This is a genomic window from Rhizobium sp. S163, from assembly GCF_030380805.1.
In the GTDB taxonomy this organism is placed as follows: Bacteria; Pseudomonadota; Alphaproteobacteria; order Rhizobiales; family Rhizobiaceae; genus Rhizobium.
On record NZ_JAUDSA010000018.1, the window covers coordinates 1,001,084 to 1,112,430 of the forward strand.

Here is a 111,347-nt window from a genome sequence, read left to right on the forward strand (position 1 = left end):
CGCTCGGCCGCACCGAGGTGCGCAGCTATGTCCGCGATCTGCTCGACCGCCTCGACGCCTCCGGCCGCTTCGCCTTCATCAAGCTCGCGACCGGCGCGCTGCGTATTGGCGTCTCGGCACGGCTTGCCAAGCAGGCGCTGGCCGATCTCGGGGAACCCGATGTGACCGAGATCGAAACCTTGTGGCACGGTCTGCAGCCGCCCTATGAGAGCCTGTTTGCCTGGCTGGAGGGCAAGGGCGGCAAGCCGGTGCTGGCGACGCCGGCGATTTTCCATTCGGTGATGCTGGCGAACCCTGTGGAGGAGGGCGATCTCACGCAGCTCGACCCGACCGACTACGCCGCCGAATGGAAATGGGATGGCATCCGCGTGCAGCTGTCGCGCGCAGGCGAGACCCGCAAGATCTACTCCCGCTCCGGCGACGACATCTCCGCCGCCTTTCCCGATATCGTCCAATCCATCAGCTTCGACGGCGTCATCGACGGCGAGCTTCTGGTCGGCGGCACCGCCCGCTCCAACAGCCCGACCCGCACCTTCTCCGACCTGCAGCAGCGCCTCAACCGCAAGACCGTGACGCAGAAGATGCAGGACGATTATCCCGCCTTCATCCGCGCTTACGACCTGTTGTTCGACGGCGAGGAGGACGTGCGCGCCAAGACCTATCTCGAACGCCGCGCCCGCTTGAGCGAAATCGTCGAGCAAGCGCCGCACGAACGCTTCGACCTCTCCGCGCTGGTTCCCTTCTCCAGTTGGGAAGAGCTCGACGACCTGCGCTCGACCCCGCCCGATCCCGTCATCGAGGGGGTGATGATCAAGCGCCGCGACAGCGTCTATCAGGCCGGGCGGCTCAAGGGGCCGTGGTTCAAGTGGAAACGCAACCCCTATAATGTCGACGCCGTGCTGATGTATGCCCAGCGCGGCCATGGAAAGCGCTCAAGCTATTATTCCGATTTCACCTTCGGCGTCTGGGCCGAAACGCCAGATGGCGAGCAGCTGGTGCCCGTCGGCAAGGCCTATTTCGGCTTCACCGACGCCGAGCTGGAGATCCTCGACAAGTTCGTGCGCAACAACACCACCGAACGCTTCGGCCCGGTGCGCGCCGTGCGCGCCGACAAGGATTTCGGCTTCGTGGTGGAAGTCGCCTTCGAAGGCATCAACCGCTCCAACCGCCACAAGTCAGGCGTCGCCATGCGCTTCCCCCGCATCTCGCGCCTGCGCCAGGACAAGCCGTCCTACGAGGCCGATAGGCTGACGACGCTGGTGGCGATGATCGATGCGAAGGCGGGGTAGGGGCGGTCTTCAAGTCACCGTTTTCTCGATGATCTCTCCCCATCCCGCATTTTCCTGATGCAAAATACATCCGACTGTGCATCCTCAACACAATGTGTCTTGGCGTTGAAGCGCCGAGGGTGCAAGCATCTATCATGCCGGGCAAGCATCTATCATGCCGGGGAAGACGGAAGAGTGATATGACATCAGACAACGACCATTCCTTTTCGCGCCAGCGCCGCCTGCTTCTTGGCGGGCTCGCCGGCGCCCTCGTTCTTCCGGCTCTTCCCGGTGTCGCCAATGCCTTTGACGTTCCCCCCGAGCCGCGTCTGATCACCCGCGACTACGCCAAGGTGCGCAAGCGCTTCCGCACGCGGCTGCTCGAAAAGGGCCCGGCGCCCGACAAGTACGAGCCGCTCGATGCACCCGCCAATGCCGAGAAAATCTTCTATCGCTCCGGCTATGGCGGCGAGCTGGAGCTGGTCGCCTGGGTGTCGAAATACAAGCGCGAGCGCAAGGCCAAGCCCGGCATTCTCTTCCTGCATGGCGGCAATGCCATGGGCGTCGGCCACTGGAACCTGATGGGGCCCTATATCGACGCCGGCTTCGTGGTGCTGATGCCGTCGGTGCGCGGCGAAAATGGCCAGGCGGGCAATTTCTCCGGCTTCTACGACGAGGTGGACGACGTGCTGTCGGCCGCTGATCGTCTGGCGCATCTGCCGGGTGTCGATGCGAACAGGCTTTTCATCGCCGGCCACAGCATCGGCGGCACGCTCACCATGCTGGCCTCGATGTCGACCCACAAGTTCCGCGCCGCAGCCCCGATCTCCGGCAATCCCGACGCCTTCCGCTTCTTCAATCGCTATCCGCAGGATATCCGCTTCGACGACGACAACACCCACGAGTTCGAGGTGCGCACGGCGCTGTGCTACGCCCAGAGCTTCAAGTGCCCGGTGCGCGTCGTCCACGGCACGGACGAATCGCATTTCAACGATCGCGCCGGCCTGCTCGCCAGCCGCGCGCGATCCGGCGGCGTTCGCATCGAGACGGATACGGCCAAGGGCGGCCACACATCCGCCTTGCCGGAGGAAATCGAGCAGAGCATCCGCTTCTTCCACGGCGTGGCGGCTTAATCAGTCGCGTTAGGGCGCTGGCTGGCCGTCATCGCCAGCTTCGCGCCAGCCGCGCATGCCATCCTCGCGGCAGCTATAAATGTCGCTGTTATCGATGAGGGTGGTTTCATGAAGGGTCTAAGCCGGTTGTCGGCCATGTCGGGGCTTGTGTTGGCGGCCCTGTCGCTTGGCGGCTGCAACATTCTCGTGCCCGATACCGGCGCCACCGATCCGGCCCGTTTCGTGCAGGAAACCTATCCTGTCTTCTACAAGCCGCCGGGCATCGATCCCGATCGCGTCCGGCCGATCAATGCGCCGATCCCGCAGCGCCCCGGCGTTCCCGCGACGATCTACAACCAGACCTACGGCATCCCCGGCGCCACCCAGATGCGTACCTACGGCATGCCGTTGATCAATCCCGTCAGCGCCGCGATGTATGGCGAGGTGAGGGACAACGACTTCACGCTGCCTGCCATCCCCGTCAGCCGCGTCGATCCGGAATACATGCGCCAGGAGGTCGATTACCCCTCGACTGAAAAGCCCGGCACCATCGTCGTCAACACCAAGACCAAGCACCTCTATTTCATCGAGCCCAATGGCAAGGCCATGCGCTATGGCGTCGGTCTCGGCCGCGAAGGCTATGCCTGGTCCGGCCGCGGCGTCATCCAGTGGAAGCAGAAGTGGCCGCGCTGGACGCCGCCCGATGAGATGGTCAAGCGTCAGCCCGATGTCCGCTCGTTTTCGGCGGCCAATGGCGGGATGAACCCAGGCCTTGGAAATCCGCTCGGAGCCCGCGCCATGTATATCTTCAAGAATGGCGAGGATACGCTCTACCGAATCCACGGAACGCCCGATTGGGAGTCGATCGGCAAGTCCACTTCGTCGGGCTGCGTGCGCATGATGAACCAGGACGTCATCGATCTCTACGACCGCGTTTCGGCCAAGTCCGAGATCGTGGTGATGTAGCCGCGCAACAGGCGGCGTGAGAACGTCGCCACAAGCGGGCACACGTCTTCGTGAGGTTCTGGTTTATTTAGCATAACGGGATAGTTTCCTTGAATTGTGACTAGCGTTGAACAACCCTCCAGGAAACGACGTTCGTCGTTTCCGCGCTTAAGGAAAATTGACCCTCGTTATGAGCTTTGAAAAATCCATATCCCGCCGCAACTTTCTATCGCTTTCAGCGGTAACCGCGGCATCGGCGCTGGCAGGGTGTGCCTCCACTTCGGGCACGAGCCCGTCGTACGGCCAGCCAATGGCATTCCCGAACCCCATCCGCGCTTTCCAGACGACGCCGGCGCCCACCGATGCCGAGCTCGCTGTCATGTACGGCCCGGTCGAGGATGGCGGCTTCCTCATTCCGCCAGTTCCCTACCAGCAGATCGATCCGCGCTACTATCGCCAGCAGGTCATCGATCCGACCGGCGAGCGCCCCGGCACCATCGTCGTCGATACCCCCTCGCGCTTCCTCTATCTCGTCCAGCCGGGCGGGACAGCAATGCGCTATGGCGTCGGCATCGGCCGCGAAGGCTTCGCCTGGCAGGGCGACGGCGTCATCCAGTGGCGTCAGAAGTGGCCGCGCTGGAAGCCACCGAATGAGATGGTCGCCCGTCAGCCGGAACTCGTGAAATACTCGATCGAGAACGGCGGCATGGAGCCGGGCCTGAAGAACCCGCTCGGCGCCCGCGCGCTCTACATCTTCTCCGGCGGCCAGGACACGCTCTACCGTCTGCACGGTAATCCGGACTGGCGCTCGATCGGCAAGGCCGTATCGTCGGGCTGCGTTCGCCTGCTGAACCAGGACATCATCGACCTTTACGACCGCGTGCCGAACAAGGCGCCGATCGTCGTCAAGCAGTAAGTCACTGTCTCCGTCTCTCCCCGATCAGGGGAGAGACTTTTCGCGCATGCCCATGGCTGCGCCGAATCTCTCCTCATCCCCAGAACGCCGATCTCGCCGCTTCCGTCATCGCGTCCGCGCGCGACACGCCGATATCCTTGAGCTCGTCATCGGTCAGCTCGCTAAGCTCGGCCCTGCCGCGTTGTTTCCGGCAACGCGTCTCGATGCTTTCAATGATGTTTCGCGTGGCCCCCGCAAGCGTTGCCAGCAGTGCCGGCATGCGCGGCTGGCGTGATCTTTCGTCCGATGTGTCGGTCGCCATCTCTTCTGTCTCCGTATTGGCCTGCCCCGACAATGCGCTGGATATGTCCCGCAATGAAGCTTATGCATCTTATGCAAACCATAAGAGAAACTTCGCATGGCATTCGGTTTCGATCAGCTGCAGACCTTCATTCACATCGCCGAACTCGGAAGCTTCACCGCCGCCGCCGACAAGGCGGGCGTGACCCAGCCGGCGGTCAGCCTGCAGATCAAGCTCCTGGAACAGCGCATCGGCGTGCGCCTGATCGAGCGCGTCGGACGCCGGGCGCAGCCGACGGCGGCCGGTCTCGAATTTCTCGACCATGCTCGGCGGATCATGCGGGAACTGGCCGATGCCGAGGAGGCGATGACGCCGCACAGGAATGGCGAGAGCGGCCGCGTGCGCATCGGCAGCGGCGCCACCGCCTCCATCCATCTGCTGCCGCGGGCAATATCTAGGGCCCGGAAGAAAATGCCCGGGCTCGAAATCACCGTCCGCATCGGCAACACCGACGACATCCTGCGCGATCTCGAGACCAATGCGCTCGATGTCGCGGTCGTGACGCTGCCGGCGCCCGGCCGGTCCTTCGAGGTCGAGGCCTTCTATGACGACGAGTTGATGGTGGTCGCGCCGCGCGGCTCGGCCATCCCGCAAGGCGGCCCGGACGCCGCCTTCGTCAACACCAAGCCGCTGCTGCTCTATGACGGTGGTAACACGAGACGGACCATCGATGAATGGATGGGGCAGGCCGGTTTGGTCGCCCGCCCTGTCATGGAGTTCGGCAGCGTCGAGGCCATCAAGGAGCTGGTGGCGGCCGGCCTCGGCTGGTCGATCCTGCCCGGCCTGGCGCTGAAGCGCGACCGCGCCGGCTTCCTCGAAACCGCACCTGTCAGTCCGCCGCTGGTGCGCAAGCTCGGAATGGTCGTGCGCCGCGACAAGCATCTGAGCCGCGGCCTGCGGGAAATGATGAAATCACTGCGCGAGGCCGGGTTGTAAAGCCGCCATACCAGGAGCGGCAAGCCTCTATGCCGTCGGCTGTTCGATCCCGTGGATCTGGCGGATCTCGGCGGCGACGAGTTCCTGCAGACGCCAGAGGTTTCGGTCGTGGATGCCGAAATTCTCCAGATGGGTGACGGTGTTGTAGAGATATTCGGCGCAGGAACCGACATAGCCGCAGGCGCGTGCAAGCGTGGCGGCCACCAGGGGCAGGGGCTGCTTGCGGTAGATGCGGTTGCCTGTCGGCCCGATCCAGAAACCCAGCGCTCGGGCCCGGCCCTTAGGCGTCTTCACCGGCAGCCAGCGGATGGTGTCGATGTGCTCGCGGTCGCTGATCTCGCGGCGCAGCAGTCGGGAGATCTGCGCGGCCCGGTCTCCCTGAGGCAACTGGTACATCATGCCGTCGCACTGCCCGCCACGATCGAGCGCCATCATCAGGCCTGCCTGCTCGGGCGAGCCGCGCCAACTCTTGATCTCAAGACAGAAGGAGCGATGCCAGCCGAGAGCCGTCGCGCGGCTCTGGTCGACGAACTCGAATTCCGGTTTCCAGATCAGCGATCCGTAGGCGAAGACCCACAGCGGCTCGTCGCCGCTCTCTTCCGTCAGCCGCTCGGTGAGCGAGGCGAAATCGTCGTCCGTCAGCGTCGTGCGGCGCGGATCCGGGCCGGGATCGACTTCTTCGCGATAGCAGAGTTGGACAAGATCGGGTGTGAGGCACATGGTGCGTGGTTTGGGCATGACATCTCGCAATTCCTCCCGACTGAACTGCGCGAACAGGCGTCGCGGCTATAAAATTCGCAAACTAACCGTCGGAGTCAACCCGTCTGTCGGTTCGGGTGAGGGGATCGGAGGCGTCAGCGCGTCTCGGTCAGATTGCCGCGCAGGCCCTGCAGCTTCTCGCGAATATCGGCCATCTCTTCGAGCGTGCAGCCGATCGCCTGGCCGATCTCGCCCATGATGTCGTCCACCTGCGAGCGCATCGCGTCGCCCTCTGCGGTCAGCGTCACGATCACCTGCCGCTCGTCCTTGGGGTCGCGGGTGCGCACGATGAGCCCGCTCTGCTCGAGGCGCTTCAACAGCGGAGACAGAGTGCCCGAATCGAGATCGAGCTGCTCGCCAATCGTCTTCACCGGCAGCGCCGACTTCTCCCACAAAACGAGCATGACGAGATATTGCGGATAGGTGAGGCCCACCTTGTCGAGGATCGGCTTGTAGGCGCGCGTGAAGGCATGCGCCGTCGAATAGACCGCGAAACAGAGCTGTCGCTCCAGCCGCTTTTCCTCTTCCGGAATTTTCATCGTCTTAGCCATATGCGCTTTGGTCATCGTCTTTCCCCGATACCGCATTGTCGTCTTTTCGGATTTCGAATGCAATTTGCAAAATTCACTTGCGTACAATTTAATTGCGCGATATACAAAATCCAACCCCAACGAAGGAGACTGACATGCCGATCCTCTACACAACCAAAGCTTCCGCCACCGGTGGCCGCGCAGGCCGCGCCGTTTCCGAAAACGGCGTTCTTGATGTTACGCTGACGGTTCCGAAGGAACTTGGCGGCGACGGCGCCACCGGCACCAATCCGGAACAGCTCTTCGCGGCCGGCTACTCGGCCTGCTTCCTCGGTGCCCTGAAATTTGTCGCGGGCCAGCAGAAGGTCAAGATTCCAGAAGACACGACCGTATCGGCCACCGTCGGCATCGGCCCGCGTGAAGATGGCGGCGGCTTCGGCATCGAAGTGGCGCTGACGGTCAACATTCCGGGCCTCGACAAGCCGACCGCTGAAAAGCTGGCTGCCGCAGCGCATATCGTTTGCCCCTACAGCCACGCCATGCGCACCTCCACGGAAGTGCCGGTGACCGTCGCCTGATAAGGCGGGACTGGGCCTGGATTGCCAAAGGTGTCGTGCTCGCTTCGAGCGCGGCGCCTTTTTCGTTTCGCGGCGCGATTCAGCGCTTCGAGATTTTGAACATGTTCTAATATTCTGTTAAAGAATGCTCACTATCTCATCATACCAGTTGACGAGTGATGGCTAATTTGACAGAAATATGTTGCTCGCTAGGGGAGGAGGCATGTCCGTTGGGGCTCGTGCAGCAAGGCGCATTCGGTAAACGGGCGCGATCAGTTGCACAAGTATCGGACATAGGAGACCGACTTTCGCGGTAGGGCTAGAGATCAACATCCAGCATTCCCGACACAACGGGGCTGCATAGCGCAGGTCGCACTCGTAGGCTCGATGGGCCGCAGCGGTCTTGTCGGGAGGACTATGTGAACGCGACGTTTAAACTATCAGACCAGGAACAGCAGGTCGAAAAATCGGCGATCCGCAAGATCTCCATTCGCCTGGTTCCCTTCATTGCATTGATGTTCTTCATCAACTTCCTCGACCGTACGGCAATCTCCTTTGCCGGCCCGAACGGGATGACGCAGGACCTCGGCATGACCGCGGCCCAGTTCGGCTTTGCCGCCGGCATCTTCTTCGTTGGCTATATCGTCCTGGAAATCCCGAGCAACCTGGCGCTTCACAAATACGGTGCCCGTCGCTGGCTCGCCCGCATCATGGTGACCTGGGGCGTCGTTGCGATGCTCTTCACCTGGGTGAGCAGCGTCACCGGCCTCTATTCGCTGCGCTTCCTGCTCGGCGTTGCCGAGGCTGGCTTCTTCCCCGGCGCCATCCTCTATCTCAGCACCTGGGTTCCCGGCCGCCATCGCGCCAAGATCCTGGCGCTCTTCTATCTGGCCCAGCCGCTGACCACGGTTATCGGCGCGCCGATCGCCTCGCTGCTCATCCAGGCGCACGGCCTGTTCGGCTACGAAGGCTGGCGCATCATGTTCTTCGGCGTCGCCGTTCCTGCGATCATCGTCGGCATCATCACCTGGTTCTATCTGCCCGACACCCCGACCGCCGCCAAGTGGCTGACCTCGGAAGAGCGTGACTGGCTGAACCGCGAACTCGCCAAGGAAGAAGCTGGCAAGCTCTCCGGCCACGGCTCGATGACCCTGCAGGCGCTCAAGGACAAGCGCGTCTGGCTGCTTTCGGTCATCTACTTCGGCCTGATCTACGGCCTTTATGCACTGGCCTTCTTCCTGCCGACCATCATCGCAGGCTTCGAGACCAAGTTCGGCACCAAGTTCAACGTCTTCGACAAGGGCCTGATCACGGCGATCCCGTATCTGCCGGCCGCCGTCGCGCTGTTCTTCTGGAGCCGCGATGCGTCCAAGCGTGGCGTCCGCGCCTGGCACGTCGGTATCCCGGCTCTGGTCGGCGCGATCAGCATCCCGCTCGCTCTGCTGATGTCGTCTCCTGAGGCAACCGTCATCGCCATCACGCTCACCGCTTGCGCGATCTTTTCGGCGCTGCCGAACTTCTGGTCCTTCCCCTCGCGCTTCCTCACGGGTGCTGCGGCTGCCGCAGGCATCGCGCTCATCAACACCGTGGGCAACATCGCGGGCTTCGCGGCACCCTACATCACCGGTGCTGTCAAGGATGCCACGGGTCTCTACGAGATGCCGATGTTCATCGTCGGCGCCTTGATGCTGATCTCGGCCCTTCTGGCCTTCTCGATCGGCAAGACCATCAAGGACCCATCGGCGAAGTAAGCTTGGCCGTCACGACTATTGGCAACCCGGTCCGCACAGGCAGGCCGGGTTGTTTTCTTTTCGGCCGGAATTACCGCCAATCATCTTTCCATTAGAAATATAATCGCTATATTGTTTCCAAGGAAAGGAAATCGCCATGGCCATCGCCCATCCGCTATCAGGTACGCAGCCGTCGGAGGCCGTCGTCATCACCAAGGCCGCCGTTGCCGCCGCCGAGCGCCTCGGCATCAGTGCCCGCACGCTGTCATCAGTGCTTGGCCTGTCGGAAGCCACCGTATCGCGCATGAAGCGGCAGGATTACCTGCTCGAGCGCGGCTCGAAATCCTTCGAACTCGCCATCCTGCTCGTACGCCTGTTCCGCTCGCTCGATGCCATCGTCGGCGGTGATGAAGCGGTCGCGCGCTCATGGCTGCGCAACGCCAACACCGCGCTCGGCGCCACGCCGCTCGAAAAGATCGTCAGCATATCAGGATTGACCGATGTCCTCGCCTACCTGGACGCCCGCCGCGCTATCGTCTGAAGCGCGACCCGTCTCCGGCCGCTTCTGGCGACTGGTGGAGGCGCAGCATCAGATCTCGACCTTGAAGATCGTCGATACGCTGGAAGAGCAGGCCCTGCTCGAAACGCTGCTGGAAGAAAGCAAGCCGGTCCTGCCGCCGGAATGCAAGGGCCTCGACTATCTCTTGGCGACACCCTTCCGCTACGGCGCCATCTATCCCCACGGCTCGCGCTTCCGCCGGGCAGGGCGCACGCTCGGCATTTACTACGCATCGGAAGCGGTCGAGACCGCGATATCGGAGATGGCCTTCTACCGGCTGCTGTTCTTCGCCGATTCCCCGGATACACCGCTTCCCGCCAACGCCGCCGAATACACCGCCTTTGCAGCAGCCATCGAGACGCCGCGCGCGATCGACCTCACCACGCCGCCGCTCGACCGCGACCATGCGGTCTGGACCGATCCCCAGCGCTACGAGCCCTGCCAGGCGCTGGCCGATGCCGCCCGCGAGGCCGATTGCCAGGCGATCCTCTACGCTTCGGTCCGCGATCCCGGCCACCGCCGCAACATCGCGCTGCTCACCGCCTCGGCCTTCGCCGCGCGCGAACCCGTCGAGCGCCAGACATGGCGCCTGCGCCTTTCCGCAACAGGCGTCCAGGCGCTCTGCGAATTTCCGAAAGCGAGAATTGGGTTTACCCGCGCCGATTTCGGTGATGACCCGCGCATCGCCAACAAGCTCTGAGCCTAGGCCAGCGCCTGCAAATCCTGCCGCAGCCGCTCGGCATTGCCCTCGGGCAACGTCTGTTCCAGCGCCGCATGCGTGCTTTCCCAGATCGGCAGCGCCGCGGTTAGCACCCGCATGCCCTCGGGCGTCAGCCGCAGCAGCCGGCCGCGCTTGTCCCTCGGGTTCGGGAAGACTTCGACCCAGCCGCGCCGCTGCAGCGGCTTCAGCGCCGCCGTCAGCGTCGTCTGGTCCATGGCAAGCAGCCTGGCGACCGGCCCCATCGGCGGCGGCTCCGGCCGGTTCAGCGACATCATCAGCGAGAATTGCCCATTGGTCAGCCCCGCCGGCCGCAGCGCATCGTCAAACAGCCGCGCCAAGGCCCGCGCGGCCCGCTGCGCATGTAGGCAGAGACAGGTGTCGCGCACCAGAAGCGTCGTTGCGAAAGGAATGTCGGTAGCGTTTGACATGTCTAATTTCTATTGATATCAATATATATAGTCAAGGAAAAGGAGAATGGACCGTTTCGGTCGCGCCGGAGGAGGGCGCACACGATGCAGAACCAAGTCGTTTCCCGCGAAGAATGGCTCGAAGCCCGCCGCGCGCTGCTTCTCAAGGAGAAGGAAGCAACGCATCTGAGGGACAAGGTCAATGCCGAGCGCATGGCGCTTCCCTGGGTCAAGGTCGAGAAGGACTATGCCTTCGACACGCCCGATGGCAAGAGATCGCTCAGCGAGCTCTTCGATGGCCGCAGCCAGCTGATCATCTATCATTTCATGCTCGGTCCCGATTGGGAGGCCGGCTGTCCCGGTTGCTCCTTCCTCTCCGACCATGTCGATGGCGCGCTGCCGCACCTGAACAATCACGATGTCACCTGGGTTGCCGTTTCCCGCGCGCCCGTCGCCAAGATTGAGGCCTACAAGACGAGGATGGGCTGGAAGTTCCCCTGGGTATCCTCGGCATCCAGCGACTTCAACTTCGACTATCACGTATCGTTCAGCCCGGAAGATCTCGGCAAGGATAAAGTATTCTACAACTTTACTTCGATCCCGCCACAAGATGCCAATGACGAACTGCCGGGATTAAGCGCCTTTTACAGGAACGAGAAGGGCGAGATCTTCCACACCTACTCCAGCTACGCCTGCGGCCCGGAAGAGCTGATCGGCACGCTGATGATCCTCGACCGCGCCCCGAAGGGCCGCAACGAGGATTCGACGATGAACTTCGTCAAGCGCCATGACGAGTATGCTGAGGCGCCCAAGACGTCATCCTGCTGCCACTGACGCCTGAGATCATCTGTACCTGAGATAATGGGCGCCTGAGATCATCACGCCTGTATCGACGCAACGAAGAACGTGAAAGGGAGATCACGATGTCGGAGACCCACGGCAAGTTCATCTGGTGCGAATTGATGACGCCCGATACCAAGGGCGCCAAGGATTTCTACACGAAGGTCGTCGGTTGGACGACCAGCGAAATGACCGTCCCCGGCATGCCACCCTACAATATCTTCGAGGCCGATGGCGTCGGCCGCGCCGGCATGATGGTCTTTCCCGCCGAGCTCGAAGGCACCGGCATTCCGCCGAACTGGACCGGCTATGTCGCCGTCGACGATGTCGATCAGAGCGCCCGGGATTTCGCCGCCAATGGCGGCTCCGTCCGCCGCCCGCCGGAAGATATCCCCGAGATCGGCCGTTTCGCCGTGGTCGCCGACCCGCATGGCGCCGTGATCTGCATCATGACGCCGGCGCCGATGGACAGCCCGCCGCCGGAAGCCGCGATGGGCGCGCCGGGCACGCTCGGCTGGAGCGAACTCTACGCCGGCGATGGCGGTGAGGCCTTCACCTTCTACGAAAAGCTCTTCGGCTGGACCAAGGACCATGATTTCGACATGGGCCCGATGGGCGTCTACCGCATCTTCGCCGAACACGGCACACCCGTCGGCGGCATCATGACGAAGCCGGAGAACGTGCCGATGCCGGCCTGGGCCTATTACTTCAACGTGCCCGCCATCGATTCCGCCATCGAGCGGGTCCAGGCCGGCGGCGGCCAGGTCGTCAACGGCCCGATGGAAGTGCCCGGCGGCAGCTGGGTGGTGCAGGCGATCGACCCCCAGGGCGCCTTCTTCTGCCTCGTGGCGCCGGCCCGCTGACGCCTCACAAGCCCGCCTGCGAACGCCCGAAACACTCTCGAATCGGCCCCGGAAACGGGGCCGTTCTGCTGTGGCCGAATAGCCTCTATCGTTCTATTTTTATTAGAATTTTACCGACTAAGCGGTTTTGCGGTTAACCGTTCTTAAACATTTCTGGGTGGATGCATAACCGGCTATATCGGCGCCTATAGGGCAGTATTGCTTTTGTATCTTCGGCAGAATTATTTGGCCTCAGTTTCTCATTGGGGTATTTTGTATGTCTATCGAAGATTCTCGCATCTCTGCCGTTGAAAATGAAAACGCATCGCATGACTTGATCTCCGATATTCATCAGGACGCCCGCCTGCAGACTTCCGCCCGTGATGGCGTCGAGGTCGCACAGGCCGGAACCACTCAGCCGAGCGACCAGCAGGGTGCCCAGTCGACTGAAACGACCGGCCGCTTGCCGGCAGCCCAGGACGCCGCAGCCGCCGCACCCACTGGCCAGGTTGTCCCGGATCAGAACAACATCGCGCACCTGCCGGCAGGCACCGCGATCGACGATATCCACGTCCGCGGCAACGACCTCGTCCTCGTCCAGGCCGATGGCACCGAGATCGTCATCGTCAACGGCGCGCTCCACGTTCCGACCTTCCTGCTCGGCGAAGTCGAGCTTCCCCAGCAGGCCGTGATCGCCGCGCTCGAACAGAGCAACATCAACGTCGCCGCCGGCCCCGACGGCTCCTATTCCGCCAGCTCCTCGCCCTCTAGCTCCGGCGCCAATTTCCAGGACTCGATCCAGGGCAACGCCGGCGACCCGACGCAGCTCGCTTCGCTGCTGGCCGATACGCAGCAGGCTGACGCGACACCTGGCTCCGCTCAGGACGAAAAGAACGGCGTTCCGCTCATCGCCCCAAGCAGCCTTCTCACGCTTACGGAAACCACCGATGGCGAAGGCGGCTTCCAGTCGCAGGTGGTCAACGGCCAGTTCGGCTTCGTGCCCGGCAAGGATTTCGGCGTCATTACCTCGATCGGCCTGTCTGACTCCCTCAACATGCAGGAGGGCACACAGCTTGGCACCCATGTCGACCTGACGTCCGACGGCAAGCCTGTCGTCGTCACCGTCAACGGCCTCACCATCACCGGTTCGGTCGACGGCCAGCCCGTCTTCACGCTCACGGTCACGAACACCCTGACCGGCGCCTACACCTTCACCCAGCTCGGCCCGCTCGATCATCCCGACAAGGGCGAAGCCGGCGCCGACGACGTGCTGCGCCTGCAGTTCAGCTACACCGTCACCGACAAGAACGGCGACAGCGTCACCGGCATCGGCTCGGTCGACGTGCGCGATGATGCGCCGAGCATCGATCCCACGGCGAAGAGCCCTGATCGCGCGGTCAACGAAAGCGGCATCACCGGCGGCGAGAGCCATCCCGCGACCACGGTTTCCCTCGGCATCGACTGGGGTGCCGACAAGGGCACCAACCGTGACGTGACCTTCGACGCGCAGAACGCGCCGACGGGCCTGACCTCGCACGGCGAGCAGATTCATTACGAGATTTCCGCCGACGGCCACACGTTGACGGGTTACATCGTCGTCCCGGTCCACGAAGGCGAGCTCTCGGGCCTCAAGACTGTTCCCGTCTTCATCGTCACCCTCAACCCGGCTGCCGCCAACGGCGCCTACACCTTCGAACTGCTGCAGAGCATCGACCACCCGCAGACGACGGGGTCTGAAGGCGGTGAGGGCTCCGAAGGCGGCATTCAGCTTCTGGCCGTCGCACCCAGCCAGGACGAGCAGATCGGCCTCAATTTCCAGGTCACCGCCAAGGACGCCGACGGCGACACGCTGCCCGTCAACTTTACAGTGACGGTCAAGGACGACGTCCCCACGACATCGAATGCTGATCGCTACATCAATCTGACAGAAGCCGACATCACCGGCTCGACGCCGGACACCGGGTCCAAGAGCTTCACGGTCGACTACGGCGCCGATGGCGCCGGCGAGACCAGCTTCACGGGCAAGGTTCATCTAGATCTCGGACCCGGAATTCCCGGCAACGTCGATTTCACGCTTTCCGGCCATGGCGCCACCTACACCTCTGTGCTGACCTCGCATGGCCAGCCGGTCATCTTCACCATGTCGGCTGATGGCACGCAGATCATCGGCTATGTTGGTGATATCGGTCACCCTGTGATCACGCTTTCGGCGAACGGCACGACGGTGACGGCCGAACTGTCGCAACCCATCGATCATATCGCCCAGGCCGACAAGGCGCCGATCGACAGCATCCGCGTCGATGCGACCGTGTCCTTCAAGGATGGCGACGGCGATTCCGTCACAAGCATCATCCGCGTCAACATCGCCGACGACAAGCCGACGATCGTCGGCACCGCCCAGTCCGCCAACCTCCTTGCCAACGGCAACTTCTCCGATGAAGGCTGGCACAAGGAAGGCTGGGGTGACAGCAAATATGCTGGTTCGGCCAACGACGGCATCGGCTGGAAGGTCGAGGGCACCGGAGCGATCAACCAGCTCGAGCGCGTCGGTGACGGCTACATGGGGATGTGGACTTCCAACGGCGCGCCGATGGTGGATATGGGCTCTTCGCCCGGAAACACCACCATCTCGCAGGCCATCAATGGGCTGGCGGCGAACGAAAAGCTGACGCTGACCTTTGAAGTCGGTTCGCCAGATACGGGCTCCGCCAAGTTGGAAGTCTATTGGAACAACAAGCTGGTCGGCACATTCGATCAGCTCTCGGCCATGAAGACCGTCACGATCACCGATCTCCTGGCATCCGCCACCGGCAGCAACCAGCTGGTCTTCAAGGAAGTCGGCACGGCTGATTTCACCGGCACCTATCTCGCCAATATCAGCCTGACGCATGGCGCCGCGGCGCCGCTCTTCACGGCCGCGCTGAGCGAGGATTCGAATTCGTTCTCCTTCGACCTCACGGAAGGCAAGCAGTTCTCCTTCGGCGCCGACGGCAAGGGCGCGGTGACACTGGGTTCGGCCACGGTGGCATCCGCCGCCGGTATCGCGCTGACCCTGTCGGAAGGCGACTATTTCTACAAGGATGGCCATATCGTCATCAACTCCGGCTTCCTCCAGCAGCTGAACGCCGGCGAAATCGCCACCATCACCATACCCTTCACCGTCACTGACGCAGACGGCGACGCCAAGACAGGCGTCTACCAGGTCACCGTCACCGGCGAGAACGACACGGCCTCGATTTCGGGCATCGCATCGGGTGCGTTGACCGAGGATGGTGCGATCAAGACGGTTGGCGATGTCCTCACCGTCAAGGATGTCGATCACGGCGAAGCGCATTTCCAGACGCCGTCTTCACTGTCCGGTACCTACGGCACCTTCACCTTCAACACGGCTTCGGGCGCTTGGACCTACACGCTCGACGACGCCAAGTCGCAGGAATTGCGCCAGGGCCAGGTCGTCAACGAAACGCTGACGGTGGTGTCCGCCGACGGCACGGCAACACAGACGATCGTCGTTGCCGTAACAGGCGTAAACGACGCGCCGCATCTCTCGGCCTCGACCACGAGCTTGACCTATACCGACACGGCCGCGAATGACACCTTCGCGCCGATCACCGGCCAGCTGACGACGGTGGACGCAGACAAGGGCGACACAGCCACCTATGGCATCAGCGGCGCCGGCGTGACCACCGGCCACTACCTCAATGACGCCTTTGACGTCGCCAAGGTAGGCACCTACGGCACGCTCTATGTCAACAGCGCCACCGGCGCCTACAGCTTCGTCCCGAACGACAGCGCCATCGAGGGGCTGAAGACCAAGGCTGCCGAAACCTTCGACCTGACGGTTACGGATGGCTCCAACTCTACCGACAGCAAGACACTGACGGTCAATGTCCTCGGCAGCAACGACACGCCGGAGCTGTCGCCTGTTTCCTTGTCATTCACCGATACCGCCGCGGACGATCGCTTTGCGCTCGTCAAGGGTTCGCTGGTTTCGACCGATCGCGACACCGGTGACAGCACGACCTACAGCGTCGACCACGGCGAGCGCGTCCGCGTCATCCTGGACGGCGTCCGCTACGACACCGCCAGGGAAGGCAAGTACGGCACGCTCTACATCAACAGCGGCACCGGTGCCTATGTCTACGTCCCCGATGACCGGGCGATCGAGGGCCGCAAGACGGATGCTTCCGAGAGCTTCACCATCAAGGTGACGGACGGCTCCGGTGCTTCCGATACGGCGAACTTTACCGTGGACATCAGTGCCACCAACGACACGCCTGAGCTTTACGCAACGCTGAAGAACATTACCTATACCGACAGCAAATACGACGACGTATTCTTCGCGCGGGCAGGTACTCTTTACTCCGCCGACCGCGATGCATATGACCGCCACACCTATGGTGTTACCGGTGGCTCGGCGATCATCTCCCGTGATTACGACGTTGCCAAGGTCGGGACCTACGGCACCCTCTATCTGAACAGCCACACGGGCGACTATCTCTACGTTCCGAAGGATGGAGCCATCGAGGCGCTGAAGACCAGCGCGGTGGAAACGTTCGATCTGACGGTCACCGACCAGTCCGGCGCATCCGCCAAGGAAGTCCTGACGGTCAGCGTCGAGGGCACCAATGACCTGCCGGAAATTTCCGCGACGCTCAACAGCGTCACCTATCACGACACCAGGGGCGACGACACCTTCGTGAATGCCGGCGGTACGCTGACCTCGACCGACCGCGATGCCGGCGACACCGCCACCTACGGCGTCAACGGCGGCACGGCGTCCAACGCCCGTGAAGGCTTCAACCTCGCCAAGACCGGCAGCTACGGCACGCTTTTCGTCAACAGCGTCACCGGCGCCTATGTCTATGTTCCGAACGACGCCGCCATCGAGGGCGGGAAGACCGACAGGCAGGAGAGCTTCACGCTGACCGTGCGTGACGCCTCGGGCGGCACCGACAGCACGACCTTCGTCGTCAAAATCGACGGCAGCAACGATACGCCCGAGCTTACCCCGGTTACGATTTCCTTCACGGATACGCCGAGCGACGACAGCTTCAAGGCGGTGACGGGCAAGCTGGTTTCGACGGACCGTGACATCGGCGATAGCGCCACATACGGCATCGATGGTGTTCCCAACGCGCGTTACACCGTCAATGGTGTGGACTATACGGTGAAGTCGGTCGGCAAGTTCGGCACGCTCTATCTGAACAGCAGCACCGGCGCCTATATTTACCAGCCGGACGACCGCGCGATCGAGGCCGCGAAGACCGACACCAAGGAAACCTTCGATATCAAGGTCACCGATGGTTCCAGGGTCTCGGACACCGAAACCTTCACCGTCGAGATCCACGGCGTCAACGACAAGCCGGAACTGTCCGTGACATCAGGCAGCGCCACGAGTGTCACGTACGTGGACACGAAGAATGATGACAGCTTCAGCTCGGTCACGGGCAGGCTGACATCCACCGATCGTGACGCCAGTGAAACAGCAACCTACGGTGTGGATGGCGGCTCCGATTCGACACGGAGGTACGGATACGACATCGCCAAGACTGGCGACTACGGAACGCTCTTCCTCAACAAGTCGACCGGCGCCTACATCTTCGTACCGAACGATGCAGCCATCGAGGGTCTGAAGACCACTGCGACCGAAAGCTTCACGCTGACCGTCACGGACAAGTCAGGCGCAACCGACACCCAGACGTTCGATGTGACCATCAAGGGCGTCAACGACACCGCCAGCATCTCCGGCACCTTCCAGAGCAGTGTCAAGGAAGACACCACCCTGACGACGGGCGGCACCGTCACGGTCAGCGACCGTGATACCGGCGACGCGCACTTCCAGACGCCGGCATCGCTGAAGGGCAGCTACGGCACCTTCACCCTGGATGCCGCGACTGGCGCTTGGACCTACACGCTGGACAATGAAAGCACCGTGATCCAGCGCATGAACGCCACGGACCAGCTGACGGACCGGATCACGGTCGTATCTGCGGACGGAACCGCATCGAAGGTGATCGAAGTGTCGATCGCCGGCACCAACGACGCAGCCGTCATCGGCGCGCCGACAGAGACCAAGCTGATCGAGGGCTATCACGTCGACAACGGCCATCTGGTCGCCACGGGCACGATGTCGGTCACCGATGTCGACCATGACCAGTCGTCCTTCCAGGAGGTGGTCGCCAGCAAGGGCACCAATCTCGGAACGCTGACCATCAACGCGGCAGGCGCCTACACCTACTCGGTCGATGCCAGCCTGGTCGAATATCTGAGCGACAGGGAGACGAGGGTCGAGACCTTCATCGTCAAATCCTTCGACGGCACCTCGAAAGAGGTCAGCTTCACCATCGAGGGCACCAACGATACGCCCTACATCACATCGGCGCAGGCCGCTGGTTCTGTCACAGAGGCGACCGGCCAGACGGGTTCATCGACCCTGCTGAAGGCAAGCCAGACGATCACCTACAGCGACGTCGATCTCCATGACACGCACACGCTGAAAATCACCAATCTCACGACAAACGCGCCGGGTTCGACGTTCATCGGCAGCGTGGACTGGGCTCCGCTCGCCACCGCCGCAAACGCGGACGGGAGCGGCCGCCAGCTGAATTTCAACTTCAGCGTCGCGGACAAGGATGTGGACTTCCTGGCCGCGGGCGAGACCATCGTCCAGACCTACCAGGTAGCCGTCCTCGACCAGACCGGCACTGCGTCCTCCTCTCAGACGATCACGATCACCATCGTCGGCACGAACGACGTTGCCACGATCAGCGGCAGCGCGACCGGATCGGTTGCCGAAGACGGCGGCAGCCAGCAGCTGACGGCATCGGGCGTCCTGACGATCGTCGACGTCGATCACGGCGAAGCGCACTTCCAGACGCCGACCTCGCTGATCGGCACCTACGGCACCTTCACCTTCAACACCACGTCCGGTGCCTGGACCTATGAGCTTAAGAACAGCTCCGATGCCGTGCAGTCGCTCACGGATGGGCAGAAGGTTCATGACAAGCTGATGGTGACGTCGTTCGACGGCACCGCCCAGCAGATCATCGACGTCACCGTCACCGGCAAGAACGACGTTGCGTCGATCAGCGGCACGGCGACCGGATCGGTCACGGAGGATGGCGGCACCCAGACGACGGGCGGCACACTGACGGTCAAGGATGTCGACACTGGCGAAGCGCACTTCCAGACCCCAGCATCGCTGGACGGCACCTATGGCACCTTCAGCTTCAACACCACCACCGGTGCCTGGACCTATGAGCTCAAGAACAGCTCCAACGCCGTGCAGTCGCTCACGGATGGGCAGACGGTTCATGACACGCTGACGGTGACTTCGTTCGACGGCACCGCTGAGCAGATCATCAACGTCACCGTCACCGGCAAGAACGACGTTGCATCGATCAGCGGCACTGCGACCGGATCGGTCACGGAGGATGGCGTCAGCCAGACGGCGGGCGGCACACTGACGGTCAAGGATGTCGATACCGGAGAAGCGCACTTCCAGACGCCGTCATCTCTGATCGGCACCTATGGCACTTTCACCTTCGATTCGGCGACAGGCGCATGGGGCTATACGCTCAACAACGCCGCCGCGAATGTTCAGGCGCTCACGGATGGGAAGACGGTTCACGACGTGCTGACGGTGAAGTCGTTCGACGGCACCGCTGAGCAGGTCATTGACGTCACAATTGCCGGCAAGAACGACGGTGCGTCGATCAGCGGCACGGCAACCGGAGAGGTCACTGAGGATGGCGTCAGCCAGACGGCGGGCGCTACTCTGACGGTCAAGGATGTCGATACCGGCGAAGCACACTTTCAGGCGCCGACCTCGCTGAGCGGCACCTACGGCACGTTCGCCTTTAACGCTGACACCGGCGTCTGGACCTACGCGCTCAACAACACCGCTGAAAACGTACAGGCCCTGAAGGCTGGCGAGACGGTTTACGACACGCTGAAGGTGAAGTCCCTCGACGGGACTGCCGAGCAGGAGATCAAGGTTACCATCAACGGTACCAATGATCCCGCGGCAATCACGGGCACGGCAACTGGAACGGTCACGGAAGATGGCGCGATCCAGTCGGCGGCCGGTACCCTGAAGGTTACCGATGTCGACACCGGCGAGGCGCATTTCCAGGCGCCGACCGCGCTGAAGGGTACCTACGGCGACTTCAGCTTCAACGCGAGCACGGGTGAGTGGACCTACAAGCTCAACAACAGCTCGGCGATTGTCCAGGCACTCAACACCGGCGATACTGTCTACGAGAAGCTGAAGGTATTGTCCGCGGATGGTTCGGCATCGCAGGAAATCAAGGTCGAAATCAAAGGTACCTCGGACGCGGTACCCGCAACCGTCGACGAAAGCACGGATGCGACGGGCCGCTACGCCTTCACATGGGAGTATGATAATCCAAACAGGATCAACTTCGACCTGAAGACGCTATTCGACGTAACGGGAAATGCCTCCTACACGGTATCAGCGGTGTACACGACAAGCTCTGACAACTGGCTTTCGCTGAACAGCAATACGCTTAAAGTTACAGGCAATCCCGATTGGGCCTTCAGCAACGATGCGGGTCTCTATGTATACCGCGTGACGGTTACCGACAGCCTCGGCACGGTTCAGTCTACCTACGTCGCATTCAGCGCCCTCGAGTACTGGGCTGGGACCTACCATATTACGGATAACAGCTCACTGAATTATGCGAACTATGATAACGGATCTGGCGACCTGATCCTGATTGAAGGCAACGTCACCGGCCAGGTTCAGGCAGGCAGCGGCCATGACGTGGTGATTGGCAACGGCTTGGCCAATACGGTTGATGGCGGGTCTGGCGATGATGCGATCTACGGCATGGGCGGCAATGACGTCCTGTCTGGCGGCGCTGGCAACGACTTTATCGATGGCGGCGACGGCAACGACACCATCAGTGGTGGCACCGGCAACGACATTCTGCTCGGCGGCGCTGGTGATGACACGTTCAACTACACGATCGGAGACGGCGCGGATATCATCGATGGCGGAACCGGCAACGATACGCTGTCGATCACCGGAACAAACAGTTCCGATACGCTGAACGCCCTCATCACTGGCGGGGTCCTCACCCTGTTCAACGGCAGCACCGTCACCAACGTCGAGACGATCAACGCCAACCTCCAGGGCGGCACCGATCTCCTTTCTTACGCTGGAACATCGGAAGGCGTGACCGTTGACCTCTCCAAGGGGGCGGCAACCGGCTTCACGACGATCTCGGGTATCGAGAACGTCACCGGTGGCTCCGGCAACGATACGTTGACGGGTGATGCAGGCGCAAACGTCCTGATCGGTGGCGCCGGCAACGACGTGCTGACTGGCGGTGGCGGCAATGACACGCTGACCGGCGGCGCTGGAAACGATACCTTCGTCGTTGACAGCGGCACGGATACCGTGACCGATCTCTCGGGTGGCGACATCCTCAAGGTATCGTCCGGGGCAACGGCCAACGTCACGGCGACGTCCGACTGGACGGCGACGAACGCAACGGTCAACGGCGGTACCGCGACGATCACGGCAAACGGGTCCGACATCAATGTTGCCGCGGCTGCGGGCTCCAGCGGCTGGACGCTGACCAACAGCGGAAACTCTTCGAGCGTTGCCCTGACGGGTTCTGCCAATGCCGACACCATCATCGGTGGCTCGGGCGCTGACACGCTGAAGGGCGGTGCCGGTGACGATACGATCTACGGCGCGAGCAACGATACATTGCTTGATGGCGGCACCGGGACGAATACGTTGATGGTCGCGGGTGGGTTTAACAGCTCGAGCGATAATCAGATCGTCAACATTCAGAACGTGTCGATGACCTCGTCCGGTTCGCTTGATCTTTCCAAGCAAACCGAAGGGTTCACCGTCACCGGCAGCACCGGTAATGACACGATCACCGGTGGTAGCGGCGCAGATACGCTCAAGGGCGGTGCCGGCAACGACGCGCTCCTGGGAGGCGGTGGTGACGATACTCTGATAGGAGGAGACGGCAATGACACGCTGACTGGTGGCAGCGGTAACGATACGTTTGTCTTCGACAAGAACGCGACGGGATATGACGTCGTCAAGGATTTTGGCAACGGCAGTGACGTTCTGAAGTTCACCAACTTCTCGCTGGCTAACCAGTCCTCGGGGACCCTGACGAATGTTGTGACCGTCTCAACGACCGGAACAGGTAGCAGTGCACAAAGCATCGCAAACGCGGACGTCGTGGTTTTCAACGTAAGTGCAAACTCCGCAAACACCACCGGCGAGATTGCAAGCCTGCTTGCTGGTCAGAAGGGAACCTTCAACGGCGGCGTGTTCGTCCTGGCATACGACAACAGCACTGGTAGCAATAAAGTCGCGCTTTACTATAGCTCCGATGCCGACAGCGGTTCGTCAGGGAATGTGAAGCTGGTCGCTATCTTCGACAACATGAGTTCGATTTCGGCGGCAACCGCGCTGACCGCGGCAAGTAACTATGCCCTGCTGTCGTCCGCCATCGACCCCATCATCCTCGACCTCGACCACAACGGCATCGCGCTCACCACCCTCGAGCATGGCGTCTCCTTCGACATCAATGCCGATGGTCACCAGGACAAGATCGCCTGGACGGCGGGCACCGATGGCATCCTGGCTTACGATGTGGATGGCAACGGCAAGATCGACAACGGCAGCGAGATCTTCTCGCCGCACTTTGCCGGTGGCAATTATGTCGATGGTCTGGCTGCGCTTGCGACGCTCGACAGCAACCATGATGGCAAGATCGATGCCAATGATGAGGCCTTCTCGAAGCTCACCGTCTGGCAGGATCTGAACCACAATGGCATCAGCGATGCCGGCGAGCTTTCGAGCTTGGCGGACCATCAGATCGCCAGCCTGTCGCTCGATGCGCATGCGTCGGATAGCGCCATCAACGGTCAGGCGATCCTGGCCGATGGCAGCTACACGCTGACGGATGGCTCCACCGGCCACTTCGTCGAGGTTGCCTTCGATACCACGCTCGGCAGTGCGGACGACAACCATGCCTACTCGCTGATCGGCAGCGATGGCAACGACACGCTCTCGGGCGCCGGCGGCATGTATACGCTGACGGGTGGCGCAGGGGCCGATACCTTCGTGCTCGATGCCGACGCGCTTTCGGATGTGAAGATCGCCGACGTGATCACCGACTACAAGGCCGGCGAGGGCGACACGCTCGACGTGTCGAAGCTCCTCGACAGCCTGCTCGGCCACCAGGCGACCGAAGCCGAGGCGCTCTCGAGCGTCAAGACGACGGTCCAGGGTGCCGACACGGTGGTCAGCGTCAACGCCAATGGCGGCTGGCACGACGTGGCGGTTCTCCAGAACACCACGGAAGCGGTCAAGATCCTGTTCGACGACAAGCATGACACCACCACCGCGCCGCATGTCGGCTAAGCGGTGACGGACAGGCGGAGGGATTCGCCTGACATGACAAGGAAAAAGGCGCGAGAGCGCCTTTTTCGCGTTTTGAGGGGCATGCGCGAGGTGAGGGGAGTCTGGCTCCCCGATCGCCGTGCGATCGAGATACGGAGCATGGTCGGGGAGGCGGTCGTTGCGGCCAGCCTGATTGCGCGGTCGACGGATGGCGAATGAAACCACGTGGACTGTTTCGCTTCGGATGGCGAGAAGCGTTACGATACCAGTGGCTGGTGAGGCGCGGCGGATCTTGTTGGTGCGGCAGGTTTTCGCCGTTGCGGTAAGCCGCAGCGCTTGCGATGCGCCTCCAGCCTCCAGCCTCCAGCCTCCAGCCTCCAGCCTCCAGCCTCCAGCCTCCAGCCTCAAGCTAGCGTTCGCCGGTATTGCCACCTGCGTCCGGCCGCAATCCCACCGCCTGGCCGAAACCGCGACCCATGCACCAATCGCCCAAACGAAAAGAGGCGCCCGATGGCGCCTCAAAGATCACGTCGCGATTGCTCCCGTGTCCGCCTCAGCCCTCAGGCCGCCGGCAGTCTCGAGATCGGCACGGCGTCGTCCGCTTCGCCGCCACGGTCCATGGCCATTTCGTCGGCCAGCTGGCGGATGTGGTTGAAGTCGGTCGGGCCGTCGAAGACCGCGCCGCCGAGGCGGATGTCGAGCGACAGCGGTGCGTCGCCGGCGGTGAATGCCGCCTGTTCGCAGCGGCGGCGGATGCGCATGCCGACATCCTGGGCGTTCTCGATCGTCGCGCCCGGCAGGAACACGCCGAGCTCGTTGGTCGCAAGCCGCGCAACGAGGTCGCCCGAGCGCACCGAGGACTGGGTGATCGCGGCAAGCGACTGCATCACGGTATCGGCCCATTGCGGCCCGTAGCGACGGCTGATGGCGTCAAGCGTGTCGATCACGACCGCGATCATCACGCCGCCCGCGTCAGTAGAGATTCGCTTGCGGCGGTCGATGTAGTGTTCGACGGCGGCCGCGAAGGCTGTTCCGTTGAGCGTCTTGGTAACGCTGTCGTGCCGCTGAGAATAGTTAACGGCTTCCTGCAGTTTTCTGAGCTCGTTATTCTTGATCTGCAGCATCATCAGCAGCGGAAATGCAACAAACAGCGAAATAGCGGTGGCTCCGACGAATCCAACCAAAAATGGTCGCTCCGGCATCAGAAGGTTTAAGATAAGTAAAAAACCGACCGAGAAGGCCGCGAAGCAGATCGAAACGATCGATGCTATGCGCAGTGCGGAAAGGTTTGTTGCGGATTGGTAACGCTGACGGAATTTCATCGCGGGGCGGGTCCCTGTGGAAGTAACGGCAGATAATCACGGACGGGAAAAGTTGGCGTTAAAAAACCCTGTAAAATTCTAGCTTTAGCTATTGATACTTGGGAATTAACCGTCTCCGCAGGAAAGACCTGTGCCGCAATTGGAATGTGGAAAAATAGGTGTTACTTGTTTGCCGAATGAAAGCGTTCGGTATACGGGTTCACTCGGTGAATTTAGATGTTGAGGGGCATCCGTCTTGTTTAAAACCAAAAGCATTATTGCAGCATTGTCTGCCACTGTTGCTCTGAATTTCTCGTTTTTTGTCGACGCCAACGCGATGTCTTTGCAACAAGCCATCGAAACGACGATGAAAACCAATCCGCAGATACTTCAGGCTGCGAAAGACAAAGAAGCAATCGAGTTTGAGCTTCGTCAGGCGCGCGGGCTATACTTACCGTCGGTTGATCTGGAGAGCGGCATCGGCCGTCGCCGGTTGTCGAATTCCTCGACGGGCACGCTGAGCTCCGACCATGATTACCTGTCTCCAGGCGATGTCGGCGTCACGGTCACGCAGACGCTGTTTGATGGCGGCGCGCGCAAGTCGCAGGTCGATCAGCAGGCATCGCGCGTCGATGGCGCCTCCTTCCGGGTCCTTGAGCGCTCCGAAGCACTGGCGCTCGAAGTAACCCAGGATTACCTGGAATATATGCTGCAAAATCAGATCGTTGCCGCCGCGAAGGAAAACGTCTCCTTCCACACGGCGATGGTCGGCGATATCAATGAAAGCATCCGCGGCGGCGCGCTCACCGATGCTGACCGTCTTCAGGGCAGCGAACGTCTGCAGGCGGCCAAGGCCCGCATGCGCGAAGCGCTCGAAGAGCTGGAAGCAACGAAGATCCGCTTCATGAAGGCCGTCGGCCAGCCGATCGTCAATGCCCAGACGCCGCCATCGGTCGCCAAGTATATCCCGAAGACGCTCGACGATGCACTGTTCGTCGCCAACAAGAACAGCCCGCGCATCTTCTCGGCCAACGCCGATGTTGACGCGGCCGACGCCGGTGTACGCGGCGCGCGCGCCAATTACCTGCCGAAGGTCAATCTCGAAGGTACTGCCCGCGTTGGTAACGACATCGACGGCGATGAAGGCAACACCAACGATTACCAGGTGCGCGTCGTCGCCCGCTGGAACCTTTATCGCGGCGGCATCGATGTCGCCCGCGAGCAGGAGCAGATCCGCCGCGCCGGCGAAGAGCGTTATGCGCTCGCTCAGGTCCAGCGCGAGGTGAAGGAATCGGTCAGCTCCGCCTGGAACGAACGCGTCAGCCGCGGCGAACTGTCGGGCATTCTTGCCAAGCAGTCGTCGATCAACAACCAGCTGGTCGGTTCCTACCGCGAGCAGTTCAAGGTCGGCCAGCGCTCGCTGCTCGACGTGCTCGATGCGCAGAACACCCGCTTCAACACCAAGGTGCTGGCTGATACGGCCCGCGTTGCCTCGCTGTTTGCGGAATACAAGATCCTCGCCGCATCCGGCAATCTGCTTCAGACCATGAAGCTGAAACCGCTGGATCAGGCAAAGCCCTACGCACGAGAAGAGTTCGCTGTTCCAGCGGCCGCTCAGAATCCCGGATATGCCGAAGTCGACTCTCATCAGAAGGCTGGCATGCCTATGGACCTGCTGGCGCCGATCCGGCAGCAGTAGTAGTCAGGTGACCATAGAACATGCGGAACGTTGCATCTGAGACGAACGGCAGCATGCCGCTTCAAACATTCAAGGCCGCGTTCAAGTCCGTGGCAGCGTTCTATGGTCGACCAAGCTCCGATACCGTGCTCTTTTCCGGCCTTCCGGATGAGATCACCGAATCGCTTGAGGGCGATGATGTCGAGCAGATGGCCGAGCGCATCGGCCTTCAGGTCATCAAGCATCCGGAGCGCGATTGCCGGCTGGGCAATTTCGATTGTCCTGCCATCGTCGCCTTCGCCGATGGCGGCGTGCTCCCGCTCTTGGAGATGGCCGAGGACGGCTCCTATATCACCGACATCGTTCCCGTCGCCGGCGTTTCCTCGCGTCTGTCGCGCGAGGACCTGATTGCGCTGAAGCCAGAGACGGCCTTCGCCTTCACGCTCTACTATCAGAACGCCTCGGAAGAGGCGCTCGTCGGCAATGCCGTCGAGATCGAAAAGCGCCACTGGCTGGCAACGACGCTGGCGCCTTACTGGCGCACCTATGTCCGCGTCATGGTGGCCGCACTCTTCATCAATCTGATCGCGCTCGGCTCGCCGTTGTTTACGATGAACGTCTATGACCGCGTTCTGCCCAACAAGGCGATCCCGACGCTATGGGTTTTGGCCGCCGGCATCACGCTTGCCTATCTCTTTGATTTCTTGCTGAAAACAGCGCGCTCCTCGCTGATCGATTATGCCGGCCGCAAGGCCGACCTGCGCCTGTCGCAGATGCTGTTCGACAAGGTGCTGAACTCGACGCTGGCCTCGCGCCCGATGTCGACGGGAGAGTACGCCAACCGCGTCACGCAATATGAGTTCGTGCGCGAATTCTTCACCTCGAACACGATCGGCGTCATCATCGACAGCCTCTTCGTCTTCATCTTCCTCGCAGTCATCTATCTCATTTCCGGCTGGCTGGTCGTCATCCCCGCCGTCGCCTTCGTGCTCTCGGTCGTGATCGGTCTCTACGCCCAGGCCGCCATCGGCAAGCGCATGGCGACCGCCGCCAACGAGGCCTCGCGCCGCCAGTCGCTGCTGGTCGAAACCATCTCGACGATCGAGACGCTGAAGAGCCTGCGCGCCGAAGCCACCATGCTGCGCCGCTGGCAGGAACTGACGAAATATTCCAGCCGCACCAGCGAAGAGATCAAGCACGTCTCCACCAACGCCATCAACATGACCATGTTCGTGCAGCAGATGGTGAGCGTTCTGATCGTCATCGCCGGCACCTATGAGTTCTCCGAAGGCCGCATCGCCATGGGCGCGATCGTTGCCACCGTCATGCTCGCCAGCCGCGCCGGCGCGCCGCTCGGCCAGATCGCCATGACGCTGGCGCGCTTCCGCCAGGCCACCATGTCGCTGCGCATCCTCGACAAGATCATGGAACAGCCCGATGACCGCCCCTCGACGGTCGGTTTCGTCAACCGCGAGATCACCCGCGGCGCCTTCTCTTTCCAGGATGTCTCGTTCCAGTATCCGGGCTCGGATTACCCCGTCATCAACAAGCTGTCCTTCAACGTCAATCCCGGCGAGCGCATCGGCATCATCGGCCGCATCGGCTCCGGCAAGACCACGCTGGGACGCCTGCTGGATGGCCTGTTTGCCCCGTCCGGTGGCCGCGTGCTGATCGATGGTGTGGATATCCGCCAGTATCACATGGCCGAAGTGCGCGCCAACGTCGCCGTCGCAGGCCAGTCCTCCGATCTGTTCTCGGGAACGGTGAAGGAAAACCTGCTGCTCGGCCGCGCCGACGCCACCGATGAGGAACTGCTTGAAGTCGCCCGCATGACCGGCGTCGACGAGTTCGTCGGCACCCATCCGCGCGGCTTTGACATGCCGGTTGGCGAGCGTGGCAGCAATCTGTCGAGCGGCCAGAAGCAGGCGCTCACCATCGCCCGTCTCCTGCTCACCCGCCCCAAGGTCGTGTTCCTCGACGAGCCCTCGGGCGCCATGGACCTCGCGACCGAGCGCAACCTGATCGCCCGTCTCTCCAAGGCCTTCGACCGCAAGACCACACTGATCATCGCCACCCATCGCTACAGCATGCTGGATCTCGTCGATCGCCTGATCGTCATCGACAAGGGCCGCATCATCGCCGATGGCCCGAAGCAGGCCGTCATCGAAGCCATGCAGCGCAAGCCCGGTGCACCCGCGGCGGCCGTGGCCCCGCAGGCCGTGGCCCCGCAGGCCGTGCCGGTTGCAAGACAGGCTCCGGTCACGCCGGTCGCCATGTCCGTCGCCCCGGTCACCTCAGTCGCGCCGGCCCCCGCAGGCTCCGCCGCCATGCCGGTCGCGCAGGTGGCAACCGCGGCTCCGTCCCATCCGATCCCGGTCGCGTCAGTCGCCTCTGGAGCGCCTGTCGGCCCGGCGGCCGCTGCGAACGTGACGCCCATCGTGCCGGGGGTTAAGCTGTCATGAAGAACAAGCACGACAACCCGCCCTTTCTCGCCCGCGCCATTCTCGGCCTCGTGGCGCTCGTCATCGCCAGCTTCGTCGCCTGGGCGGCGATCGCCAAGATCAACGAGATCGCCCGCGGCGAAGGCAAGGTCATTCCCGTCTCGAAGACGCAGATCATCCAGTCGTCCGAACCCGGCGTCGTCCAGCAGATTGCGGTCGTTCTCGGCCAGGTCGTGCGCAAGGGTCAGCTCCTGGTCCAGCTCGACAACACCACCACCACCTCTACGCTCGGTGAATCGGTTGCCAAGGCCCGCGCGCTCGGCGCCAAGGTGGCGCGCCTGAAGCTCGAGGAAGAGGGCAAGTACGACGAGCCCTATAATTGCCCTGAGGATATTCTGGCCGTCGCCAAGGAAGTCTGCGCCAACGAAGCCCAGCTTTTCGCCGCCGATCGCGCCAGCTACACCAACAAGCTCGGCGTGCTGAAAGAGCGCGTCCGCCAGCGCGAAAACGAGCTTAGCGAGGCGCACGCCAATATCGACCGCCTGACGCAGAACATCGACGGCGCGCAGCGCCAGTACGACCTGATCAGCCCGCTCGCCAAGAAGAAGCTGGTCGCTGAGACCGAAGTTTTGAAGACCGAGCGCGACCTCACCGATCAGCAGGGCCAGCTCAAGGTCTATCAGGAAAGCATCGATCGCCTTCAGGCCGCCGTGCAGGAAGCCAAGCTGCAGCTCGGCGATCTCGCGCTCGAACTGCGCCAGCAGGCGCTGACGGACAAGGCGCAGGCGCTGGCCGAGCTCTCGGTCGTCGACGAAACCGTGCGCGGCGCATCCGATCGCGTCAAGCGCACCGATATCCGCTCGCCTGTTGATGGCATCGTCAACACGCTCGAGGTCAACACCATCGGCGCCTATGTCGATCCCGGCCGCGTCATCGCCGGCATCGTTCCGACGGCCGACACGCTGCTCGTCGAAGCCAAGATCTCGCCGCGCGACGTCGCCTTCATCCGCCGTGGCCAGCCGGCCATCGTCAAGATCACGGCTTACGACTTCTCGATCTTCGGCGGCCTCGAAGGTATCGTCGAAAACATCTCGGCCGACAGTCTGGTGGAGAAGGAAAAGGGCGAGACCTACTATCTCGTGCAGGTCAAGACCGACAAGTCGGAGCTCGCGCGCGACGGCAAGACCTATCCGATCATCCCGGGCATGGTTGCCTCGGTCGAGATCATGACCGGCAGCAAGACCGTGCTCAGCTATCTCATGAAGCCGATCAACAAGGCGCGCACCGAAGCGCTGACGGAGCGCTGACCATGCTGATCGTCAAGCCCGGAATTCAAGACGCAACCGATCTCGAACCATCAGACGAGCAACTGCCCGCGATCGATGCCGAAGAGATCGAGCCGCGTTTCCGGGCTGTCGCGGGTCGTGGCGGCGAGCGTCGCGGCATCCGGCTGGAGCGCATCTATTGGGACGGCCTCAGCCGCATGTCGGCCTCCGGCAAGATGTCGACCGCCGATCTCGTGCACTACACCGCCTCGCAGATGCCGGAATCCGGCAATCTCGCCTCGCTTCTGCGCGTCCTGAGCTTGAAATGGGCGCTGCGCCGGCTGGATACGGTCGAGGACATTTCCTCGCTTGCCAATGTCAACGCCATCATCCAGGCCTCGCCATCGCCGGCGATCCTTTTGACGCATGAAAAGAAAGTGCAGCTCTTCAACGACGCCTTCCTGTCGATGCTGCGCCAGCGCCTGCCGCTCGGCGATCTCGCGCAGCTGACCAAGAGCCTGCGTTTCTCGATCGACACCCAGATCGAAGAAGCCATCGCCACGCTGTCGCGCAACAAGGGCAAGACGCTGGCGACAGGCTTCACCATCACCGTCGGCACCCAGACCATGAAGGGCCAGATCAACCTAGCTTTGGCGCCGACGCACGAAAAGTCGATGCTGATCGGCTACATCTCCCGCTACTGATCCCGACTCGGCCGAACCACCTCAATCCTCGAAACGCCCCGCCGCATCCCGGTCGCGCTCGTATCGATGCTTCAACGGAAACGCCGGAAGCCACCCCTCGCGGCGGATGGTCCACAGCTCATACGCCGGCTGGAACTGGTCCTTACTATCAAGCGACCCGAGATTGACCTCGACCTCATCGCCGCTCCGCCCAAACACCGGCGACCCGCAGCGCGGGCAGAAGAACCGCCCATTATACTCCCCCGTCTCCCCCTCGACCCGCACCGCATCCTCGGGAAAGATCGCAGACGCATGAAACAGCGCCCCGTGATGTTTGCGGCAATCCAAGCAATGACAGATGCCGACCCGATAGGGCGCACCGGATACAGTCAAACGAACGCGGCCGCAGAGGCATCCGCCGGTAACTTCGCTCATGCCGTTTCTCCTCAGTCTGCAAATCCTGGAAACCAAACGGCGTCGCCGCGCAAAAGTTCGCAATCATTCTGCAAGCCTTGGCTACAAGCTTCGTTTCGTCAGCCTCATGCGATCGAGCCTGTAGCTCTCATGGAAATGGTTCTTGACCAGATTGAACCAGTCCTCCGGCAGCGCGCCGAGCACGCAGGTGTCCTCCACGATCCGGCGCTGGGATATCCATTGCGCCGGGCGCAGGTCCGGACCGGGCCAGACGAAGGCATTGACCTCGTCGGTGTAGATCCATTGCGGTCTGGCATCGAGCCCGATGTGGTGGCGCAATTTCGCGGGCACCTCGAGTGCCCTGCGACCCTCCGGTGGGCGCATATGGGAAATGCCGAGCGCATAGACGAATGTCGACCCAAGCTCGTCGCGCGTCGATAGGATGAGCGCGGTCGGATAAACCTTCTCGCCGTCTTGCCGCGTCCTGGCCTTGCTGGCCCACAGATATTCGTAGGCGACGACATGACCGATGGGCGGCAGGGCGGGGATCTTCATCGCGTCATCGCTTCAGCTTGGCTGACACGTCTTCCTCCTCGATATCGGGCAGGTCATCCAGATTGTAAGGCGTGTCGGTCTCCACGCGCGCCTGCATGATCTGATCCACTTCGCTTTCCGACAGGGCGCCCACGGGAAGCGAAACCCTGAAACGATCCCAAAGCTGATGAAACATCTCCGCCGAGACGAGATAGGCGGTCGGCCTGCCGTATTTGGTGATCTCGACCGGTGCCTGTTGGACCTTGTCGTGCCACTCGCCAAAATTCTTCTGAAACTCCGAAGCAGGGACACGTGGCATGCTGGCCTCCATTTTCCGTAACATGCACAACATACACAAAATCCGGCCATTTCTCAAACACCGCAAAAGTTTCCGGGGAGGGCGGCTTTCACCTCTGTAAAGATATTCACCCATGTGGTTGACTATCGCTTGGATACGGACATATTCAACCACATGGGTGAATGAAATGGATGAAGACGCACTGTCACGGATATTGAAGGCTGCGGGGGATACCACGCGGCGTCAGATCCTGACGCTCCTCGTGCAAGAGGGGCCTCTCAGGGTGACGGGGCTCGCTGGTCATTTCGACATGTCCCTGAATTCCGTCTCCAAGCACATCAAGGTTCTGGAGGAGGCGGGGCTGGTCACCCGGCGTACTTTGGGCCGCGAGCATTTCATTGCCGCGGAGCTTGAACCGCTGAAACTGACGGAAGACTGGTTCGCGCAACTGAAGTCGATATGGGAGCTGCGCCTGACGGCGCTGGAAGAGTTACTCGTTTCAAAGGAGTGAAGTCATGTCCGAACTAGAACTGACGGTAAGCCGAAAGATCGCCGCCTCGCGCGAGAAGATTTTCAACGCCTGGCTCTCGCCAACAGCACTGGCGAAATTCATGAAGACGCCTTCAGGCAATTTCGACGCCCGAAATGTCACCACCGATCCGGTCAAGGGCGGCCGCTTCATGATCGTGATGGTGACACCGGAGCGCGAGATCCCGCATTCCGGTACCTATCTCGAAGTCGATCCCTATTCGCGCCTGTCCTTCACCTGGGAATCCCCGCATTCGCTGGATGACAGCGTCGTCACTATCGATCTCAAGGAGATCGGCCCTGAAACCACCGAGCTGACGCTGAAGCAGGTGAAATTCCGCAGCGAAGGCGCCCGTGACGGCCATATCCAGGGCTGGACCTCGATCCTCGGCGAACTCGACAAATACTTCGGCTGAACCCGGGGACCGACATGAAAAAGCCGCCGGCAATGCAGCGCCGGCGGCTCCATTTCGCCTCGGTATCGAAGCGGGATGCGAGAGGAGGCCAGCCCCGGCCCTCGCCATTGCCTTCCAATCAGAAGGCAACACCTTCGCCAGGCGCGACCTTTTCGATCGGCATGGCAGATGCCATCTGGCTGCCGCCAACGCGCGAGCCGTGCAGATAGCCCTTGCCGCCGGCGATCGAATAGAGCGGCATGTAGTCGGGCAGGCGGCTGTCGGCGAGAACCTCGTCGCGCATGTTGTCGAGAATATAGTGGTTGCCGCCGGCCGAGACAGAGAGAACAGCGTGGTAGAAATGGCGCTTCTGGTCGAAGAGAACGACGATCGCCATGTCCTTCAGGTCGACGCCTTCGGCATTGAGTGCCGCCATCTTCAGGATCGCGAAATCCTCGCAATCGCCCTGCTGGCGCTTCAGCGTCTCGGAAGGCGTCGCCCAGTAATCGGCGACCTTGTAGGTGTCGATGTCGCGGGCATAGCGGATCGTGTGGTTGATCGTGGTGTTGATCGTGTTCATCTTGTCGCGCAGCGATGCCTGCGTGGTCTTGGCGAACGATGCCTTGACCGCGCTGACGGCCTCCGTGCACTTGCCCGCGCCGCAGGAAATGGCGGTGCCGCTGGTCATTTCGTCCAGCGAAGGCGCCAGCCGCTTCAGGGCTGCCAGGCGCTTGAAGGGGATCGCTACCGATCCGAACACGCCGCCATCATCAGGGCGCGCGGCGATCGAGGGGCGGGTTGCCGGCTTCACGGATGCGGTGGTCTCGGGGCTGAATGCGGCGACCGCAACCGGCGCCGGCGTCTTTAGGGTCGCGAGATCGATCGAGCCGAAAGCCTGTGCAAGACCGCGTCCGGCGAGCGTGACGAGGCGTGCCATGCCACCGACGCTGACAGCGCTTGCCGCCTGCTCGGCGATGCTTGCCGAAATATAGCTGGAGTAAGATGCGCCGTATGCTTCTGTATTATACAGAACAGAAGCCGATGCGTTATTGTAAGAAAAAGAAGAAAATGCCGAAAGAAGTGCGATAAAAGCGATTTTGTTTGTTTTTGTTCTTTTGGTCACGGGACTTAATTTCTCCACTTGTTGGGAGAAATGTACCGATCAGCCATAAATATCGGGTTTGGAAGCGTGGATAACTTAGAACGAAGTTATCCGCTCAAAAAAGCTGAAAATTTTAGCTTTTCCGTCAACCAAGTTTGGGGGAAGGGTTTGCTTTCGCCAGATGCCTATGCAGATATGAAGCCGCGAAATGGCCGCTATAGACGGCCTGACAGGGTTTGGGGGAAGCAGTGATCGTTAAGGGCAGGGATGTGGCGCGTAGCGCGCATGGTTTACGCGGCGTCCGTCGCGCAGCCCACAAGGGGGCGCAAGCCGCCCGATCGCTCCTGCTTCTCTCCGTCGTCCTTTCCTGCACGGCGCTGGCAGCCTGCCAGTCCGACGTTGACGGCATCGCCAGGAACGTCAAGACCAACGACATCAAGCCGCCGTCGAGCGATGTCGAAGAAAGCTTCGGCGAAAACGGCGCCGAGATCACCTTGCTGATGCAGAAAGGCTCGAACGGGCTCTTCGAAGGGCCGTCGCGCGATGTGAGAGATGCCGCGGCCCTCGGCATCGGCGAACTCGGCGCCAACCAGGCATTCGTCAAGGTGATCGACGTTGCGAGCCCCGCTGCCGCGCCTGCCGCGGTGGCCGCCGCCAAGTCCAGAAGCTCGGCGATCCTTATCAGCTACCTGCCACCGGCGACCACGGCCGCCGTCGCCGCCATGCCGTCCGACCAGCGCCCGCCGCTCCTCAATCTCGGCCAGCCCGTGCCGGCAACATCAGGCAATGTCTACAATCTCGCATCGAGCGAAACCGACAGCGCGCTGGAAGGCCTGCGCACGGCCGCTGCCAGCGGCCACAAGAAGGTCGTCGTTTTCGCCCAGCGGGATCTCCCGCAAGCAGCCGATCTGAGACTGGCGGACGCCATCCGCGCCTCGGGCGGCACCTTTCTCGGCATCACCAGATATGACCTGACGGATGCGGCGGCCGCAGCCGCGGTGCAGACGGCCAAGCCGCAGCTGCAGCAGGCCGATACGGTGCTCATCCTCGGCCGCACGGCGATCACCACCACCATCGAAGGGGCGATCAAGGCCGGCGGCCAGAGCAATCTCAATTTCGTCGGCACCAGCGCCTGGCCGCCGCAGACCTACCGCGAACCGACCGCCAACGGCACGCTGATCGCCATGGTCGAACCCGAGGCCACCTCGCTGATCTCGGAGCGCTATCAGCGCCACTACAAGCGCCCGCTCTCGGCCGATGCCGCCTATGGCTATGACGCCATCGCCATTGCGTCGGGCATCATCCGCACCAAGGGGCCGACGGGCCTCAACGCCGAGACGCTGACCAGCAAGGTCGGCTTCCGCGGCGTCACCGGCCTCTTCCGTCTGTCGCCATCCGGCCAGGTCGAGCGCCGCTTGAGCCTCTACGCCATCGGCGGCGGCAAGCTCAACGTGCTCGCCGCCGCACCGGCTTCGTTCTGACGCAAACCGCCCGATCAGCCGGCCGTCGCGGCGGCGGCGAAGAACCCTTCTGGGCTCTCCACTTCCACCAGCCTCTTGCCGTCGATCTGCCAGAAGCGGTTGCCGACATTGCGGATGAAGTCGCGATCGTGCGAGACCAGCAGGCAGCTTGCCTGCCGCGCCATCAGCTCGCTCTCCAGCGCCTCCTGGCCCTCGATGTCGAGATGGTTGGTTGGTTCGTCCAGCAGGTAGAAATTCGGGTTGGTCAGCCGCAGCGCCAGCATCCCAAGCCGTGCCTTCTGCCCGCCAGAGAGCCTGCCGATCGGCTTGCCCTGCATCTCGATCGTCATGCCGGCGCCGGCAAGCAGCGCGCGGGCTCTCGCATCGCCGACATCGAAACGCCTCAGGATCATCCGCATCGGCGTCTCCTCGTCGATCAGCTCGTTCAGCGCCTGGTCGCCATATCCGAGCACCAGCGACGGCGTCGCCTTGATGCCCTCGACGGCGCCGTCAGCCTCCATGATCGCGCGCCGCAGCATCGTCACCATCCGGCTCTTGCCCATGCCATTGGCGCCCAGCAGAACGATGCGATCCCCCTGGCAGATGAACAGCTTGCCGGTTTTGAAGAGCGGCGTGCCATCAGGCCGCACTACCGCCGCATCCTCGAGCGTCACCAGCACCTTGGCGTGCGTGCCGCGATTGGCAAGCCGGATCGCGCCCGACGAGCGTTCCAGATGCGCGGGTTTCGCCGCGTCCTCCAGCTTCTCCGCACGTTGCTTCAGCTGCTTGGTCTTGACGACAAGCAGGTCGCTGCCGGAGTTGATGCCGATATTGTTGAGCTTGGCGGCCTGCTGGCGCAGCTTCTCCGCCGTCTTCATGTCGCGCTGGTAGCGCCGCTCGTCGGCCGCATCGCTGTCGTCGAGCGCTTCCCGCGCTTGCGAATAGGGCAGCGAAAACAGCGCCGATTGCTCGGGCCTCAGAAACAGCGTCCGGTTGGTCGTGGCGTCGAGAAAGGCGCGGTCGTGGCTGGAGATGATGACGGGCATGTCGCGCGGCAGCGCGTTCAGCCAGTCCTCAAGCCGGGCGATCTTGCCGAGGTCAAGATGGTTGGTCGGCTCGTCGAGCAGAAGCACGTCCGGCTCGGTCACCGAGACCCGCGCCAGCATCGCCAGCCGCTGCCAGCCGCCGCTGAGCTGCCCCACCGGCCGCTCGCGCATGTCATCGGGCACATCGAGACCGGCAAGCACCATGTCGACCCGCCAGGTCTCGTTGAGCTGCTGGTCCTCCGGCAGCGCCTTCAGCACCGCCTCGTGCAATGGCAGCGCGAGCAGGGCAGGCGGCACGTCCTGTTCGACATGGCCGATGGTGAGCCCACGCGAGCGGGTGACGTCGCCCTCGCTCGGCTCTATCGCGCCGGACAGGCAGCGCAGCAGCGTGGACTTGCCGCGCCCGTTTGCGGCGACAAGGCCGATGCGGTCGCCGGCGCCGATAGCAAGCGTGAGGTTGGAAAACAGCGGCTTGCCGAGGGTGATGCCGAGATTGCGGATATGGATTGTCGTCATGATCTTGCTCTGGTCTTGCGAGCAGGCACAGGCGCGTCGCGGGCATCAGCCTTCATCGCGCGCGTATGCTCAAGCTCGGGGGATCTAGAAACATGCAGGCGAGCATAGGCTCACGGCTGCAGTGCCACGAGGGGCGGACCAGGAAGAGGGTGTCGAGAAACGGTCTCTGGTCAGCCCTGCAAACGCATTTGCAGGGCGTTGACGGGGCCACGCTGGCGATTGAATCGGAAATGTATCGTCACGCGCAACCCTCCTTTCTCAAGTATCTCGGCAATAGCATTGCGGCCGCGAAAATTCAACCGTGATGCTCGTGCACCGTGATCCGTGCGCTCAAGGGCTCCGCCTAGATCAGCTAGTTGTCCAACTTAGCTAGGCGGCTTGGCGAAGAACGGGATTTTGTTGTCCTTCAGGTGTCGTCGAAGCGCTGGGGTGATGCTCACACACAAAGCAAGTGCCTCGGCGGAGAAGGTTGGCAAAAGGTTGGCTGTCGATTGGCTCAGAGCCGCCATTTGAGTGAGGATGATTTGCGCAGGCTCATCGGAAACGTCAATTGCGTTCAGCATGTAATCGCCAGCCGGTGTTCCTACTTTCATGCGTGAGCGAAGCTCACGCTTAAGGTCGGCGAACTCGTTGAGTGCATCGCACACAGCTTTGTGACGCATATCGAGCACCGCAAGTTGCCGTACTATCTCGTATTCACGCGCTTCGATGAAGACTAGCAACTCGTGCGGCTCGATAGTGATCCGCTCATGTCGCCCGGCTTTGACCTTGATGAAGCTCCAAAAAGGGAGACGCTGATCGTTGTGAGCTTTGTGTTTATTTTTTGCGTCCTTGAACTCCCGATGCTTCTCCGCGAGGTCATTCGCAATCAAGGACGCCTTGAATGCCACAGCAATCGCTTCGCTTCGCCGTTGCTTCCGAAAATCACGTCCAGCGAAGTAGGCACTCGTGATCGCGGTCAGAACTGCGGTCAGCAAAACGCCGCCAAAACCCACCCAAACTTCCATGGGTATCGAGGCGATCCAGGATATGAAGGCGCCAAGTTTGTTCAATCCATCCAAAGCTTTTCACCGGCGTATTTTGGGCGCTAATTTTAGGCGCTGACAGATTGCTGTACGAAAACTCAACCGTGATGCTCGTGCACCGTGATCAGGAAGATCGCATCGGCCTCGATCGCCTTCAGGATCACGCCGCCGTCGCTGCGGTAGATCTGCAATTCCGAAAGCACGCCCGCAGCCGAAAACAGGATGATATCGACAAGCGGCCCGTAGGGATCGGCGACCTCCTTGTCGTCGAAATAGCCGGACGCGACGGGGTGCGCCGGCAGGTCGGCGGGCCAATCGGTCCTGTCGCGCAGGCGAAGGCGCAGCGAGCCGGATGCGTCGATCTCGGCGGCGCGGTAATGGTCGCAGTCCCAGGCTGGCGGCACCTCGCCGCGCGCGGCGTGTCGCGCCAGACGCTGGATGATCTGCTTTTCTGCGGGGTTCAACTCTCTCCAAATCAACGTCACGCGGTCGCTTCCGAAAAGGGTTGAGGGATCAGGGTTACCGTTTCAGGCTGCCGAGGATGCCGCGCACCAGCGCCCGTCCGACCTGGGTCGCCACGGTGCGGGCCACGCTCTTCATCGCCGCTTCCACCACCGTCTCGCGCTGGTAGCCGCCGGAGCGGGGGCGGCCTTGCGCCTGCTTCTCGTCCTTGTCGTCGTCGCCAAAGCCCGGCAGCGTCCAGCGGCCGGAGGCGCTTCCCTCCGTCGGCTGTGTCGGCTGCGCCTGCTTGGCGGCATCGGAATCCGATGCCTTCTGCGCCCGCGCCGCCAGGATCTCGAAGGCGGATTCGCGGTCGATATCCTCGTCATAGACGCCGAGCACCGGGCTCTTGTCCATCACCTGCTGGCGTTCCTGGTCCGTCAGCGGCCCGACACGGCCGGATGGCGGCCGCACCAGCGTGCGCTCGACGATCGATGGCGCGCCCTTGGCCTCCAGCGTCGAGACCAGCGCTTCGCCGGTCCCGAGTGTGGTGATCACGGTCGCGCAATCGAAGGCCGGGTTGGGGCGGAATGTATCGGCCGCCGTCTTCACCGCCTTCTGCTCGCGCGGCGTATAGGCGCGCAGCGCGTGCTGCACGCGGTTGCCGAGCTGCGCCAGCACCGTCTCCGGCACGTCGAGCGGGTTCTGCGTGACGAAATAGACGCCGACGCCCTTAGAGCGGATCAGGCGCACCACCTGCTCAACACGCTCGACGAGCACCTTCGGCGCGTCATTGAAGAGCAGATGCGCCTCGTCGAAGAAGAACACCAGCTTCGGCTTCTCCGGATCGCCCACTTCAGGCAGCTCCTCGAAGAGTTCGGACAGCAGCCAGAGCAGGAAGGTCGCGTAGAGGCGCGGGTTCATCATCAGCTTGTCGGCGGCGAGCACCGAGATGTTCCCGTAGCCGCGATTGTCTGATCGCATGATGTCGGTAATCTTCAGCGCCGGCTCGCCGAAGAAATGCTCGGCGCCCTGCTGCTCGAGCACCAGGAGCGCGCGCTGGATCGAGCCGACGGAGGCCTTGGAGATCAGCCCATACTGGCTGGAAAGCTCGGTGGCGTTCTCGCCCATATAGTTGAGGAGGGCCGAGAAATCCTTGAGGTCGAGCAGCGGCAGGCCGCCTTTGTCGGCGATCTTGAAGGCGATGTTGATGACGCCTTCCTGCGGCTCCGACGCATCCATCAGCCGGGCGAGCAGGAGAGGGCCCATCTCGGCGATGGTGGTGCGCACCCGGTGGCCCTTTTCACCGAACAAGTCCCAGAAGATGACCGGGAACTGATCCGCTTCGTAATCGTCGAAACCGATCTGCTCGGCCCGCTTGGTCATCCAGTCCTGCGGCCGGCCCTTCATGGCAATGCCGGAGAGGTCGCCCTTGATGTCGGCGCAGAAAACAGGAACGCCGGCCTTGGCGAAGCCTTCGGCCAGCACCTGCAGCGTCACCGTCTTGCCGGTGCCGGTGGCGCCGGTCACCAGTCCGTGGCGGTTGCCGTATTTGAGTTCCAGATATTCGGGGGTGTTGATACTGTCATCAGGGTTGCGGCTGGTACCGATGTAGATCTTGCCATCCTCGAGCATGCGAAAGGTCTCCCTGCCGGCGACGGACGCCGATTGCGTCAAAATGCGGAGAGCATAATCCGCATGTTCATTGTAATATGGTTTGACTGTTATAAGCAGGGACCGCAATGCCGACAACTGTCTGCATTAAAAGGAAAACTGGATAAGCGATGATCGCGTCGCGGATGCCTTGAGTTGCCACTCGAAGTCGATTAACGTTGACGTTAACGTCAATAAAACCAGGAGGATGACGATGAATGAAATCGTGGATCAGATAGCCGCACGGGTCGGCATTCCGGCCGAAGTGGCCGAAAAGGCGCTCGGCATGATGCTTGGCTTTCTCCAGCGCGAAGCGGCCGACGGCCCGGTCGCCCGGATGATCGAAGCCATTCCGGGCGCCTCCGATCTGGTTGCCCAGTATAACGGCGCCGGCGAAACCGGCGGCGGCGGCCTTCTCGGCAGCATCATGGGCGCGCTTGGCGGCGGCGGCATCATGGCGCTCGGCCAGCAGCTGATGTCCGAAGGTCTCGGCATGGGCGAGATCACCTCGCTCGCCAAGGAAACCCTTTCAATTGCCGAACAGCACGCCGGCAAGGAAGTCGTCGACGAGGTCGTGGCCTCGGTGCCGGGCCTCAGCCAGTTCGTTTGATCGGATTGGGTTGATGGATGATGCAGCGGGCGGATTTTCCGCCCGTTTTGCTATGGGGTGGATGGTGAGGTGGGCGTTTGCGCGTGTCGCCCCCTCATCCGCCTGCCGGCACCTTCTCCCCGTTGGGTAGAAGGGAAATGCGGCGCCCGCTCGCCTCTTTGCTCAACGCCCGAGATGGTGCAAGGCGGTGCCACGAGTCTCTTCTCCCCAGCGGGGAGAAGGTGCCGGCAGGCGGATGAGGGGGCCAGGCACGCTGACCTTCACGGCCCGGCGATATCCACCACCCAAACCCAACAAACCCTACTGCGTCACCTCAACCAACTGCATCCACACGGCGGCCTGATCCCGCGCCGTCTGCCGATCGGCCTCATCCAGCGCGCTCCCGCCGCAAAACCGCTCCACCTGCGCCCGGTCACTCTCCGCCGTCGCGGCATGCTTCGCTCCAAAGATCACATGCCGCCACGCGCAGCCCAAAACGCGATCCTCGACGATCGCCGTATCGCACCCGGTACTGAAGCACAGCGCAACCCTGTTCTGGCTCTCATAACCGCCACCAACCGCACGCGCATAAGTCACCGCCCACCCAGCACGCGTATCCCGGCATCCGGCCGGGTCCGCGCTAAGGTCGCACGATGTCGTGGCGACATAATCCTTCGCCGCTGGGAAGTCGGGGAATTCGGCCAGATTGACGCATCCGCAAGCCAGAAGTGCTGCCGCAAACCACTGCAATATCGCCTCCCGCCGTTGCGCGACCACACTGCTTGCTGGGAGACACCGGAGGATGGCTCACGACAGGCCAAATCAGTGATGAATGCCAAATCAGTCGTGATTGTATGTGTTATCGCCGCTCGCCGAAAGTGGGTTTCGGCCCGGAAAATCGATCCTGACGCGGTCCTGGTTCAGGCGGCCGGATGGGGTGTCAGTGCTTGCTTTTTGTCTCGCGGGCAAGCTTCAGGATGACGTCATCAGCCGCGTCGGCGAGAGCCATGGCGATTTCGGCGGCTTTCCACCCTCTCTTCTCTCCGTCACGGATAAGTTCGAAGAGCATAGGCTCGAATTCGGACCGGCAGGTCTCCATTCGCTGGTCTGAATTGGATCGATTCTTGGAAGACTGAATATCCGTCATCATCAATACCCCAGATTAGAGGGTAGATTTAGCAAGGCCGCTGAAGAGCGCAAGTAAATATGTTAATCGGTCATTAACAATTCGATTTTTTTGCCTGACATAAGCAAAAAAACAACTAGGAACCCGGGAAGGGCCCGTCGGGGTGTGACGGGCCCCCGCTTTCTTTGTCGCACTGGAAAAGCAACGCTGTCAGCAGTAAAAGCTTGGATCCCAGGAAGTAACCGGTCAACTTCTACCTTTTTTGTACTTGGTACCGCCTTTCAGCGGCGAAGCGAGCCGTTTCCCGTAAATATTATGGGTTTATTTCTGAAGGCTAGCGCGTGAGCATGGTTGTTCCGGATATACTAACATAAGAGTGTATTTTTATTCATGTGCGCTTTTTGGGTTGTGTAGAATAACGCCGAGCTCGTGCCATTGCCGGCCATCCTTGCGGATCAGCTCGTCGGCGCAGGTCGGCCCCATGCTTCCTGGCAGGTAGGGCTCCGGCTGGTCGTGGCTTGTGCCCCAGAGATCGAGGAAGGGCTGCACGGCGGCCCAGCCCGCCTCGATGCCGTCGGCGCGCTGAAACAGCGTCTGGTCGCCGATGAAGAGATCGTAGAGCAGGGACTCGTAGCCGGTCATCTTGCCGATATCGAACTTGTCGGCATAGCGGAAGTCGAGCGAGACAGGCACGGTATCGACGGAGAGCCCCGGCGACTTGATCGACAGCTCGACGCTGAGGCCTTCGTCCGGCTGCACCTGAATGACCAGCCGGTTCGGCGGCAGGCTGCGCTTGATGTCGGTCTCGCGAAACTGCGCGAAGGGCACCTGGCGAAAGGTGACGACGATCTCGGTATCGCGCGCCTTCATCGCCTTGCCGGTCCGGAGATAGAAGGGAACGCCCGCCCAGCGCCATGTATCGACATAGAGTTTCAGCGCAACGAAGGTTTCCGTCCTGGTGTCGGGCGAGACGTCCTTGGTCTCGCGGAAGGCGGTGACCGGGCTGCCGTTGAGGGGGCCGCTGGTATAGACGCCGCGCACCCCATGCTCGGCCGCTTCCTCGGGCGTATAGATCCTGAGCGCGCTGAGCGCCTTGCTCTTTTCACTGCGGATCGCCTCGGCCCCGAAGCCGTTCGGCGCCTCCATGGCGATCATGGCAAGCAGCTGGAACAGATGGTTCGGCACCATGTCGCGCAGCGCGCCCGTCGCATCGTAGAACTTGCCGCGGCTGCCGACATCGACGGTCTCGGCGGCGGTGATCTGCACGTGGTCGATATAGTTGTTGTTCCACAGCGCCTCGATCATCATGTTGGCGAAGCGGGTGGTCAGGATGTTCTGCACCGTCTCCTTTCCGAGAAAGTGATCGAGCCGGTAAACCTGGCTTTCCGAGACCTTGGAGAGGATGCGCGCATTGAGCGCCTTGGCGGAGGCAAGATCGGTCCCGAACGGCTTTTCGATGGCGATCCGCCGAAACGCGCTGTCGGTCTCCTGGGTCAGCCCGTGTTCGGCCAGCTTCTCCACGATCGTCCCGAAGAATTGCGGCGGTACGGCGAGATAGAAGGCGGCATTACCGCTCGATGCCTTCTCGAGCCGCGCCTTGATGTCGAGATAGATCTCGTCCTTGGTGAAATCGCCCGACGTATAGGCGATCCGCTTGCTGAGGCTCTTCCAACCATCACTTTCGGCATGCGCCCCGCCGTCATCGAGCGTCTTCAGGAAATCATCGAGCCGCGCCACCAGCATCGCATCGTCACCCGGCTCGATGCCGACGCCGAGAATACGGAGATCCTCGCCGGTGAGCCCGCTCTGCGTGAGGTTGATGATCGCGGGAACAAGCAGCCGCCGCGTGAGGTCTCCGGTGGCTCCGAAGATGACAAGCGTGACCGGCGGGCTGGGAGCTGCGTCCATGATGATCTCCTTGATATGGGAGGGGGAAGATAGAGCGGGCGGATGGGGTGCCAAGCGGGGATCGGCTACTCCTGCGGATCGACAGGCGGCCATTGTCGCGCCGTGTGGAGAAGCGTGAGTATCCAGATTGTGCCGTCGTCGATTTCGTAGACGAGACGATAGTGCGGGTGCGGAATGACTTCGCGGGTGCCCGCCACGGTTCCCTGACGCCCAAGATAGGGAACGTTTGAAAGCCTGCGTGCCGCCTCGCTGAAAAGATTATCGATGCGGAGCGCGGCGGATGGGTTATCGGCGGCAATGAATTGGACAATGGATAGACGATCGAGCTCGGCTTGCGGGCTCCAGGCAACCTTCACAGGCCACCATTCTCGATTTTATTGCGGAGGGCTGCGAATGTCGCCTCGACGGCTTCGTTTGGCCGTCCTTTTCCTGCGGCGATCGATTGCCGGGCAACGGCCACCTTAGATTCCAGAAAACTGGCGTATTCCGGCGAGACATGCTGTTGTTCTACATAGTCGCGTACCAGATCAGAGACGATTTCGCCCGCAGCCCGGTTCTCGGCCTTGGCGGCAGCGAGAAATTCGGCGTGCAGCTCAGGATCGAGCGTGATTTCGACGACAGCATTCTTGGCCACGGCCAACCTCCATCTCTGCGCCAAAGATATAGCTGAGACGGCGCCCCCACAAGATGAAAGACGCCATCTCTTAACTCTACCCCTTCACCGCCACCATGAATATCCGCGGAAACCTTAGCAGCACCCGCCCGTCGGACATCTTGGGATAAGCCTTCTCCACCCGCGCCAGATAATCCGCCAGAAACGCCTCGCGATGCTGATCGCCGGCATGGTCGAGATAGGGCCTGAGCCCGGTGCCCTTGACCCATTCGACGATCGCTGCCGCATCCGCCATCGGGTGGTTGTAGGCGGTGTGCCAGATGTCGACGCGCTTGGCCTTGCCGATCAGGCGGGAGTAATAGGTGGAGGGCGGCGGCAGCGGGTTGCGGCGGACGCTTTTGGCCTCGAAGGCGGCCTTCCAGGGGCCGGCATGGGCGGTCTCCTCCATCAAGAGATGCGTCGGCTCCGTCAGGTTGTCGGGCATCTGCACGGCCAGCGCGCCACCGGGCGAAAGCCCATCCATCAGCCGGTCGAAGATATCGAGATGATTGGGCAGCCACTGGAAGACGGCATTGGCGAAGAGGAGATCGACCGGCTCTTTCGGCTGCCATGTCGAGAGATCGGCCTCGAGGAAATCGGTGCCGGGCAGGCGCTTGCGCGCCGCCTCCAGCATGTTGAGATCGCTGTCGAGCCCGCTGACGCCGGAAGCACCGTAGCGGTCGATGATCAGCTCCGTCGAGTTGCCCGGGCCGCAGCCGAGGTCGATGGCGCGCTCGATGTGCTCCATCGGCACCTGAGCCAGAAGATCACGCGCCGGGCGCGTCCGTTCGTCCTCGAATTTCACATACTGGCTTGCCGACCATGCCATGTCGTCTTTCTCCCTTTTTTAGTCCGCGTCTTCGATACGCTTGATCCTGATCTTGTCGATGTTGCGGCCATCGAGCGATACGACTTCGAACGTCAGTTCATCGAAGCGGATCGTCTCGCCCTGATGCGGCAGGTGCCCGAGCCGCCAGAGGATGAAGCCCGCCAGCGTCGAGAAGCGGTCGCCTTCGTCCACCAGATCGACATCAACAAGCTTCGAGGCGTGGCGGATGTCGATCCAGCCGTCCACCGTCAGCGAGCCGTCCTCGCCGCGCTCGATCGATAGCTTCTCCTCGTCCTCGTCGGGAAACTCGCCGGCGATGGCCTCAAGCAGGTCGGTGGGCGTCACCATGCCTTCGAGATCGCCGTACTCGTCGAGCACGATGGCGACCGCTTCGCTGGAATGGCGCAGCTGCTCCATCAGCTTCAGCGCGCTGATGCTCTCATGCACGACGAAGGGTTCGCGGATCGAGCGCTCGACATTGATCGACCCGTCGACGATCAAATCGCGCAACAGGTCGCGGGCGCTGGCCACGCCGATGAAATTGTCGAGGCTCCCTCGCGCGACGGGAAAGCGCGAATGGCCGAGATCGACGATGCGGCGCTGCAGCTCCGCCTCAGGCGCGTCGAGATCCAGCCAGTCGATATCGATGCGCGGCGTCATGATCGATTTGGCCGAGCGATCGGCCAGCGTCAGCACGCCCTGGATCATGTCCTTCTCCTCGTTGGAGAACACGTCCTCTTCGGCCGCCTGTTCAGCGATATGTTCCGCGGTCGGCCCGAGCGTCACCTGCGGCCGCCTGCCGCCGAGCAGGCCGAGCACGGCGTCGGCGGTGCGCTCGCGGATGTTGGTGGGCGTGATCAGCCGCTCGCGATTGTGCCGTGCCAGCTGGTTCAGCGATTCGATGATCACCGAGAAGCCGATCGCCGCGTAGAGATAGCCCTTCGGCAGGTGCACGCCGAAGCCCTCGATGATCAGCGAGAAACCGATCATCATCAGGAAGCCCAAGCAGAGGATCACGACCGTCGGATGCTTGTTGACGAAGCTCGTCAGCGGCTTCGACAGAAGCAGCATGACGCCGATGGCGATCACGACGGCGATCATCATGACAGGCAGGTGCTGCACCATGCCGACGGCGGTGATCACGCTGTCAAGCGAGAAGATCGCGTCGAGCACGACGATCTGCACGATCACCTGCCAGAAGACGGCATGCACCACCTTCTTCTCGGATGTCTCGACATGACCTTCCAGCCGCTCGTGCAGCTCCATCGTGCCCTTGAACAGCAGGAACACGCCGCCGATCAATAGAATGATATCGCGGCCGGAAAAGCTGAACTCCATGACCGAGAAGATCGGCGTCGTCAGCGTCACGATCCAGGCAATCGAGGCGAGCAAGCCGAGACGGATGAACAGTGCCAGGCCGAGGCCGACGAGGCGCGCGCGGTCACGCTGATGCGGCGGCAGCTTGTCGGCGAGAATGGCGATAAACACGAGATTGTCGATGCCGAGAACGATCTCGAGCACGATCAGGGTTGCGAGACCCACCCAGGCGGAGGGGTCGGACATCCAGTCGAAAAACATCAATGGTGTAACGCGGCCACGTTGACGGGACCGCTCCTTTTGCGATGAAAATGTGAAAGGCGGATGACGGCGGCCGCAAGCAGCCGGCGATCGAACTCCGCGATGGATATGAAAAGAGCCGCCCTGAAAGCGGCTATATCAGGCCTGACGCCGATGCGGCGAACAGTGCGCCATCTACAGCCATCCCCATCGCCATCAGCGGACATATCGCTGGAAGACGGGGTGGAGCTGGTAGTGGAAGGGTCACTGTCAGGCATGCGTCAATTTTGAAGGGTAACGTGACCAAGCGCAAGAGGGGGCAGCCTGAAATCGTCGAGATGCACGGCCGATCACAGTGTCTGTGCTCGTCTTCAGCGGGCTTTTAGAGCGCTTCCACCGCATTCTTAGGGATTTGCGAAAGGGAAACTTCATCTATCGGTAGTTACAAAATCCGCAAAATATCGTGCGAGGATTGCAATGGTCAGACGTCATCAGCCCTCCCTGAAGAAAGCCTCCGCGATCGTGTCGCTGGCCGGCGTTGCCCTGGCAGGCCTTGCCGATGCCTCGGCCCAAACGCCGCCACCGCCGCCATCAGTGCCGCCCAGCGTGCTTATCGAGAGCATTCGCGATTATCGCGAGGCCTATCTCGCACAGGTCTTCTCCGTGTTTCGTATCTATAGCGGCCCGGACCAGATTCTGACGGCCGAGGATATCGAACGGGCGCGCAACATTGCGGCGGCAGCCGCGCGCGCAAACGTCATGCAGGAGTTCTTTGCCGCCGACCTCAACGACGACGGCCGCGTCACGCATGAGGAATTGGCGGCGGTCAATCGGAAGCGGCCGGGAGTGTCACCGTTCGAGGTCGTGGGCGCCCATGATGACGGTGTCATCACCCTCGAGGAGGCGAATGCGGCTGCAAGGGCCGGCCCGGCCCAGGCAGGGGACTACGGCGTCGGCGGGATGCTGATCCGCCTGCTTGATCTTGACCCAAACAAGGATGGGAAGCTGACGGCCGACGAGCTGGAAGCGCAGGCCCGCGCCGCCTTTGCCCTCTACGATAAAGATGGCGACGGCACGCTGTCGGCAACCGAAATGCGGGCGCTGGCGACCGCCAGAACTGCCGGCATGCGCGAGCGCGCGGCCGAAGCGCAGATGGCGTCGTGCAGCCTTCCGCCTGCCGGCGCTGCCGATACCATTCTCCATGTTCGAAGCTACGAGGCCGGCGCCCTTTCCGATGTCACGGTTGCCGGGCAGGACGGCGTGACCGAGACCAGCGAGCTCAACATCGAGGCTGGCGATACGCCGCTTTATATCGTCGCATCCTCCTACACCGCCATGATCTGGCGCGTGACGGGCCATGTCGAGCGTGTCAGCCGCATCGTCGTCTCTTCGCCCGCCGGTGCCGGTGCCGTCGGTCTGCCGAAAGAGAAGGTGACGTCCATCCGCTCGCCGGGCTGCCTGCGCTATCAGTCGGCAGCCGTCGCGTCGGGAAGCCAGCAGTTGGCCGCGCTGGGCAAGGCGCTCGGCAAGCCGGTGGACGCGATCATCGATGCCTATACGCTGCCGAAGGCGATGATTCCGTCGGATGGCGTCGCGCCGCGCGATCTGAAGCCCGGGCGAAAGGCCGCGTTGCGCTCGACCGTCGCGTTTTCGGCGGGAGGGTTGGAGAATGTCGATGCCGCCACCTATCGCTCCTTCATGCGCTTCAATCCCTCCGGCCTGATCAGGATCGATCCCGCCGATGTGGTCTCCAACGGCAAGGCGCAGCGCTATGACGTTCTGCCGCAGGAGGCGGGATTGCTGCAATTGCTGATGAGCGGATCGCTGCAGACGCCGCGGCCAGGGCTCTATACGATCGGCAAGCCGATCGCCCGCTTCCCCGCAGGGCTCGCTGGTGCGCATCAGGTCCGGTTCGTTCTTGCTGAAGGGGTTCCGCGTCCGGCCGGCAATCCCGGACATTCGACGCTTGTCCGGGCCGATGGCTCGGTCTTCACGCCCGAGGAGCTGCGGCTCCCCGAGGTGATAAAGGAATGACGGCCCGGGCTTGACCCGCGCCGTCTTGGCCTGATCAGGCCGCCAGGATGCGTGTGCTGTCGCTGTTGGCGACGACTGTCAACAGGTCGCGAGTGCGCGATTCGGCGGCTTCGAAGAAGTCCGACATGTCGCTGTCGATCGTTGCCGAAAACCGGGCGGTTTCAGGGCCGCGGTTGGAGTAGCCATGCGCCTGATCGGCCTCGATCCGGACGATATCGCCGGCGGTGGCTTCGAATTCTTCCAGTCCCTGGTCCGTCATCCGACGGATGATCAGACAGCCTTCGATGATGCGCAGGATCTCGGGGCTTTCGTGGCGATGGAGCGGCGTACGGCCGCCCGCGGGCACCGTGACGTCGAAGATGTTCAGCCAGGTTCCTTCAAGCCGCGTATGCCGCTCGAGCTGGCCTTCCGGCGCAAAGCCGGCCTGTGCGCCCTCGGGCGCATGCGTGTTCACAAATGAGTTGGACATGATGTCTCGCTTTTCTTTTTCTTAGCGGCGAGCGCGATAGACCTTTAGCCGGAGAATGGCAACCCGCTAAAATGCAAGGCTCCGATGCACTTATCGGAACCCACGCAATCAGCGGGTTTTCAGCCGATTGATCACCGCATCGTGTTTGGCCGTTATTGGTTGGCCAGGATGCGTTTGGCGATTTCGTCGAGCGCCAGGGCGTTTTCCTTGATGATCGACGCGGCGATTGCCTTCAGCGCCTTGATGTTTTCGGGCGATGCGTCGTCCAGCGCGTCGTTCTCCTTGGAGCTCAGCTGCCGGTCCAGGCGGAAATAGCTGAGGGAGGCGGCGTTCTCCTTCGTCACGACGGTCGAGTAGTTGATCTTGGTGCCCGGCGGATTGAGCAGCGCATTCGCCTGATAGGAGGCGGTGCTCGCCTGACCCTGCATCAGGATCGAAATCAGGGGTGTATCGTGAGACGGCTGCATCCAGCCGAGAATGCCCCAGCCCTTGGCCTCCTGATAGGCGAAGGGTCGATTCTGCTGGCCGGTGCCGAGCGACAGGAAGACGAGCTCGTCATTGCCCCAGTTCTGCTTGCGCGCCTCCACATAGGCCGCAAGGATAGGATCGTTGGCGAAGACGCCGCCGTCGATCAATGGCACGAAGCGCCTGTCCTTGTTCTTCTCGCCAATTCTTTCGATGAGCGCCGGCGGAAAATAGGTGGGCGCTGCCGATGTCGCCCGCGCCGCTTCCCAGTAGCGGAAATTGCTGTTCTCCTTGTCGGTGTTTGCCATGAACAGTGCTTGCCGCTGCTTTATGTCGTAGGCTGTGATCAGCACCTTGGAGAGCCCGTTGTCGAGCGTCGCCATGCCGAGCTTCTTCTGCAGTCGGCCTTCAAGCGCGTCGGGCTTGTAGCGCGGATCATTGATGCCGAAGGGATTAATGAGCCCGAGCACCGGGTTCTGCTTGAATATCTCGTCGCCCTCATCGGCATAGAGCTCCAGCAGATCTGCCGGCGTGCATGCGGCCTTGTGCGACACATCCGGATGCGGGCAGGTCAGCCCCGCCGCGATGATGCCGCCGGTGGATGTCCCGGCGATCATGTCGAATGCTTTATAAAGCGGCAAGCCATTCAGCCGCGCGGCCAGGTCCACCAGAACGGCCGCCGGGATGATCCCGCGAATGCCGCCGCCATCGATCGAAAGAATAAAACGCTTTGCCATGCTCCCCTCCATGCCGGTTCATCCGGTTGAGGGAAGTATGTGACTTAAACTAAAGATTGCAACAAACTGAAACGCTCGCGCTGATTGAAGTTGGTTGTGCGCGTGTGCCTCACCGCACCCATGAGTTTCGCTGATACACCCATCGCCGCCGCTTAAAGCGCGCGCATGAATATTGCCGCTGACTCACCTGCCGCATGCCGTTTCTTGCTTAGCCTCCGCCGCGACATATTTCTCCTTGACCCCGTCCGCGCGCGGGGTTTTGTCTCCCTGCAATTGTTTGAAGGAGAAACGCATGGCCGTCGATACATCGCCCCGTTCCAACACCTGGACCTATGTCGAGGGAGAGTGGCTGACCGGCAACCCGCCGCTGATCGGGCCGACTTCGCATGCCATGTGGCTGGCCTCCACCGTCTTCGACGGCGCCCGCTGGTTCGACGGCATCGCGCCGGATCTCGACCTGCATTGCCAGCGCATCAACCGCTCCGCCGTCAACATGGGCCTGAAGCCGGTGAAGACCGCCGAAGAGATCGAAGCGCTCGCCTGGGAAGGCATCAAGAAGTTCGACGGTGAGACGCCGATCTACATCAAGCCGATGTACTGGGGTGAACATGGCTCTGCCGGCAGCGTCGTCACCGTCGATGGCGACAGCACCCGCTTCGCGCTCTGCCTGTTCGAAGCCCCGCTCGGCAACAACAAGCCGAACTCGCTCACCGTCTCGCCCTTCCGCCGCCCGTCGCCCGAGACCGCGATGACCGATGCCAAGGCCGGCTCGCTCTATCCAAACAGCGGCCGCGCGATTGCGGAAGCCAGATCCCGCGGCTTCGACAACGCCCTGATGCGCGACATGAACGGCAATGTCGCCGAGACCGCGTCCTCCAACGTGTTCCTCGTCAAGGACGGCGTCGTCAAGACCCCTGTCGCCAACCGCACCTTCCTCGCCGGTATCACCCGCGCCCGCGTCATCGGCCTGCTTCGCCAGGCCGGCTTCGAGGTTCGCGAGGAGACGCTCTCGGTCGACGATTTCATGGCGGCCGACGAGATCTTCACCTCCGGCAACTACTCCAAGGTCGTCGGCGTCAACCGCCTCGACAGCCGCGAATTGCAGGAAGGCCCGGTCACCCGCAAGGCGCTCGAAATCTACATGAACTGGGCATTTGGTCGCAGCGCAAGCGACAGCTGATTGGGTGTAGAGGGAGGAGAGCGTGGCCCCCTCATCCGACCCTTCGGGCCACCTTCTCCCCACGGGGAGAAGGGGAGGTTGAGCAAGTGGCGAGCCCCGAGTCTCTTCTCCCCAGCGGGGAGAAGGTGCCGGCAGGCGGATGAGGGGGCCACACGCACTACGTTGAAAGTCATCATCACTCCCACCCCCACATGGTCCCCCGCATCATGATCGTGCGCCCCCGCCCAACCCTCTTTCGCCTCTTCTTCATCCTCCGCGGCTCGATCATCAAGCGCGTCCTGCCGCAGATCATCCTGACCGCTGTCCTCTCCTCGCTGGTGGTGCTCTGTCACACCCTGTGGCCGGGCGTGCTGCCAGTCTTCAACGGCGCCCCCTTCGCGCTGCTCGGCATCGCGCTGTCGATCTTCCTCGGCTTCCGCAACAACGCCTGCTACGACCGCTGGTGGGAAGCGCGCCGGCAATGGGGCGTGATCGTCTTTTCCGCCCGCCATTTCGCCCGCCAGACCCTGATCCTCGAAACGATGTCGGGCGAAGCCGGAAAAGACGCCCGCAAACGCGTGCTGACGCTCGTCATCGCCTTCGTCCAGTCGCTGGTCCCGCACCTGCGCACCGGCATCTCCCGTCACAAGGTCGAACGCCTGCTGCCAGACGATATCAACGCCCACTACGCCGCCAGCCGCAACCCGCCCGAAGCGCTGTCGCTGGAAATTGCCCGCGAACTCGCCGACCTCCGCGCCAAGAACATGCTGACCGACATCAACTACCAGATGCTCGACCGCACGCTGGCCGATCTGACGCTCGCCCAGGCCTCCTGCGAGCGCATCCGCTGGACGCCCGTTCCCTTCGGCTACACGCTGCTATTGCACCGCACCGCCCATCTCTTCTGCCTGATGCTGCCCTTCGGCTTCGACGACGTGCTCGGCTGGTTCATGCCCTTCGGCACCGCTCTCGTCGCCTACACCTTCTTCGGTCTCGACGCGCTCGGCGACGAACTGGAAGAACCCTTCGGCAAGCAACCCAACGCACTCCCGATCGAGGCGATCGCCGACACGGTCGAGATCAATGTGCGCGAGGCGATGGGCGAGAAGGACCTGCCGCCGCTGCCGGTGGCGGTGGATTATTTGCTGATGTAGCAGGCAGGCTGGCCGCGGCGATTGTTACGTTCGGAAACGGTCTATGCCGCCTCCGCTGAAGATGCTCGCCGGCCCCGCCTCCTACGCAGCGTCATCCTCGGCCGTCGTGCCGAGGATTTAAGCACGTCTCCACGAATGCAACGGTGCGACCGCTAGGACAACCGCGGCCACAAACACTGGCTTGCGCCTCGGTCCATCCATCCGCGTCGAACGCGTTGCTGCGTGCTTAGATCCTCGGGACAAGCCCGAGGAAGACGTCGAGCGCGTGGAAGCCTAGCAACTCCAACACCTTACGAGTGCACATCCCCCCTCGGCCGCACCATCCAAGAATACGCCGCCCCGGCAATGAGCAGCACGCAGGTGCCAAGAAACACCGCCCGCATCCCGATATGCCCGCCGACGAAGCCGCCGAGGATCGGGCCGGCGACTTGGCCGACATATTGCGAGGAGACCGACCAGCCGAGGATGCTGCCGGCCGCGCTGTCGGGGACGCTGTGGCGGATGACGGCGGAGATGCAGGGGAGCAGGCCGCCGAGCGCCACGCCCATCAGGAAGCGCAGCACGATCAGCTGCCAGGACGATGTGACGAAAGCCTGCGGGATCAGGAGCAGGCCGGCAATGCCTAGCGCGCCTGCGATGACAGGCCAGTGGCCGATCCTGTCCGCGAGCTTGCCCAGCCGCGAGGCCGAGAGGATGCTGCCTAGTGCGGCCGCCGACATGACGATGCCGGCGATGATGGTCACCCGCGCCGCGTCGTCCACCAGCTGCGCGACATAGACGGTGATGATCGGCTCGATCGACATGTTGGCGAGCATCAGCAGCATGCCGGTGAAGAGCATGGCGATGACGGGCCGCTTGTCCGGTATCGAGGCCCAGCCGCCGCTCTGCTTTGCGGCCTTCTTGCGGGCAGGGGACTTCTCCTCCTTGATGAGGAAGAGCGTGGCCAGAAAGGCGAGGAAGATCATCGCGCCGGCGGCGAGAAACGTGCCGCGAATGCCGATCAGGGGCGGCAGCACGCCGCCGATCAGCGGCCCGACCAGATTGCCCGCCATGATGCCTGAGGCCAGCGTTCCCAGCGCCCAGGCCGAACGGTCCTTCGGCGTCTGCGTCGCCACCAGCACCATCGAGCCGGACGAGTAACCGCCCGCCAGCCCGACGAAGAGCCGCAGCGCCACCAGCTGCCAGACGTTCCCGGCCATGCCCATCAGCGAGATCGCCACCGTCATGCCGAGGCTGGCGCGCACCAGCATCAGCTTGCGCCCATAGATATCGCCCAGCCGTCCCCAGAGCGGCGCCACGAAGGCGGCGGCGAAGAAGGTGGCGCCATAGGCGATCCCCGACCACTGCACGATCGCGGCATGGTCGCTGACGCCGAGCTCCTCGACATAGAGCGGCAGGAAGGGAAGAAGCAACGTCATGGCGACGATGGTCGTGAACGAGCCGACAAGCGAAACCGCCAGATTGCGTTTCCAATGGATCGAGCCTGGTTCGGCTGCGGCTGCATCCGCGGTCTTGTCACTCATGTCAGGGCCTTCTTCATCATCGATCGTCCATGCCGGAGATAAAAGTGGCGCTGATGTCGATCACAGGCCGATCAGACCCGGGCGAGGGCCGGGCGGGCAGATAAGGAAAGACAGGAGAGCCTTCCGTTTCCGGTGGCACGCCATTGGTATAGCCCCGCTTCCGACAGGCCATCAAGGACGGATCATGGGCCAATCGGTTCGCTCGACGTCGGATTCCGGCCGGTAGGGCTGGCCTTTTGCTTGGGCGACCGCAGTTTCCGAAAGAGGAGGATGACTGACATGACGGATGAAACCGACACAAGGCGCGAGAAAACGGTCCGCGCCCTCTACGCCGCCTATATCGACGGCCGCAAGGATATCGTCGCTGCCATGCTGACGGAGGATTTCACCTTCTCCAGCCCGCGCGACGATCATATCGACCGCGACGCCTACTTCGCACGCTGCTGGCCGACACCGCCACCCTTCCGCACGATGGAGATCGAATATCTCGGCCTGTCAGGCGATGAGGCCGTGGTGCGCTACCGTGCCGTCAAGCACGATGGCGGAGCGTTCCGCAACATGGAAACGCTCCGCTTCAGGGGCGACAGGCTCGCCGTCGTCGAGGTCTATTTCGGCCGCGAGGCTTAGTCAGCGAGGATTGAGGCCTCAAGCTACCACCCGCCGCGCCTGTCCGCGCGAGACGAGGAAAGCCTGCGCAAGGCTACCCGCCGCGAATAGCACCACCCAGATCAGCAGGGCCGTCTGCACCGGCGGCGAGTCCGGGCCGTTGCCGATCGGGTGTGAGGGCGGCAAGCGCGAGAGGGTCTCGTTGATCCCGGGCACCCAGAGCAGGAAATAAGTGAAGGAGAAGCCGAGGTTCCTGAGGTAAGGGATCAGCCGCCCGAGGAAGCTGAGCTTCGGCAGCACGAGACAGATGGCGGAGACGAGAAGAACGATGATCGCAAGCGCATGGCCGGGATTGAAGCCGCCGGTGGAGGACAGGCCGAAGGCGCTGATGGCGGAAAGCGCAAGCGTTGCGAGGTAGACCTTGCCGACCGTCGTCTCCGGGCGAACGGCCCGGTACTTGGCAAAGCTGTAGAGCCCGGCGACGGCCGGAATGACGCTGATGGCGGTGTGGATCTCACCGAGAAGCGAAAGCGGGTTGGCCATGTCTGTTTCCTTTTGTGAACCGACTAGTCGGTCGGTCTGTAGGGCAAATGAGGGGCAAAGAAATGGGCTTGCACGTCATGTCTGAGATAGTGGCGATCTAGCCGGTCAGCCTCTGCAGCGCCGGCTGGGTAATGCTTGCATAGAGTTCCGCGTCGCCACCGGCGACCCGCGCCGCCAGCATGGCGCCGTGCACCGTGGCGACGAGAATGCGGGCGCTGCGCTCCGCGTCCTCGGTACTCGTCAGCTCGCCTTTCTTCAGCCCCTCGTCGATGAAGCCGGTGAGCCTTGCGATCAGCTCGTCGAAATGCGCCTTCACCTGCTCGGCGACTTCCGGCGGCAGGCTGGGCAGTTCGGCGGCGAGAAGCGCCGCGATGCAGAACGGCGCGTTGTTGTCGCGGATGCATTGTTCCCAGAAGCCGACATAGCCGGCAAGCCGCCTGTCGGCGCGCGGCTCATGCGCCGCCATCGCCCCCATCCCATCCTCGGTCGCCTGCCTGTAGCGGGCGATCACCGCCACCGCCAGATCGGCCTTGCCGGGAAAATGATGATGGATCGTCGCCTTGCCAACGCCGACCACCGCGGAGATATCCGCGTAGCTGAAGGCGTTGTAGCCGCGTGTGACGATCAGCGCCTGTGCGGTGTCGAGAATGCGTGTGTATGTGTCCGATGCCATGAGTGGATATCTACCGACTAGTTGGTCGGTCGTCAACGGGGCGCACGCAAACGTGACTGCGTGCTGAAGGTGGCATTGCCGGCGCGAGCGGGGCAGGGCACGCCGCCGGCGTGGACGCGGCACCGTCACGGACGCCACCGCTACCCACTCCCACCCGCCAACGTCAATCCTCGTAAAGCTTTGATTTCTTCGCCCAGTCGCGCCAGGGATGCAGCTCGAAATGCGGCATGTCCCAGCCGTCCTTGATATCGCCGTCCATGTTCCAGTCGCCGCCCCATCGCAGCTTCAGCGGCTTGCCATCAAGGCCTTCCAGGCCGAGCTGCGCCGGCAGCGGCAGGATGACTTCGGAGAGGCGGATGAAGGCCTTCTTGTTCTTCCAGTCGTAGGGCGCCGGAAACAGGTCGAAGGCAATCGCCGGCACATAATTGTGGGCGGACTTGCCAAAATGCACCTTCGAGAATCCCCCATTGAACGCCCGCTCCTGCGCATCGCGCCCACGCGTCGAATCGAGCACCTTGCAATCGATCTCGCGGATCGCCGCCTGGGCGATGGCCTGCAGATGCGGATGGCATTTCGCAAGGGCGGCAAGCGATGCGCTGCTGAAATGAAACATGACATCCTCCCATGCCGCGCCATCTGGGGGGGCGGCGTCGGAAGGTTAGCGAAATCAAGGTTGCGCGTACACAAATCGAGTGCAATCCGTGATTGTGAATGGCGCGTCGATGTAGGCTGAAGACAATCGCGTGCTCGCCGTCTCACTCGTCCGGCAATATCCCCATGCGCTCGGTCTCGAGTTCCGTCCCGAGCTCCACCGCCTTGGTCTTCTTGTCGTAGATGCAGAAGTAGCTGACGAAGCCGTTGGCGCCCTTCGGCTTGCCGGTCACCAGCGCCATGCCGAAATTCTCGCTTCCAAAGGGATCGACCACTGCATGCGGCAGTTCCACCTGCGCGCGCGCCGCCATCTCGCATTTTCCCTGCACCTCGGCGGCGAAGTCCTGCCAGGCGTCACCCGAAGAGGCTGAGGCAGTGCCGCCGGCGATCTGAAAAACCGCGATGAAGACGGCCGCAAAGCCGATCGGGTGGAGCATAGGGTGCCCTGTAACGCCAAGCCTCATACTGAGCCTTCGCACATTTTTGGCCCTCGCGCCCAAGCTTGGAAGGCCCTGCCATAAAGCACTGTCATCATGATTGATTTGCGCCTTGCATGCCAAGCCCTTAGCGCGGTTAAATTTTCTTCCGCAGCGGTCTTTTTTGACATTTCGCAGGTTGCCTCACCAAGCTTGCGCTCCTATGTTCCCGCACACCTGCCGATTACGCAAACTATTGCCAAAAGGAGACGACCATGGCTTTTGAATTGCCTGAACTTCCCTACGATTACGAAGCGCTGCAGCCTTTCATGTCGAAGGAAACCCTGGAGTTCCACCACGACAAGCACCACAAGGCTTATGTCGACAACGGCAACAAGCTTGCGGCGGAAGCCGGTCTCGCCGACCTCTCGCTCGAAGAAGTCGTCAAGAAGTCCTTCGGCACCAATGCCGGCCTCTTCAACAACGCTGCCCAGCACTACAACCACGTCCATTTCTGGAAGTGGATGAAGAAGGGCGGCGGCGGCAACAAGCTGCCTTCCAAGCTCGAAGCGGCCATCAACTCCGATCTCGGCGGCTATGACAAGTTCAAGGCCGATTTCGTCGCCGCCGGCACCACCCAGTTCGGCTCCGGCTGGGCCTGGGTTTCCGTCAAGAACGGCAAGCTCGAAATCTCCAAGACCCCGAACGGCGAAAACCCGCTCGTCCACGGCGCCACCCCGATCCTCGGCGTCGACGTCTGGGAACACTCCTACTACATCGACTACCGCAACGCGCGTCCGAAGTACCTCGAAGCCTTCGTCGACAGCCTGATCAACTGGGACTACGTCCTGGAACGCTACGAAGCCGCAACCAAGTAAGCCGGTTTTGAGAGACTGATGAGAACACCCGGTGGAGACGCCGGGTGTTTTTGTTTTGTGTCACATCCCTGTCACCCACCCCACCTAATCCGGCACCATGACCCAACCGCTCCCCCTGTTCCGCTTCGGCGTCGTCGCCGACCCGCAATACGCCGCCCGCGAGCCGCATGCCGGCATGGATCGTTATTACGAAAACAGCCCCGCCAAGCTGAAAGCCGCGATCGAGGTCTTCAATGCGGAGGATCTGAGCTTCGTCATCACGCTGGGCGACATCATCGACCGCGATTTCAAAAGCTTCGACGCCATCCTTCCCGTCTATGACGCCCTAAAGCACGACAATCTCTTCCTGCTCGGCAACCACGATTTTGCCGTAGCACCCGAGCACCTGGAAGACGTCGCCGCCCGCCTCGGCATGCCGGCGCCCTATTACAGCCTCGCCAGTCACGGCTGGCGCTTCATCGTGCTCGATGGCAACGAAGTCAGCACCTTCGCCCCGCCGGAAGGCCACCCGTATCGCGAGATCGCCGTTGAAAAACTGGCCGAACTCCGCGCCGCCGGCGCCATCAATGCCGAAGCCTGGAACGCCATGATCAGCGACCGCCAGTTCGACTGGCTGAAAGCCGAGATCGCCGACGCTGCCGAGCGCGGCGAACGCGTCATCGTCATGAACCACTACCCGGTCTACCCGCCCAACCAGCACGACTGCTGGGACCGCGAACGCATGATCGAGCTGCTGACAAAAAGCCCCAACGTCATGGCCTATTTCAACGGCCACAACCACGTCGGCAATTACGGCGCGATCGAAGGCTGCCACTTCGTCAACTTCAAGGGCATGGTCGACACCGAGACCGAAAACACCTTCGCCATCGTCGACGTCCACGCCGACCGCATCGAGATCCGCGGCTTCGGCCGCGAGGAGAGCAGGGTGCTGGCGCTGAGGGGCTAGACCGTTGCAAGCTTGAGAAGACCGGCGATCGCCTGTGTCTCGTCTTCACGGAAGAAGCGCGTCTGCAGGCCGCGATTGACCGCCCGCTGATACCGGCGCTCGGTTATCAACGCCATCTTCCTGTTGTCTTCGATCAGGGCGACAGCCTGGAGATCTTTCTCTTGTTGGCGTCGTTCGATCTCGGTGTGCAGAAGCTCTGCTTCCAGAAATTGCGTCGGACCGTTGACCAGGAAGAGGCCGATCGTGCGCAAGCCCGGATCGCGTGGTGTGAGCACGATATCAGCGGGAAACTCCGACAGCTCCTTCGTCAACGGCTTGCGCTCCGAGATGTCGAACATGTCGGCCAGCGATTTCACGACTGCGGACGCCGCATCTTCCTTGAATGTCGAGCGAACAGTTTCTTTGGTCAGAGACTCCAGTGTGCGAATCCTGAGCAGCCCGGAGAGAAAACGCACGCTGGCGCTACCGATCCGTTCGGTCGGCACTTCCTGCGAGCGGATCTCGAATGTGTCGGCATCCCAATAGGCGCCGGATTCGGCCAACAGGCTATCCAGTAGTTGTCGTCTCTGCCCTGTTTCGATATCGATACCGGATGCAATCAGATGCGGGAGATAATCACCATCGTCCTCAAGCACCACGCCGTTTTCGGTGTCGCGCGCATAGAAGGCGATGTGATCGCCACTTCCGTCAAAAAAGGGGGAGCGGATGGCCAGCCCCGCCGCGACAGGGCGAACCGAGATCGCCTCGCCGAACGAACGATGTAACGATTCCTGAACTGTTGCCAGATCGCTCACAGCAAACTCCCTTTGGCGTAGTCCATTCTAAAGTATCGGCGTGCCGTTTCCCAAAACAGACCCGGCCGTGTCGGCGGCGGCCGTATTCGCTCAGAGCCTACGGCTGGAATGCGTAAAGGAACCTTAATGCTCGTCGGGCCGACTTCGACCCCGCCGCGTTCACAATCCGTATGGACATGAAAGCCCGGATGGCTGCCATGGAACTCGTAACGTGCGACGAGGGAGCCTTCCTCGTCATCCTTCCTGATCAGCCACGCCCGCCAGTTATCCTTCATCTCGTTGATCTCGCACAGAAGAATATAATCATGCTGTGAGCAGTGTGCTTGCGCGCTGCGCCATTTCCAATCGGGTTTCGCCGGCCGCGTCTTCGGGTAAATGCCCGAAAACCTTGGCGGCAAGGCATCATCGCGCCAATCAGTGTCGGTGGTAATAGTTTTCCTGCGCAATATAAGATGCCTGACGCGCATGTCGCCAACCTATTACTTTAGGAATATCATCTCATTCTAGCCGAACAGGAAGCCGTTGCCTAGCTGAACGCTTGAGGGCTAAGCCGCCGCGGTCTCCATCGGCAAACCTCTCATCTCGCTCACATCCCGCTTCGGCGGCGTGCCGAACATGCGGGTATATTCGCGGCTGAACTGCGAGGCGCTTTCATAGCCTACCTGATAGGCGGCGCTTGCGACGTTGGCGCCGTCGGTTACCATCAGCCGGCGGGCTTCGAGCAGGCGCATGTGCTTCTGGTATTGCAGCGGCGTCATCGAGGTCAGTGTCTTGAAATGCTGGTGAAACGAGGAGGGGCTCATGCGCGCCACGGCCGCCAGTTCCTCGATCCTCACCGGTTCGGCGAAATTGTCGCGCAGCCGGTAGATCGCATCGCTCATCCGCCGCGCATGGCTGCCCGGAAGCGCCAGCTTGCAGATTTCGCGGCCGTTCGGCCCGGTCAGCAGCCAGTAGCAGATCTCCCGCATGATCGAGCGTGCCAGCACGGGGATGGCCTTCGGCGTCTCCATGAGGTTGAGCAGCCGGCGCACGCAGTCCTGCAGCGCTTCGTCGAAATCCTGCACGAAGACGCAGGCGATCCCGTCGCCGGATGGCTTGGGCGGGTTTTCGAGATCGTCCATCACCTCGCGCATCAGCGCCGGATCGAAATCGATGTTGAGGCCGAGATAGGGCAGCTCGGGGCTAGCCTCGACGATCTGGCCGGAGGCGGGGAGTTCGACGGTGACGATGAGCAGCTGGTTCTCGCCATAGTCGAGCACCCGATCGCCGCTCAAGATCCGCTTGGCGCCCTGCAGCACCACGCAGATGGTCGGCCGATAGATGCGGTGATGCGGTATCACCGGCTGGCTGACGCGCGAGATCGCCAGCCCCGGCACGGGCACGGGCATGGCAAACGACCCATCGCCGCCACCGACCGCATCGATATAGCGCGACACCATGTCCTTCAGCGCTTCCGCTATGCTGCTCTCCATCAAAACCACTGGGAGTGATCTTAGATCACTGGCTTCAGGCCGCAAGCGGATTGGAGGAATAGGCAAGAAATTCGCGAGTTCCGGCATTCAGCAAAGAGGGCGTGCGGGCGTAGCATCAGGCCATCGAATGAGCCCCAAGGAGCCTGTCATGCCGAGTGAAAGCCAAGTAAATTCAAGGAACAAGATCGCCATCGTCACCGGCGGTGGTCGTGGCCTCGGCCGCAACACGGTGGTCAGCCTCGCCAAGCGCAGCGTCGATGTCATCCTGACCTACAACACGAATAAGGCAGAAGCCGAAAGCGCCGTCGCGGAGATCGAGGCCGCGGGCGCCAAGGCCGTCGCCCTCCAGCTCGACACCGGCAATTCAGCCTCCTTCGACGCCTTTGTCGCAAGCGTCCGCCATGCGCTGGAAGCCTTCGGAGCCAAGGATTTCGACTATCTCGTCAACAATGCCGGCACCAGCTACCACGCCTCGATCGCCGAGACGACCGAGGAAGCCTTCGACGGCCTCGTCAACGTCCACCTGAAGGGCGTCTTCTTCCTGACCCAGAAGCTGCTGCCGCTGATGGCCGATGGCGGCCGCATCATCAACATCTCGAGCGGCCTTGCCCGCTTCAGCGTTCCCGGCAGCTCGGCCTATGCGGCCATGAAGGGCGCCATCGAGGTCTTCACCCGTTACCTCGCCAAGGAACTCGGCGCCCGCGGCATCACCGCCAACACGGTGGCACCAGGTGCTGTCATGACCGATTTCAGCGGCGGCATCGTTCGCGACAATCCCGTGGTCAACAAGATGGTCTCCGACATGACCGCACTCGGCCGCCCCGGCGTCGCCGACGACATCGGCCCGATGATCGCCTCGCTGCTGTCTGACGACAATCGCTGGGTCAACGGCCAGCGCATCGAAGTCTCCGGCGGCGCCGCCCTCTGAGGATGAAAAACGGCCGTCCCCGTGATTCCAGTCGCGGGGACGGCATCATATGGCCGAAACGGCAGCCGGCGCCTGCGTCCACCCCGAGGTCCAGAGCGTCCGCAAACGGTCGCCTTCGCCCTTGAAGAAGCCCTCGGCCTCCACGCAGCGTTCGACCCGGTCGCTGCGGAAATTGCGGATCGCCTCGCGCAGCTCGCACCACGCGACGATGTTCGAGCTCTGCGAGTAATAGATCAGCGCGATCGGCCGGATCGTGCGCTGGCTGTCCCGGCCGAGTTCGTCGCGATAGCTGAGCGTCAGCTTCCGCTCGTCGCGGATGGCGCCGCGCACCAGTGAGAGGTCCAGCCCCTCCGGCGAAGGCGCGATCGTGCCCCAGGCATAGAGCGCCTTTCCCTCCATCGCCTCTCGCAGCGGGGCCGGCACGGCGCCCGCGATCTTCTGGTTCACCCTCTTGGCGGCCTGCTTCAGCGCCGCGTCGCCGGTCCGCTCCACCAGCGCCAGCGACAGCACGATCGCCTCCATCTCCTCGATCGTGAACATCAGCGGCGGCAGGTCGAAACCGGGCCTCAATATATAGCCGATCCCGCGCCCGCCCTCGATCGGCACGCGCATGGCCTGCAGCGCCGCGATGTCGCGATAGATCGAGCGAACCGTCACCTCCAGCGCCTCGGCCATGACGGCAGCCGTCACCGGTCGCTTCGCCAGCCGCAGCAGCTGGATGATCTCGAAAAGCCGAGACGCCTTGCGCATATCCTCTCCTCCGCCAAACGCTACTGACACTACACTGTCAGTTGGGCCGTCGTACAGATCACCCTATCGAATTGAATTTCAACACTATCCGCAAGCTCTGCATCGCGGATCGACGATGGGCAACTGACATGACCTACAGCGAAAACCTCTGGCTCTATTTCACCCTTCTCTTCGGCATCATCATCGTCCCCGGCATGGACATGCTCTTCGTGCTCGCCAATTCGCTGACGTCGGGCCGGCGCGCCGGCATGGCGGCGACGGCGGGCATCATGGCGGGCGGGGCGGTGCATTCGCTCTATGGCGCGATCGGCGTCGGCCTTCTGGCGACGCTTCTGCCGGCGCTGTTCAACCCGCTGCTCTTCATCGGCGCCGCCTACATGGCCTGGATCGGCTATACGCTGATCGCAAGCTCGATCACGGTCTCATCCGTCGAAGGCGGCACGAGCTCAGGCCGGCGCGCTTTTCGCCAGGGCGCCATCACCTGCCTCATCAATCCCAAGGCTTACCTTTTCATGCTGGCGGTCTATCCGCAGTTCCTGAAGCCCGTCTACGGGCCGATCTGGCTGCAGGGCATCGTCATGGGGCTGATGACCATGGCGACCCAGGCGGCGATCTACGGCACAGTCGCCGTCACCGCCTCGCGCAGCCGCGCGCTGCTGATCTCCAACCCCAGCGCCACCATCCTCGTTGGCCGCATCGCCGGCGGCCTTTTGGTGGCGATCGCGATCCTCACCGCCTGGCACGGCTGGCGGGCGCCGGCGTGAAAAGCGAGAAAGTCGCAAATTCCTGAATTTATTGCACTCTCACCCACTTGTTACTTTTTAGCTGAGATTAATTTGCCATCATGCCCGCGTAAAACGAAGCGCCGGGCTTCGAAAATCTCGGTATCGAAGAGGAGTGGAGATATGAGAGTAAAAGCAATCGTCGCGGCCGTTCTGGTCGCCGGCATGGGGGTCACGTCGGTGTTGGCGGCCGGAGAGGGCACGCATGACGCACGCGTTGCCATGATGAAGAAGATCGGCGGCGCCACCGGTGCGCTCTCGGGCATCGCCAAGGGCGACAAGCCCTACGACGCCGAAGCCGTGAAGGCGGCGCTGACCACGATCTCGGAAACCGCCAAGGCCTTCCCGGATCAGTTCGGACCCGGCACGGAAAACGCCTCCGCCGATTCCGAGGCGAGCCCGAAGATCTGGGAAAACATGGATGACTTTAAGGCTCGCTCGGCCAAGCTCGGCACGGATGCCGACACGCTGCTCGCTCAGCTTCCGGCAGACGCCGCAGGCGTCGGCGCCGGCCTGAAGACGCTCGGCGCCAACTGCGGCGGCTGTCATCAGAACTACCGCGTCAAGAAGGAATAGGTCTCCCCCTTCTGTTCGCCTGGGGTGATCCTGCCTCGGGCGATCCGCATCTACGATCCGACCGGCCTTGCCCGCCGGGCGGATCGCTTTATGTCCAGTAAGCATCAAGGATGATGGGAGAGCAGTGCATGTTTCGCAGGTTTATCAGGTTTGTACTCTGTCTCGTCGGCGTCGCCGTGGTCGGTGGCGCCGTCTTCTACCTGGTAACCGCGCCCAATCCGCTGCCTGAGAGCCATTGGGCAAACCTCGGCGCGCCCGATGTCAAGAATGGCGAAATGGTCTTCTGGGCCGGCGGCTGCGTCAGCTGTCACGCTGCCCCGGGGGCTGAAGGCGATGCCAAGCTGACGCTGTCTGGCGGGCTGGCGCTGAAGAGCCCCTTCGGCACCTTCCACGTTCCCAATATCTCCAGTGACGAGCAGGCCGGCATCGGCAACTGGACGCTCGCTCAATTCGGCAACGCCATGAAGCGCGGCGTCGCGCCCAATGGCGCGCATCTCTATCCGTCCTTCCCCTATGCCTCCTACAGCCGCATGAGCGACAAGGACGTCAACGACCTCTACGCCTACATGAAGACCTTGCCGAAGAGCAGCAACGTTGCGCCGCCGCATGAGCTGCCATTCCCGTTCAACATCCGGTTGGCGCTCGGCGGCTGGAAGTTCCTCTATTTCAACGACAGCCCGCGCGTCGTCCTTGCCAATGCCGACGACAAGGTCAAACGCGGCCAGTATCTGGTCGAGGGCCTCGGCCATTGCGGCGAATGTCACACCCCGCGCGATGCGCTGGGCGGCCTGAAGCCCGATCTGTGGCTCGCCGGAGCGCCCAATCCGGAAGGGCAGGGCACCATCCCCAACATCACGCCGGGCTCGAAGGCCATCGGCGAATGGAGCGAGGGCGACATCGCCAATTACCTCGAAACCGGCTTCACGCCCGATTTCGATTCGGCCGGCGGATCGATGACCGAGGTGCAGCAGAACGTCGCTCACCTACCCAAGGCTGATCTGGAGGCGATTGCCGCCTACCTGAAGGCGGTGCCTGCTCATTGAGGGTAGAAATACCCCAAAATCGCCGCATTGCAGCATTTATTAGCAATTTCGACTGAATGCCCCGCAGTGGCACATGCCGCTGCCGAATGACGATCCTCAAACGTCTTGCGAAAGGCCAGCTGAAATGCACAGCTCATCAGTATCTCCCGCCCGTGGTGCGGCCTCGAACGCCTCCGCCAATGATCTCGAAGCGGTCGCGCGCAAGGGCGGCAAGCTCAAGCGCATGGCGGTCCGTATCCCCACCTATATGGCCGATATCCGCGAGAATCCGGCTTGGCTGCCGATGTTCCTGCTTGCCCGCACCATTCCCGGCCGCCGCGCCCATTGGCTGACGGCCAAGAAGAGCAACGGCGCGATCGACAACTTGCCCACCATCTTCCAAGGCGTAAACGCCGAAACCGCCGTCGATGCGCTGAACCGAGACGGCATCTTCCCCGACCTGCAGCTGCCGGCTGATATCACGCAGGAGATATCCGCCTTCGGCCACGCCACCCCGTGCTTCGGCAATTTCGACCGCAGAATAGAATTCACCGCATCGGACCACCGCGCCACCGAAGACCGGCTTGGCCGTCCGATCCTCTCCGGCCACCATTTCGAGCGGGCGCTGGATTGCCCGGCGGTTCTGACCGTGCAGCGCGATCCGCTCTTGTCGGAGATCGCGCGCCGCTATCTCGGCGCCCAGGCGCAACTGATCACCACCCGCACATGGTGGAGTTTCCCCACCAAGGCCAGCGAAGCCGACCGCAGCCTTGCCTCGCTCGACAAGTATCACTTCGATCTCGACGACTGGCGGATGCTGAAGTTCTTCTTCTATCTCGTGGATGTGGATCAGGGTACCGGCCCGCACGTCTTCGTCCGGGGCAGCCACAACAAGCGCCGCATGAAGCACCAGCTGACCCTGCTGGTCGGCCATCCCGCCGACGAGATCATCGATTATTACGGCAAGGACAGCCCGATCACGTTGACCGGCAAGGCCGGCTCCGGCTTCGTCGAAGACCCCTTCGGCTTCCACATGGGTACCGTCGCCACCGAAAAACCGCGCCTGATGATGGAAATCGGCTTCGGCGTCTCCAAACCCTCCCGCCGCCGCTTCCACGGCGAACCGGTGCTGCGCTAGCGAGCGCAGCCAATCCAGCGGACATTGCGGACCATACGGAAATCCCGTATGGTCTACTCATGACGACAGACAGGTTCGATCCCAGAAAGGACGCGGCTTTGCCGGCTGATCCTGCTGACGCCGACGACTTCGGCGTAACGGCCGAAGCGCTGGATCGCGCCCAGCGCGCGCGCCTCATTCGCCGGACGAGAACCCAGCTCGGGCTGTCGCAATCCGAGTTCGCGCGCCGTTTCCGCGTGCCCGTCGGCACCTTGCGCGATTGGGAGCAGGCTCGCGCGACGGCACCGGAATTCGCCGTCGCTTACATGCGGGTGATCGAGCAGTTTCCCGAGATCGTCGCGAAGGCCGTTGCCTGACCATATCTACGGACAGGTCGGCCTGACGCTCGCAACAACCTAAGCCAGCGCCTGCAGATAGCGCATGCCTGTCACCGGGCGCGGGATGAAGTCCATGTGTTCGTAGAAGCGGTGCGCCTGGATATTCCCCGTTGCGGCGCTGACCGAGAGGTAGCCGCAGCCGGCATTGCGGGCGGTGTCGCGGGCGCGGTTGACGAGATGCTGGCCGACGCCGTGGCCGCGATGGCCGTCACGCACGAAGAGATGGTGCAGATCCATGCCGCGCGCGCCTTCCTGTGCGCGGTAGAGCGGCACGAGAATGGCGTAGCCGATCAGGCCTTCGTCGGTTTCCGCAACGAGAGCTGTAATCCAGGGCAGGGGGCCGAACAGGTCACGCTCCAGCTGCTCCGGCGTCGAGCCGGCGGCGTCGCCGTGGTGCTTGGCGAGAAGCGCGATCATGTCGTTGAGTTCGGGAAGGTCGCGCGGCTTGGCGGCGCGGATATTGATCACCGGCGGGCGGATCAATGAGATTTCGCTGTCTTCGATGTCGGTCATGTCTTTGCGTCCCAGTCTGGCGTTTCGTGGTGTTCTGCCGTCAGGACGCTTGAGATACAACAAAGCCGCCTGACGGCGGCTTGTTGACAATAAGATCTGTCCAGCCGCCCTTTACAGGTACAGCCAAAAATACGAGCAGGAGATGTGCGCGTTCGTGATCATGGTGAGATGAATCATCCAGAACGCGCCTTTTGTCAATGGGCTCTTTTGTGGGGGGTGGTCGGGGCAGCCGCGTCTCGGTCAAAAGACCCTCTCTGGCCTGCCGGCCATCTCCCCCACAAGGGGGGAGAAGACTCGCGGAGCCCGTCTGCCCAAATTGAAAGTCGACGGGCCGGCCAGGGTTAAGCCCTCCCCCTTGTGGGGAGGGTTGGGGAGGGGTTTTTTGTTCACCCGATGCCCTGCCTGGTCTTACGCGCCCGTCCCGCCAATCGCTCAAGCCCACCCTCGCAAACCTCTCCCACCACTTCGTCGACAGAGCCGAGTAGGCTTCTCAAACGCCTTCTCTTCTGATAGGGTACCCCCCTATCCTATATCGAGAAGATGATGTCCCACACCCAGCACAACAAGAAAAAGCTCATCGCTCGCATCAACCGGCTGAAGGGCCAGATGGATGCGGTGGAGCGCGCGCTCGAGGCCGAAAAGCCCTGCGGCGAAATCCTGCAGCTGCTGTCCTCCATCCGCGGCGCGCTCAATGGGCTGACAGGCGAGGTGCTGGATGATCATCTGCACGAGCATGTCCTGCATGCTGCCGACGAGAAGGCGCGCAGCGAGGCCGTCGAGGAAATTTCCGAGGTTCTGAGAACCTACATCCGCTGATGCGCCTGATGGCGCGAGACTAGTGACAAGGAGCGTGCGATGAGCGCACAGACAAACAACCTGCAGCACGAGCACGTCTTCCTCGGCGAGGACCACGACCGCAACACCCGCCGCATCTGGCTCGTCATCGCGCTGACCGCATCGATGATGGTGGCCGAGATCGCCGCCGGCACATGGTATGGCTCGATGGCGCTGGTCGCCGATGGCTGGCACATGTCGACCCATGCGAGCGCCATGCTGATCTCGGCGGTCGCCTATCTCTACGCCCGCCGCCAGGCCCACAATCCGCGCTTCACCTTCGGCACCGGCAAGCTCGGCGATCTCGCCGGTTTCGCCAGCGCCATCATCCTGGCGCTGATCGCGCTGTTGATGGCCTATGAAAGCGTGCTGCGCATCGCCAACCCGGTTCCGATCAGCTTCTCCCAGGCCATCGGCGTCGCCGTCCTCGGCCTCGCCGTCAATGTCTTGAGCGCCTGGCTGCTGAAGGACGATCATCATCACCACGGCCACGCGCATGGCCACAGCCACGGGAGCCACGCGCCCCACAGTGATCACGCAGATCACGGCTCCCATGCCCACCACGGAGATCATGCGCACCATGGCTCCCACGCCCATCACGGCGATCACGCCAGCCACGCCCCGCGCGCCACCGACAACAACATGCGCGCCGCCTATGTCCACGTCATCGCCGACGCGCTGACTTCGGTGCTCGCCATCGCGGCACTTCTGCTCGGCAGCCTCTATGGCTGGCTGTGGCTTGATCCGCTGATGGGCATCGTCGGCGGCGTCATCATCGCGCAATGGGCCTGGGGCCTGATGAAGGCGTCGGGTGCTGTCCTGCTCGACACATTGCCTGTTGCGGGGGATCTGCCCAAGGCGATCCGCAAGGTGGTCGAGACCGATGGCGACGAGATCACCGACCTGCATGTCTGGCAGGTCGGCCCCGGCCACCACGCGGCCATCGTCGCGGTGGCGACTTCTGCCCCGCGCGCGCCATCCTTCTACAAGGAGAAGCTCGCGACGCTCGGCCAATTGTCGCATGTCACGGTCGAGGTCACGCAGATGGCGGCCAAAAAGGCCGCCTGAGATAGTTCATGCCAGAGAAGGGCTTGATGCCGGGAATGCGAATCTGAAAGATCAATGCTCTCCGATGGCGAAGGCGCGGGCGACGCAAGCGGGCCACAATCCCGCTTTAACCCGGTTCTCATCCATTCTTAATTGATGCCTTCATCGATTCTGGCAGAGGTCTTTTCATGCATCCCTTTTCGATCCGCCGCCGCACGCTGCTCGGCTCCGCATTGCTCGCCCCGGCGTTGTTCCTGCCGGGGATCGTTCGCGCTGAAGACAGCGACGACGAGATCGACCGCCGCATCGGCGCGCTGGAAAAGCAGATCGGCGGACGTATCGGCGTATCGGTCATCGATACCGAGACCAACATCTCCTTCGGCTACCGCGAGACCGAGACCTTCCCGATGTTCTCCACCTTCAAGGTGCTCGCCGCCGCCATGGTGCTGTCGCGCGTCGACAAGGGCGAGGAAAATCTCGAACGCCGCGTGGTCTACGAGAAGGAGCAGCTCATCGCCTACTCGCCCGAGACCGAGAAGCATGTTGGCGGCGAGGGCATGAGCGTCGGTGATCTCTGCAAGGCGGCGATCACGCTGAGCGACAACACGGCAGCCAATCTCATCCTCGAAAGCCTCGGCGGCCCGAAGGAGCTGACCAACTGGCTGCGCACGCTCGGCGACGGCTCCACCCGCCTCGACCGCATCGAGCCCGATCTCAACGATATAGCCAAGGACGACCCGCGCGACACCACCACGCCCGATGCCATGCTCGACACGCTCGGCAACATCACGCTCGGCTCGGTGCTGTCGGAGCCCTCGCAAAAGACGCTGATCGAGTGGCTGGTCGCCAACACGACAGGCAACGAACGCCTGCGCACCGGCCTGCCGGAAACCTGGAGGATCGGCGACAAGACCGGTACCGGCAAGAACGGCTCCGCCGCCGACATCGCCATCTGCTGGCCCCCCGGCCACGGCCCCATCCTGATCGCAGTCTACGTCACCAACGCCACGGTGGCGACTGCCGAGATCAACCCTGTTTTCGGCGAGGTCGGACGGATCGTGGCGGAGATGGTGTGAGGGCGGGCGCTCGCCGCTTGCTGAGCAACGACGCCGGCATTAGACTGAAACCCTCACGGAGAGGCCAGATGGCGCGCGACGAGACGGGTGTTGGCAAAGGCCGGAACGAGCCGGAGGCTCCGCAAGACCAATCCGAGGACACGTTGGTCGAGCGCGGACTTGCGTACGGTCGCGTACTGCGGGCTCGCGCCGGAAGCGATCGCGGCCCAGTTGCGGACAAGGCCTTCATCAATAGTCTCTACGAACGTTAGAAACGTTCGTTGGTAGATTGTCCGCTCGGCGCTGCCAATTGGCGCACATCAGGGCATGCGAACAATTATCGATATATTTCATACGCCTAGAGTGAAAATGTGAATCTTGCTCGCATCTGCTTGAATCAATCTCTTAATCCCAAGCACCACCGCTGACCTTCAGTCCAACCGGCCCCATCCTCTCCCTCATTCTCGCCCTTGTGGCGGGAATCCAGCCGACGCGCGTCCGCGCGGCGAAAAGACTCTTCTTCGGCCGAATGCTAGGAGCAAGTCATTCACGGCGCAGACGCGCCGTGGCTGGATTCCTGTCACAAGGACAGGAATGAGGGCGGAGTTTGTGGCGCCGGGAGAGTCCTATCGCAGCGGCAGCGAGCATGGGCCGCGATCTCGCGTCCCATCAGCTTTCACGGCAACAGTCCTCACACCGCGCCAATATCCGCCGCAGCACTCTCGCCCTTGTCGTCATTGCCAGTCAGCTGGCGCTTCACCTCGTCGGCGATCTGCTTTTCGATCGCCGCGCGGTCGTCCATCGACATACCCTTCAGGCTGTCTTCGGTCATCCCGAGGCTGTCCAGCACCTGCTTGCGGATGCGTTCGGCGAGCGTCATGTTGGCGAGGTCGCTGAATTCGCTGACGACGGCATCGTGGCGGGCTTTGGCCTCGTCTTCCACACCTGACATCGTCTGGCTTTCGTCGGTCGCCTGCAGCGCCCACATGGTGCCGGAGATGGATGTCGGCGTCGTGCTGGGCGCAAGCGATGCGCCGCTCTGGCGAACGCTGTCTTCGATCGTCATCGGCTGCTGCTTGTTGCGCTGGCCGGATTGCTGGAAAAGATTGCCCAAGCCGTAGGTGCTCGAGATGCTGTCGCCGATCTTCATGAAAATTCCCCCTGAGACAATGCACGGAAGAATTGCGTCGATAAGCCTGCGCCAGCCTTTCGTTGTCATAATGCACGTGTGCCATCCGAGGCCCAAACGCAAAATGGCCGCCCGGAGGCGGCCATTTCGGTGGTCGTTGAAGCTGCTTAGGGCAGCGTGTAGGCGATGACGTAGTCGCCCGGCTTGGTGCCGATCGATCCGTGCCCGCCGGCCACCATCACGACATACTGCTTGTTGTCCGAGGTCGTGTAGGTCATCGGCGTCGACTGGCCGCCAGCCGGCAGGCGGGCCTGCCACAGCTGCTTGCCGTTGGTCACGTCGTAGGCGCGCAGGTAGTCGTCGACCGCAGCACCGAGGAAGGCAACGCCGCCCTTGGTGATGATCGGGCCGCCGATGCCGGGAACACCGAGCTTGAAGGGCATCGGAAGCGGGCTCATGTCGCGAACCGTGCCGTTCACCAGCTTGTAGGCGGTCTTGCCCGTGGTGAGATCGGCGCCGGCGACATAACCCCATGGCGGTGCCTGGCAGGGGATGCCGAGCGGGCCGAGAAACGGACCCATGACCACGCCGTAAGGCGCACCGTCATTGCGGTTCAGGCCCTGTTCGCTGCCCTTTTCGCCTGCGCCCTTCGGCGGGATGTCGGCTGCGGGCACCAGGCGCGAGGTGAAGGCCAGATAGGTCGGCATGCCGAACATGATCTGCCGTTCCGGATCGACCGCGACCGAGCCCCAGTTGAAGGTGCCGAAATTGCCCGGATAAACGATCGTGCCTTCCAGCGACGGCGGCGTGTAGCGGCCTTCATACTTGTAGCGGTGGAACTCGATGCGGCACGCGAGCTGGTCGAACAGCGACACGCCCCACATGTTCTTCTCCTGCAGCGGTGGCGGCGAGAAGGTCAGGTCGGAGATCGGCTGCGTCGGAGAAGCATGATCCTCGGGGATCGTGCCCTGCGGCGCGGGGATTTCCTTGAACGGGATGATCGCCTCGCCAGTGCGGCGGTCGAGCACGTAGAGGTCGCCCTGCTTGGTGGGCGCCACGAGTGCCGGAACGACCGTACCGTCCGCCTTCTTCATGTCGAAGAGCACCGGCTGCGCCGGAACGTCCATGTCCCACAGGTCGTGGTGCACGAACTGCTGGACCCAGCGCAACTGGCCGGTCTTCATGTCCAGAGCAACGACCGACGACGAGAATTTCTCGACATTGGCGCTTCTGTTCATGCCGAGCTGGTCGGGCACTTGGTTGCCGAGCGGCACGTAGATCAGGCCGAGGCCTTCATCTGCCGACAGAACCGACCAGCTGTTCGGCGAGTTCGTCGTGTAGGTCTGTCCCTCGGGCAGAGGCGTCGTGACGTCGGGGTTGCCCGAATCCCAGTTCCAGACCAGCGCGCCGGTGTGGATGTCGAAGGCGCGGATGACGCCGGACTGCTCCTGGGTCGAGTAGTTGTCGTTGACGGCGCCGCCGATGATCAGCTTGCCGTCGATCGCCACCGGCGGCGAGGTCGAATAGTAGTAGCCGGCGGGGTTGTACTTCATGCCCTTTTCGAGGTGCAGCGTGCCTTGGTCGGCGAAATCGGTGCAGACCTTGCCGTCGAGCGCGTCGAGCGCGATCAGGCGGGCATCGGCGGTCGGCAGGTAGACGCGGTCGACGCAGGGAGCGCCGGCAGCCGCTGCCGTATCGTGGTAGTAGGTCACCCCACGGCACGTCTGGTGCTGTCGATCCGGGTTCATGCCGGAATTGGCGTCGAACTTCCACTTTTCCTTGCCGGTCTTGGCATCGAGTGCGATGGCAAGGTTGTGCGGCGTGCAGATGTAGAGCGTATCGCCAATCTTGAGCGGCGTGACCTGGTAGGTCGTCTCGCCGACGTCATCCGGCCGCTTCACGTCGCCGGTCTGGTAGCGCCAGACCTCTTTCAGGTCCTTGACGTTGCTGACGTTCACCTGCTCCAGCGGCGAATAGCGCTGGCCGAAGGGCGTGCGGCCATACTGGTGCCACTCGCCGTCGGTCACCGTGCCGCCGAATGTCGTGGTGCCGGTCATGGCCGTCGGCAGGCTGCCGTTCTGGTCATGCGGGTCCGTCGTCATCGAATAGCCGGCGACCACGATCGCGGCGAGAACCGGAATGGCGAGCGGCCAAGGGCTGGCCGGGTAGGGCGCGCCGGTCGTGCCGGAAAAGCCGAGCGGACGGCGAACCCACGGCGTCAGGAGCCACAGGCCGAGCAGGATGATCAGGCCGCCGCGCGGTCCGAGCTGCCACCAGTCGAAGCCGACTTCGTTGATCGCCCAGACGAGCGAAACGACGACGAGCACGGCATAGACCCAAAGGGCCGATGCCTTGCGCTTCAAGAGCAGCGCAGCGGTCAGCAGGAACATGATGCCTGCGAAGAGATAGAAGAAGTTACCACCGAGCAGCACGAGCCAGAGCCCGCCTCCGCCGAGTGCCAATCCTATCAGAATGAAGAGGATGGATGTTAAGACGATCGCCATCAGGCCGGTCTCCAACTGAAATGCATAAAGCTCCCGAGGGGGATCGGGAGTGGTCAGGAATGCACGCAAACGGCGAACAAGACATTTTGCCGCAAGCGTCATCAGCGGAAATAGAGCGGCCCGATCTGCCTTTCAACCGCCACAATATGGGGGGCTCAGAAGTGGCTAAAATATGCGACAGAATCCGGATTTACGGGTGAGCGTTGAATCTGGGTTTCGGCTGCGGTCACGAAAAAGCCATGAAACCCAGACGTTTGGCCGCGTCGAAAGGTCACGACGGACGCTAGCGTCCTGGTAGTGGAGTGCGGCCGGTCACGTCCCGCAGAATGTCTGCAGCACGCGCTCCTCCGGCTTGGGCGGCTGCATGTAGGCGGTAAACTCCGCGTGATCCTCATAGGGCCTGGCAAGCACGTCGAGCAGCGCCTCGAACAGCGAGAAATCCGCATCCTCGACGGCCGCTACGATCGCCTGCTCGATGCGGTGATTGCGCGGGATGAAGGCGGGGTTGACGCCAAGCATCGCCACGCTGCGTTCGTTCGGAGTTGTCGTCTCGCGCGCAAGCCGCTCCCGCCAGCGAACCAGCCATTCCTTCGCCGCCGCGCTGTCGCTGAACGTCTCGAGAAACGCGTCTTCGGCACCGTCGTCGGCCGCCAGATGCGACAGGCGCCGGAAGGTCAGCGTGAAATCCGCCTGTCCCGCCTGCATTGTCGAAAGCAGCGACTGGATCAGCGAGAGATCGTCGTCCTCCACATCAGCAAGACCGATCTTCGCGCGCATCCCCCGCATCCAGTGCAACTGAAAGCGCTCGCCATAATCCTTGAGGACGACATTGGCTATCTCAACCGCCTTGTCCTGATCGGCGTCGATCAGCGGCAGCAGCGTTTCCCCGAGCCGCGCCAGGTTCCATTGCCCGATGCCGGGCTGGCTGGCATAAGCATAGCGGCCGTTCTGGTCGATCGAGGAAAACACCTTGCCGGGATCATAGGCATCCATGAAGGCGCAGGGGCCGAAATCGATCGTCTCGCCCGAGACGGTCATGTTGTCGGTGTTCATAACGCCATGGATGAAGCCAACATGCAGCCACTTGGCGATCAGCGCTGCCTGTCGCTCAGCGATAGCCTCGAACAGCGCGATATAGGGATTGGCTCCGTCCTTCAGCTCGGGCCCGTCCTTCAGCTCCGGATAGTGCCGGTCGATGACGTAATCGGCGAGCGCCCGAACGCCATCGGTATCACCGCGCGCCGCAAAGAACTGGAAGGTGCCAACCCGGATATGGCTCGCCGCCACACGGGTGAAGACGGCACCCGGCAGGATCTGCTCGCGATAGACGGGTTGACCCGTCGACACCGCCGCCAGCGCCCGCGTCGCCGGCACGCCGAGCGCATGCATCGCTTCGCTGACGATATATTCGCGCAGCACCGGCCCGAGCGCCGCGCGCCCGTCACCCCGCCGCGAAAACGGTGTCGCCCCGGCACCCTTCAGCTGGATATCGCGGCGCCGGCCTTTGATGTCGATCACCTCGCCAAGCAGGATCGCCCGCCCGTCGCCGAGCTGCGGCACAAAGCTGCCGAACTGATGCCCCGCATAGGCCATGGCCAGCGGATCGGCACCCTCAGGCACGAGATTGCCGGAAAAGATCGCGGCGCTATCCCGCTTCAGGACCTCTACATCGAGCCCGAGCTCCTTTGCCAGCGGCTCGTTGAGCTTGATCAGCCACGGCTCGGCGGCCGATGACGGCGTCTGCCGGGCAAAGAAATTCTGCGGCAACCGCGCATAGCTGTTGTCGAAGGGGAAGGGGCGTGACGTCTGTGCGGGTGCAATGGTCATAGGCTTTAGGTAGGGCTCAGGCCCTGCCGGCGCAAGCGCTCATACTTGCCGTATTGGCCGGAAACTCACCGGTTGCGCCCACCGCCACCGCCCCCACCACCACCGCCGCCTCCACCTCCGCCATGGCCACCGCCTCCTCCGCCGTGACCGCCACCCCCACCGCCGCCGCCCTTGCCACGGCCATTGCGGGAAGACGCCTGCGTGCCTTTGCCGGTGTCGTCAGGGAATTCGACCTCCGCCGTGGACTTGACAACCGTGTTGGCCCGGTAGGGAACAATGCTGACCGACCCCAATTCACCCTCGGTCTTCTGGCACGTATAGCGCGTGCTCCCACCATTGCGGATCAGGACGTCGTTGCCGCCCTTGCTTTTGACGAACGTCATGTCGTGGCCGACAAGCCGGGCGCTCTTCTTGCCAAGCTTTTCGCTCTTCATCTGGTAGAAGGTGCCGTTGACGCTGAGGACCGACTTTTCCCAGTAGACATCGACCGAGGGACTGCCGCCGCATTTCTGATAGGCCTCGGCACTCCCCGCCATCAGAACGGCAGATGCTGCCGCGATGAGATGTAGACGCATGTGCCCCTCTCTCCCATTTTCGCCGGCGGCCAAAGGCGCCCCGGCGCTCCCTTACCAAGAGCTTGCGCGCGTTGGCTGAGAAAGCAATTCGGAAATAGGAAGTAGCGACGCGCCAATTGCTGGCGATGAAGGGCTGGATCGGATTGACCGATTAGGCCGCCAACCCTGACGTCGAGGCCGTGACATGTCCCGTTATGCAACCAGTTAGCGATTTTTGATTAATACTCTTCTTAGAGTTATCTGCTAGTGGTTCCCGATATCCGGTATGGGTGTTCGAGGTTGCAATGGGCGTTGGTAATGCGAAGCGCGTGATGGAGGTTGTCGTTCTGGGAGCCTACATATCAACTTTTGGTCTGGCTGCCGTCAGCGGATTGGCCATCGACCTCGCCGGTATCGCTCCTATTCTCGCTTGTGCTGCCGCGTTCTTGCTGATTGGTGCTCTTTGCACGCGATTTGACATGCCGCGCGTGCGAGAGGGCACGACATGTGTCGCCTATGGATTCCTGCTCACGCCACCGATTGCACTAGCAACGTATCTTGCCATTCGGCTGGACCTGCCCCTTCAGGACCAAAACCTCGCGGCGCTGGATGCGGCGCTTGGTTTTGATTGGCACTATGTGATTGGCGTCGTCGATGGCCATCCGGCACTCGCCATCATCTTGAACGTAGCATACGGTACATTCGCATTACAGTTGCTGCTTTGGCCGCTGTTGCTGGCGATCGCCGGCCACACAAAGCGGGCGCATGTGATGGTCGCCAGTTTTGCGGTCATCTGTTTTCTATCCAGCCTCATCTCCGTTTGGACACCTGCGGTCGGCACCTACTCCTACTATGGCTTCGATGGCTCCCTGTTAAAAAGCCTCAACCCGCTTTACGGCTACGATTTCCTCGACCAGTTCAACGCTGTTCGCGAAGACGCCAATTTTGTCTGGAGCGTTGAGGCCAGCAAAGGCATTTTGACCTTTCCCTCCGTCCATGCAGCTGTGGCTTTCCTGTGTGCATGGGCCGCGTGGTCGCTTACGCCAGTAAGATACCCGGTGATCGCCTTGAACGTCGCGATGGCATGCTCCGCGGTAACCAATGCCAATCATTATGCAGTTGACGTCGTCGCGGGTTGCGCGGTTGCGATGGTCTCGATTGCTTTCATCGTCTGGGCAAGCCGCCTCAATAGCGCGCCGATCGCTGCCGAGAGTGTGCCGCTTCCAGGAGGCGCGACATCTGTTGATGGTTCGCAAGCGCTTTATCCTCAAGGCGTGGCGGAGGGATGATCCCGCCGCTATCCCCGCAATCTTGCTGCTTCGACCGACCCCCCGCGCCGATTGCTGCCGCCTGGCCACAGTGGTAGGATTAAATCGCACCTCCAGACGCAAACGCGGGAGCGACACATGGAAAAGCTCAGCATCACGCTGCCAACGGAAATGGTCGATGTGATCAATGCCGAGATCGATGCCGGCGCCTTCGCCTCCACCAGCGAAGTCATCCGCGCCGCCATGCGCGCCTGGATGCGCCAGGAGGAAGAGCACAAGGAACGCATCGCCGCCATAAGGGCGCGCGTGCAGGAATCGCTCGATGATCCCAGGCCGAGCCTGAGCCTCGAGGAAATCGATGACTGGTTGGAGACGCTTGCGGTCGAGCCGAGCCGGCAATGAAGTCTTACGGTGTCAAGCTCCGCGGAGCGGCGCAGCGCGACCTGAAAACGATCTTCGACTATGTTCTCGAGCGAAGCGGCAGCCGGCAAACGGCCGTGTTGTATCTCAAGCGACTGCGGGATCGCTGCAGCCGCATAGGCGACGCCCCATTTGGCGGCGTTGCGCGACCTGATCTTGGTGCTGATTTGCGCCTAGCTGTTTTCGAGCGCAGCATCGTCATACTCTACCGCGTCGAGGCCGAAACCATCCTCGTCACCAACATCTTCTCCGGCGGCCGCGACTACGAAACGCTGATGCGCGACCATCGCTGATACACCCATACGCTGAGCTCACATCAGCCTTGCCATATCAGCATAACCCCGCCACATTTGCGGGCGTATATAAAAACTTCATTCACCCTTGGCGTCATGCCATTTCATGCCCGCGGCGATTGCCTTCGCGCTTGAGCCGCGTCTTCGCGAGCGATCCCTGACGATGTCGGATCAGATCTACCAGGCGGCTGTCGTTGGACGCCCGCAACTCAATTTCCGCTTGATTGCGATGATCGTTGCCAGCGCCATGTTCATGGAGCAGCTGGACGCCACGGTTCTGGCCACTGCACTTCCCACCATGGCGCGCGATTTCGGCGTCAGCGCACCGTCGATGAGCATCGCGCTGACCTCCTATCTGCTCAGCCTCGCCATCTTCATCCCGGCAAGCGGCCTGATTGCCGATCGCTTCGGCTCGCGCACCGTCTTTCGCTGGGCCATCGTTGTCTTCGTTCTCGGCTCGATCTGCTGCGCGCTGTCGCCCAATCTCTGGTGTCTGGTGTTTGCCCGCCTGCTGCAGGGTCTCGGCGGCGCCATGATGATGCCGGTCGGCCGGCTCGTGCTTTTGCGCAGCGTCGCCCGCAAGGACATGGTCAACGCCATGTCGTGGCTGCTGGTGCCGGCGCTGATCGGCCCGATCCTCGGCCCACCCGTTGGCGGCATGATCGTCACCTACCTCGACTGGCGCTGGATTTTCTATATCAACGTGCCGATCGGCATCCTCGGCTTCGTCCTGGTCTCGATCTTCATCGAGAATTTCAAGGGCGAAACGAAGAAGCGCTTCGATACCTTAGGCTTCATCCTCTCTGGCATCGCGCTCGGCTCGCTGCTCTTCGGCTTCGAAAGCTCCAGCCGTCCGGGCGAGGGGATGTTCGCGCTGTTCCTGATCGCGATCGGCGTGCTCTTCGGTATCGCCTATCTCAAGCATGCGCGAAAGCACCCCGCGCCGATCATGGATTTTTCGCTGATGAAGGTGCCGAGCTTCGGCACATCCGTCATCGCCGGTTCGCTCACCCGCATCACGCAGGGCGCGCAACCCTTCCTGCTGCCGCTCTATTTCCAGCTCGGCTTCGGTCTCTCCGCCGCCAAGGCCGGCCAGCTGGTGACGGCAGCCGCCATTGGCTCCATGGCGATGAAGGCCTTCGCGCCGAGGATCCTGCGCCGCTTCGGCTTCCGCAACGCGCTCATCTTCAATGGCTTTACCGCCACATTCGGCTATGCGCTCTGCGCCTTCTTCCGGCCCGATTGGCCACTCGGCTTGATCTTCGCCGTGCTCGTCATGTGCGGCTTCTTCATGTCGTTCCAGTTCACCGCCTACAACACGGTCGCCTATGACGCGATCGAGCGCGACCGCATGAGCGCCGCCACGAGCTTTTACGTGACCTTCCAGCAGCTGATGCTGTCGCTCGGCATCTGCGTCGGCGCCTTCGTGTTGCATGTCTCGATGTCGGCGACCGGCAGCGGCGACACGCCGCAACTGCACGATTTCTCGGCCGCCTTCCTGTTCGTGACCGCGGTCTCGCTCACCGCCACCTTCTGGAACCTGCGCTTCTCACGCACGGCCGGCGCCGATATCAGCGGCCACGGCGGCAACAAGGCGGCAGCCCACGCCGAGCATTGAGGGCGGTCAGCCATCTTCCATCTCGGCCGCCATTTCGGCGAGCTTGCGAACGGTATTGATGTTGCGCGAGGTGCCGGCATTAAGCGCCGGCAGCTTCAGCTTCGATTTCCCGGAACCGATGGGATAGTGCACATAGATCTCGCGCCCATCGGCGACAGCCTCCTCTCCGTCAGGCGCCACCATCCTGTCGAGTGCATCCTTCGGTGCATTCTCGGACAGGAAGCTGATGAGCAGAAAACTCGCTTTGGCATCGGGGAAGGGCGCCTTGGCGACGATCGCCTCCAGCTCCTTGCGGCTGCGCACCATCACGCCTGGCTTCTTGCCCAGCACCTCGCCGAGTGCGTCATCCAACGTGCGTGCGACATCGGCTTCGTTGGCGTCTGCGCGAAATAGCACGTTGCCGCTCTGGATGTAGGTCTTGACGTCGGTGAAGCCGAGCTTCTCGCAGATCGCCTTCAGCTCGGTCATGGGGAGCTTGCCGGTGCCGCCGACATTGATGGCGCGCAGCAGGGCGATGTAGACGGGCATTGGGGGGCTCCTTCCGTTGGCGGGGGAGCAAGAATTACCCCCCTCTGTCCTGCCGGACATCTCCCCCACAAGGGGGGAGATCGGCCAGCGGTTAGGTTCACGCCAAACAATGAGAGTGGAGTGAGCGGCTGCCCCCCAGCCAATCTCCCCACCTGTGGGGGAGATGCCCGGCAGGGCAGAGGGGGGTACCCCTCGGTACCCCGCAAGCGGATTACATCTTCCCCGCCACCTTCACTGCAAACGCATACTCGAACGCAACCTCTTCCAGCCGCTGAAACCGCCCCGACGCACCGCCGTGGCCGGCGTCCATGTTGGTCTTCAGCAACACCGGCGCGCCGCTGGTCGACTTGTCGCGCAGCTTCGCCACCCATTTGGTCGGCTCCCAGTAGGTCACGCGCGGGTCGGTGAGGCCGCTCAGCGCCAGGATCGGCGGGTAGGGTTTCGCTTCCACATTGTCGTAGGGCGAATAGGCTGCGATCTGGTCGTACTCTTCGCGGCTGTCAATCGGGTTGCCCCATTCCGGCCATTCCGGAGGCGTCAGCGGCAGCGTGTCGTCGAGCATGGTGTTCAAGACGTCGACGAAGGGAACGGCGGCGATGACGCCGGCGAATTTTTCCGGCGCCATGTTGGAGATCGCCCCCATCAGCATGCCGCCGGCCGAGCCGCCTTCGGCGATGATGTTTGCGTAGGAGGTGAACTTCTGTTGATTCAGATAGTCGGCCGCCGCGATGAAGTCCTTGAAGGTGTTGGTCTTCTTCTCCATCTTGCCGTCTTCGTACCAGGCAAAGCCCTTGTCCTTGCCGCCGCGGATATGGGCGATGGCATAGACGAAGCCGCGGTCGACGAGCGACAGGCAGTTGGTGTTGAAGCTCGCCGGAATGGTCACGCCATAGGCGCCGTAGCCGTAGAGCAGGCAAGGGGCAGAGCCGTCGAGTGGCGTGTCCTTGCGATAAAGCAGCGTCACCGGCACCTCGACACCATCCCAACCAGGCGCAAACACGCGGCGCGTGACATAGTCGTCGATATTGTGGCCCGACGGCACTTCCTGCGTCTTCAACAGCGTGCGCTCGCGCGTCACCATGTTGTAGTCGTAGAGCTGCGATGGCGTCGTCATCGAGGAGTAGGAGAAGCGGATCACGTCGCTGTCATATTCGGCCGCACCCTGCAGGCCGAGCGAATAGGCCTCTTCCGCAAAGCCGATCGCGTGCTCCTCGCCGGTCGCCCGGTCGCGGATCATGATTTGCGGCAGGCCATCCTTGCGCTCCAGCCAGAGCAGGTGGCGGGCATAGGCCATGTGGCTGATGATCAGCGTGCCCGGCTTGTGCGGCACCACCTCGCGCCAATTCTCCTTGCCGGGATTATCGACCGGCGCTTCCATGATCTTGAAATCCTTGGCGTCGCCGTCGTTGGTCAGGATGTAGAACACGTCGCCGCCCTCGGTCAGCGTGTACTCGATACCCTCCTGGCGCTCCGCCACCATCTTCGGCTTGGCGGTGAGGTCGCTGGTCGGGATCAGCAGATATTCCGAGGTCTCGTGGTCGTGAATGTCGATGAAGATGAAGTCGTCGAGCAGCGAGCCGCCGACGCCCATGAAGAAGCCCGCATCCTCCTCCTCGTAGACCAGCCGGTCTTGCGATTGCGGCGTGCCGATGATGTGGTGGTACACCTTCGAGGGGCGGTGGTTCTCGTCGAGCGCAGAATAGAAGAAGCTCTTGCCATCAGGCGCCCAGGCGCCGCCGCCGCCGGTGTTTTCGATGCGGTCGGGCAGGTCCTCGCCGGTCTTGAGGTCGCGAACCTTCAGCGTGTAGAACTCCGATCCCTTGTCGTCATAGCCCCAGATACCGCGATCGTGATCGGTGGAATGGTCGATGCCGGCCAGCCGGAAATAGGCCTTGCCCTCGGCCTCCTTGTCGCCGTCGAGCAGCACGGTGCGCTGGCTCTCGTCCTTGATGTCGGCGTCGCGTGGAATGCGGAAATAGCGCGGCTGCTCGCCGCCGGTCACGAAGAAGGTGCCATAGGCGAAAGGCCCGTCCTTCATCGGGATCGAGCTGTCGTCTTCCTTGATACGCCCGCGCATCTCGGCAAACAGCGTCTTCTGCAGCGGCTTGGTGTCTTCCATAGCCGCGTTCATATAGGCGTTCTCAGCCTCCAGATGCTTGCGGATTTCGGGGTCGAGGATCGAGGGATCCTTGAACATCGCCTGCCAGTTGTCGGCGCGCAGCCAGGCGTAATCGTCCGTGCGGGTGATGCCATGGCGCGTGTCGGAATGCGGCTTCTTCGGCGCAACGGGCGGGTTCGGCAGGTTTTTGAAGACGGACAAGGGGAGCTCCGGGGTCGGCATTTCAGGTTGTGAAGAGATAGAGACGCAAGCGCTGTCGATCAAGCGGCAAAAGCCACGCGCAAGAGTGCCATGCGACGCTCGCTGAATGGTGACTGTGCAAAACCCAAGCAATCCTCACCTTGCCTTGATGTGACCACAATATTTAAGAAAGTCCGCTCCCATCGTGCGGAATTCTGCCATGGCCGGGCGGCCCTCAAAGCTGCCCCGCTGAAACGGCCGCGCAGCATTCCGGAATGAGCTTGCAAAGGATTTCTTCAGTAATGCCGAAACGTATCGCCTTCGTTCTGACCGCTCTCAGCCTTGCCGCCTCCGCCTTTGCACCCACCGCATTCGCCGTCGACCCCGCTATCAAGAAGCAGCTCGAAAAGCTCGACCCCGCGACGCGCCTCGAACAGAGCTGCGACACCGAGGCGATGAGCCGCATCAACAAGGACGCCACCGGCTACAAGCCGGACAAGGTGATCGCCTACACTTTCAAGGATCCGGTCCCGAGCGACGACCGCCTGGAAGCCCCGGGCGCGGTCTTCCGCAGCAAGGGCGATTGGTATCACCTGTCCTACAGCTGCATCACCGGCCCCCAGCACATCAATGTGCGCGAGCTGAGCTACCAGATCGGCGACAAGGTTCCGCGCGACAAGTGGACTAAATATTACCTCTACGACTGAGTAGCCTGAGAGCCTCTCGTCCAGACGAACGCAAAACGGCGGCCCGGATGGAGCCGCCGTTTCGCATTCATATGGGCTGAGACGCCTTACACCAGCTCGCCGAAGGCGGCTGCCGTGAACGGGCGCATGTTTTCATTGTCGCCGGTGCGCACCTTGGTCACCCATTGCGGGTCGCTCAGGATCGCGCGGCCGACGGCGATCAGGTCGAACTCCTCGCGCTCCATGCGGCGCACCAGATTGTCGAGCCCGACGACGCTCGAGCTCTCGCCGCCGAACGCCGCCATGAAATCGCCGGAAAGACCGACAGAGCCGACGCTGATGGTCGCCGCACCCGTGAGCTTCTTCGCCCAGCCGGCGAAATTCAGCCCCTGTTCGCCGTCGATCTCAGGGAACTCGGGCTCCCAGAAGCGGCGCTGCGAGCAGTGCAGCACATCGACGCCCGCCTCGACCAGCGGCATCAGCCAGTCGGTCATCGCGTCAGGCGTTTCGGCGAGCCGCGCCTTGTAGTCCTGCTGTTTCCACTGGCTGAGACGCAGGATGATCGGATAGTCGGGACCGACGGCCTCGCGCATCGCCTTCACCACATCGGCGGCGAAGCGGGCGCGTTCCTTCAGCGTCGCGCCGCCATAGCGGTCGGTGCGCTTGTTGGTGCCGGCCCAGAAGAACTGGTCGATCAGATAACCATGCGCGCCGTGGATCTCGAACGTGTCGAAGCCGAGCCGCTTGGCGTCGGCGGCGGCCCGCGCATAGGCTGCGATCGTGTCGGCGATGTCTTCCTCGCTCATGGCGTCGCCGCGCGGCGTTTCCGGCGCAAGCAGGCCGGACGGGCTTTCGACGCCGCTCGCCGGCCAGTCGCCGGCCGGATGGGCGACCGAGCCGACATGCCAGATCTGCGGCCCCATCTTGCCGCCCTTGTCGTGGACCGTCTTGATCACCTTGCTCCAGCCGGCGAGCGACTTCTCGCCGTGGAAGAAGGGGATGCGCTCATGGTTGCTCGCCGCCGGCCGGTCGATGACGGTGCCTTCCGAAAGGATCAGCCCGACGCCGTCTTCGGCGCGGCGGCGATAATAGGCCTCGACATCGGCTCCCGGAACGCCCTCGGGCGCAAAGGTACGCGTCATCGGCGCCATGACGATACGGTTCTTGAGGTCGAGCGATTTGATCTTGAACGGCGCAAACAGCGCGTTGACGTCAGCTGCATTCATTACGGGCAAACTCCTGTAGAAAGGTGGCGCGCCTTAAGTATATTCTATATACCTAGTGTCAATGAGGCACTGCGGAGCGCCTAGGTAGCATCGAGGAAACCGCCATGAACGAACATCGGCTGATCGCAGCCCCCGTCAATTGCCGGGCGGACCGCCCCGATGCGATCGAGCAGAGCTTTGTCGTCGATTGCCCGAGCCGGCTGTTGTTCGAGCAGATCGCCGACAAATGGTCGATGATGATCCTGACCGTGCTCGATCGCGGGCCGCTGCGCTTCAACGCGATCAAGCGCCAGCTCGGCGGCATCACCCAGAAGGCGCTGACCCAGACGCTGCGCCGCCTGGAGCGCAACGGGCTGGTGACGCGCGAAGTCATTCCCGTCTCGCCTGTTGCGGTCGAATACCGCATCAGCCCGCTTGGCCGTTCGCTGCAGACGCCGTTCAAGGCGCTCTATGCGTGGACCGTCGACTACCTGCCGGATGTGGAAAAAGCCCGCACTGCCTTCGACGAGCGTTCGGCCGGCTGACCGCACTTGCCGCGCGGCAGCTACTTATTTATCGACTGAAACAGCGATGCGCCGAACCGGCCGTAAATTTGCCGTGGAAACGGCCGATGCGATCACTATACGGCTGCTCCCATCTGAACTCGGTTTGAACTCCACGGTCCCGGCACAATGAAAAACCTCGTCCTCGCCTCGGCGCTGCTCCTTGCCCCGGTCTCCATGACTGCTGCCGGGCAAACGGCGACGATCCAGCCCGTCGTTGCGGCCACCATGCCTGCGCCCGTTGTCCCGCTATCGTCGGACCCGGGGACCGCGAACACGGCACCGAAGGCTGCGCCCAAGGCTCCTGCGCCCAGGCAGACGCCGCCCAGGCAGACATCGTCCACAAAGCTCGTCGAGCCGCACCTGCGCGTCGCCCGCTCCGAGATCAAGGGCCATGCCCGCGTGGCGCTCACCTTCGACGCCTGCATGGGCAAGGCCGACGAGCGCATCCTTTCGGTGCTGGTCTCCGAACGCATCCCGGCAACGATCTTCGTCACCGCCCGCTGGCTGAAGCACAACCCGCAAGCGCTGCAGGTCATGCTCGCCAATCCCGATCTGTTCGAACTGGAAAATCACGGCCAGAACCACATTCCGGCCGTCGACAAGCCGGTATCGATCTACGGCATCGCATCCGCCGGTTCGTCCGAGGCCGTGCGCCTCGAGGTTCAGGGCGGCGCCGACGCCATGCTCGCCTCCGGCATCCCGGCCCCCCGCTGGTTCCGCGGCTCGACCGCCAAATACGACCTCTCTTCGATCGCCCAGATCCGCGCCATGGGCTACCGCATCGCCGGCTACTCGGTAAACGGCGACGGCGGCTCGCTTCTCGGTGCTGCGATCACCGAAAAACGCATCTCGTCTGCCAAGGACGGCGACGTCGTCATCTCCCACATCAACCAGCCGACCCACGCCGCCGGCGAGGGGGTGGCCAAGGCGATCCTTGACCTGAAGGCCAAGGGCACGGAGTTCGTACGGCTGCAGGATGTCGAGGATCGTGGGGACGATGATACGACGGAGTAGGGTGGCTCTCTACTGGCGCTAACTTTGGCGCGGGAGCACGGATCGCTGGATCCGAGTGCGTGATACCCCCCTCTGTCCTGCCGGACATCTCCCCCACAAGGGGGGAGATCGACTCGTGGCGAGATTTGCGCCAACCAATAAAGGTAGAGCGAGCGGCCACCCCCAGCCAATCTCCCCACCTGTGGGGGAGATGCCCGGCAGGGCAGAGGGGGGTATCCCACGGCACAATCTAGCGAGCGGAAATCTAAGTCAAAACCCAACGTGGGGGCTACGGGCCGCACCTCAACCAAGGGCCTCACCTAGCCAACCCGCCAACCCACTCTACCGCACCACCATCTCCACCCTTGCCGCCTCATCTCGCCGCACGCCGCCCGGCCCATCCCGATCCATCGCGAAATCATCGAACCAATCGCGATACGTCCCCGACATCATCGCCCCGATCACCTGCGTCGCCAGATACGAGAACGTGATCCCGTTCCCGCCATAGCCATACGCCCCATAGACATGCGGCAATGAAGGCACAGGCCCGATCAGCGGCAACCCGTCGACCGTTTCGCCAAAGGTGCCGCACCAGGCGGTGGCGACGCGGGTGTCGGCGCGGGGCCAGATCAGTTTCATCTTTTCGCGGATCGTCATGATCTTCTCAGGCGCCTTGGCGTCGCGCGCCGCCGGATCGACGGTGTCGTCATCCTCGCCGCCGACCACGATCCGGCCATCATGGGTCGTGCGCATGTAGAGATAGGGGTGGCTGTCTTCCCAGATCAGCGTCTGGTCGCGCCACAGCGTGCCCGGCTCCTGCGGCACGGTCGCCATTGCCCAGCTCGACGTCGTGCGGTGCAGTTTCGGCATCGCGATATCAGGCAGGCTGTAGCCGGTGGCGAGCACCGCCGTCTTCGCCTCGATCACGAAGCCGCCATCGGTTTCCGCCGTCACGCGGTTGCCTTCGCTGTGCAGCCTCGTGACGGACGCATCGATCAGCCGCGCGCTATCCTTGTTGGCCATCCGCAGCAGCGCCCATGTGAGAAGCAGCGGATCGGCCTCCGCCGAGCCGCGCGACAGGATGCCGGCGTCGCGGTCGATCTCGAATTCGGTGAACAGATCGCAATGTTCGAGGTAGCGGCTCGGAAGCCCGGCGCGCTGCCTGAGTTCGGCCTCGACCGCGAGATCGCGCGCGCCCTCGTGATTTCCAGTAAGATAAAGCGAGCGGCGCGGCTGGAAGGCGCAGTCGATGCGGTAGGCGGCAATCAGCTTGGCGAGACCGGAAACGGCCGCCGCACTGCGCCTGTAGATGCCGACGGCGCGCTCGAAGCCGTAGAATTGCTCGAGCTCCGTCAGGGTCTTGTCGATCTCCCATTGCAGCATCGCGGTGCTGGCGGCGGTGCTCCCGAGCCCCGGATGCTCGCGATCGACGATCGCAACCGACAGGCCGCGCTCAGCCAGATGCTGGCCCATCAGCGCCCCGGTCACGCCGCCGCCGATGACGAGTGCGTCGACCTGGAGATGATCGGTGAGCGGCGCGAAGACGGGGCGGCTGACGCCGTTGCCCCATGGCGAACGGCCGCTGGTCAATCGATCCTGGCTCAGGCTCTTCAGCTCTATCTCGGACATGGCGGCCTCACTTCGGCAGTTGCGGCAGCTGCTTTTCTTCGATGAACAGCTCGTCGATGATGGTCATGACGATCAGCGACAGAGGCAGCGCCAGCATAGCGCCGACGGCACCCCACATCCAGGTCCAGAACAGAATGGCGAGGAACACCACGAAGGCGTTGATCTCCAGCCGCCGTCCCATCACCGCCGGGAAGATCAGGTTTTCCATCAGCAGGTGGACGGTAAAGAAGGCCGCTGCCGGGATCAGCCCGACGACGAGAGCATCATGCGTGATGATGCCGGCAATCGCGATCGCGAGCGTCATCATGGTGATCCCGAGATAGGGAATGAAGCTCGAGAGAAACGCGAAGAAGCCCCAGAGCACTGGCGACGGCAAACCGCCGGCATAGGCGATGATGGTCATCACGACGCCGAGGCAGGCGTAGATCACCGAGGCGGTGGCGAAATAGAAGCCCAGCACCTGCTCGACGCTGCTGATCACGCGGATGGCGGCGAGCCGCTGCGAGCGCTCGCGAAAGACCATGATGATCGACTTGCGCAGGCTGACGCGGCCCATCAGGAAGAGCAGCAGTGCGGCGAAGAAGATCAGCGCCTGCACCAGGGCCGGCGTCAGGTTCGCTGTCACGAGATGCAGAATGTTGCCGGTATTCTCCAGCAGCTTCTCTGCCGACATCGGCCCGCTCTGGAAGGTTTCGGGCGTGATATGCAGCCACTTGATGCGCTCGAGATAGGGCATCAGCCGGTTCGCCGTCTTCTCGGCAAAGTCCGGGCCCTCGTTGGCAAGCGTCGTCAGCGGGCCTGCAAGCGAATTGGCGACGAGGAAAATGATGAGCGCCACGGCCGAGGACAGGATCACGGCGTTGGTAATCCGGGGCACGCCGAGCTTCGTCAGCTTCTCCGCCAGCATCCCGAGGATCATGCCGACGACAATGGCAAGCGTCAGCGGGATCAAGACCAGCGACATCATGTAGACGGCCGAGAGAGCGAGGATCACGAAGATGCCGATGATCGCCCAGGCCATTGAAATGTCTAGGCCATCCTTCTCCAAACGCCGCACCGGCGCCTGTATTATGGCTTCCTCTGCGTCAGTCATGTTTTTCGCCCATGAACTGACCCGCCGCTCTCCGATCGCGATCTTGCTCGCCTGTTTGCGAATGCCGTTGGCAATACCCATGAATAGTCGTTCCCCGGAAGCCCCTGTGCTTCGCACCTAGAACGCCGCGAAACTCATTCCGGTTCCGCCTGTGTCAAAGCGGGAATGCCGAATTCTCGCCTCATCTGAGGCGCATCATCAGGAACGCAACGGCGGGGAGGCAGGGCCGCTGCGTTTCGTGCCCGTTTGGAGCACCGCCGCGGCCCTGCCAGATCCGATATGTCAGCCTGCCGGACTGTCGCAAACGGCGGCTTCCGAGACCGTCTCCGGCTCCTTGCGGCCGAGAAACGCCACCACCACGACCGCCGTGAAAATGGTGATGCTCGCGAGCAGGATGAGCAGCGTGCTGAAGGCCTGCGCGTAGTTCAGCGCCAGCGCCTCGCGACCCATCTGGGGCATGACGGCCGCCGCCGCGCCAAGATCGCCGGTCACCAACCGCTGCGCCGCCCGCGCCGCCTCTTCAGCTGATCCACTTGCTCCACCAAGCCGGGCGCCAACAAGCGCCGAAAGCACCGCGCTGACGATGGCGAGCGCCACGCCTTCGCCGGCAACGCGCGTCGTGCTGAAAATCCCCGTCGCCATGCCGGCCCGCTCCTTCGGCACGACGCTGACGGCAAGGCCGTCCATCAGCCCCCAGGGCAGGCTGATGCCGATGCCGATCGTCAGAAGCGGCCCGATCAGAAGCAAAGGCTGCGCGGCCGGTACGCCGGCCGGAATGGTCGACAGCCAGAAGAGCCCACCGGCCGCGATCAGCAGCCCGACGCCGCAGATGACGGCGGCCGTAAACCAGCGCGTCAACAGCCCGGCGACGACGGGCAGCACCAGCAGCGGCCCGGACAGCGCGATCATCATCTGCCCGGCGCCCACCTCGCTCATGCCATCGATGCCGACGAAGCGCACGGGAAGCAGGATGAGCAGCACCACGAAGGCGTAAGCCGGCGCGGCGGCCAGAAGCTGCACGCCGACGAAGCGCGGATAGCGAAACAGCGTCAGGTCGAGCATAGGCCGCGCCGTTCTCCGCTCGATCAGCCAGAAGCCGACCAAGAGCGCTGCCGAGGTGACGAGCAGCGCCACGACGGAAGGGCTGCCCCAGCCATTCTCCGGCGCCAGCAGAACGCCATAGGTGAAGAGCGCCAATGCCAGCGTGAAGCTTGCCGCACCCGCCCAGTCGAGCCCCTTGGCCTCCGGGTCGCGCGTCTCGTGGAGGAAGGCGGCGCCGAGCACAAAGGCGATCGTGCCCAACCCCACGACGAGCGCGAAGATCGCCGGCCAGCCGAAGCTGTCGACCATCAGGCCGGAGGCGATCGGCCCGAAGGCGAGGCCGACGCCGAAGCTGGAGCCGACGATGCTGAAGGCGCGCATCCGCGCATTGCCCTCGAACTCCTGCGCCAGCGCCGCCATGCCGCCGGAAAACGCGGCCGCCGCACCCATGCCCTGCAACGCTCTCAGCACGTCGAACCAGACGATATCGGGGGCGAAGGCGAGGCCTGCGGAAAACAGCAGGAAGGCCACGAGCCCCATGAGAAAGATGCGCTTGCGGCCATAGCTGTCGGCGAGCGCGCCTGATGCCATCAGGCTGCTGCCGAAGGTCAGCATGAAGGCATTGGTCACCCAGTTGAGCGCGATCGGGCTGCCGCCGAGATCGCGGCTGATCGCCGGCAGCGCCACCGCCGGCCCGGTGAAGGTCAGCGGCATGGCGGCCGCGGCAGCACAGATGCCGATCAGCGCCATGATCTTCCTGATGCTGCCGGCTTGGCTTGCGCCGGCGGCGCCAAGCGGTGTCGAGAGTTGTCGTGTCATGAGATATCCGCCTGTGTGAAAGGTGAAGCGCGGCGATAGCGGGAGGCCTATCGCCGAAAGCACAGACAAGATAAATTCGCTTCAATATCGCGATAAGCGGCCTATAGTGCCGTTCATAGTGGAAAAATTCGCTCGAATAGAAAGAGTGGAAAGCGCAATATGGATCAGCTCAGCGGCTTGTCGGCCTTCGTGAAAACCGCCGATCTCGGCAGCTTCGTCGCCGCCGGGCGCGTGCTCGGCCTGTCGGCCTCCGCCGTCGGTAAGGCGGTGACGACGCTGGAGCGGCAGGTCGGCGTGCGGCTCTTCCAGCGCTCGACGCGCAGTATTCGGCTGACGGAGGAGGGGCGGCTGTTTCACGAGCGCTGCCGCCGCGTGCTTGACGATCTCGAGGATGCGCAGGCCTCGCTGGCGGCCGCCGTCGCCACCCCGCGCGGCCGTCTGCGCCTCAGCCTGCCGCTGGTCAGCTATCATCTTCTTTTGCCCGTGGTGCCGGGCTTCGTTCGCCTCTATCCCGAAGTGGAACTCGATCTCGATTTCAACGATCGCATCGTCGATCTGATCGACGAGGGTGTCGATGTGGCGATCCGCAGTGGTGACCTGCAGGATTCCCGGCTGATGTCGCGGGCGCTGCGACCGTTCCGCATGCTGCTCTGCGCCGCGCCCGACTATCTGGAGGCGCACGGCACGCCGAAGACCCCGGCCGATCTCGCCGGCCACGCCGCCATCCGCTTTCGCTTTCCCAACAGCGGCAAGCTGCAGGACTGGCCGCTTGCCATGCCATCAGGCGCGCCGGAGCTGGCGATCCGCAGCCTGCTCGTCTGCAACAACATGGAAGCATTGGGCGGCGCGGTGGAGGCCGGTCTCGGCATCGGCTGCATGCCGGATTTCCTGGCAAGGCGCCGGCTGGCGGAAGGCCGCCTGCGCACCGTGCTCGACGATCACATCGACGGCCCCGGCCAGTTCCACATGCTCTGGCCCTCGAACCGGCATTTGTCGCCCAAGGTCCGCGTGCTGGTCGATTACCTTACCGAAACCCTCTTCGCCGACCACTTCGAAAGCCCGGCCGCACCGGCATGGCCGACGTGAGGGTTGTCATCATCTCTCCCTCATTCCTGTGCTTGTCACAGGAATCCAGCCAACCCAAGTCCTTGGGTTGAAAAGACTCTTCCGCGTCGCGGACGCGACGCTGCTGGATCCCGGCTCAAGGCCGGGATGAGGGTGGAGTGTTTGGCGTCATTCTCCAGACGTCTAGGAATTCCCTGATCAAGCCGACAGCGTCAGCCCGATTCCCCAGGGATCGCGCAGGAACACGCCGCCGTCGCGCTTCTCGCTCTTGATCTCGAGTTCATCGAGCTTGGCTACGGCCTTGTCGAGCGCCGCGGTATCGTTGAAGCGCAGCGCGTAGTCGGAAAGCCCGGTCATCGCCTCGGTGCGGGCGCCCGCGCCGCGGCTGTTCCAGATGTTGGCGGCGACATGGTGGTGGTAGTCGCCGGTGGCAAAGAAGCTGGCGCCGGGATAGCGCGCCATGATCTTCAGGCCGAGAACGTCGCGATAAAACTGGTCTGCCTCGGGGATGTTGCCGACCTGCAGGTGGATGTGCCCGATCGCCGAGCCATCGGCCATGCCGGTCCAGGTATCCTGTGGCGCGCTCTCATAGAGCGCCTGCAGGTCGAGCCGGTGGGTCGCCATCTCCACCTGGCCGTCCTGGTGGAATTTCCATTGCATCGGCGAGCGGTCCGAATAGATCTCGATGCCGTTGCCCTCGGGGTCGGAGAGATAGATCGCCTCGCTCACCAGATGGTCGGACGCGCCGTCGAGAACCACATTGTTGTGCGCGGCATGACGCAGCCAGCGCGCCAGCTCGACGCGCGATGGCATCAGGAAAGCGGTGTGGAACAGGCCGGCGGCATTGCGCGGCGCGGTGCGCACATCCTTGCCCGTCGTCAGCGTCAAAAGCGGCGTTTCGCCGACGCCAAGCACTTCGCCGCTCGCCGTCTTCTCGATGACCTTAAGCCCGAGCATCGACTGGTAGAAGGCCGAAACGGTGGGAAGGTCGGTCACGACGAGATGCGAGTGATCGACATAGGCAGGGCGCGTCAGCGCGTAGGAAGTCTGTGTGGTGGTCATCTTAGGGTCTCCTGCCCGGGATAAGGAGGGCGTACCGGCGCCGGCAGCAAAGATACTGCCTTCAGGCAGCAAACTGCTGCCCATAGCGATGCCAAGGAAGGTTCGCCGGTTCATGCGTGTGATGGGTCCTCTGGCCGCTGTACTTGCATCCTATATGGCGCATTGCGATTGTTCACAGAAGTCCCGTTTTTGACGATGAAGCGTTCGATATCCATTGACGACTTCCGCGCGTGATCTTGATCACAATCAAGCTGTCAGCTTGATCCCGATCAATGCGCCAGCTTGATCCCTATCAAGCATCAGCTTGATCTCAATCAAAGCGCCATATGTATTTCAGGAGGATATTGTCACCATTACATGCAGTCATAGAGGAGTTGCATCATGTACAGGAAGATCATCGTCGCGGTCGAAATCGGCGCGCTCGCAAACGGAGACATGACCTTCCGCAAGGCCGCCTCGCTGCTCGATAGCGGCGGCGAGATCATCCTGCTCAACGTCGTCGAGGACATCCCGACCTATCTCGGCGTCGATATCCCTGTCGACCTCATCGAAAACGCCGCCAAGGATGCGCAGGAGAAGCTCCAGGGCCTGATCGTCAGCACCGGCATCCCCGCCCGCGTCGAAATCAGCCACGGCCGACCGGCCAGCGGCATCATCGCCTCGGCCGAGGCCAACCAGGCCGACCTCATCATCCTCTCCTCGCACATGCCCGATTTCAGCAATTACTTCATCGGCGCCACCGCCGACCGCGTCGTGCGCCATGCCAAATGCTCGGTGCTGGTCGATCGTCGCAAGGCGTGAGCGCAAGCCTATAAAAGGGAGGCGGAGATGCGGGAGGCTGCCACGGCCTCCCGCCTCATCCGGTTCACGAAGATTTATCCTCCCCACACAGCGCTTGTGTTGCGCGCAAACCATTTCGATGCCACGATCTCGGCCTACGAACAGGCAATCATCTAAACGGGCATTTCCGCATGGGCGAGTTCAACGGCATCCGCTGGGCTTATGACAAATACGAGCTGATCGCCGATGGGATCGTCCACGGGGTCGGGCTGGCGCTCGCGCTTATCGGCGCCACCGTGCTGATCTTCTACGCCACCGTCTGGTCCTCGCATGGCGAACTCGCCGCCGCCTGGATCTACAGCCTCGGCCTGGTGCTGACGCTCGGCATCTCGTTCTCCTACAACGCCTGGCCGGTATCGCGTACCAAATGGTTCCTGCGCCGGCTCGATCATTCCTCGATCTTCATCCTGATCGCCGCCACCTACACGCCGTTCCTCGAGCGCGGCGCCGACAACCCTCTACTTCTCGGCATGCTTATCGGCATCTGGGCCGTGGCCTTCATGGGCGTGTTCCTGAAATGCGTCTTCCCCGGCCGCTACGACCGTCTGGCGATCCTGCTCTATCTCGCCATGGGCTGGAGCGGCGTCATGGTCGCGGGGCCGGTCGCCGAGCGCATCCCCTATGCCTCGATGCTCCTGATCGTCATCGGCGGCATCATCTATTCGCTCGGCGTGATCTTCCACGTCTGGGAAAAACTGCGCTTCCAGAACGCCATCTGGCACGGCTTCGTCGTCGCGGCTGCGGCGGTCCATTACACCGCGGTGCTCACCTGCTTCAGCATGAGCCCGGCGTGAGCTTATGATCACTGGCAGCGCGGCGGTGCAACGAGCGTCTTCACCAGTCGTTTGATAACCGGGTCGTATTGCTTCAGCTGTGCCTGCGGGTACTCGAGTGTAAAGTAGCCTACCGTGGCATCGCAGAGCGGGATGGCGCGGACATAGAGAATACGATCCTTGCGGCTACCGGAATAGCTGGCTCCGCGTTTGGAAGATTGCTGGTAGCTGATTGTCCAGCCTTCTCCCTTATCCAATGCCATGCGGCTCTTAATCTCGGTCGTGAAGTCGTCTTCCATTCGATTGGCGCCAAAGACTCGCAGTTCAGCTTTGCTGTCTGTCGACGCTAGCGCCATTCCGTCGCCATTATCGGCCTTGTGAGTGACAGCAAAATCTTCTGGCAATTCGACGGCGTAGCCGAAACGAAAATTGCTATAGGAGCGCCAGTCCTCTGCGGCGACAGGCGTGGTTACAAGGCAAAGCAGCAAGGCCAAACGATAAAGCACAAAGCACCCTCCGGTTCGTCCGTGCCATCGTAACGACGATCACCATGTTCAACCAGTCCTGGCGCGCCCCTCAGCCGGTCTTCGTCAGCGTCACCACATAGCGGCAGGTCTCATCGCTATCGTTGCGAAACTCGCAATCCACCGCCGGACCGAGCAGCAGGCAGTCGCCCGCCTTTAGCGCATGCACCATCTCGCCCTCGACGAAGGTGAGCGCCCCCTCGGTCACCCAGATGCATTGGCGCAGAAACACGAAGGAGGCAGCCGGGTAGGCGACGCCGGCGCCTGAGGGCAGTGCAATCTCGACGATATCGAACGGGCTGCCGTCCGGCGAAACGTGTCGCCGCGTATATCCCGTTTCCGGGTCGGTCCACAGCGGCTGGTCAGCGTGAAGGCGCAGCCGCTGGCTGCCCGCCTCGGCGCGCGCGATCAGCGATGACACCGTCAGCCCGAAGGCGCCGCAGAGCTTGCCCAGCAGCGAGGCCGTCGGGCTGCTCTCGCCGCGCTCCACCTTGTGGATCATCGCCCGCGATACGCCGGAGTGGTCGGCGAGATCGCTCAGCGACCATCCCCGCAATTCCCGCTCGGCGCGGACGCGATCGCCTAGACAGCGGTCGAAATTGTCTGATATAGTGGACATAGTGAATTTATAGTGGATAGACCATCATGACGCAAGCCACCCTCATCCGCGACGCCAGCGAGGCCGATCTGGCCGCGATCCGCGATATCTACAATCACGCGGTGGAGCACACGACGGCGATCTGGAACGAAACGGTGGTCGATCTCGACAACCGCCGGGAATGGTTCGCCATGCGCCGCGCCCGCGGCTTCCCGGTTCTGGTTGCCGAGAAGGACGGCAAGATCGCCGGTTACGCCTCCTATGGCGACTGGCGCGCCTTCGAAGGCTTCCGCCACACGGTCGAGCATTCCGTCTATGTCGAAAAGGATCACCAGGGCGCCGGCATCGGCAGAGAATTGATGACGGCGCTGATCAAGCGCGCCGGCGAAAACGGCATCCACGTCATGATCGCCGGCATCGAGGCCGGCAACAAGGCCTCCATCGCGCTGCACGAAAAACTCGGCTTCCGCAACGGCGGCACCTTCCACGAAGTCGGCACCAAGTTCGGCCGCTGGCTGGACCTGACGTTCATGGAATTGCGGGTGCCGGGCTGAGCCACACCACAAACGCAAAACGCCCGCCACGGTCTCCCGCGGCGGGCGTTTTGCAATAGTCACCACATCACTTGTCCGGCGTAAACACCATCGAGTGGCCGTTGATGCAGTAGCGCAGACCGGTCGGCGGTGGGCCGTCGGGGAAGACGTGGCCGAGATGGGCCTCGCAATTGCCGCAGCGGATTTCGGTGCGCACCATGCCGTGGCTGGTATCGCGATACTCGGTAACCGCCTCGGGCGAAACCGCCTCGAAATAGCTCGGCCAGCCGCAGCCGGCGTCGAACTTGGTGTCGGAGCGAAACAGCGGCGCGTCGCAGCAAACGCAGCTGTAGAGCCCCGTTTCGAATGAATCCCAGTAGGGGCCGGTGAAGGCCCGTTCGGTGCCGTGCTGGCGGGTGATGCGGTACTGCTCGGGGGTGAGCTGTTCCTTCCACTCGGCATCGGTCTTGTGAACCTTGGCGATCGTCGTATCGGCCATGGAGTGCTCCTTTCACGCAGCTGTGGCTTGCGGCGAGTGTTTTTTGATTTCTTCGGCAATGTGGTGCTGTTGACGCGAACGATCAAGGGACCGCGCGCGTCCGACGGTCGAGTTCGCGGCCTCCGTGTCGATCAGATCACAGCCCGCTGCGCCTCGATATACCCTCTCAGCCTGGCGACCAGCGCAGCCTCGCCGTCGCCGGATTTCGCTGCCTCGCTCCACGAATAGCCCATGCAGGCCGGGCGGTGGCGCTTGTCCTCGGGCTCGGTCAGATAGCGCGGCATGATATGCGCGTGCAGGGCAGGCTCCGCATTGCCCCAGATCTCGTAGTTCACCCGGGCGCAATCGGTGGCGGAAAGCAGCGCGTCGCCGGCAAGCGTCATGTCTGCGAGAAAGGCGGCGCGCGCTTCGGGGTTGAGATCATTGAGGCTGGGCACGACGGGATCCGCCAGCAGCAGAGAGTAGCCGGGCAGCGGCTGCACATCGCCGATGACAAGCCAGCCGGAACGCATGCGGCAGATCACATAAGGGTTCGTGCCCGCCCGCGCCATCGCCACGCGCTCTTCGATAAGGTTCATTGCGATTCCCTAAAGGATTGATTCCGTTTGAATCTTCCTATGATCAGAAGAGGCCGGGCCACGCAATGGGTCGCACGATGCAAACCTACCCCGAGGCCAAAATCACATGCGCCTGGATCTTCGCGGCGATCTCGCCGTTGCCGTGCTTGCCCGCGAGCGCCGCCTCCGCCGCCTTGGTAGCAGCCTCAAGCTTTTCGGGGTTCCGCGCCTCGATCTCGCCGCGCAAGGGCGTTCCCTGGCAATAGGCGACCGCCACCTCGCGGGCCGACGGCGCGCGGCTGATATCGGCGCGCGTGTCGATCTCGATCTCCTTGAAACCGGCGCGCGCGAGGTCGTCGCGGATCTGGTTGCGGTCGTGATAGCCGTGCGGCGTGCGCTCGGCGAAGCGTGGCGGGTCGTCGGGAAACACGGAGGCGAGCGCCTTGGTCACGTCGTCGGCGAATACATTCGTCTCGATCCGGTCCCAGACGCTGAACAGAAGCCGGCCGTTTGGCTTGAGCACCCGCCGTGCCTCGCGGTAGGCCGCCGGTCGGTCCGGAAAGAACATCGCCCCGAACTGGCAGCAGACGAGGTCGAAACTCGCATCCTGGAAGGGCAGCGCCATGGCATCGGCCTGTCGCCAGACGACACGGTCGTCGGCCGGCTGGTGCAAGCGGGCGTAGTCGAGCATGGCCTGGTTGAGATCGGTCGCGATATAGGTCGCGCCGGGCGGGAGCAGTGGCGCCAGCGCCCGTGTCACGGCGCCGGTACCGGCCGCGATCTCGAGAACCGCCTTCGGCTTGAGGGCGGCTGCCCGTCGCGCCAGGTCGGCGGCATAGGATGCGAAAATCAGCGGCACCATGTGGCGGTCGTAATTCTCAGGAACAGAGCCGGCAAAGATCTTGTCCGCTTCCAGCATCGCCTCATCCTCCCTTGATGATTGGCATTTGCTATCGCGAACAGACTACCACGAAACGGCGTCTGCCGCTCGTCTCGATCGTCGCTGTCGCGCGCTTCATCGCATCGCCCGTTCGGATGAACGCCGGCTCATCATAAGAGACAGCTAATGTCGCCCCTGATCCTGGCTATACTTGATGAAACGCAAGCATCGGGGGATGCTGAAATGAGTGAAACCATTGTTGTCAGCGCCTATTGCGCGATCTCGAGCGTCTTCATGCTGATGACGGCGCTTGAAGGCTGGGCCGTCAGGGGCGGATGGACGCTGGCGCGTGGTTTCGGCCTTGCCGCCTGTTCGCTCTGGCCGCTGCTGCTGACCGCGTTTTTCCTGCATGCGCTGCTCGCGCCAAGACGCCTGCCGCGTCTGACGAGAGCCGGCTGATCAATCCTCTTTGCGCCGCCATCCGTCCCCGCGCGCGATGCGTCCAAACCCTCATTTGGCCGATCAAAGCTTGAGATGGCGGCGCTCTTCTTCTAAACCTTGAGGCATCTGATTTGCTTCGGATTCGCGGATTTCGAGGGGTAGGGGAGGCTGGATGGCCGATGGCACGGCATTGACGTTTGCGGCTCTGTGCCTGCCATTTCTTGGCGCCGTCCTTGCACCGTTTCTCGTCCGCGCATTCGGCCACAATGCCGCCTGGCTGCTGGCGCTCGCGCCGCTTCTCGCTTTCCTGCGCTTCGCAAGCCTTCTGCCCGAAATCGCCGCCGGAACCGTCATTCGCGGCGGCTATGCCTGGGCGCCGAGCCTCAATCTCGATTTCGCCTGGATGCTCGACGGCCTGTCGGTCACCTTCGCGCTGCTTATATCGGGCATTGGCACGCTGGTCGTGCTTTATGCCGGCGGTTATCTGAAGGGCCATCCCGATCTCGGCCGCTTCTTCTCCTTCGTCTTCCTGTTCATGGGCGCGATGCTCGGTCTTGTCGTCTCGGACAATTTCCTGATGCTCTTCGTCTTCTGGGAGCTGACGTCGATCACCTCCTTCCTGCTGATCGGCTTCGATCACCGCCGCGAGGCCTCGCGGCGCGCCGCCCTGCAGGCGCTGGTCATCACCGGCGGTGGCGGATTGCTGTTGCTGGCCGGCCTGTTGATGATCTGGAGCACGACAGGCGCGTCCGAGCTTTCGGTGCTGCTGCAATCGGGCGATCTCTTGCGCGCCAACCCCTATTACATGCCAATCCTGCTGCTCATCCTCGGCGGCGCCTTCACCAAGTCGGCGCAATATCCGTTCCACGCCTGGCTGCCCAACGCCATGGAGGCGCCGACGCCGGTTTCGGCCTATCTCCATTCGGCGACCATGGTCAAAGCCGGCGTCTATCTCCTGATGCGCCTCAATCCCGCCATGGGCGGCACGGCGCCCTGGATGTTCATCCTGCCGCTCTTCGGCGGCGTAACGCTTCTCGTCGGCGCGCTGCTCGCCATCCGCCAGGCCGACCTGAAACTGAAGCTCGCCTATACCACCGTGTCCTCGCTCGGTCTGCTGGTTCTCTTGACTGGCTTCGGCTCCGATTACGCCATCGAGGCGGCGGTGCTTTATCTGGTCGCCCATGCGCTGTTCAAGGGCGCGCTGTTCATGGTCTCGGGGATCATCGACCACGAGACCGGCACCCGCGACGTCACACGCCTCAGCGGGCTGAGAACGGCAATGCCGCTGACCTTCGTGACCGCGCTTGCCGCCGCCCTCTCGATGGGCGGCCTGCCGCCATTTGCGGGCTTCCTCGCCAAGGAGGAGATCTACGCGGCCCTTGCCCATGGCGATCCGCGCTCGATCCTCTTCGCCATCCTGGTGATCGCCGCCAACGTGCTGATGTTCGCCATCGCCTTCGCCGTCGCCCTGAAACCCTTCCTCGGTGCCCCGATCGAAACGCCGAAGCACCCGCACGAAGCCCCGCCGCTTCTCTGGCTCGGCCCCGCCGTGCTGGCCTTGCTCGGCCTTCTCGCCGCCCTGTTTTCGGCAACGACCCACCGCTTCATCTCCTCGCCCATGGCCTCATCGGTTCGAGGAGCGGCGACCATGATCGAGAGTTCGCTCGCCCCGCATATCGGGCTGCCGCTGCTCCTGTCGCTCTTCACCATCGCGCTCGGCATTGCCGTCTACTGGCAGCTCGATCGCGCCCGCGCGCTGATGGCGGTGCTGTTGCAGAGATTGGGGCCGGGGCCGGACCAGGGCTTCGACAACGCCATATCGGGCCTTGTCGCATTCTCCGTGCGCATCACCCGCATCCTGCAGCCCGGCCGGTTGGAGATCTACGTCACCTGCACCTTCCTCGCGGTCGCCGCCATCCTCATTCTGCCGCTGTGGCTGTTCGGGGAGGGGCCGTCGCTGCCGGCATGGCCGGCGGGCGTGCAGATCCATGAATGGGGCGTCTTCCTGCTCGCCGCGATCGGGCTTGTCGCCGTCATCATCGCCCGCGACCGGCTGACCGCCATCGTCTCGCTCGGCATCCAGGGCTTTGCCGTCGCCCTCATCTTCCTGCTCTTCGGCGCCCCCGATCTCGCCTTCACCCAGTTCATGGTCGAGACGCTCTCGGTCGTCATCCTCGCGCTGGTCATGACGCGGCTGCGCCTGTCGCACATCGATCCGCGCCCTGTCGGCCAGATGCTCTTCGACGGCGCGGTGGCGCTGGCCTGCGGCGCCGGTCTGACGCTGCTGCTGATGAAGGCCACCGAAGCGCCGTTCAGCGCCACCCTCAGTGATTTCTTCAATACCTATTCGAAAACCATCGCCCACGGCGCCAATGTCGTGAACGTCATCATCGTCGATTTCCGCGGCACCGACACGCTCGGCGAGATCGCCGTCGTCGCCATGACAGGCCTTGCCATCCTGGCTCTGATCCGTGTCCGGGCAGGGGCCGAGCGCAAGCTTGCCGCAAACGACCCCGATGCGCCCGATGACCTCGGAGTGGAGCGCCCATGAATACGCTGATCTCCCGCACCATCGCTCCCGTGCTCACCGCGCTGATGCTGCTTTTCTCTGTCTTCGTGCTGCTGCGCGGCCATAATGAGCCCGGCGGCGGCTTCATCGGCGGGCTGATCGCGGCATCCGCCTTGGCGATCTTCGGCATCATCAGGGGCACCGGCGCCGTGCGTCGCGCCATCGTCTTCCACCCGCTGTCGATAGCAGGCGCCGGCCTATTGATATCGTCTGTCGCCGGCCTCATCTCGATCGTCTTCGCCGTGCCCTTCATGACCGGCCTCTGGATCTATCCCAAGATTGCCGGTGTCGAGGTGCCGCTGTCTAGCGTGATGCTGTTCGATATCGGCGTCTATCTCGTCGTGGTCGGCGCGGTCACCTCGATCGCGCTGTCGCTGGAAGAGCGGGAGGTCGAATGATGGAGCCGCTTTTCGCCGTCCTCGTCGGCCTGTTCTTCACGGCCGCCGTCTATCTGATGCTGTCGAAATTCTCGATCCGCATCATGCTTGGTATCGCCATCCTCGGCAACGCCGTCAATTTGCTGCTATTCACATCAGGCCGGCTCACTCGCGAAGTCCCGCCGATCATCCCCGACGGCCTCGACGCGCTGCCTTCGGGCGCCGCGAACCCGCTGCCGCAGGCACTGATCCTGACGGCGATCGTCATCTCCTTTTCGCTGCTGGCTTTCCTGCTGGTGCTGACCTACCGCGCTTATCAGGACATCGGCACTGACAACACCGACGAGATGCGGGTGGCTGAGCCCGATGAACCGACGTTGCCGCCGGTGAGGTATTGATGATGAGGGGTGTTGTGCGGATAAAAGGCCCTCTCTGCCCTGCCGGGCATCTCCCCCACAAGGGGGGAGAGGACTCGTGGATGGCGCGTCGCCCCACATTGAACATTCTTGTCCTTGGTTCGCGTCGCTTGGCGAGCGGCCGCGCCCAGCGGTTCTCCCCCCTTGTGGGGGAGATGCCCGGCAGGGCAGAGAGGGTCTTGCTTGCTCCCACCGAGGCCACCCCCTAAATGGCCACCCCCACCCAACCCATCCCCGACCTTTCCGCAGCCCTCGTCACATCCCCTGTGCCGATCGCCCACTGGCTCGTCATCGCCCCGGTGGCGCTCTGCATCACCCTTGGCGCCATCCTCCTGATGGCCCGCGGCTCCGTGCGCCTTCAAGCCTCACTCGCCATCCCCGGTCTCGCGCTGCTCGTCGCGCTCGACGCCGCACTCCTCGTCAAGGTCATGGCCGATGGTCCGCTCACCATGGTCATGGGCCGCTGGCTGCCGCCCTTCGGTATCGCCTTCACCGTCGACACGCTCTCCGCCGTCATGGCGCTGACCGCGGCGATCGCGGCACTGGCGGGCGGCATCCACGCGCTCTCCGATATCGACGACACCAACCAGCGCTACGGCTTCTTCCCTTTCCTGATGATGCTGATGGCCGGCGTCACCGGCGCGTTTCTCACCGGCGACGTTTTCAATCTCTACGTCTGGTTCGAGGTGCTGCTGATCTCGTCCTTCGGCCTGCTGATCCTGGGCTCCGAGCGCAAGCAGATCGACGGCGCGATGAAATATGCCGTCCTCAATCTCCTCGGCACGACGCTGTTCCTGATCGCGGTCGGCATTCTCTACGCCATCTTCGGCACGCTCAACATGGCCGATATCGCCAGCAAGGCCGGCGAACTCAGCGAAACCGCGCCGCTGACCACACTGGCGGCTCTCTTCCTGCTCGCCTTCGCGATGAAGGCTGCCGCCTTTCCGGTCAATTTCTGGCTGCCGGCCTCCTATCACACCCCACGCATCGTCGTATCGGCACTCTTTGCCGGCCTGCTCACCAAGGTCGGCATCTACGCGCTGATCCGCGTGCTGGTGGTGCTCCTGCCGCTGGAGCGCGAGGAGCTCAGCCTGCTGATCGCGATCACGGGTGCCGTCACCGCCATTCTCGGCGCGCTCGGCGCGCTGGCGCAGGACGATGTGAGAAAGCTGCTCGGCTATGTCGTGATCTCGGGCATCGGCAACATGCTGATCGGCATCGCCATCGGCACCACAGGGGCGCTGTCGGGCACCGTCTTCTACGCCCTGCATTCCATGCTGCTGATGACGGCGCTCTATCTAGCGGCCGGCCAGATGGCCTTTCTCGGCGGCAGTTTCTCGCTGACGAGGCTTGGCGGTCTCTACCGCCGCAATGGCCTCTTCGCCGCCATCTCGCTCATCCTCTTCTTCGCCGCCTGCGGCCTGCCGCCATTCTCCGGCTTCTGGCCGAAGCTCATCCTGGTGAAGTCCTCGCTCGATGTCGGCGCCTGGTGGCTGGCGACGGCCGTGCTCGTCAGCGGCTTCCTGACGACGATCTGCTTCGGCCGCGTCTTCCTGCTCGCCTATTGGCGCCCGGCCACCGAAAGCGCTGAAACCCATGTCGCCATCGGCTGGCGGACGATGCTGCCGCTCTTGCTTCTCACCATCTTCATCGTCGGCTTCGGCCTCCTGCCGGAACGTCTGCTGGCGCTGACGCAATCCGTCGCCACCGAGCTCACCGACCCCTATCCCTATATCGAATCCGTCTTCCCGGGAGGTGTCGCGCCATGATCGCCTTGCTTCTCAATCTCCTGCTGGCGATCGCCTGGGCCGCACTCAGCGGCAGCACCTCGGCCCATAATCTCGTCCTCGGCTTCGCGCTCGGAGCGCTGGCGCTCTTCCTCGTGCGCGAACCGTTCGGAGCCAAGGCCTATCTCTGGCGCCTCTGGGCGATAACGTCGCTGGCGCTGCTGTTCATCAAGGAACTCGCACTGTCCGCCATCAAGGTGGCGACGACGGTGCTTAGTCCCGAGATGAACTTGAAGCCCGGTATCTTCGCCTTTCCGCTCACCGTCGATCGTGATTTCGAAATCACGCTGCTCGCCAACATGATCACCCTGACGCCGGGCACGCTCTCCGTCGATGTCTCCGACGACCGCAAGACGCTCTACGTCCATGCGCTCGATTGCGCCGATCCGGATGCCATCAGGCGCGATATTGCCAATGGCTTCGAGCGCAAGATCATGGAGGCCTTTCGATGACGCCCGACGCGATCGTCTCCATCTCCGCATCCGTGGCCCTCGTCATCCTCGCCGTCACCTTCCTCGTCGCATCCTGGCGGGTCATCGTCGGGCCGACCCTGCCGGACCGCATCTTGGCGCTCGACACGCTGTCGGGCACGGCGATCGGCTTCCTCGCCGTCGTCGCCGTCAAGACCGGCTTTGCGCTCTATATCGATATCGCCATCTCGCTCGGCCTCGTCGGCTTTCTCGCCACGGTCGCCTTCGCCCGCTTCGTTCTGTCGCGCGGCCCGCTGCCCGATCCGACTGGCGTTAGGACCACTCAAACGGATAAAACCGTCCGCCCGGCCTCGAAAAAGCCCGATGCGAAGGTGAAGAGCGATGCCAAGTTGAGACCCAAGACCGCGCCCGCGCGCAAGACGAAGAAGGACAGGACATGATGGACTACGTCATCGCCATCGTCGTTTCCGTGCTGCTCTTGTCGGGCGCGCTTTTCGCGCTGGTGGCCGCTCTTGGTATAGTCAGACTGCCGGATTTATACACGCGCATGCACGCCGCCTCGAAAGCCGGAACGGTGGGCTCTGGGCTGTTATTATTTGCGGCCGGCATCGAATCAGGAGAAATCGCGGTATTTGCACGTTCGCTTGCTGGTTTCGTGTTTTTTATACTGACGGCTCCGGTCGCCGCTCATCTCTTGGCCAGGGCGGCACACAAGACAGGTTATCGTCTGTTACCGCCTTCGGTGCGCGACGATCTTCTTGAAAGGTAAGAGTGCTATATATTCAAGATTTTAAGCAGTTTTTTGCAGTTTTAAGCAGATGTGAGGATGATTAATGTTTCCTTCGCGCTATACTAATTCTTGGGATAGAGGCGTTTTTTGACGGATATATATGAAATATTAATTGGCGTTTTCGCAAAACGGTGATAATTGATGCTCAAGTAGAGTTCTGATATTGAATTAGAATCACATTGCATAATTCCTCGGTCGCTTTGAATTTCAATGTTTAATTGAGGGTCGTGTGCGGGTGTGTGCGTACTAATGCAAGATCAGGCAGTATAAGAACGGGTTTCGGCCTCAGGAATCTAGGGGTGGATTTCAGTTTTTCGAAACATGTAGCCGCAGACTGAGTTTTTTGCTGTTCGCTCTACGATAGCGGTCCAGGGCCAAGGAGGCTCTAGACCTTTTGAGCATGCAAACAGGAGAAACGAAATATGACGGATACTGCAGCCGGAAGCGGGCCAGAATTGCTGGTCGAGCTTACCGCGGATATCGTCGCAGCGTATGTCAGCAACCACGTCGTGCCGGTTGGCGACCTCGCCAATCTTATTTCGGACGTGCATTCGGCGTTGAGCAACACATCGACGCCGACACCGGCCATGGCTGTCGTTGAAAAGCAGAAGCCTGCTGTCTCTGTGCGCAAGTCCGTCCAGGACGAGCAGATCACCTGCCTCGAGTGCGGCGGCAATTTCAAGTCGCTCAAGCGCCATCTGATGACTCACCACAGCCTCTCGCCTGAAGAATATCGCGAAAAATGGGATCTGCCGGTCGACTACCCGATGGTAGCGCCTGCCTATGCCGAGGCGCGCTCGCGCCTTGCCAAGGAAATGGGTCTCGGCCAGCGCCGCAAGCGCGGCCGCGGCTGATAGATTTGTCGCATTGAACGATCACGATCAGCCGGGCGAGAGCCCGGCTTTTTCGTGTCTGGGATTTGAGATGCGAGGAAAATAATCCCAGATAATTTCAATCCTCGTTAAAATTCGTGAGCGAAATCAGCCGAAATCGATCAAGGCGCGCTTTCGTTTATCCTCGTTCCTGTATAGCGTGTATGAATTAATTCCTATTCCTAGGAGTATTCATATGCCGATTGGACATTTTTCCCCGCCCGGCGCCGCGAATGCGCCGCTGTCCCCGCTTTATGGGGAAGAGCAGACCACCCTCTCAAGGGACGATCGCCCACAGTCCGCCACGGATGCCGTGCGCGCCGTCTGCCGCATCTGCCAGGAAGTCACGACCGAAATGGTGATGATCGCCGGCCAGCGTGTGCAGATGCGCCGCGACCGCCGCCGCACGCTCTGCCACATCAGGCAGATCGCCATGTATGTCTGCCATGTCGCGCTGCAGATCCCGCTGCATGAGATCGGTACCGGCTTCGGACGTGATCGCACCACGGTCAGCCATGCCTGCCATGTGGTCGAGGATCGCCGCGACGATCCCGCCTATGACGAATTCGTCGCCGCCGTCGAGCGCACCGTCAATTCCATCTTCCGGTCCGGCGGAGGCTACAGCCATGAGTAAATCCCCAAAGACGAAGACGAAGCTGGCCGCCGCGCAAAAGCCGATGGTGAGACTGCTGAAGCTGCTGATCCGCGGTGAGGCACGGCGACTTGAGGGCGAGGGGAGCGATATCGACATCCTCTTCGCCGGCGGAACGGCCGCCGGTTTTCCCTCGAGCATCATCGCCGAAGCCCGCGCCTCCGGCCTCATCGAGGAGCAGGGCGATCTACTGCGCGCATCGCATCAGGCCCGCGCCTATCTGCGCCGCGCTGCCGCCGAGGCCGATGAGGCCTTTCTCACTCAGCACGCGGAGATCGAGACGAGCGCCCGGGAGGTTGACGGCGTCGTCAGGCGGCTGCGGGTCAACAAGGATGAATCGCCGCTCGCAAGCCTCGAACGTCTGAAGGACCGCGATGGCGCCGCCTTCATACCGGAGGCTGCGATCAAGGCCGGCGAGAGGCTGCATGCCGATTTCACCCGCGCCCAGCTGCAGCCGCGCGTCACCGCCTCCTGGGAACCGCGCCTGTCAAGCCGCGCCAGCGGCGGGCGCGGCGGCATGGCGGATCTGACCGACAGCGCCGTCGCCGCCCGCCTTGCCGTCAACCGCGCGCTGGAGGCGCTTGGGCCGGAGCTGTCAGGCGTGGCGTTGGATGTCTGCTGCTTCATGAAGGGGCTGGAGACGGTCGAGCGCGAGCGGCAATGGCCGGTGCGCTCCGCCAAGCTGATGCTGCGCACGGCACTCATGGCCCTCTCGCGCCATTATAACCCGCAATCGCCATCCCGCCGCCCGCGCATGGAGCATTGGGGCACGCCGGACTATCGCCCGGAGCTCTGGTCCTGATCGGTCAGTCAGAAAAGAAAGGCTGGCTTTACGCCGCCGCCCGCAGCCGCGCTTCCTCGCGGATGCGGTTGACCATCGAGCGCAGCCCGTTGGAGCGCTGCGCCGACAGGTTCTCGACAAGGCCCATCTTGCCGAACACTTCGAAGGCGTCGAGTCCCGCGATCTCCGAAGCCGTCTTGCCGGAATAGGTGGCAAGCACGATCGCCACCAGCCCGCGCACGATATGCGCGTCGGAATCGCCCTCGAAGGTCATCACGGGATTGTCGCTGTCATCCGATACATGCGTCACCAGCCACACCTGGCTGGCGCAGCCCATCACCTTGTTTGCTGACGTCTTCTTCTCGTCCGCGAGATCAGGCAGCGCCTTGCCGAGTTCGATCACATAGCGATAGCGATCTTCCCAGTCGTCCAGGAAGGTGAAATCGTCGATGATCTGATCGAGGGACGTCATGCAAATGGCCTTTCGTTGTCTCCCGATCATATAGGGGAGATGCGGCCAGATTTGAACTGTTAAAAAGAAACGCCGCGAAGGATGGGCATCCTCGCGGCGCAGCAAAATGCTGAAAGTAAACAGGGCAGGCACGTCAGGCACAGGGCGGGGCCATTGGCCGTCGCCGGTGCAAGCTTTGGGTGCGGCGTCGCCGCGGAATTCGTCAGATCGCCGGACGCGGGGTCGGCAGCGGAATGGTGCCGGTCGTGACCCGATCGGTCGCGACATGGGCAGCGGCCGGGCTGTCCTCGCCGTCGTCGACAGGCGGGCGGTAAGGCATCGGCTGGTTCAGCGCTACGGTACGGTCATCGCGCAGCTGCTGCGGAGCGGCTGCCGTTGCCGGCTGTACGGTCGTCGCAGGCGCCAGGCCGACGGAAGGTGTCGCGGTCGTGGCAACAGTGGCGCTCTTGCCGCTGCCGAACTTGCTGTCGAGCACTTCAAAGGCAACGAGAGCGCCGGCGCGGGCTCGCTCGCCGAGAACGCCGAGCGTATTGGCGCCCTTAGCGCAAACCTCGGGCTTCTCGCCGCACATGCCGCTCAGATAGTCATAGGCGCCGGTCACGGCGACGAAGGCGTCGGCGATCTGCAATGTCGATCCGGTCTGCGTGTTCGTCTGGCGCTCGCCGCTGAAGAACGACAAGGCGACGAAGAGAAGCCCGAGCCAGATCGATGATTTGAATAGAAACCACATGTTCGTTGCCCATCCTGTTTTCCCGCTCGGTCTTGCCGCCGAATCAGGTCCGTCTTCCGGTGTGATTTCACCCTAGCCAAAACTTGCGAATGCCGGTTTTCGAAACTCGGTGGCATTTGCGTCAAATTTAGTTCAAATTTTAATCGAAACCGCATTCGGCGCATTTCGGTCGAATTGTAGCCATTGGCGTTAAGCATGCCATGAGCCACCTCCTGTAATTGCAGGCTTTCCTCGAAGCGTGCTTGCCCCAAGCGTTAACGACTTGCCGAAAAATGAGCGAAATCCGTCGCTTACTCGCTGTTAACCGTAAAAAACAAAGGGGCCTTCCGGTGGCCCAAAATGGGACTTTTCGCGCTTTCCGGCTGGCGAGCGGCACTTTCCCTTATTCTTTCCTTAAGCGCCCGGGGCCTATTCTTGGGCCTCTGTGAAGAGCCTTTTTAGGGCGGGTATTGCGTGCTTGTATTGAGTGACATCGTGGATCGGGCGACAGCCCTCGTGGACCGGGCGGCGGATCGCTGGCTCTCCCGGACGGGAGGAAGTGCCGCGGTGCGCCAGCGCGAGCTGACCATCCTGCGCCGGCTTGCGCTTCTGTCTTCGGCAGCACTTGTCGTCGCCCCTGCTGCTCTCTCCATCGTCACCAGCCCGGCCGTCGCCCTTCCTGTTGGCGTTGCCGCCGTCGTCGGTGGTTTCCTGTTTTCGGCCGTCGGCAGCATCGCGCTGTCGCGCCAGAGCATCGTCACCTCGGGTGTCGCCACCCAGTCCGCCGAAGAGTTCTTCATGGAAGCCTCGGCCGGCCTCATCCTGTTTCTCGATCCGCAGGGATCCGTCGTCAATGTCGGCGGGCGCGACAAGCGCGATTATCTCGCCTGGATGCGTGCGCCTGACGGTCGCGGCTTCATAGAGCAGATCCACGTCTCCGACCGCATCCTCTTCCTGCAGGCGCTCGACCGGCTGCGCCAGGGCGAGGAGCAGGCGGCCGTTGATCTCCGGCTCGAGCGTCCGTCGGTCTCGGTCGACAACCGCCAGTTCTCTCATCTCAGAACCGATCTCACCGCGCGCCGCGATAGCGATGGCGCGCTGATCAGCGTCGTCGCCCAGCTGCGCGATGTCTCCGCCGAGCATCAGCTCCGCGTCGAGGCCGAAGCCCATGCCGCCGATGCCCGCTCGGCCAATGACGCCAAGTCGCGGTTCCTGGCGGCCGTCAGCCACGAGCTGCGCACGCCGCTCAACGCCATTCTCGGCTTCTCCGATATCCTGATCGGCGAGTATTTCGGCAAGCTCGCCAATGAGCGCCAGCGCGAATATGTCGGCCTTGTGCGTGATTCCGGCGCGCACCTGCTCTCCGTCGTCAACACCATGCTCGACATGAGCAAGATCGAGGCCGGCCGCTACGAGCTGGTGCTGGAACCCTTCGATATCGCCACTGTTGTCCGCTCCTGCGAGGCGATGCTCGGGCTGCAGGCCAAGACCAAGGGCGTGTCGCTGACGAGCCGCATCCAGCGCGGTCTCGACGAGGTCGTGGCCGATCAGCGCGCCATCCAGCAGATCCTCATCAATCTGGTCGGCAACGCCGTCAAGTTCACCGAAGCCGGCGGCGCGATCTCGCTCGACGCCTCGGTGCGCGACGGCATCCTGACGCTCTGCGTCTCCGACACCGGCATCGGCATTCCGGCCGACAAGCTGCAGCTGCTCGGCCAGCCTTTCGTGCAGATCCAGAACGATTACACCCGCCGGTTCGAGGGCACGGGCCTTGGCCTGTCGCTGGTCAAGGGCCTTGTGGCGCTGCATGGCGGCGATTTCGCCATCGCCAGCACGCCGGGTTCCGGCACCATCATCACGATCTCGATTGCGGCGGATGGCTCCGGCGTTCCCGTCATGGATCTCTCGGCCAATCACCCGGTCGAGTTTCCGCCACGGCTGAAAGCGTCGCCTGGCATGACCGACATCTTGGAAGAGGGGCTTTTCGATGGCCGCGAGCAAGCGAAAATCGCCTAAGGGAAAGAGGGGCAGGCAGAAGCCGAGCCTTCTTCTCACCGGGGCTGCCGCCGTTGGCGGCTTGGGGCTGCAGGGCATTGGCGTGCTCGGCGGCGTCATCGGCCGCAATCCGTCGATAACAGGCGGCACGGCCGCCTTCCTCGTCATCTTCTCCTTCGTCGCCGCCAATGCGCTCTGGTATCAGCCGGGCGTACACCCTCACCCGTTCCTGCGCACCCGCGACAGCCTGTTTCCAAGCGCGCTCATCGGCCGCCCGCCGGTCGAGGAACACACCGGCGAGGTCACCACCTTCAAGATCGAGCGTGAAGGTGAGGGCGAGGCGAATAGCGCCGAGACCACCAACGCAGTCCCGCCGGCGCCGGTCGCCGGTCAGCCCGCGAAC

Annotated in this window: 109 protein-coding genes (2 of these 109 running past the window's edge); 59 read left to right on the forward strand and 50 right to left on the reverse strand. The window is 62.5% G+C overall.

All coding sequences use genetic code 11. The features are described 5' to 3' along the window. The 4 genes from QTL96_RS20610 to QTL96_RS20625 form a co-directional block, all read left to right on the forward strand. Window positions 1-1,289: the 3' portion of a cisplatin damage response ATP-dependent DNA ligase gene (locus QTL96_RS20610; protein ID WP_289728982.1), read on the forward strand. Its footprint begins 337 nt before the window's first position; 1,289 of the gene's 1,626 nt are visible here — the last part of the coding sequence; its start codon lies beyond the left edge, outside the window; its stop codon occupies window positions 1,287-1,289. 179 nt (window positions 1,290-1,468) lie between these two features. Next, window positions 1,469-2,401 (forward strand): alpha/beta fold hydrolase, encoded by a 933-nt coding sequence (locus QTL96_RS20615; protein ID WP_018898992.1) that lies wholly within the window; start codon window positions 1,469-1,471, stop codon window positions 2,399-2,401. Between the two features lie 108 nt (window positions 2,402-2,509). Next, window positions 2,510-3,346, forward strand: coding sequence for a L,D-transpeptidase (locus QTL96_RS20620; protein ID WP_047507767.1), 837 nt, complete (start codon window positions 2,510-2,512; stop codon window positions 3,344-3,346). Window positions 3,347-3,515: 169 nt separating this feature from the next. Further along, window positions 3,516-4,241, forward strand: a complete 726-nt coding sequence (locus tag QTL96_RS20625) for a L,D-transpeptidase (RefSeq protein WP_113235677.1) — start codon at window positions 3,516-3,518, stop codon at window positions 4,239-4,241. Window positions 4,242-4,314: 73 nt separating this feature from the next. Here the strand turns inward: QTL96_RS20625 and QTL96_RS20630 are convergent, their stop codons facing one another. Further along, window positions 4,315-4,542, reverse strand: a complete 228-nt coding sequence (locus QTL96_RS20630; RefSeq protein ID WP_289728983.1) for a DUF1127 domain-containing protein — start codon at window positions 4,540-4,542, stop codon at window positions 4,315-4,317. Window positions 4,543-4,638: 96 nt separating this feature from the next. Here QTL96_RS20630 and QTL96_RS20635 point away from each other — a divergent pair, with 96 nt between their 5' ends. Then, window positions 4,639-5,517, forward strand: a complete 879-nt coding sequence (locus QTL96_RS20635; RefSeq protein ID WP_289728984.1) for a LysR family transcriptional regulator — start codon at window positions 4,639-4,641, stop codon at window positions 5,515-5,517. A 27-nt stretch (window positions 5,518-5,544) separates the two neighbouring features. Here the strand turns inward: QTL96_RS20635 and QTL96_RS20640 are convergent, their stop codons facing one another. Continuing rightward, window positions 5,545-6,255 (reverse strand): gamma-glutamylcyclotransferase, encoded by a 711-nt coding sequence (locus QTL96_RS20640; RefSeq protein WP_289728985.1) that lies wholly within the window; start codon window positions 6,253-6,255, stop codon window positions 5,545-5,547. Between the two features lie 116 nt (window positions 6,256-6,371). Further along, the gene (locus tag QTL96_RS20645) at window positions 6,372-6,842 is read right to left on the reverse strand and encodes a MarR family transcriptional regulator (RefSeq protein ID WP_289728986.1); all 471 of its coding nucleotides are present in this window, start codon (window positions 6,840-6,842) and stop codon (window positions 6,372-6,374) included. 119 nt (window positions 6,843-6,961) lie between these two features. On the opposite strand from QTL96_RS20645, the gene QTL96_RS20650 reads away from it, so the two are divergent. The 4 genes from QTL96_RS20650 (at window position 6,962) to QTL96_RS20665 (ending at window position 10,352) form a co-directional block, all read left to right on the forward strand. Further along, window positions 6,962-7,384 (forward strand): organic hydroperoxide resistance protein, encoded by a 423-nt coding sequence (locus QTL96_RS20650; protein WP_018898985.1) that lies wholly within the window; start codon window positions 6,962-6,964, stop codon window positions 7,382-7,384. A 398-nt stretch (window positions 7,385-7,782) separates the two neighbouring features. Then, complete coding sequence (locus QTL96_RS20655; RefSeq protein ID WP_018898984.1) at window positions 7,783-9,114, forward strand: MFS transporter; 1,332 nt, start codon at window positions 7,783-7,785, stop codon at window positions 9,112-9,114. Window positions 9,115-9,250: 136 nt separating this feature from the next. Continuing rightward, on the forward strand, window positions 9,251-9,634 hold the full coding sequence (locus QTL96_RS20660) for an MbcA/ParS/Xre antitoxin family protein (RefSeq protein WP_047507755.1): 384 nt from the start codon (window positions 9,251-9,253) through the stop codon (window positions 9,632-9,634). Beyond that, window positions 9,594-10,352 carry an RES family NAD+ phosphorylase gene (locus QTL96_RS20665; RefSeq protein ID WP_289728987.1) on the forward strand — a complete coding sequence of 253 codons (759 nt, stop codon included), beginning with the start codon at window positions 9,594-9,596 and terminating at the stop codon, window positions 10,350-10,352. The genes QTL96_RS20660 and QTL96_RS20665 overlap by 41 nt, the downstream gene beginning before the upstream one ends. A 2-nt stretch (window positions 10,353-10,354) precedes the next feature. On the opposite strand, the gene QTL96_RS20670 is transcribed toward QTL96_RS20665, so the two are convergent. Beyond that, window positions 10,355-10,801, reverse strand: a complete 447-nt coding sequence (locus QTL96_RS20670; RefSeq protein WP_289728988.1) for a MarR family transcriptional regulator — start codon at window positions 10,799-10,801, stop codon at window positions 10,355-10,357. Window positions 10,802-10,885: 84 nt separating this feature from the next. On the opposite strand from QTL96_RS20670, the gene QTL96_RS20675 reads away from it, so the two are divergent. The 3 genes from QTL96_RS20675 (at window position 10,886) to QTL96_RS20685 (ending at window position 23,887) form a co-directional block, all read left to right on the forward strand. Beyond that, window positions 10,886-11,614 (forward strand): thioredoxin family protein, encoded by a 729-nt coding sequence (locus QTL96_RS20675; RefSeq protein ID WP_289728989.1) that lies wholly within the window; start codon window positions 10,886-10,888, stop codon window positions 11,612-11,614. 89 nt (window positions 11,615-11,703) lie between these two features. Further along, complete coding sequence (locus QTL96_RS20680; protein ID WP_289728990.1) at window positions 11,704-12,483, forward strand: VOC family protein; 780 nt, start codon at window positions 11,704-11,706, stop codon at window positions 12,481-12,483. Between the two features lie 256 nt (window positions 12,484-12,739). Continuing rightward, complete coding sequence (locus tag QTL96_RS20685) at window positions 12,740-23,887, forward strand: VCBS domain-containing protein (RefSeq protein WP_289728991.1); 11,148 nt, start codon at window positions 12,740-12,742, stop codon at window positions 23,885-23,887. Between the two features lie 539 nt (window positions 23,888-24,426). Here the strand turns inward: QTL96_RS20685 and QTL96_RS20690 are convergent. Then, a complete protein-coding gene (locus QTL96_RS20690) occupies window positions 24,427-25,050 on the reverse strand; it encodes a GGDEF domain-containing protein (protein ID WP_289728992.1) in 624 nt (207 codons plus the stop codon). Window positions 25,051-25,504: 454 nt separating this feature from the next. Here QTL96_RS20690 and QTL96_RS20695 point away from each other — a divergent pair, with 454 nt between their 5' ends. Genes QTL96_RS20695 through QTL96_RS20710 form a run of 4 tightly spaced genes read left to right on the forward strand, consistent with a single transcriptional unit; the run spans window position 25,505 to window position 31,255 of the window. Beyond that, the gene (locus QTL96_RS20695; protein WP_209189539.1) at window positions 25,505-26,866 is read left to right on the forward strand and encodes a TolC family outer membrane protein; all 1,362 of its coding nucleotides are present in this window, start codon (window positions 25,505-25,507) and stop codon (window positions 26,864-26,866) included. A 20-nt stretch (window positions 26,867-26,886) separates the two neighbouring features. Further along, a complete protein-coding gene (locus QTL96_RS20700; protein ID WP_289728993.1) occupies window positions 26,887-29,307 on the forward strand; it encodes a type I secretion system permease/ATPase in 2,421 nt (806 codons plus the stop codon). Continuing rightward, window positions 29,304-30,593 carry an HlyD family type I secretion periplasmic adaptor subunit gene (locus QTL96_RS20705; protein WP_113235692.1) on the forward strand — a complete coding sequence of 430 codons (1,290 nt, stop codon included), beginning with the start codon at window positions 29,304-29,306 and terminating at the stop codon, window positions 30,591-30,593. The genes QTL96_RS20700 and QTL96_RS20705 overlap by 4 nt, the downstream gene beginning before the upstream one ends. 2 nt (window positions 30,594-30,595) lie before the next feature. Further along, complete coding sequence (locus tag QTL96_RS20710) at window positions 30,596-31,255, forward strand: ribbon-helix-helix domain-containing protein (protein WP_111564419.1); 660 nt, start codon at window positions 30,596-30,598, stop codon at window positions 31,253-31,255. Window positions 31,256-31,276: 21 nt separating this feature from the next. On the opposite strand, the gene QTL96_RS20715 is transcribed toward QTL96_RS20710, so the two are convergent. From QTL96_RS20715 to QTL96_RS20725, 3 genes are all read right to left on the reverse strand, one after another. Continuing rightward, entirely contained in the window at window positions 31,277-31,669 is a 393-nt protein-coding gene (locus tag QTL96_RS20715; protein ID WP_289728994.1) for a GFA family protein, read from the reverse strand. An 81-nt stretch (window positions 31,670-31,750) separates the two neighbouring features. Beyond that, entirely contained in the window at window positions 31,751-32,203 is a 453-nt protein-coding gene (locus QTL96_RS20720; protein WP_289728995.1) for a hypothetical protein, read from the reverse strand. Between the two features lie 4 nt (window positions 32,204-32,207). Next, window positions 32,208-32,501 (reverse strand): type II toxin-antitoxin system Phd/YefM family antitoxin, encoded by a 294-nt coding sequence (locus QTL96_RS20725; protein ID WP_289728996.1) that lies wholly within the window; start codon window positions 32,499-32,501, stop codon window positions 32,208-32,210. A gap of 166 nt (window positions 32,502-32,667) precedes the next feature. On the opposite strand from QTL96_RS20725, the gene QTL96_RS20730 reads away from it, so the two are divergent. Beyond that, entirely contained in the window at window positions 32,668-32,991 is a 324-nt protein-coding gene (locus tag QTL96_RS20730) for a metalloregulator ArsR/SmtB family transcription factor (protein ID WP_289728997.1), read from the forward strand. 4 nt (window positions 32,992-32,995) lie between these two features. Beyond that, on the forward strand, window positions 32,996-33,424 hold the full coding sequence (locus QTL96_RS20735; RefSeq protein ID WP_289728998.1) for an SRPBCC domain-containing protein: 429 nt from the start codon (window positions 32,996-32,998) through the stop codon (window positions 33,422-33,424). Window positions 33,425-33,542: 118 nt separating this feature from the next. On the opposite strand, the gene QTL96_RS20740 is transcribed toward QTL96_RS20735, so the two are convergent. Beyond that, window positions 33,543-34,340: a transglutaminase-like cysteine peptidase gene (locus QTL96_RS20740; RefSeq protein WP_289728999.1), complete on the reverse strand. Its 798-nt coding sequence runs from the start codon at window positions 34,338-34,340 to the stop codon at window positions 33,543-33,545. A 413-nt stretch (window positions 34,341-34,753) separates the two neighbouring features. Between QTL96_RS20740 and QTL96_RS20745 the strand changes: the two genes are divergently transcribed. Continuing rightward, entirely contained in the window at window positions 34,754-35,986 is a 1,233-nt protein-coding gene (locus tag QTL96_RS20745; RefSeq protein ID WP_289729000.1) for a hypothetical protein, read from the forward strand. Between the two features lie 14 nt (window positions 35,987-36,000). Here QTL96_RS20745 and QTL96_RS20750 read toward each other — a convergent pair whose 3' ends face one another. The 4 genes from QTL96_RS20750 to QTL96_RS20765 form a co-directional block, all read right to left on the reverse strand. Continuing rightward, the gene (locus tag QTL96_RS20750; protein WP_289729001.1) at window positions 36,001-37,527 is read right to left on the reverse strand and encodes an ABC-F family ATP-binding cassette domain-containing protein; all 1,527 of its coding nucleotides are present in this window, start codon (window positions 37,525-37,527) and stop codon (window positions 36,001-36,003) included. Between the two features lie 365 nt (window positions 37,528-37,892). Continuing rightward, window positions 37,893-38,588, reverse strand: a complete 696-nt coding sequence (locus QTL96_RS20755) for a hypothetical protein (RefSeq protein ID WP_289729002.1) — start codon at window positions 38,586-38,588, stop codon at window positions 37,893-37,895. 62 nt (window positions 38,589-38,650) lie between these two features. Further along, complete coding sequence (locus QTL96_RS20760) at window positions 38,651-39,037, reverse strand: hypothetical protein (protein ID WP_162725113.1); 387 nt, start codon at window positions 39,035-39,037, stop codon at window positions 38,651-38,653. Window positions 39,038-39,071: 34 nt separating this feature from the next. Next, entirely contained in the window at window positions 39,072-40,628 is a 1,557-nt protein-coding gene (locus tag QTL96_RS20765; RefSeq protein WP_289729003.1) for a helicase HerA-like C-terminal domain-containing protein, read from the reverse strand. 232 nt (window positions 40,629-40,860) lie between these two features. On the opposite strand from QTL96_RS20765, the gene QTL96_RS20770 reads away from it, so the two are divergent. Next, window positions 40,861-41,256 (forward strand): hypothetical protein, encoded by a 396-nt coding sequence (locus QTL96_RS20770; RefSeq protein ID WP_111564431.1) that lies wholly within the window; start codon window positions 40,861-40,863, stop codon window positions 41,254-41,256. A 300-nt stretch (window positions 41,257-41,556) separates the two neighbouring features. Here QTL96_RS20770 and QTL96_RS20775 read toward each other — a convergent pair whose 3' ends face one another. The 7 genes from QTL96_RS20775 to QTL96_RS20805 form a co-directional block, all read right to left on the reverse strand. Then, window positions 41,557-41,985, reverse strand: a complete 429-nt coding sequence (locus QTL96_RS20775; protein ID WP_289729004.1) for a hypothetical protein — start codon at window positions 41,983-41,985, stop codon at window positions 41,557-41,559. Between the two features lie 190 nt (window positions 41,986-42,175). Then, complete coding sequence (locus QTL96_RS20780) at window positions 42,176-42,304, reverse strand: hypothetical protein (RefSeq protein WP_018896989.1); 129 nt, start codon at window positions 42,302-42,304, stop codon at window positions 42,176-42,178. Window positions 42,305-42,745: 441 nt separating this feature from the next. Then, window positions 42,746-44,269 carry a glucose-6-phosphate dehydrogenase gene (gene zwf / locus QTL96_RS20785; protein WP_289729005.1) on the reverse strand — a complete coding sequence of 508 codons (1,524 nt, stop codon included), beginning with the start codon at window positions 44,267-44,269 and terminating at the stop codon, window positions 42,746-42,748. Window positions 44,270-44,334: 65 nt separating this feature from the next. Then, the gene (locus QTL96_RS20790; protein ID WP_289729006.1) at window positions 44,335-44,625 is read right to left on the reverse strand and encodes a type II toxin-antitoxin system RelE/ParE family toxin; all 291 of its coding nucleotides are present in this window, start codon (window positions 44,623-44,625) and stop codon (window positions 44,335-44,337) included. After that, complete coding sequence (locus QTL96_RS20795; protein ID WP_289729007.1) at window positions 44,622-44,903, reverse strand: antitoxin of toxin-antitoxin stability system; 282 nt, start codon at window positions 44,901-44,903, stop codon at window positions 44,622-44,624. Before QTL96_RS20795 ends, QTL96_RS20790 begins: the two co-directional genes overlap by 4 nt. Before the next feature lie 76 nt (window positions 44,904-44,979). Next, window positions 44,980-45,750, reverse strand: coding sequence for a trans-aconitate 2-methyltransferase (gene tam / locus QTL96_RS20800; RefSeq protein ID WP_289729008.1), 771 nt, complete (start codon window positions 45,748-45,750; stop codon window positions 44,980-44,982). An 18-nt stretch (window positions 45,751-45,768) separates the two neighbouring features. Further along, entirely contained in the window at window positions 45,769-47,328 is a 1,560-nt protein-coding gene (locus QTL96_RS20805) for a TerC family protein (RefSeq protein WP_289729009.1), read from the reverse strand. Between the two features lie 456 nt (window positions 47,329-47,784). Between QTL96_RS20805 and QTL96_RS20810 the strand changes: the two genes are divergently transcribed. Next, window positions 47,785-49,341, forward strand: coding sequence for an EF-hand domain-containing protein (locus QTL96_RS20810; protein ID WP_289729010.1), 1,557 nt, complete (start codon window positions 47,785-47,787; stop codon window positions 49,339-49,341). A 34-nt stretch (window positions 49,342-49,375) separates the two neighbouring features. Here the strand turns inward: QTL96_RS20810 and QTL96_RS20815 are convergent, their stop codons facing one another. Next, window positions 49,376-49,810, reverse strand: a complete 435-nt coding sequence (locus QTL96_RS20815) for a cupin domain-containing protein (RefSeq protein WP_112944426.1) — start codon at window positions 49,808-49,810, stop codon at window positions 49,376-49,378. Between the two features lie 152 nt (window positions 49,811-49,962). Beyond that, window positions 49,963-51,012 carry a patatin-like phospholipase family protein gene (locus tag QTL96_RS20820; RefSeq protein WP_289729011.1) on the reverse strand — a complete coding sequence of 350 codons (1,050 nt, stop codon included), beginning with the start codon at window positions 51,010-51,012 and terminating at the stop codon, window positions 49,963-49,965. A gap of 292 nt (window positions 51,013-51,304) precedes the next feature. On the opposite strand from QTL96_RS20820, the gene QTL96_RS20825 reads away from it, so the two are divergent. Further along, window positions 51,305-52,192 (forward strand): branched-chain amino acid aminotransferase, encoded by an 888-nt coding sequence (locus QTL96_RS20825; RefSeq protein WP_289729012.1) that lies wholly within the window; start codon window positions 51,305-51,307, stop codon window positions 52,190-52,192. A gap of 206 nt (window positions 52,193-52,398) precedes the next feature. Beyond that, the gene (locus QTL96_RS20830; RefSeq protein ID WP_289729013.1) at window positions 52,399-53,325 is read left to right on the forward strand and encodes a bestrophin family protein; all 927 of its coding nucleotides are present in this window, start codon (window positions 52,399-52,401) and stop codon (window positions 53,323-53,325) included. 290 nt (window positions 53,326-53,615) lie between these two features. Here QTL96_RS20830 and QTL96_RS20835 read toward each other — a convergent pair whose 3' ends face one another. Further along, window positions 53,616-54,848 carry a multidrug efflux MFS transporter gene (locus tag QTL96_RS20835; protein ID WP_113008868.1) on the reverse strand — a complete coding sequence of 411 codons (1,233 nt, stop codon included), beginning with the start codon at window positions 54,846-54,848 and terminating at the stop codon, window positions 53,616-53,618. Between the two features lie 270 nt (window positions 54,849-55,118). Here QTL96_RS20835 and QTL96_RS20840 point away from each other — a divergent pair, with 270 nt between their 5' ends. Further along, window positions 55,119-55,475: a nuclear transport factor 2 family protein gene (locus QTL96_RS20840; RefSeq protein WP_289729014.1), complete on the forward strand. Its 357-nt coding sequence runs from the start codon at window positions 55,119-55,121 to the stop codon at window positions 55,473-55,475. An 18-nt stretch (window positions 55,476-55,493) separates the two neighbouring features. Here the strand turns inward: QTL96_RS20840 and QTL96_RS20845 are convergent, their stop codons facing one another. From QTL96_RS20845 to QTL96_RS20860, 4 genes are all read right to left on the reverse strand, one after another. Continuing rightward, on the reverse strand, window positions 55,494-55,997 hold the full coding sequence (locus QTL96_RS20845; RefSeq protein ID WP_289729015.1) for a hypothetical protein: 504 nt from the start codon (window positions 55,995-55,997) through the stop codon (window positions 55,494-55,496). A gap of 97 nt (window positions 55,998-56,094) precedes the next feature. Then, window positions 56,095-56,670, reverse strand: coding sequence for a TetR/AcrR family transcriptional regulator (locus QTL96_RS20850; protein WP_289729016.1), 576 nt, complete (start codon window positions 56,668-56,670; stop codon window positions 56,095-56,097). Between the two features lie 163 nt (window positions 56,671-56,833). Next, the gene (locus tag QTL96_RS20855; protein ID WP_289729017.1) at window positions 56,834-57,283 is read right to left on the reverse strand and encodes a hypothetical protein; all 450 of its coding nucleotides are present in this window, start codon (window positions 57,281-57,283) and stop codon (window positions 56,834-56,836) included. A 142-nt stretch (window positions 57,284-57,425) separates the two neighbouring features. Next, a complete protein-coding gene (locus tag QTL96_RS20860; RefSeq protein ID WP_289729018.1) occupies window positions 57,426-57,758 on the reverse strand; it encodes a hypothetical protein in 333 nt (110 codons plus the stop codon). 254 nt (window positions 57,759-58,012) lie between these two features. Here QTL96_RS20860 and QTL96_RS20865 point away from each other — a divergent pair, with 254 nt between their 5' ends. Further along, window positions 58,013-58,615 carry a superoxide dismutase gene (locus QTL96_RS20865; protein WP_037180608.1) on the forward strand — a complete coding sequence of 201 codons (603 nt, stop codon included), beginning with the start codon at window positions 58,013-58,015 and terminating at the stop codon, window positions 58,613-58,615. A gap of 97 nt (window positions 58,616-58,712) precedes the next feature. Further along, window positions 58,713-59,561 carry a metallophosphoesterase gene (locus QTL96_RS20870; RefSeq protein WP_289729019.1) on the forward strand — a complete coding sequence of 283 codons (849 nt, stop codon included), beginning with the start codon at window positions 58,713-58,715 and terminating at the stop codon, window positions 59,559-59,561. On the opposite strand, the gene QTL96_RS20875 is transcribed toward QTL96_RS20870, so the two are convergent. The 3 genes from QTL96_RS20875 to QTL96_RS20885 form a co-directional block, all read right to left on the reverse strand. Beyond that, entirely contained in the window at window positions 59,558-60,355 is a 798-nt protein-coding gene (locus QTL96_RS20875; RefSeq protein ID WP_289729020.1) for a DUF1828 domain-containing protein, read from the reverse strand. The two genes, QTL96_RS20870 and QTL96_RS20875, sit on opposite strands and share 4 nt — an antisense overlap. Continuing rightward, complete coding sequence (locus tag QTL96_RS20880; RefSeq protein WP_289729021.1) at window positions 60,352-60,822, reverse strand: hypothetical protein; 471 nt, start codon at window positions 60,820-60,822, stop codon at window positions 60,352-60,354. The genes QTL96_RS20875 and QTL96_RS20880 overlap by 4 nt, the downstream gene beginning before the upstream one ends. Before the next feature lie 78 nt (window positions 60,823-60,900). Then, window positions 60,901-61,815 (reverse strand): AraC family transcriptional regulator, encoded by a 915-nt coding sequence (locus QTL96_RS20885; RefSeq protein WP_289729157.1) that lies wholly within the window; start codon window positions 61,813-61,815, stop codon window positions 60,901-60,903. A gap of 160 nt (window positions 61,816-61,975) precedes the next feature. Between QTL96_RS20885 and QTL96_RS20890 the strand changes: the two genes are divergently transcribed. Then, window positions 61,976-62,755: an SDR family oxidoreductase gene (locus tag QTL96_RS20890; protein ID WP_289729022.1), complete on the forward strand. Its 780-nt coding sequence runs from the start codon at window positions 61,976-61,978 to the stop codon at window positions 62,753-62,755. A 45-nt stretch (window positions 62,756-62,800) separates the two neighbouring features. On the opposite strand, the gene QTL96_RS20895 is transcribed toward QTL96_RS20890, so the two are convergent. Continuing rightward, the gene (locus tag QTL96_RS20895; protein WP_289729023.1) at window positions 62,801-63,505 is read right to left on the reverse strand and encodes a YafY family protein; all 705 of its coding nucleotides are present in this window, start codon (window positions 63,503-63,505) and stop codon (window positions 62,801-62,803) included. Between the two features lie 128 nt (window positions 63,506-63,633). On the opposite strand from QTL96_RS20895, the gene QTL96_RS20900 reads away from it, so the two are divergent. The 5 genes from QTL96_RS20900 (at window position 63,634) to QTL96_RS20920 (ending at window position 67,379) form a co-directional block, all read left to right on the forward strand. After that, entirely contained in the window at window positions 63,634-64,269 is a 636-nt protein-coding gene (locus QTL96_RS20900) for a LysE family translocator (protein WP_289729024.1), read from the forward strand. 141 nt (window positions 64,270-64,410) lie between these two features. Beyond that, complete coding sequence (locus tag QTL96_RS20905) at window positions 64,411-64,863, forward strand: cytochrome c (RefSeq protein WP_113196726.1); 453 nt, start codon at window positions 64,411-64,413, stop codon at window positions 64,861-64,863. A 128-nt stretch (window positions 64,864-64,991) separates the two neighbouring features. Next, window positions 64,992-65,906, forward strand: coding sequence for a cytochrome c (locus QTL96_RS20910; protein WP_289729025.1), 915 nt, complete (start codon window positions 64,992-64,994; stop codon window positions 65,904-65,906). Window positions 65,907-66,030: 124 nt separating this feature from the next. Beyond that, window positions 66,031-67,023: a phytanoyl-CoA dioxygenase family protein gene (locus QTL96_RS20915; protein ID WP_289729026.1), complete on the forward strand. Its 993-nt coding sequence runs from the start codon at window positions 66,031-66,033 to the stop codon at window positions 67,021-67,023. Window positions 67,024-67,082: 59 nt separating this feature from the next. Continuing rightward, window positions 67,083-67,379, forward strand: coding sequence for a helix-turn-helix domain-containing protein (locus QTL96_RS20920; protein WP_037180593.1), 297 nt, complete (start codon window positions 67,083-67,085; stop codon window positions 67,377-67,379). A gap of 39 nt (window positions 67,380-67,418) precedes the next feature. On the opposite strand, the gene QTL96_RS20925 is transcribed toward QTL96_RS20920, so the two are convergent. After that, window positions 67,419-67,913 (reverse strand): GNAT family N-acetyltransferase, encoded by a 495-nt coding sequence (locus tag QTL96_RS20925; RefSeq protein WP_018902505.1) that lies wholly within the window; start codon window positions 67,911-67,913, stop codon window positions 67,419-67,421. 543 nt (window positions 67,914-68,456) lie between these two features. Between QTL96_RS20925 and dmeR the strand changes: the two genes are divergently transcribed. The 3 genes from dmeR (at window position 68,457) to bla (ending at window position 70,870) form a co-directional block, all read left to right on the forward strand. Continuing rightward, entirely contained in the window at window positions 68,457-68,729 is a 273-nt protein-coding gene (dmeR, locus tag QTL96_RS20930; protein WP_018902506.1) for a Ni(II)/Co(II)-sensing transcriptional repressor DmeR, read from the forward strand. A gap of 39 nt (window positions 68,730-68,768) precedes the next feature. Beyond that, window positions 68,769-69,815 (forward strand): CDF family Co(II)/Ni(II) efflux transporter DmeF, encoded by a 1,047-nt coding sequence (dmeF, locus tag QTL96_RS20935; RefSeq protein WP_289729027.1) that lies wholly within the window; start codon window positions 68,769-68,771, stop codon window positions 69,813-69,815. 167 nt (window positions 69,816-69,982) lie between these two features. Continuing rightward, on the forward strand, window positions 69,983-70,870 hold the full coding sequence (bla, locus tag QTL96_RS20940) for a class A beta-lactamase (RefSeq protein ID WP_289729028.1): 888 nt from the start codon (window positions 69,983-69,985) through the stop codon (window positions 70,868-70,870). A gap of 670 nt (window positions 70,871-71,540) precedes the next feature. Here bla and QTL96_RS20945 read toward each other — a convergent pair. From QTL96_RS20945 to QTL96_RS20960, 4 genes are all read right to left on the reverse strand, one after another. Beyond that, the gene (locus tag QTL96_RS20945; RefSeq protein WP_289729029.1) at window positions 71,541-71,999 is read right to left on the reverse strand and encodes a hypothetical protein; all 459 of its coding nucleotides are present in this window, start codon (window positions 71,997-71,999) and stop codon (window positions 71,541-71,543) included. A gap of 146 nt (window positions 72,000-72,145) precedes the next feature. Further along, window positions 72,146-74,482 carry a glucose/quinate/shikimate family membrane-bound PQQ-dependent dehydrogenase gene (locus QTL96_RS20950; protein ID WP_289729030.1) on the reverse strand — a complete coding sequence of 779 codons (2,337 nt, stop codon included), beginning with the start codon at window positions 74,480-74,482 and terminating at the stop codon, window positions 72,146-72,148. A gap of 312 nt (window positions 74,483-74,794) precedes the next feature. Beyond that, a complete protein-coding gene (locus tag QTL96_RS20955; protein WP_289729031.1) occupies window positions 74,795-76,309 on the reverse strand; it encodes a protein adenylyltransferase SelO in 1,515 nt (504 codons plus the stop codon). 65 nt (window positions 76,310-76,374) lie between these two features. After that, entirely contained in the window at window positions 76,375-76,884 is a 510-nt protein-coding gene (locus QTL96_RS20960; RefSeq protein WP_289729032.1) for a hypothetical protein, read from the reverse strand. A gap of 284 nt (window positions 76,885-77,168) precedes the next feature. On the opposite strand from QTL96_RS20960, the gene QTL96_RS20965 reads away from it, so the two are divergent. The 4 genes from QTL96_RS20965 to QTL96_RS20980 all read left to right on the forward strand — a co-directional run bounded on the left by QTL96_RS20965 (window position 77,169) and on the right by QTL96_RS20980 (window position 80,462). Continuing rightward, on the forward strand, window positions 77,169-78,152 hold the full coding sequence (locus tag QTL96_RS20965; protein WP_289729033.1) for a phosphatase PAP2 family protein: 984 nt from the start codon (window positions 77,169-77,171) through the stop codon (window positions 78,150-78,152). A 117-nt stretch (window positions 78,153-78,269) separates the two neighbouring features. Next, window positions 78,270-78,533: a type II toxin-antitoxin system ParD family antitoxin gene (locus QTL96_RS20970; RefSeq protein ID WP_018902515.1), complete on the forward strand. Its 264-nt coding sequence runs from the start codon at window positions 78,270-78,272 to the stop codon at window positions 78,531-78,533. Continuing rightward, entirely contained in the window at window positions 78,530-78,844 is a 315-nt protein-coding gene (locus tag QTL96_RS20975; protein ID WP_289729034.1) for a type II toxin-antitoxin system RelE/ParE family toxin, read from the forward strand. Before QTL96_RS20970 ends, QTL96_RS20975 begins: the two co-directional genes overlap by 4 nt. Before the next feature lie 163 nt (window positions 78,845-79,007). After that, complete coding sequence (locus QTL96_RS20980; protein WP_289729158.1) at window positions 79,008-80,462, forward strand: DHA2 family efflux MFS transporter permease subunit; 1,455 nt, start codon at window positions 79,008-79,010, stop codon at window positions 80,460-80,462. 6 nt (window positions 80,463-80,468) lie between these two features. Here QTL96_RS20980 and QTL96_RS20985 read toward each other — a convergent pair whose 3' ends face one another. Together QTL96_RS20985 and QTL96_RS20990 are read right to left on the reverse strand one after the other, a co-directional pair. Further along, window positions 80,469-80,990: a DUF1697 domain-containing protein gene (locus QTL96_RS20985; protein ID WP_289729035.1), complete on the reverse strand. Its 522-nt coding sequence runs from the start codon at window positions 80,988-80,990 to the stop codon at window positions 80,469-80,471. Between the two features lie 211 nt (window positions 80,991-81,201). Next, complete coding sequence (locus QTL96_RS20990; RefSeq protein ID WP_289729036.1) at window positions 81,202-83,310, reverse strand: S9 family peptidase; 2,109 nt, start codon at window positions 83,308-83,310, stop codon at window positions 81,202-81,204. 281 nt (window positions 83,311-83,591) lie between these two features. Between QTL96_RS20990 and QTL96_RS20995 the strand changes: the two genes are divergently transcribed. After that, complete coding sequence (locus QTL96_RS20995; RefSeq protein WP_289729037.1) at window positions 83,592-83,996, forward strand: DUF930 domain-containing protein; 405 nt, start codon at window positions 83,592-83,594, stop codon at window positions 83,994-83,996. Window positions 83,997-84,082: 86 nt separating this feature from the next. Here the strand turns inward: QTL96_RS20995 and QTL96_RS21000 are convergent, their stop codons facing one another. Further along, window positions 84,083-85,201 carry an NADH:flavin oxidoreductase gene (locus QTL96_RS21000; RefSeq protein WP_289729038.1) on the reverse strand — a complete coding sequence of 373 codons (1,119 nt, stop codon included), beginning with the start codon at window positions 85,199-85,201 and terminating at the stop codon, window positions 84,083-84,085. Window positions 85,202-85,305: 104 nt separating this feature from the next. Here QTL96_RS21000 and QTL96_RS21005 point away from each other — a divergent pair, with 104 nt between their 5' ends. Both QTL96_RS21005 and QTL96_RS21010 read left to right on the forward strand, forming a co-directional pair. Beyond that, complete coding sequence (locus QTL96_RS21005) at window positions 85,306-85,725, forward strand: helix-turn-helix domain-containing protein (RefSeq protein ID WP_289729039.1); 420 nt, start codon at window positions 85,306-85,308, stop codon at window positions 85,723-85,725. Window positions 85,726-85,872: 147 nt separating this feature from the next. After that, on the forward strand, window positions 85,873-86,760 hold the full coding sequence (locus QTL96_RS21010) for a polysaccharide deacetylase family protein (RefSeq protein WP_289729040.1): 888 nt from the start codon (window positions 85,873-85,875) through the stop codon (window positions 86,758-86,760). Between the two features lie 321 nt (window positions 86,761-87,081). Here the strand turns inward: QTL96_RS21010 and QTL96_RS21015 are convergent, their stop codons facing one another. The 3 genes from QTL96_RS21015 to QTL96_RS21025 all read right to left on the reverse strand — a co-directional run bounded on the left by QTL96_RS21015 (window position 87,082) and on the right by QTL96_RS21025 (window position 91,252). Then, complete coding sequence (locus QTL96_RS21015; RefSeq protein ID WP_289729041.1) at window positions 87,082-88,368, reverse strand: FAD-dependent oxidoreductase; 1,287 nt, start codon at window positions 88,366-88,368, stop codon at window positions 87,082-87,084. 7 nt (window positions 88,369-88,375) lie between these two features. Then, entirely contained in the window at window positions 88,376-89,542 is a 1,167-nt protein-coding gene (locus QTL96_RS21020; protein WP_209189642.1) for an AI-2E family transporter, read from the reverse strand. Between the two features lie 201 nt (window positions 89,543-89,743). After that, window positions 89,744-91,252, reverse strand: a complete 1,509-nt coding sequence (locus tag QTL96_RS21025; protein WP_289729159.1) for an MFS transporter — start codon at window positions 91,250-91,252, stop codon at window positions 89,744-89,746. A gap of 228 nt (window positions 91,253-91,480) precedes the next feature. On the opposite strand from QTL96_RS21025, the gene QTL96_RS21030 reads away from it, so the two are divergent. Beyond that, the gene (locus QTL96_RS21030; protein ID WP_047507640.1) at window positions 91,481-92,407 is read left to right on the forward strand and encodes a LysR family transcriptional regulator; all 927 of its coding nucleotides are present in this window, start codon (window positions 91,481-91,483) and stop codon (window positions 92,405-92,407) included. 177 nt (window positions 92,408-92,584) lie between these two features. Here QTL96_RS21030 and QTL96_RS21035 read toward each other — a convergent pair whose 3' ends face one another. Next, the gene (locus tag QTL96_RS21035) at window positions 92,585-93,562 is read right to left on the reverse strand and encodes a VOC family protein (protein ID WP_026283483.1); all 978 of its coding nucleotides are present in this window, start codon (window positions 93,560-93,562) and stop codon (window positions 92,585-92,587) included. Window positions 93,563-93,829: 267 nt separating this feature from the next. Between QTL96_RS21035 and QTL96_RS21040 the strand changes: the two genes are divergently transcribed. Both QTL96_RS21040 and QTL96_RS21045 read left to right on the forward strand, forming a co-directional pair. Continuing rightward, on the forward strand, window positions 93,830-94,249 hold the full coding sequence (locus tag QTL96_RS21040) for a universal stress protein (RefSeq protein ID WP_113239664.1): 420 nt from the start codon (window positions 93,830-93,832) through the stop codon (window positions 94,247-94,249). 170 nt (window positions 94,250-94,419) lie between these two features. After that, window positions 94,420-95,082: a hemolysin III family protein gene (locus QTL96_RS21045; protein ID WP_111560985.1), complete on the forward strand. Its 663-nt coding sequence runs from the start codon at window positions 94,420-94,422 to the stop codon at window positions 95,080-95,082. Between the two features lie 8 nt (window positions 95,083-95,090). On the opposite strand, the gene QTL96_RS21050 is transcribed toward QTL96_RS21045, so the two are convergent. Both QTL96_RS21050 and QTL96_RS21055 read right to left on the reverse strand, forming a co-directional pair. After that, complete coding sequence (locus QTL96_RS21050) at window positions 95,091-95,567, reverse strand: hypothetical protein (RefSeq protein WP_289729042.1); 477 nt, start codon at window positions 95,565-95,567, stop codon at window positions 95,091-95,093. Window positions 95,568-95,637: 70 nt separating this feature from the next. Then, the gene (locus QTL96_RS21055; RefSeq protein WP_289729043.1) at window positions 95,638-96,204 is read right to left on the reverse strand and encodes an XRE family transcriptional regulator; all 567 of its coding nucleotides are present in this window, start codon (window positions 96,202-96,204) and stop codon (window positions 95,638-95,640) included. A gap of 26 nt (window positions 96,205-96,230) precedes the next feature. Between QTL96_RS21055 and QTL96_RS21060 the strand changes: the two genes are divergently transcribed. Continuing rightward, window positions 96,231-96,737, forward strand: a complete 507-nt coding sequence (locus QTL96_RS21060) for a GNAT family N-acetyltransferase (protein ID WP_289729044.1) — start codon at window positions 96,231-96,233, stop codon at window positions 96,735-96,737. Window positions 96,738-96,804: 67 nt separating this feature from the next. Here QTL96_RS21060 and msrB read toward each other — a convergent pair whose 3' ends face one another. The 3 genes from msrB to QTL96_RS21075 all read right to left on the reverse strand — a co-directional run bounded on the left by msrB (window position 96,805) and on the right by QTL96_RS21075 (window position 98,691). Further along, window positions 96,805-97,215 (reverse strand): peptide-methionine (R)-S-oxide reductase MsrB, encoded by a 411-nt coding sequence (gene msrB, locus QTL96_RS21065; protein WP_018901181.1) that lies wholly within the window; start codon window positions 97,213-97,215, stop codon window positions 96,805-96,807. Between the two features lie 131 nt (window positions 97,216-97,346). Then, complete coding sequence (locus QTL96_RS21070; RefSeq protein ID WP_289729045.1) at window positions 97,347-97,793, reverse strand: hypothetical protein; 447 nt, start codon at window positions 97,791-97,793, stop codon at window positions 97,347-97,349. An 85-nt stretch (window positions 97,794-97,878) separates the two neighbouring features. Then, the gene (locus QTL96_RS21075) at window positions 97,879-98,691 is read right to left on the reverse strand and encodes a class I SAM-dependent methyltransferase (protein WP_289729046.1); all 813 of its coding nucleotides are present in this window, start codon (window positions 98,689-98,691) and stop codon (window positions 97,879-97,881) included. Window positions 98,692-98,895: 204 nt separating this feature from the next. Here QTL96_RS21075 and QTL96_RS21080 point away from each other — a divergent pair, with 204 nt between their 5' ends. The 11 genes from QTL96_RS21080 (at window position 98,896) to QTL96_RS21130 (ending at window position 107,789) form a co-directional block, all read left to right on the forward strand. Further along, window positions 98,896-99,111: a hypothetical protein gene (locus tag QTL96_RS21080; RefSeq protein WP_289729047.1), complete on the forward strand. Its 216-nt coding sequence runs from the start codon at window positions 98,896-98,898 to the stop codon at window positions 99,109-99,111. Window positions 99,112-99,265: 154 nt separating this feature from the next. Further along, window positions 99,266-101,644, forward strand: a complete 2,379-nt coding sequence (locus QTL96_RS21085; protein ID WP_289729048.1) for a putative monovalent cation/H+ antiporter subunit A — start codon at window positions 99,266-99,268, stop codon at window positions 101,642-101,644. Beyond that, window positions 101,641-102,060, forward strand: coding sequence for a Na(+)/H(+) antiporter subunit B (locus QTL96_RS21090; protein WP_289729049.1), 420 nt, complete (start codon window positions 101,641-101,643; stop codon window positions 102,058-102,060). Before QTL96_RS21085 ends, QTL96_RS21090 begins: the two co-directional genes overlap by 4 nt. Next, entirely contained in the window at window positions 102,060-102,437 is a 378-nt protein-coding gene (locus tag QTL96_RS21095) for a Na+/H+ antiporter subunit C (RefSeq protein WP_289729160.1), read from the forward strand. The genes QTL96_RS21090 and QTL96_RS21095 overlap by 1 nt, the downstream gene beginning before the upstream one ends. Window positions 102,438-102,664: 227 nt before the next feature. Continuing rightward, window positions 102,665-104,224, forward strand: coding sequence for a Na+/H+ antiporter subunit D (locus tag QTL96_RS21100; RefSeq protein WP_289729050.1), 1,560 nt, complete (start codon window positions 102,665-102,667; stop codon window positions 104,222-104,224). After that, window positions 104,221-104,694 (forward strand): Na+/H+ antiporter subunit E, encoded by a 474-nt coding sequence (locus tag QTL96_RS21105; protein WP_289729051.1) that lies wholly within the window; start codon window positions 104,221-104,223, stop codon window positions 104,692-104,694. Before QTL96_RS21100 ends, QTL96_RS21105 begins: the two co-directional genes overlap by 4 nt. Then, on the forward strand, window positions 104,691-105,113 hold the full coding sequence (locus QTL96_RS21110; RefSeq protein WP_289729052.1) for a cation:proton antiporter: 423 nt from the start codon (window positions 104,691-104,693) through the stop codon (window positions 105,111-105,113). Before QTL96_RS21105 ends, QTL96_RS21110 begins: the two co-directional genes overlap by 4 nt. Then, window positions 105,110-105,442, forward strand: a complete 333-nt coding sequence (mnhG, locus tag QTL96_RS21115; RefSeq protein ID WP_183796372.1) for a monovalent cation/H(+) antiporter subunit G — start codon at window positions 105,110-105,112, stop codon at window positions 105,440-105,442. The genes QTL96_RS21110 and mnhG overlap by 4 nt, the downstream gene beginning before the upstream one ends. A 443-nt stretch (window positions 105,443-105,885) precedes the next feature. Beyond that, complete coding sequence (locus tag QTL96_RS21120) at window positions 105,886-106,317, forward strand: MucR family transcriptional regulator (protein ID WP_018901192.1); 432 nt, start codon at window positions 105,886-105,888, stop codon at window positions 106,315-106,317. A gap of 214 nt (window positions 106,318-106,531) precedes the next feature. Continuing rightward, window positions 106,532-106,969 carry a helix-turn-helix domain-containing protein gene (locus QTL96_RS21125; RefSeq protein ID WP_289729053.1) on the forward strand — a complete coding sequence of 146 codons (438 nt, stop codon included), beginning with the start codon at window positions 106,532-106,534 and terminating at the stop codon, window positions 106,967-106,969. Further along, window positions 106,962-107,789 carry a DUF6456 domain-containing protein gene (locus QTL96_RS21130; protein ID WP_289729054.1) on the forward strand — a complete coding sequence of 276 codons (828 nt, stop codon included), beginning with the start codon at window positions 106,962-106,964 and terminating at the stop codon, window positions 107,787-107,789. Before QTL96_RS21125 ends, QTL96_RS21130 begins: the two co-directional genes overlap by 8 nt. A 28-nt stretch (window positions 107,790-107,817) precedes the next feature. Here the strand turns inward: QTL96_RS21130 and QTL96_RS21135 are convergent, their stop codons facing one another. Both QTL96_RS21135 and QTL96_RS21140 read right to left on the reverse strand, forming a co-directional pair. Further along, complete coding sequence (locus QTL96_RS21135) at window positions 107,818-108,240, reverse strand: SufE family protein (RefSeq protein ID WP_289729055.1); 423 nt, start codon at window positions 108,238-108,240, stop codon at window positions 107,818-107,820. A 202-nt stretch (window positions 108,241-108,442) separates the two neighbouring features. Further along, window positions 108,443-108,970 carry a DUF5330 domain-containing protein gene (locus QTL96_RS21140; protein ID WP_289729056.1) on the reverse strand — a complete coding sequence of 176 codons (528 nt, stop codon included), beginning with the start codon at window positions 108,968-108,970 and terminating at the stop codon, window positions 108,443-108,445. Between the two features lie 453 nt (window positions 108,971-109,423). On the opposite strand from QTL96_RS21140, the gene QTL96_RS21145 reads away from it, so the two are divergent. After that, window positions 109,424-110,965, forward strand: a complete 1,542-nt coding sequence (locus QTL96_RS21145; protein WP_289729057.1) for a HAMP domain-containing sensor histidine kinase — start codon at window positions 109,424-109,426, stop codon at window positions 110,963-110,965. Further along, window positions 110,937-111,347: the 5' portion of a peptidoglycan-binding protein gene (locus QTL96_RS21150; protein WP_289729058.1), read on the forward strand. It continues 672 nt past the right edge of the window; 411 of the gene's 1,083 nt are visible here — the first part of the coding sequence; the start codon lies at window positions 110,937-110,939; the stop codon falls past the right edge of the window. Before QTL96_RS21145 ends, QTL96_RS21150 begins: the two co-directional genes overlap by 29 nt.

What these genes read in the sequence shown, in the direction of transcription:
- QTL96_RS20715 (WP_289728994.1), bottom strand. Translation starts at nt 31,669, where the DNA reads ATGAGCGAAGTTACCGGCGGATGCCTCTGCGGCCGCGTTCGTTTGACT.
- QTL96_RS21005 (WP_289729039.1), top strand. Translation starts at nt 85,306, where the DNA reads ATGAACGAACATCGGCTGATCGCAGCCCCCGTCAATTGCCGGGCGGAC.
- QTL96_RS20970 (WP_018902515.1), top strand. Translation starts at nt 78,270, where the DNA reads ATGGAAAAGCTCAGCATCACGCTGCCAACGGAAATGGTCGATGTGATC.
- QTL96_RS20915 (WP_289729026.1), top strand. Translation starts at nt 66,031, where the DNA reads ATGCACAGCTCATCAGTATCTCCCGCCCGTGGTGCGGCCTCGAACGCC.
- QTL96_RS20630 (WP_289728983.1), bottom strand. Translation starts at nt 4,542, where the DNA reads ATGGCGACCGACACATCGGACGAAAGATCACGCCAGCCGCGCATGCCG.
- QTL96_RS20820 (WP_289729011.1), bottom strand. Translation starts at nt 51,012, where the DNA reads ATGGCAAAGCGTTTTATTCTTTCGATCGATGGCGGCGGCATTCGCGGG.
- QTL96_RS20675 (WP_289728989.1), top strand. Translation starts at nt 10,886, where the DNA reads ATGCAGAACCAAGTCGTTTCCCGCGAAGAATGGCTCGAAGCCCGCCGC.
- QTL96_RS20855 (WP_289729017.1), bottom strand. Translation starts at nt 57,283, where the DNA reads ATGTTTCATTTCAGCAGCGCATCGCTTGCCGCCCTTGCGAAATGCCAT.
- QTL96_RS20750 (WP_289729001.1), bottom strand. Translation starts at nt 37,527, where the DNA reads ATGACGACAATCCATATCCGCAATCTCGGCATCACCCTCGGCAAGCCG.
- QTL96_RS20725 (WP_289728996.1), bottom strand. Translation starts at nt 32,501, where the DNA reads ATGCCACGTGTCCCTGCTTCGGAGTTTCAGAAGAATTTTGGCGAGTGG.
- QTL96_RS20900 (WP_289729024.1), top strand. Translation starts at nt 63,634, where the DNA reads ATGACCTACAGCGAAAACCTCTGGCTCTATTTCACCCTTCTCTTCGGC.
- QTL96_RS20765 (WP_289729003.1), bottom strand. Translation starts at nt 40,628, where the DNA reads ATGCTCGAGGATGGCAAGATCTACATCGGTACCAGCCGCAACCCTGAT.
- QTL96_RS20705 (WP_113235692.1), top strand. Translation starts at nt 29,304, where the DNA reads ATGAAGAACAAGCACGACAACCCGCCCTTTCTCGCCCGCGCCATTCTC.
- dmeR (WP_018902506.1), top strand. Translation starts at nt 68,457, where the DNA reads ATGTCCCACACCCAGCACAACAAGAAAAAGCTCATCGCTCGCATCAAC.
- QTL96_RS21040 (WP_113239664.1), top strand. Translation starts at nt 93,830, where the DNA reads ATGTACAGGAAGATCATCGTCGCGGTCGAAATCGGCGCGCTCGCAAAC.
- QTL96_RS20995 (WP_289729037.1), top strand. Translation starts at nt 83,592, where the DNA reads ATGCCGAAACGTATCGCCTTCGTTCTGACCGCTCTCAGCCTTGCCGCC.
- QTL96_RS20665 (WP_289728987.1), top strand. Translation starts at nt 9,594, where the DNA reads ATGTCCTCGCCTACCTGGACGCCCGCCGCGCTATCGTCTGAAGCGCGA.
- QTL96_RS21100 (WP_289729050.1), top strand. Translation starts at nt 102,665, where the DNA reads ATGGCCACCCCCACCCAACCCATCCCCGACCTTTCCGCAGCCCTCGTC.
- QTL96_RS21125 (WP_289729053.1), top strand. Translation starts at nt 106,532, where the DNA reads ATGCCGATTGGACATTTTTCCCCGCCCGGCGCCGCGAATGCGCCGCTG.
- QTL96_RS20950 (WP_289729030.1), bottom strand. Translation starts at nt 74,482, where the DNA reads ATGGCGATCGTCTTAACATCCATCCTCTTCATTCTGATAGGATTGGCA.
- QTL96_RS21135 (WP_289729055.1), bottom strand. Translation starts at nt 108,240, where the DNA reads ATGACGTCCCTCGATCAGATCATCGACGATTTCACCTTCCTGGACGAC.
- QTL96_RS21085 (WP_289729048.1), top strand. Translation starts at nt 99,266, where the DNA reads ATGGCCGATGGCACGGCATTGACGTTTGCGGCTCTGTGCCTGCCATTT.
- QTL96_RS20845 (WP_289729015.1), bottom strand. Translation starts at nt 55,997, where the DNA reads ATGGCCAACCCGCTTTCGCTTCTCGGTGAGATCCACACCGCCATCAGC.
- QTL96_RS20780 (WP_018896989.1), bottom strand. Translation starts at nt 42,304, where the DNA reads ATGCTCTTCGAACTTATCCGTGACGGAGAGAAGAGAGGGTGGAAAGCC.
- zwf (WP_289729005.1), bottom strand. Translation starts at nt 44,269, where the DNA reads ATGGACGCAGCTCCCAGCCCGCCGGTCACGCTTGTCATCTTCGGAGCC.
- QTL96_RS21020 (WP_209189642.1), bottom strand. Translation starts at nt 89,542, where the DNA reads ATGGGTATTGCCAACGGCATTCGCAAACAGGCGAGCAAGATCGCGATC.
- QTL96_RS20740 (WP_289728999.1), bottom strand. Translation starts at nt 34,340, where the DNA reads ATGGCACGCCTCGTCACGCTCGCCGGACGCGGTCTTGCACAGGCTTTC.
- QTL96_RS21095 (WP_289729160.1), top strand. Translation starts at nt 102,060, where the DNA reads ATGGAGCCGCTTTTCGCCGTCCTCGTCGGCCTGTTCTTCACGGCCGCC.
- bla (WP_289729028.1), top strand. Translation starts at nt 69,983, where the DNA reads ATGCATCCCTTTTCGATCCGCCGCCGCACGCTGCTCGGCTCCGCATTG.
- QTL96_RS20955 (WP_289729031.1), bottom strand. Translation starts at nt 76,309, where the DNA reads ATGACCATTGCACCCGCACAGACGTCACGCCCCTTCCCCTTCGACAAC.
- QTL96_RS21080 (WP_289729047.1), top strand. Translation starts at nt 98,896, where the DNA reads ATGAGTGAAACCATTGTTGTCAGCGCCTATTGCGCGATCTCGAGCGTC.
- mnhG (WP_183796372.1), top strand. Translation starts at nt 105,110, where the DNA reads ATGATGGACTACGTCATCGCCATCGTCGTTTCCGTGCTGCTCTTGTCG.
- QTL96_RS20830 (WP_289729013.1), top strand. Translation starts at nt 52,399, where the DNA reads ATGATCGTGCGCCCCCGCCCAACCCTCTTTCGCCTCTTCTTCATCCTC.
- QTL96_RS20770 (WP_111564431.1), top strand. Translation starts at nt 40,861, where the DNA reads ATGAATGAAATCGTGGATCAGATAGCCGCACGGGTCGGCATTCCGGCC.
- QTL96_RS20825 (WP_289729012.1), top strand. Translation starts at nt 51,305, where the DNA reads ATGGCCGTCGATACATCGCCCCGTTCCAACACCTGGACCTATGTCGAG.
- QTL96_RS20925 (WP_018902505.1), bottom strand. Translation starts at nt 67,913, where the DNA reads ATGACCGACATCGAAGACAGCGAAATCTCATTGATCCGCCCGCCGGTG.
- QTL96_RS20735 (WP_289728998.1), top strand. Translation starts at nt 32,996, where the DNA reads ATGTCCGAACTAGAACTGACGGTAAGCCGAAAGATCGCCGCCTCGCGC.
- QTL96_RS20660 (WP_047507755.1), top strand. Translation starts at nt 9,251, where the DNA reads ATGGCCATCGCCCATCCGCTATCAGGTACGCAGCCGTCGGAGGCCGTC.
- QTL96_RS21060 (WP_289729044.1), top strand. Translation starts at nt 96,231, where the DNA reads ATGACGCAAGCCACCCTCATCCGCGACGCCAGCGAGGCCGATCTGGCC.
- QTL96_RS21130 (WP_289729054.1), top strand. Translation starts at nt 106,962, where the DNA reads ATGAGTAAATCCCCAAAGACGAAGACGAAGCTGGCCGCCGCGCAAAAG.
- QTL96_RS20615 (WP_018898992.1), top strand. Translation starts at nt 1,469, where the DNA reads ATGACATCAGACAACGACCATTCCTTTTCGCGCCAGCGCCGCCTGCTT.
- QTL96_RS21055 (WP_289729043.1), bottom strand. Translation starts at nt 96,204, where the DNA reads ATGTCCACTATATCAGACAATTTCGACCGCTGTCTAGGCGATCGCGTC.
- QTL96_RS21010 (WP_289729040.1), top strand. Translation starts at nt 85,873, where the DNA reads ATGAAAAACCTCGTCCTCGCCTCGGCGCTGCTCCTTGCCCCGGTCTCC.
- QTL96_RS20680 (WP_289728990.1), top strand. Translation starts at nt 11,704, where the DNA reads ATGTCGGAGACCCACGGCAAGTTCATCTGGTGCGAATTGATGACGCCC.
- QTL96_RS20945 (WP_289729029.1), bottom strand. Translation starts at nt 71,999, where the DNA reads ATGAAGATCGGCGACAGCATCTCGAGCACCTACGGCTTGGGCAATCTT.
- QTL96_RS20815 (WP_112944426.1), bottom strand. Translation starts at nt 49,810, where the DNA reads ATGTCCAACTCATTTGTGAACACGCATGCGCCCGAGGGCGCACAGGCC.
- QTL96_RS21110 (WP_289729052.1), top strand. Translation starts at nt 104,691, where the DNA reads ATGACGCCCGACGCGATCGTCTCCATCTCCGCATCCGTGGCCCTCGTC.
- QTL96_RS20980 (WP_289729158.1), top strand. Translation starts at nt 79,008, where the DNA reads ATGTCGGATCAGATCTACCAGGCGGCTGTCGTTGGACGCCCGCAACTC.
- QTL96_RS20975 (WP_289729034.1), top strand. Translation starts at nt 78,530, where the DNA reads ATGAAGTCTTACGGTGTCAAGCTCCGCGGAGCGGCGCAGCGCGACCTG.
- QTL96_RS20890 (WP_289729022.1), top strand. Translation starts at nt 61,976, where the DNA reads ATGCCGAGTGAAAGCCAAGTAAATTCAAGGAACAAGATCGCCATCGTC.
- QTL96_RS20640 (WP_289728985.1), bottom strand. Translation starts at nt 6,255, where the DNA reads ATGCCCAAACCACGCACCATGTGCCTCACACCCGATCTTGTCCAACTC.
- QTL96_RS21070 (WP_289729045.1), bottom strand. Translation starts at nt 97,793, where the DNA reads ATGAACCTTATCGAAGAGCGCGTGGCGATGGCGCGGGCGGGCACGAAC.
- QTL96_RS20700 (WP_289728993.1), top strand. Translation starts at nt 26,887, where the DNA reads ATGCGGAACGTTGCATCTGAGACGAACGGCAGCATGCCGCTTCAAACA.
- QTL96_RS21140 (WP_289729056.1), bottom strand. Translation starts at nt 108,970, where the DNA reads ATGTGGTTTCTATTCAAATCATCGATCTGGCTCGGGCTTCTCTTCGTC.
- QTL96_RS21000 (WP_289729038.1), bottom strand. Translation starts at nt 85,201, where the DNA reads ATGAATGCAGCTGACGTCAACGCGCTGTTTGCGCCGTTCAAGATCAAA.
- QTL96_RS20805 (WP_289729009.1), bottom strand. Translation starts at nt 47,328, where the DNA reads ATGTTTTTCGACTGGATGTCCGACCCCTCCGCCTGGGTGGGTCTCGCA.
- QTL96_RS20710 (WP_111564419.1), top strand. Translation starts at nt 30,596, where the DNA reads ATGCTGATCGTCAAGCCCGGAATTCAAGACGCAACCGATCTCGAACCA.
- QTL96_RS21075 (WP_289729046.1), bottom strand. Translation starts at nt 98,691, where the DNA reads ATGCTGGAAGCGGACAAGATCTTTGCCGGCTCTGTTCCTGAGAATTAC.
- QTL96_RS20650 (WP_018898985.1), top strand. Translation starts at nt 6,962, where the DNA reads ATGCCGATCCTCTACACAACCAAAGCTTCCGCCACCGGTGGCCGCGCA.
- QTL96_RS20880 (WP_289729021.1), bottom strand. Translation starts at nt 60,822, where the DNA reads ATGCGCGTCAGGCATCTTATATTGCGCAGGAAAACTATTACCACCGAC.
- QTL96_RS21120 (WP_018901192.1), top strand. Translation starts at nt 105,886, where the DNA reads ATGACGGATACTGCAGCCGGAAGCGGGCCAGAATTGCTGGTCGAGCTT.
- QTL96_RS20685 (WP_289728991.1), top strand. Translation starts at nt 12,740, where the DNA reads ATGTCTATCGAAGATTCTCGCATCTCTGCCGTTGAAAATGAAAACGCA.
- QTL96_RS21090 (WP_289729049.1), top strand. Translation starts at nt 101,641, where the DNA reads ATGAATACGCTGATCTCCCGCACCATCGCTCCCGTGCTCACCGCGCTG.
- QTL96_RS21015 (WP_289729041.1), bottom strand. Translation starts at nt 88,368, where the DNA reads ATGTCCGAGATAGAGCTGAAGAGCCTGAGCCAGGATCGATTGACCAGC.
- QTL96_RS20865 (WP_037180608.1), top strand. Translation starts at nt 58,013, where the DNA reads ATGGCTTTTGAATTGCCTGAACTTCCCTACGATTACGAAGCGCTGCAG.
- QTL96_RS21025 (WP_289729159.1), bottom strand. Translation starts at nt 91,252, where the DNA reads ATGGCGCTGATCGGCATCTGTGCTGCCGCGGCCGCCATGCCGCTGACC.
- QTL96_RS20910 (WP_289729025.1), top strand. Translation starts at nt 64,992, where the DNA reads ATGTTTCGCAGGTTTATCAGGTTTGTACTCTGTCTCGTCGGCGTCGCC.
- QTL96_RS20920 (WP_037180593.1), top strand. Translation starts at nt 67,083, where the DNA reads ATGACGACAGACAGGTTCGATCCCAGAAAGGACGCGGCTTTGCCGGCT.
- tam (WP_289729008.1), bottom strand. Translation starts at nt 45,750, where the DNA reads ATGGCATGGTCGGCAAGCCAGTATGTGAAATTCGAGGACGAACGGACG.
- QTL96_RS21035 (WP_026283483.1), bottom strand. Translation starts at nt 93,562, where the DNA reads ATGAACCGGCGAACCTTCCTTGGCATCGCTATGGGCAGCAGTTTGCTG.
- QTL96_RS20840 (WP_289729014.1), top strand. Translation starts at nt 55,119, where the DNA reads ATGACTGACATGACGGATGAAACCGACACAAGGCGCGAGAAAACGGTC.
- QTL96_RS20645 (WP_289728986.1), bottom strand. Translation starts at nt 6,842, where the DNA reads ATGACCAAAGCGCATATGGCTAAGACGATGAAAATTCCGGAAGAGGAA.
- QTL96_RS20620 (WP_047507767.1), top strand. Translation starts at nt 2,510, where the DNA reads ATGAAGGGTCTAAGCCGGTTGTCGGCCATGTCGGGGCTTGTGTTGGCG.
- msrB (WP_018901181.1), bottom strand. Translation starts at nt 97,215, where the DNA reads ATGGCCGATACGACGATCGCCAAGGTTCACAAGACCGATGCCGAGTGG.
- QTL96_RS20670 (WP_289728988.1), bottom strand. Translation starts at nt 10,801, where the DNA reads ATGTCAAACGCTACCGACATTCCTTTCGCAACGACGCTTCTGGTGCGC.
- QTL96_RS21105 (WP_289729051.1), top strand. Translation starts at nt 104,221, where the DNA reads ATGATCGCCTTGCTTCTCAATCTCCTGCTGGCGATCGCCTGGGCCGCA.
- QTL96_RS21030 (WP_047507640.1), top strand. Translation starts at nt 91,481, where the DNA reads ATGGATCAGCTCAGCGGCTTGTCGGCCTTCGTGAAAACCGCCGATCTC.
- QTL96_RS20985 (WP_289729035.1), bottom strand. Translation starts at nt 80,990, where the DNA reads ATGCCCGTCTACATCGCCCTGCTGCGCGCCATCAATGTCGGCGGCACC.
- QTL96_RS20870 (WP_289729019.1), top strand. Translation starts at nt 58,713, where the DNA reads ATGACCCAACCGCTCCCCCTGTTCCGCTTCGGCGTCGTCGCCGACCCG.
- QTL96_RS20895 (WP_289729023.1), bottom strand. Translation starts at nt 63,505, where the DNA reads ATGCGCAAGGCGTCTCGGCTTTTCGAGATCATCCAGCTGCTGCGGCTG.
- dmeF (WP_289729027.1), top strand. Translation starts at nt 68,769, where the DNA reads ATGAGCGCACAGACAAACAACCTGCAGCACGAGCACGTCTTCCTCGGC.
- QTL96_RS20905 (WP_113196726.1), top strand. Translation starts at nt 64,411, where the DNA reads ATGAGAGTAAAAGCAATCGTCGCGGCCGTTCTGGTCGCCGGCATGGGG.
- QTL96_RS20720 (WP_289728995.1), bottom strand. Translation starts at nt 32,203, where the DNA reads ATGAAGATCCCCGCCCTGCCGCCCATCGGTCATGTCGTCGCCTACGAA.
- QTL96_RS20860 (WP_289729018.1), bottom strand. Translation starts at nt 57,758, where the DNA reads ATGCTCCACCCGATCGGCTTTGCGGCCGTCTTCATCGCGGTTTTTCAG.
- QTL96_RS20960 (WP_289729032.1), bottom strand. Translation starts at nt 76,884, where the DNA reads ATGCGTCTACATCTCATCGCGGCAGCATCTGCCGTTCTGATGGCGGGG.
- QTL96_RS20730 (WP_289728997.1), top strand. Translation starts at nt 32,668, where the DNA reads ATGGATGAAGACGCACTGTCACGGATATTGAAGGCTGCGGGGGATACC.
- QTL96_RS20965 (WP_289729033.1), top strand. Translation starts at nt 77,169, where the DNA reads ATGGGCGTTGGTAATGCGAAGCGCGTGATGGAGGTTGTCGTTCTGGGA.
- QTL96_RS21045 (WP_111560985.1), top strand. Translation starts at nt 94,420, where the DNA reads ATGGGCGAGTTCAACGGCATCCGCTGGGCTTATGACAAATACGAGCTG.
- QTL96_RS20695 (WP_209189539.1), top strand. Translation starts at nt 25,505, where the DNA reads ATGTCTTTGCAACAAGCCATCGAAACGACGATGAAAACCAATCCGCAG.
- QTL96_RS20850 (WP_289729016.1), bottom strand. Translation starts at nt 56,670, where the DNA reads ATGGCATCGGACACATACACACGCATTCTCGACACCGCACAGGCGCTG.
- QTL96_RS20635 (WP_289728984.1), top strand. Translation starts at nt 4,639, where the DNA reads ATGGCATTCGGTTTCGATCAGCTGCAGACCTTCATTCACATCGCCGAA.
- QTL96_RS20625 (WP_113235677.1), top strand. Translation starts at nt 3,516, where the DNA reads ATGAGCTTTGAAAAATCCATATCCCGCCGCAACTTTCTATCGCTTTCA.
- QTL96_RS20835 (WP_113008868.1), bottom strand. Translation starts at nt 54,848, where the DNA reads ATGAGTGACAAGACCGCGGATGCAGCCGCAGCCGAACCAGGCTCGATC.
- QTL96_RS20810 (WP_289729010.1), top strand. Translation starts at nt 47,785, where the DNA reads ATGGTCAGACGTCATCAGCCCTCCCTGAAGAAAGCCTCCGCGATCGTG.